The 85,853-nt window shown below is 65.9% G+C and carries 74 protein-coding genes and 3 pseudogenes; 44 read left to right on the forward strand and 33 right to left on the reverse strand.

The window, feature by feature from the left end:
- Positions 1-114 precede the first annotated feature (114 nt).
- The 10 genes from ACU0DV_RS24845 to ACU0DV_RS24890 form a co-directional block, all read right to left on the reverse strand.
- The gene (locus ACU0DV_RS24845) at positions 115-1,446 is read right to left on the reverse strand and encodes a sigma-54-dependent transcriptional regulator (protein WP_283983801.1); all 1,332 of its coding nucleotides are present in this window, start codon (positions 1,444-1,446) and stop codon (positions 115-117) included.
- Position 1,447: 1 nt separating this feature from the next.
- Positions 1,448-1,576: a hypothetical protein gene (locus ACU0DV_RS24850; protein ID WP_256388408.1), complete on the reverse strand. Its 129-nt coding sequence runs from the start codon at positions 1,574-1,576 to the stop codon at positions 1,448-1,450.
- Positions 1,573-2,853 (reverse strand): c-type cytochrome, encoded by a 1,281-nt coding sequence (locus ACU0DV_RS24855; protein WP_446241989.1) that lies wholly within the window; start codon positions 2,851-2,853, stop codon positions 1,573-1,575. Before ACU0DV_RS24855 ends, ACU0DV_RS24850 begins: the two co-directional genes overlap by 4 nt.
- Positions 2,853-4,097 (reverse strand): formate dehydrogenase subunit gamma, encoded by a 1,245-nt coding sequence (locus ACU0DV_RS24860; RefSeq protein ID WP_446241988.1) that lies wholly within the window; start codon positions 4,095-4,097, stop codon positions 2,853-2,855. The genes ACU0DV_RS24855 and ACU0DV_RS24860 overlap by 1 nt, the downstream gene beginning before the upstream one ends.
- A gap of 123 nt (positions 4,098-4,220) precedes the next feature.
- Positions 4,221-4,814, reverse strand: a complete 594-nt coding sequence (gene fdh3B / locus ACU0DV_RS24865; RefSeq protein ID WP_005864014.1) for a formate dehydrogenase FDH3 subunit beta — start codon at positions 4,812-4,814, stop codon at positions 4,221-4,223.
- A 12-nt stretch (positions 4,815-4,826) separates the two neighbouring features.
- Positions 4,827-7,724 carry a formate dehydrogenase subunit alpha gene (locus tag ACU0DV_RS24870; protein WP_100931178.1) on the reverse strand — a complete coding sequence of 966 codons (2,898 nt, stop codon included), beginning with the start codon at positions 7,722-7,724 and terminating at the stop codon, positions 4,827-4,829.
- Positions 7,725-7,901: 177 nt separating this feature from the next.
- Positions 7,902-8,084, reverse strand: a complete 183-nt coding sequence (locus ACU0DV_RS24875) for a twin-arginine translocation signal domain-containing protein (RefSeq protein ID WP_283983804.1) — start codon at positions 8,082-8,084, stop codon at positions 7,902-7,904.
- A 72-nt stretch (positions 8,085-8,156) separates the two neighbouring features.
- Positions 8,157-8,756 (reverse strand): TorD/DmsD family molecular chaperone, encoded by a 600-nt coding sequence (locus ACU0DV_RS24880; protein WP_100931176.1) that lies wholly within the window; start codon positions 8,754-8,756, stop codon positions 8,157-8,159.
- Positions 8,753-9,409 (reverse strand): DUF3306 domain-containing protein, encoded by a 657-nt coding sequence (locus tag ACU0DV_RS24885; protein ID WP_446241987.1) that lies wholly within the window; start codon positions 9,407-9,409, stop codon positions 8,753-8,755. Before ACU0DV_RS24885 ends, ACU0DV_RS24880 begins: the two co-directional genes overlap by 4 nt.
- A 55-nt stretch (positions 9,410-9,464) precedes the next feature.
- The gene (locus ACU0DV_RS24890; RefSeq protein ID WP_100931360.1) at positions 9,465-10,001 is read right to left on the reverse strand and encodes a DUF3305 domain-containing protein; all 537 of its coding nucleotides are present in this window, start codon (positions 9,999-10,001) and stop codon (positions 9,465-9,467) included.
- Positions 10,002-10,370: 369 nt separating this feature from the next.
- Here ACU0DV_RS24890 and ACU0DV_RS24895 point away from each other — a divergent pair, with 369 nt between their 5' ends.
- Positions 10,371-12,320: a 4Fe-4S binding protein gene (locus tag ACU0DV_RS24895; protein ID WP_446241986.1), complete on the forward strand. Its 1,950-nt coding sequence runs from the start codon at positions 10,371-10,373 to the stop codon at positions 12,318-12,320.
- Between the two features lie 2 nt (positions 12,321-12,322).
- Here ACU0DV_RS24895 and ACU0DV_RS24900 read toward each other — a convergent pair whose 3' ends face one another.
- Positions 12,323-13,060, reverse strand: a complete 738-nt coding sequence (locus ACU0DV_RS24900; protein WP_446241985.1) for a hypothetical protein — start codon at positions 13,058-13,060, stop codon at positions 12,323-12,325.
- 56 nt (positions 13,061-13,116) lie between these two features.
- On the opposite strand from ACU0DV_RS24900, the gene ACU0DV_RS24905 reads away from it, so the two are divergent.
- From ACU0DV_RS24905 to ACU0DV_RS24965, 13 genes are all read left to right on the forward strand, one after another.
- Positions 13,117-13,308: a DUF6494 family protein gene (locus tag ACU0DV_RS24905; RefSeq protein ID WP_446241984.1), complete on the forward strand. Its 192-nt coding sequence runs from the start codon at positions 13,117-13,119 to the stop codon at positions 13,306-13,308.
- 3 nt (positions 13,309-13,311) lie between these two features.
- The gene (locus ACU0DV_RS24910; RefSeq protein WP_446241983.1) at positions 13,312-14,361 is read left to right on the forward strand and encodes an Mrp/NBP35 family ATP-binding protein; all 1,050 of its coding nucleotides are present in this window, start codon (positions 13,312-13,314) and stop codon (positions 14,359-14,361) included.
- The gene (locus ACU0DV_RS24915; RefSeq protein WP_446241982.1) at positions 14,358-15,059 is read left to right on the forward strand and encodes a DUF4444 domain-containing protein; all 702 of its coding nucleotides are present in this window, start codon (positions 14,358-14,360) and stop codon (positions 15,057-15,059) included. The genes ACU0DV_RS24910 and ACU0DV_RS24915 overlap by 4 nt, the downstream gene beginning before the upstream one ends.
- Positions 15,056-15,535: a DUF6505 family protein gene (locus ACU0DV_RS24920; protein WP_100931169.1), complete on the forward strand. Its 480-nt coding sequence runs from the start codon at positions 15,056-15,058 to the stop codon at positions 15,533-15,535. Before ACU0DV_RS24915 ends, ACU0DV_RS24920 begins: the two co-directional genes overlap by 4 nt.
- Positions 15,536-15,564: 29 nt before the next feature.
- Entirely contained in the window at positions 15,565-17,508 is a 1,944-nt protein-coding gene (locus ACU0DV_RS24925) for a sensor histidine kinase (protein ID WP_446241990.1), read from the forward strand.
- A 212-nt stretch (positions 17,509-17,720) separates the two neighbouring features.
- Positions 17,721-20,024, forward strand: a complete 2,304-nt coding sequence (locus tag ACU0DV_RS24930) for a type VI secretion system Vgr family protein (protein WP_446241981.1) — start codon at positions 17,721-17,723, stop codon at positions 20,022-20,024.
- The gene (locus tag ACU0DV_RS24935; protein WP_100931167.1) at positions 20,024-20,611 is read left to right on the forward strand and encodes a DUF4123 domain-containing protein; all 588 of its coding nucleotides are present in this window, start codon (positions 20,024-20,026) and stop codon (positions 20,609-20,611) included. Before ACU0DV_RS24930 ends, ACU0DV_RS24935 begins: the two co-directional genes overlap by 1 nt.
- Positions 20,611-21,027, forward strand: a complete 417-nt coding sequence (locus tag ACU0DV_RS24940) for a hypothetical protein (RefSeq protein ID WP_446241980.1) — start codon at positions 20,611-20,613, stop codon at positions 21,025-21,027. The genes ACU0DV_RS24935 and ACU0DV_RS24940 overlap by 1 nt, the downstream gene beginning before the upstream one ends.
- 24 nt (positions 21,028-21,051) lie before the next feature.
- Entirely contained in the window at positions 21,052-21,891 is an 840-nt protein-coding gene (locus tag ACU0DV_RS24945) for an HNH endonuclease (protein WP_100931165.1), read from the forward strand.
- A gap of 30 nt (positions 21,892-21,921) precedes the next feature.
- Positions 21,922-22,464: an SMI1/KNR4 family protein gene (locus tag ACU0DV_RS24950; protein ID WP_446241979.1), complete on the forward strand. Its 543-nt coding sequence runs from the start codon at positions 21,922-21,924 to the stop codon at positions 22,462-22,464.
- The gene (locus ACU0DV_RS24955; RefSeq protein WP_446241978.1) at positions 22,461-23,258 is read left to right on the forward strand and encodes a hypothetical protein; all 798 of its coding nucleotides are present in this window, start codon (positions 22,461-22,463) and stop codon (positions 23,256-23,258) included. Before ACU0DV_RS24950 ends, ACU0DV_RS24955 begins: the two co-directional genes overlap by 4 nt.
- A gap of 51 nt (positions 23,259-23,309) precedes the next feature.
- On the forward strand, positions 23,310-23,654 hold the full coding sequence (locus tag ACU0DV_RS24960) for a PAAR domain-containing protein (RefSeq protein WP_100931162.1): 345 nt from the start codon (positions 23,310-23,312) through the stop codon (positions 23,652-23,654).
- A 96-nt stretch (positions 23,655-23,750) separates the two neighbouring features.
- Positions 23,751-24,275 (forward strand): invasion associated locus B family protein, encoded by a 525-nt coding sequence (locus ACU0DV_RS24965; protein ID WP_446241977.1) that lies wholly within the window; start codon positions 23,751-23,753, stop codon positions 24,273-24,275.
- A gap of 26 nt (positions 24,276-24,301) precedes the next feature.
- Here ACU0DV_RS24965 and repC read toward each other — a convergent pair.
- The 4 genes and pseudogenes from repC to ACU0DV_RS24985 all read right to left on the reverse strand — a co-directional run.
- Positions 24,302-24,460 (reverse strand): annotated as a pseudogene (gene repC / locus ACU0DV_RS24970) (replication initiation protein RepC); the annotation flags it as partial.
- Between the two features lie 197 nt (positions 24,461-24,657).
- A pseudogene (locus ACU0DV_RS24975) lies at positions 24,658-24,762 on the reverse strand (IS110 family transposase); the annotation flags it as partial.
- A gap of 196 nt (positions 24,763-24,958) precedes the next feature.
- Complete coding sequence (locus tag ACU0DV_RS24980; protein WP_446241976.1) at positions 24,959-25,612, reverse strand: LuxR C-terminal-related transcriptional regulator; 654 nt, start codon at positions 25,610-25,612, stop codon at positions 24,959-24,961.
- The gene (locus ACU0DV_RS24985) at positions 25,612-27,822 is read right to left on the reverse strand and encodes a sensor histidine kinase (protein WP_446241975.1); all 2,211 of its coding nucleotides are present in this window, start codon (positions 27,820-27,822) and stop codon (positions 25,612-25,614) included. The genes ACU0DV_RS24980 and ACU0DV_RS24985 overlap by 1 nt, the downstream gene beginning before the upstream one ends.
- 153 nt (positions 27,823-27,975) lie before the next feature.
- On the opposite strand from ACU0DV_RS24985, the gene ACU0DV_RS24990 reads away from it, so the two are divergent.
- Positions 27,976-28,665, forward strand: coding sequence for a hypothetical protein (locus ACU0DV_RS24990; protein ID WP_446241974.1), 690 nt, complete (start codon positions 27,976-27,978; stop codon positions 28,663-28,665).
- Positions 28,665-29,987, forward strand: a complete 1,323-nt coding sequence (locus tag ACU0DV_RS24995; RefSeq protein WP_446241973.1) for a surface lipoprotein assembly modifier — start codon at positions 28,665-28,667, stop codon at positions 29,985-29,987. The genes ACU0DV_RS24990 and ACU0DV_RS24995 overlap by 1 nt, the downstream gene beginning before the upstream one ends.
- Before the next feature lie 36 nt (positions 29,988-30,023).
- Here ACU0DV_RS24995 and dctP read toward each other — a convergent pair.
- Together dctP and ACU0DV_RS25005 are read right to left on the reverse strand one after the other, a co-directional pair.
- Positions 30,024-30,554 (reverse strand): annotated as a pseudogene (dctP, locus tag ACU0DV_RS25000) (TRAP transporter substrate-binding protein DctP); the annotation flags it as partial.
- A 55-nt stretch (positions 30,555-30,609) separates the two neighbouring features.
- Complete coding sequence (locus ACU0DV_RS25005; protein WP_446241972.1) at positions 30,610-31,752, reverse strand: mandelate racemase/muconate lactonizing enzyme family protein; 1,143 nt, start codon at positions 31,750-31,752, stop codon at positions 30,610-30,612.
- 114 nt (positions 31,753-31,866) lie between these two features.
- On the opposite strand from ACU0DV_RS25005, the gene ACU0DV_RS25010 reads away from it, so the two are divergent.
- Complete coding sequence (locus tag ACU0DV_RS25010) at positions 31,867-32,805, forward strand: LysR family transcriptional regulator (protein ID WP_446241971.1); 939 nt, start codon at positions 31,867-31,869, stop codon at positions 32,803-32,805.
- A 300-nt stretch (positions 32,806-33,105) separates the two neighbouring features.
- On the opposite strand, the gene ACU0DV_RS25015 is transcribed toward ACU0DV_RS25010, so the two are convergent.
- From ACU0DV_RS25015 to ACU0DV_RS25050, 8 genes are all read right to left on the reverse strand, one after another.
- Complete coding sequence (locus ACU0DV_RS25015; RefSeq protein WP_370312790.1) at positions 33,106-34,587, reverse strand: sodium:solute symporter family protein; 1,482 nt, start codon at positions 34,585-34,587, stop codon at positions 33,106-33,108.
- Positions 34,584-34,769 (reverse strand): hypothetical protein, encoded by a 186-nt coding sequence (locus ACU0DV_RS25020; RefSeq protein WP_157815087.1) that lies wholly within the window; start codon positions 34,767-34,769, stop codon positions 34,584-34,586. Before ACU0DV_RS25020 ends, ACU0DV_RS25015 begins: the two co-directional genes overlap by 4 nt.
- Before the next feature lie 116 nt (positions 34,770-34,885).
- On the reverse strand, positions 34,886-35,509 hold the full coding sequence (locus tag ACU0DV_RS25025) for an isochorismatase family protein (RefSeq protein WP_446241970.1): 624 nt from the start codon (positions 35,507-35,509) through the stop codon (positions 34,886-34,888).
- A gap of 21 nt (positions 35,510-35,530) precedes the next feature.
- A complete protein-coding gene (locus ACU0DV_RS25030) occupies positions 35,531-36,562 on the reverse strand; it encodes a leucyl aminopeptidase (RefSeq protein ID WP_446241969.1) in 1,032 nt (343 codons plus the stop codon).
- Between the two features lie 27 nt (positions 36,563-36,589).
- On the reverse strand, positions 36,590-37,372 hold the full coding sequence (locus ACU0DV_RS25035; protein ID WP_446241968.1) for an alpha/beta fold hydrolase: 783 nt from the start codon (positions 37,370-37,372) through the stop codon (positions 36,590-36,592).
- 12 nt (positions 37,373-37,384) lie between these two features.
- Positions 37,385-38,134, reverse strand: coding sequence for a maleate isomerase (gene ndpH, locus ACU0DV_RS25040; protein WP_100931150.1), 750 nt, complete (start codon positions 38,132-38,134; stop codon positions 37,385-37,387).
- A gap of 112 nt (positions 38,135-38,246) precedes the next feature.
- Positions 38,247-38,915 (reverse strand): TetR/AcrR family transcriptional regulator, encoded by a 669-nt coding sequence (locus ACU0DV_RS25045; RefSeq protein WP_446241967.1) that lies wholly within the window; start codon positions 38,913-38,915, stop codon positions 38,247-38,249.
- 7 nt (positions 38,916-38,922) lie between these two features.
- Positions 38,923-39,387: a MarR family winged helix-turn-helix transcriptional regulator gene (locus ACU0DV_RS25050; protein WP_100931148.1), complete on the reverse strand. Its 465-nt coding sequence runs from the start codon at positions 39,385-39,387 to the stop codon at positions 38,923-38,925.
- A gap of 288 nt (positions 39,388-39,675) precedes the next feature.
- Here ACU0DV_RS25050 and ACU0DV_RS25055 point away from each other — a divergent pair, with 288 nt between their 5' ends.
- The 3 genes from ACU0DV_RS25055 (at position 39,676) to ACU0DV_RS25065 (ending at position 44,945) form a co-directional block, all read left to right on the forward strand.
- A complete protein-coding gene (locus ACU0DV_RS25055) occupies positions 39,676-40,203 on the forward strand; it encodes a (2Fe-2S)-binding protein (RefSeq protein WP_283983748.1) in 528 nt (175 codons plus the stop codon).
- Entirely contained in the window at positions 40,200-43,616 is a 3,417-nt protein-coding gene (locus ACU0DV_RS25060) for a molybdopterin cofactor-binding domain-containing protein (protein ID WP_446241965.1), read from the forward strand. The genes ACU0DV_RS25055 and ACU0DV_RS25060 overlap by 4 nt, the downstream gene beginning before the upstream one ends.
- Positions 43,617-43,802: 186 nt before the next feature.
- Positions 43,803-44,945 carry an FAD-dependent monooxygenase gene (locus ACU0DV_RS25065; protein ID WP_100931145.1) on the forward strand — a complete coding sequence of 381 codons (1,143 nt, stop codon included), beginning with the start codon at positions 43,803-43,805 and terminating at the stop codon, positions 44,943-44,945.
- 328 nt (positions 44,946-45,273) lie between these two features.
- Here ACU0DV_RS25065 and ACU0DV_RS25070 read toward each other — a convergent pair whose 3' ends face one another.
- Positions 45,274-46,335: a LacI family DNA-binding transcriptional regulator gene (locus ACU0DV_RS25070; protein ID WP_446241964.1), complete on the reverse strand. Its 1,062-nt coding sequence runs from the start codon at positions 46,333-46,335 to the stop codon at positions 45,274-45,276.
- A gap of 239 nt (positions 46,336-46,574) precedes the next feature.
- Between ACU0DV_RS25070 and ACU0DV_RS25075 the strand changes: the two genes are divergently transcribed.
- The 7 genes from ACU0DV_RS25075 to ACU0DV_RS25105 all read left to right on the forward strand — a co-directional run bounded on the left by ACU0DV_RS25075 (position 46,575) and on the right by ACU0DV_RS25105 (position 52,781).
- Complete coding sequence (locus tag ACU0DV_RS25075) at positions 46,575-47,627, forward strand: ABC transporter substrate-binding protein (RefSeq protein WP_446241963.1); 1,053 nt, start codon at positions 46,575-46,577, stop codon at positions 47,625-47,627.
- A gap of 37 nt (positions 47,628-47,664) precedes the next feature.
- Entirely contained in the window at positions 47,665-48,705 is a 1,041-nt protein-coding gene (locus ACU0DV_RS25080) for an ABC transporter ATP-binding protein (RefSeq protein WP_446241962.1), read from the forward strand.
- Positions 48,702-49,610, forward strand: coding sequence for an ABC transporter permease (locus tag ACU0DV_RS25085; RefSeq protein WP_283983743.1), 909 nt, complete (start codon positions 48,702-48,704; stop codon positions 49,608-49,610). Before ACU0DV_RS25080 ends, ACU0DV_RS25085 begins: the two co-directional genes overlap by 4 nt.
- Positions 49,603-50,391 (forward strand): ABC transporter permease, encoded by a 789-nt coding sequence (locus ACU0DV_RS25090; RefSeq protein WP_100931141.1) that lies wholly within the window; start codon positions 49,603-49,605, stop codon positions 50,389-50,391. Before ACU0DV_RS25085 ends, ACU0DV_RS25090 begins: the two co-directional genes overlap by 8 nt.
- 19 nt (positions 50,392-50,410) lie before the next feature.
- The gene (locus ACU0DV_RS25095; RefSeq protein ID WP_446241961.1) at positions 50,411-51,325 is read left to right on the forward strand and encodes a phosphorylase family protein; all 915 of its coding nucleotides are present in this window, start codon (positions 50,411-50,413) and stop codon (positions 51,323-51,325) included.
- 321 nt (positions 51,326-51,646) lie between these two features.
- A complete protein-coding gene (locus tag ACU0DV_RS25100) occupies positions 51,647-52,270 on the forward strand; it encodes an antitoxin Xre/MbcA/ParS toxin-binding domain-containing protein (RefSeq protein ID WP_446241960.1) in 624 nt (207 codons plus the stop codon).
- Positions 52,271-52,283: 13 nt separating this feature from the next.
- The gene (locus tag ACU0DV_RS25105) at positions 52,284-52,781 is read left to right on the forward strand and encodes an RES family NAD+ phosphorylase (RefSeq protein WP_446241959.1); all 498 of its coding nucleotides are present in this window, start codon (positions 52,284-52,286) and stop codon (positions 52,779-52,781) included.
- Positions 52,782-52,976: 195 nt separating this feature from the next.
- Here the strand turns inward: ACU0DV_RS25105 and ACU0DV_RS25110 are convergent, their stop codons facing one another.
- Together ACU0DV_RS25110 and ACU0DV_RS25115 are read right to left on the reverse strand one after the other, a co-directional pair.
- Complete coding sequence (locus tag ACU0DV_RS25110) at positions 52,977-56,042, reverse strand: efflux RND transporter permease subunit (RefSeq protein ID WP_446241958.1); 3,066 nt, start codon at positions 56,040-56,042, stop codon at positions 52,977-52,979.
- Between the two features lie 4 nt (positions 56,043-56,046).
- Positions 56,047-57,012 (reverse strand): efflux RND transporter periplasmic adaptor subunit, encoded by a 966-nt coding sequence (locus ACU0DV_RS25115; protein WP_446241957.1) that lies wholly within the window; start codon positions 57,010-57,012, stop codon positions 56,047-56,049.
- A gap of 751 nt (positions 57,013-57,763) precedes the next feature.
- Between ACU0DV_RS25115 and ACU0DV_RS25120 the strand changes: the two genes are divergently transcribed.
- From ACU0DV_RS25120 to ACU0DV_RS25180, 13 genes are all read left to right on the forward strand, one after another.
- Positions 57,764-59,863: a hydantoinase/oxoprolinase family protein gene (locus ACU0DV_RS25120; protein ID WP_446241956.1), complete on the forward strand. Its 2,100-nt coding sequence runs from the start codon at positions 57,764-57,766 to the stop codon at positions 59,861-59,863.
- Complete coding sequence (locus tag ACU0DV_RS25125; protein ID WP_446241955.1) at positions 59,860-61,440, forward strand: hydantoinase B/oxoprolinase family protein; 1,581 nt, start codon at positions 59,860-59,862, stop codon at positions 61,438-61,440. The genes ACU0DV_RS25120 and ACU0DV_RS25125 overlap by 4 nt, the downstream gene beginning before the upstream one ends.
- Positions 61,441-61,507: 67 nt before the next feature.
- The gene (locus ACU0DV_RS25130) at positions 61,508-63,040 is read left to right on the forward strand and encodes an ABC transporter substrate-binding protein (RefSeq protein ID WP_446241954.1); all 1,533 of its coding nucleotides are present in this window, start codon (positions 61,508-61,510) and stop codon (positions 63,038-63,040) included.
- A 10-nt stretch (positions 63,041-63,050) separates the two neighbouring features.
- On the forward strand, positions 63,051-64,010 hold the full coding sequence (locus ACU0DV_RS25135) for an ABC transporter permease (protein WP_100931132.1): 960 nt from the start codon (positions 63,051-63,053) through the stop codon (positions 64,008-64,010).
- Positions 64,007-65,866: a dipeptide/oligopeptide/nickel ABC transporter permease/ATP-binding protein gene (locus tag ACU0DV_RS25140; protein ID WP_446241953.1), complete on the forward strand. Its 1,860-nt coding sequence runs from the start codon at positions 64,007-64,009 to the stop codon at positions 65,864-65,866. The genes ACU0DV_RS25135 and ACU0DV_RS25140 overlap by 4 nt, the downstream gene beginning before the upstream one ends.
- The gene (locus ACU0DV_RS25145) at positions 65,866-66,867 is read left to right on the forward strand and encodes an ABC transporter ATP-binding protein (protein ID WP_446241952.1); all 1,002 of its coding nucleotides are present in this window, start codon (positions 65,866-65,868) and stop codon (positions 66,865-66,867) included. Before ACU0DV_RS25140 ends, ACU0DV_RS25145 begins: the two co-directional genes overlap by 1 nt.
- Positions 66,864-67,577 (forward strand): SDR family NAD(P)-dependent oxidoreductase, encoded by a 714-nt coding sequence (locus tag ACU0DV_RS25150; RefSeq protein ID WP_446241951.1) that lies wholly within the window; start codon positions 66,864-66,866, stop codon positions 67,575-67,577. Before ACU0DV_RS25145 ends, ACU0DV_RS25150 begins: the two co-directional genes overlap by 4 nt.
- Entirely contained in the window at positions 67,577-68,926 is a 1,350-nt protein-coding gene (locus ACU0DV_RS25155) for an NAD(P)/FAD-dependent oxidoreductase (RefSeq protein WP_446241950.1), read from the forward strand. The genes ACU0DV_RS25150 and ACU0DV_RS25155 overlap by 1 nt, the downstream gene beginning before the upstream one ends.
- Before the next feature lie 113 nt (positions 68,927-69,039).
- Positions 69,040-69,849 (forward strand): creatininase family protein, encoded by an 810-nt coding sequence (locus ACU0DV_RS25160; protein WP_370310732.1) that lies wholly within the window; start codon positions 69,040-69,042, stop codon positions 69,847-69,849.
- A gap of 117 nt (positions 69,850-69,966) precedes the next feature.
- Positions 69,967-70,968 (forward strand): TRAP transporter substrate-binding protein, encoded by a 1,002-nt coding sequence (locus ACU0DV_RS25165; RefSeq protein WP_370312768.1) that lies wholly within the window; start codon positions 69,967-69,969, stop codon positions 70,966-70,968.
- Positions 70,965-71,528 (forward strand): TRAP transporter small permease, encoded by a 564-nt coding sequence (locus ACU0DV_RS25170; protein WP_100931125.1) that lies wholly within the window; start codon positions 70,965-70,967, stop codon positions 71,526-71,528. Before ACU0DV_RS25165 ends, ACU0DV_RS25170 begins: the two co-directional genes overlap by 4 nt.
- Positions 71,529-71,531: 3 nt before the next feature.
- A complete protein-coding gene (locus ACU0DV_RS25175) occupies positions 71,532-72,815 on the forward strand; it encodes a TRAP transporter large permease (RefSeq protein ID WP_370312766.1) in 1,284 nt (427 codons plus the stop codon).
- A gap of 9 nt (positions 72,816-72,824) precedes the next feature.
- Positions 72,825-73,502 (forward strand): RraA family protein, encoded by a 678-nt coding sequence (locus tag ACU0DV_RS25180; protein ID WP_446241949.1) that lies wholly within the window; start codon positions 72,825-72,827, stop codon positions 73,500-73,502.
- Between the two features lie 3 nt (positions 73,503-73,505).
- On the opposite strand, the gene ACU0DV_RS25185 is transcribed toward ACU0DV_RS25180, so the two are convergent.
- Complete coding sequence (locus tag ACU0DV_RS25185) at positions 73,506-74,420, reverse strand: LysR family transcriptional regulator (protein WP_370310681.1); 915 nt, start codon at positions 74,418-74,420, stop codon at positions 73,506-73,508.
- Between the two features lie 38 nt (positions 74,421-74,458).
- Here ACU0DV_RS25185 and ACU0DV_RS25190 point away from each other — a divergent pair, with 38 nt between their 5' ends.
- Entirely contained in the window at positions 74,459-75,391 is a 933-nt protein-coding gene (locus tag ACU0DV_RS25190) for a 2-hydroxyacid dehydrogenase (RefSeq protein ID WP_446241948.1), read from the forward strand.
- A 25-nt stretch (positions 75,392-75,416) separates the two neighbouring features.
- On the opposite strand, the gene ACU0DV_RS25195 is transcribed toward ACU0DV_RS25190, so the two are convergent.
- Genes ACU0DV_RS25195 through ACU0DV_RS25205 form a run of 3 tightly spaced genes read right to left on the reverse strand, consistent with a single transcriptional unit; the run spans position 75,417 to position 78,747 of the window.
- Positions 75,417-76,151 carry an SDR family NAD(P)-dependent oxidoreductase gene (locus ACU0DV_RS25195; RefSeq protein ID WP_446241947.1) on the reverse strand — a complete coding sequence of 245 codons (735 nt, stop codon included), beginning with the start codon at positions 76,149-76,151 and terminating at the stop codon, positions 75,417-75,419.
- Between the two features lie 24 nt (positions 76,152-76,175).
- Complete coding sequence (ggt, locus tag ACU0DV_RS25200) at positions 76,176-77,828, reverse strand: gamma-glutamyltransferase (protein ID WP_446241946.1); 1,653 nt, start codon at positions 77,826-77,828, stop codon at positions 76,176-76,178.
- Positions 77,829-77,844: 16 nt separating this feature from the next.
- The gene (locus tag ACU0DV_RS25205) at positions 77,845-78,747 is read right to left on the reverse strand and encodes a LysR family transcriptional regulator (RefSeq protein WP_446241945.1); all 903 of its coding nucleotides are present in this window, start codon (positions 78,745-78,747) and stop codon (positions 77,845-77,847) included.
- An 85-nt stretch (positions 78,748-78,832) separates the two neighbouring features.
- Between ACU0DV_RS25205 and ACU0DV_RS25210 the strand changes: the two genes are divergently transcribed.
- From ACU0DV_RS25210 to ACU0DV_RS25220, 3 genes are all read left to right on the forward strand, one after another.
- Entirely contained in the window at positions 78,833-81,694 is a 2,862-nt protein-coding gene (locus ACU0DV_RS25210; RefSeq protein ID WP_446241944.1) for an FAD-binding and (Fe-S)-binding domain-containing protein, read from the forward strand.
- Positions 81,695-82,050: 356 nt separating this feature from the next.
- Entirely contained in the window at positions 82,051-82,428 is a 378-nt protein-coding gene (locus ACU0DV_RS25215) for a glucose dehydrogenase (protein WP_370310687.1), read from the forward strand.
- 16 nt (positions 82,429-82,444) lie between these two features.
- Positions 82,445-84,574, forward strand: a complete 2,130-nt coding sequence (locus tag ACU0DV_RS25220) for a pyrroloquinoline quinone-dependent dehydrogenase (protein WP_446241943.1) — start codon at positions 82,445-82,447, stop codon at positions 84,572-84,574.
- A gap of 213 nt (positions 84,575-84,787) precedes the next feature.
- Here ACU0DV_RS25220 and ACU0DV_RS25225 read toward each other — a convergent pair whose 3' ends face one another.
- Positions 84,788-85,348: a cupin domain-containing protein gene (locus ACU0DV_RS25225; RefSeq protein ID WP_446241942.1), complete on the reverse strand. Its 561-nt coding sequence runs from the start codon at positions 85,346-85,348 to the stop codon at positions 84,788-84,790.
- Between the last annotated feature and the right edge of the window lie 505 nt (positions 85,349-85,853).

The following is an 85,853-nucleotide window of genomic DNA, read 5'->3' on the forward strand; positions in this document are numbered from 1 at the left end:
CCCGCCGGGGGGCGTCGCCCCCCGGACCCCCCGAGAGTATTTGAGAAGCAAAGAAGCCTGAGTGCCGTGCAGGCGCTGGGGGCTATTGCGCGCCTTTGGCGGTGCGGGTAGCCCCTAGCCTTCCCAGGCGGCGACGCGGCGGTCGATGGTCTTGCGCGAGACGCCTAGGCGGCGGGCGGCCTCTGCCCGGTTGCCGTCGCAGAGGTCGAGCACGTGCAGGATGTGGCGCTGCATGACCTGTTCGAGGTTCAGGGTGGCGCGGGCGCCGGTCACCTTGGCATCGCCGGAAAATTCCTCCGGGAACTGCCCGAGGATCACCGAGCGTTCGATCATGTTCTTCAGCTCGCGCACGTTGCCCGGCCAGTCGTAGCGCCGCATCTTCAGCAGGGTCTCGGCGGAGAGCTCGAGCCCGGACAGTCCGAGCACGCAGGCGAAGTGTTCCATGAAGTAGGCGGCGAGTTCGGTGATGTCCTCGCTCCGCTCCTTCAGCGGCGGCATGTGGATGCGCACCACGTTCATGCGGTGGTAGAGGTCGGCGCGGAACCGGCCCTGCGCCACCGCCGCGTCGAGATCGGCGTTGGTGGCGAAGAGCAGGCGCAGGTTGAGGGGAAACTCGCGCTCGGCGCCGATCGGGCGGACGCGCTGGTCCTCGAGCACGCGCAGGAGCGCCGCCTGCACCTGGATCGGCATCTGCGCCACCTCGTCGAGGAAGAGCGTGCCGCCGTCGGCCAGCAGGAAAAGGCCCGGTTTCAGTGCCCCGTCGCCACCGCCGTTGTCGCCGAAGAGCTCCTCGGCGATGCGGTCGGGGGTCACGGCGGCGCAGTTGACGGCGACGAATGGCCGGTCGGCGCGGTCGGAGAGCGCATGCAGCTGGCGCGCGGCCAGTTCCTTGCCCGTGCCGCTGGCGCCGGTGAACAGCACCGGCGTCGGCAGGGGCGCGAGTTTCTTCAGCATGGCGCGCACCTCTCCGAGCGTGTCGGAGGTGCCGAGCATCTTCACGCCGTTGGGGTCGCTGTTGAGTTCGTGCCGCAGGAGGGTGTTGTCGCGGCGCAGATACTTGCGGTCGAGTGTGCGGGCCACAGCGCCGAGGATCTGGTTGGCGCGGAACGGTTTCAGCACGAAGTCCGAGACGCCGGCCCGCAGCGCGGCGATGGCGGTTTCGAGATCGGCATAGGCGGTGATCAGGATGGTTTCGGCCATGAAGCCGAGGCGCTTCTGTTCGGTCACCCATTCCAGCCCGGTCTTGCGCGGCATCACGTTGTCGAGGATCACGAGGTCGAAGTGGTTCTCGTCCAGCTTGGCGGTCGCCTCGTCCGGCGAGGCGGCGAGGTCGATCCGTTTCACCCTCGGCTGCAGCGTCTTGTAGAGGAAGTTGCGCATGCCGGGTTCGTCGTCGATCACCAGGATCGACGCCCCCGCGAGGTCGTTGCCGTAGTCCTCTGCCACGTCAGTCGAGCCGGACGCTCTCGCCGGTGGTCTGGCGCGCGGCGGTGGTGTCGTCCAGCGCCTCCAGCCCGTAGTGCGCCGCCACGCCGATCACGGCCACCGCGACAAAACCCATCACCATTGCCTTCATTTCTCAGCCTCCTCGCCGGATTGGTCGTTGGCCGATTTCAGGAAGGCGATGAGGTCGGCCCGGTCGTCCGCCCCCGCGATCACCTGCATCGGCATCTTTGAGCCGGGAATATAGTGATCCGGCCCCTGGTCAAACAGGGCGTCGATGGTGTCGTCGGTCCAGACGATGTCGGCGCCGTCGAGCGTATCGGAATAGATGTAGCCCGGCACCGTGCCCGCCCGGCGGCCGAACACGCCGTGCAGCGTCGGCCCGGCCTTGCGCGACGGGCCCGGCTCCAGTGCGTGGCAGATCGAGCACTTGCGCATGAACTGCCGTTCGCCGTTCGACATGGTCCCGGCGTCGCGCAGGAAGCTGCGGTCGCCGCTGATGCCCGGATCGAAGGCGTCGAGCGCCTCCACCGGCCAGCCGAAGGCCACGTCGTCCAGACCGCCCGCCCAGATCCGCGCCCCGTCGTCAGAGAAGGCCAGCGCCCAGACCGGCCCTTCGCGGGTGGCGCGGAAATCGCGGATGATCTGCCACTCTGCGGTGTCGACCATCATGATGAACCCGTGCCCGTCCCCGGCGGCAAGCTGATGGGTCCCGGCGTGATAGGCCATGGCGAGGATCGGGCGGCGGTCCAGCGTGAAGTCGGCGATCTGGCCGCCCTGGTGGTCGATCACCCGCGTCACCCCGTCGACGGCGCCATAGGCGATCCAGTCGGGGGTCACGACGATCTCGTTTATGCCGAAGCCGTGGCTGACGATCTGGTCGGCGGTCTGCTCGATCAGGTCGTAGCGCAGGAGGTAGCCGTTGGAAGTCGCGGCCCAGACCCGGGCCTTGTCGTCTATGGCCACGGCGTTCACCCCGCCGGGCGCGTCGAGGAACCGGCCGTCCGTTCCGCCGGACAGCGGCCAGAGCCCGATGGTGCCGTCCCAGCTTGCGCTGGCGGCGAGGCGTGCGTCGGGTGACATGGCCAGCGCCGTGACCTTGCCCTTGTGGGTGCCGAGGAGGCGGGACGTGCCGTCATTGTCCCAGAGCCGCACGGTGAAGTCGTCCGCGCCGGAGATCACCGTGCCCTCCGGCCCGAAGGCGACCGCGTTGACCGCCGCCTCGTGGCCTTCCTGCCATTCCGGCTCGTCCGCCGACCAGACGCCGACGGAGTTGTCGAAGCTGGCGGTGGCCACGCGGTCACCGGAGGCGGCGATGCCCATGATCGGTCCGCCGTGTCCCTTGAGGGTGGTGAACTCCTGCGCCCCGGCGGCCGAGGCGCAGAGGCACAGGATCGCAAGCCAGCGCATCACTCCGCCGGGGTCGCCTGTTCGGGCGCCCTGCCCTCGCGCGCGGCTTCGCGTTCCTTGACCTTCTCGTACCAGATGGAGTGGTGCTGTTCGGCCCAGTTCTCGTCCACCTGGCCGGACCCCATGGCGTCGAAGGCGCCCTCCATCCCGATCGAGCCGATGTAGATGTGGCCGATGATGATCGCCATCAGGACAAAGGCGACGATGGCGTGCCAGAGCTGGGCAAGCTGCATCTCCTCCTGCGGGGCAAGCGCCACGGGCAGCGGCTCCATGCCGAGGAGGCCGGTGATGCCGATGTCGTTCAGCAGCGTGAAGGTCTTGCCGAACAGCGGCAGGTCGAAGGGGAACAGCAGCGACAGGCCCGACAGCGAGATGGACGCGCCGAACAGGATCACCGACCAGAAGATCAGCTTCTGGCCCGCGTTGAACTTCTTTGCCGGGGGGTGCTTGTCACCGACGATGCCGCCCGCCTGCTTGAACCAGATGATGTCCAGCTTGTTGGGGATATTGTGCGCGACCCACAGGATGAAGACCAGCACGATCCCCAGCATGAAGGCCCAGCTGACGTTATTGTGGATGTACTTCGAGACGGCCAGCCAAACGGAGTTCGCGTCATGGCCCAGCACCGGGATCAGGAACTTGCGCCCGAAGAGGGTGAAGAGCCCGGTGAAGGCCAGGAGGACGAAGGACCCGGCGGTCATCCAGTGGGTGAAGCGTTCGAAGGCGTGAAAGCGGGTGACGGTCTTGCCGGTCTTGCCGCCCTCGATCCTGATGCGGCCGCGGAACAGGAAGAAGACGGCGAGGATGCCGATGGTCCCCAGCAGCAGCCAGCCGCCATAGGTGCGCAGCGGGCCGTCGCGCACGGTCAGCCATCTCATGCCGCCGTCCTGCATCAGCACTTCGCCGACCGGCCGGTGCGTCGAGACGGTGACGTCCGCCTTGTTGTAGCGCAGCGCGCGCCACAGGTCCGGGTCGGACGAAGTGCCGAGCGGCGCGGTGTTCGGTGGCGGCACGGCGTCGCCGCCGATGTTCGTCGACCGGAAGTCGTCGTTGACCGGCAGGCCCTCCTGCCGCCGCAGGATGTCTTCCAGCGTCTGCGCGCCGCCGGTTTCCAGCCGGGCCGCGGCCAGCTCCGCCTCGGTCTCGTCGATGCGCGGACCCGGTGCCATCCAGAACGAGAATATCGCAATGGCCAGCAGCACGAGTATGAAGGCGACGAAGCCGCTCGAACGTTCAGTCGTCATGTCAAACCCCATCGGCCACGAAACCCCCTCCGGTCCGTGGCAAAAAGGGCGAGGCCGCGAAGGCCCCGCCGTCATGGTGCAGATGTAGGCCGGACAGGCGCCCGGCCCACGCGCGGAAAGGCGTCAGCCGCCCTTCTGGTCGTAAGCCGTGCCCCAGCCCCAGGCGCCGGAGCCGAAGCCCCGTGCGACCACGCGCTCGCGGTAGATGGCCGACACAACGTCGCCATCGCCCGCCAGCAGGGCCTTGGTGGAACACATCTCGGCGCAGATCGGCAGCTTGCCTTCCGCGATCCGGTTGCGGCCGTACTTCTGGAACTCCGCCTGGGAGTTGTTCTCTTCGGGACCACCGGCGCAGAAGGTGCACTTGTCCATCTTGCCGCGCGACCCGAAGTTGCCCGCCTGCGGATACTGCGGCGCGCCGAAGGGGCACGCGTAGAAGCAGTAGCCGCAGCCGATGCACAGGTCCTTGGAGTGCAGGACGACACCTTCTTCGTTCTGATAGAAGCAGTCGACCGGGCACACCGCCATGCAGGGCGCGTCCGAGCAGTGCATGCAGGCGACCGAGATCGAGCGTTCGCCCGGCTGGCCGTCCTGGATGGTCACCACGCGGCGACGGTTGATGCCCCACGGCACCTCGTGCTCGTTCTTGCAGGCGGTGACGCAGGCGTTGCATTCGATGCAGCGTTCGGCGTCACAGAGGAACTTCGCTCTTGCCATGTTTCTCTCTCCTTATGCCGGCATGATCTTGCAGAGGGTGGCCTTGGTCTCCTGCATCTGCGTGACGGAGTCGTAGCCGTATGTCTGCGCCGTGTTGCAGGATTCACCAAGCACGATGGGGTCCGCCCCTTCCGGGTACTTCGACCGCAGGTCCTCGCCCTGGTACCAGCCGCCGAAGTGGAAGGGCATGAAGGCCACGCCTTCGCCCACCCGCTCGGTGACCATCGCCTTGACCTTGACCTTGCCGCCTTCGGGACCTTCGACCCAGACCATCGCCGCGTCACGCACACCGAGGTTGTTGGCGTCGCGCGGGTTGATCTCGACGAACATGTCCTGCTGCAGCTCGGCGAGCCACGGGTTGGACCGGGTTTCGTCCCCGCCGCCCTCGTATTCGACCAGTCGGCCGGAGGTGAGGATCATCGGGTAGTCCTTGGAGAAGTCCTGCTTCTGGATCGACGCGTACATGGTCGGCAGACGGTAGAACTTCCGGTCGTCGTAGGTGGGATAGTCGGCCACCAGGTCGCGCCGGTTGGTATACAGCGCCTCGCGGTGGATCGGCACGGGATCGGGGAATTCCCAGACCACGCAGCGCGCCTTGGCGTTGCCGTAGGGCGCGCAGCCGTGCTCGATCGCGACCCGCTGGATGCCGCCTGAAAGGTCGGTCTTCCAGTTGGTCTTCGGACCGGCGATCTCGTCGATCACCTTCCGCTCCTCGTCGGTCAGGTCGCTGTCCCAGCCGAGATCCATCAGCATCTGCATGGTGAACTCGGGGTATCCGTCCTGGATCTCCGAACCCGGGTTGTAGACGCCTTCCGCCAGCAGGTTGTCGCCGTTGCGCTCCACACCGTAGCGGGCCCGGAACGGCAGGCCGCCGTCCTTCACCGCGAGGTCGATGTTGTAGAGGTTGGGCGAGCCGGGATGCTTGATCTCGGCAGTGCCCCAGCACGGCCACGGCAGACCGTAGTAATCGCCGTCGGCAGGTCCGCCCACCGCGCGCAGCGTGGTGCGGTCGAAGGTGTGCTGGTTCTCCATGTGGAGCTTCAGGCGTTCCGGAGTCTGGCCGGTGTAGCCTACGGTCCACATACCGCGGTTGATCTCGCGCAGCGTGTCCTCGATGCTCGGGGTCACACCGTCGTCCTCAAGCGCGATGTTGCGGAAGAGCCGGTCGTGGTAGCCGAACTTCTTGGCGAACAGGCCGATGATCTCATGGTCGGGCTTCGACTCGAAGATCGGCTTCACCACCTGCTGGCGCCACTGGATCGAGCGGTTCGACGCGGTGACCGAACCGTGGGTCTCGAACTGCGTGGCCGCCGGCAGCAGGTAGACGCCATCCGTCCGGTCGTGCAGCACGGCCGTCACGGTCGGATAGGGGTCGACCACCACAAGCAGGTCCAGAAGCTCCATCGCCTTCTTCATCTCGACCATGCGGGTCTGAGAGTTCGGCGCGTGGCCCCAGAAGACCATGCCGCGGACCTTGTTGGGCTGGTCCATGTTCTCGGCGTCTTCAAGCACACCGTCGATCCAGCGCGACACCGGAATCCCGGTCTCGTACATCAGGTCCTTTTCCTTGCCGTCGGCGCCGGGCATCTTGGCGAACTGACCGTTCAGCCAGTCCCAGTCCTCGCCCCAGACGCGGGCCCAGTGCTCCCACGAGCCCTTGGCCAGGCCGTAGTAGCCCGCCAGCGTGTGCGACAGGACGCCGAGGTCCGTGGCCCCCTGCACGTTGTCGTGGCCGCGGAAGATGTTGGTGCCGCCGCCGGACACGCCCATGTTCCCCAGCGCAAGCTGAAGGATGCAGTAGGCGCGGGTGTTGTTGTTGCCCGTGGTGTGCTGGGTGCCGCCCATACACCAGATCACGGTGCCGGGACGGTTGTTCGCCAGCGTCCGCGCCACGCGCTCGAGCTGGGAGCCGGGGACGCCGGTGACGCGCTCGACCTCTTCCGGCTTCCACTTGGCCACTTCCTCGCGGATCTGGTCCATGCCCCAGACACGGGTGCGGATGAACTCGCGGTCTTCCCAGCCATTCTCGAAGATGTGCCAGAGGATGCCCCAGACCAGCGCCACGTCGGCACCGGGGCGGAAGCGCACGTATTCGTCCGCATGGGCCGCCGTCCGGGTAAAGCGCGGATCGCAGACGATCAGCGGGGCGTTGTTCTGCTCCTTGGCGCGCAGCACGTGCAGCAGCGAGACGGGGTGCGCCTCGGCCGGGTTGCCGCCGATGATGAAGATCGCCTTGGAGTTATGGATGTCGTTGTAGGAGTTCGTCATCGCGCCGTAGCCCCAGGTGTTGGCAACACCTGCAACCGTGGTCGAGTGACAGATCCGCGCCTGGTGGTCGACGTTGTTCGTCCCCCAGTAGCGCGCGAACTTCTGGAACAGGTAGGACTGTTCGTTGCTGTGCTTCGCCGAGCCCAGCCAGTAGACGGAATCCGGGCCGCTTTCCTCGCGGATCGCCATCATCTGGTCGCCGATCTCGTTGATCGCGTCTTCCCAGCTGATGCGGACCCACTCTCCCCCGACTTTCTTCATCGGGTACTTCAGGCGGCGTTCGCCGTGGGTGTGCTCGCGCACGGAGGCGCCCTTCGCGCAGTGGGACCCGAGGTTGAACGGGCTGTCCCAGCCGGGCTCCTGCCCGATCCAGACGCCGTCCGACACCTCTGCCATGACGGTACAACCGACCGAGCAATGGGTGCACACGGTTTTCTTCAGGTCCACCTTGCCGGTGGCGGCGGTCTGCGCGCTGGCCTGCTGGACGGTTCCTCCGGTCGCTGCAATCGCGGCAAGGCCGCCGATCGCCAGACCGGACCCGCGGAGGAATCCGCGCCGGTCAACCGAGGTCTTGGCAACCTCGGACAGGATCGAAGTCCGCTGGGGGCGTCGCGCAACCCCGTTGGTCTTTTTCCTAAGCATGTGTCTCTCTCCCTCAACGCACCTCGCGGTGCGAAAGACAGTACCCGGCGCACAGGCGCAGAGCGGTGAAGGCGGAACGGTCGGGCCTCACGCAACCAGTTGTTCCACCAGCGGGGTGCCACGCCCGGGCGGGGCGTCAGCGGGGCGCTCGGCCAAAGGCCTGCGCGCGGGCGCGGATCAGAACCGCGCGGTGTCGAAGTAGGCGCGGGTGTGCACCGTGTCCTGCATCCGGTTGGACGACAGGTCCGGCTCCGCGGCTTCGGCCTGCGTACCGGCGGTGGCCACGGCCACGGCGGCGGCGGGCGCGGCGGTCCCGGCCAGCTTCAGGAAGTCGCGCCGGGACGCTTCTTTCTCTGACATGTCTTGCTCCTCTGTTGGTTCCGGCGCGTCCCCCGCGCCGCTCGTTTGACGGGACCCGAAGGCCCCGTCGGCTCAGCCGAGACGGAAGGCTTCCGCCTCGATTTCCATGAAGGTGCGCCCGATGGTGCCCACCGGCGCGTAGAACACCGATCCCTTGGCGTTCTCGAGGTCACTGAAGAAGTGCCCGGCCCAGGATGCGATGTGCTTGTTGAAGAAGGTCTTCTGCGCCTCCAGCGACGCGGGCGAGCTGAAGCGTCCGACGATCAGAGCGCCCATCATCTCCATCAGGCTGGCGATGTTGTCCTCCGGCTCGAACACGTTTTCCGCGCGGGCCAGCCCGTGCGCCGTCATGTCCTGCCGCAGCAGGGCCAGCGGCTTCTCGTTCAGGAAGCCGGTCATGTAATAGGAGGCATAGGGCAGCAGCTCACCGCGCCCGAGGCCGATGAACAGCTTGTTGTATTCGGTCACGACGCTGCGGGGCTTCGTCACCTTCGCCATCTTGGCCAAAGTGGAGATCGCCTCCCCCAGCGGCGTCGCATCGCCGGACAGCGACGCGGTCTGCGCCAGAAGCATCTCGTCCGGCGGCCCGGAGAGGATGACCCCGAGGAAATTGTAGAGGTCCGCGCGCAGGCGGTCCTCCTCGGCGATCTTCGGGGCGGGTGCTGCGGTCATGCCTGTCCTTCCGTCTCTGCGAACACGAATCGCATCCGCCGCGTTGTGGCGGGCAGGGCGTCTTCGCTGTCGTGTGTTTCCGTCTCGGTCACCGTCTCCGCGACGTCGTCTTCCGGCTCTGCCATGGCAAGTTGCGTCGGCGGATCGGGCAAGGGTGCGGGCTCGCGGACCGACACCAACTCCGGCGCGGGCGTGTCGTCCTCTTCGGCATCGTCGACGGCGCCCTCCGGTTCGGCGAGCTTCGCCGCCTTGGCCTCCGCCTCCTTCGCGGCCTCGGTCACCTTGTCGAACATGCCCTTGCCGACCTTGTAGGCTGTCTTCATGTCCGGTACGCAGCGCGCGGCGTCGGTGTAATCCTCGCCGTAATCCACCAGCCCGTCGAGGTTCGCGAGAACCGGGTTGGTGCGCCACAGCTTGCGCAGCGCCCGTGCCTTCAGCCGCTGCGGCAGCGCGGACTTCATGAAGGCGCGCACCTGCTCGGCAGTTTCGAGATCCTCCGGCATGGGCTGTCCGGCCTCGGCCAGAAGCTCCTCGTCTGTCTTCTCTGCCAGTGCCTGTTCCTCGGCGGCCCGTTCGGCGGTAAGGCGCGCCTCTTCCTCGGCGCGGGCCTCGGCCGCAACAGCGGCACGGCGCTTGTCCCAGAACCCGCTCATGACAGATCCCCGCGCCCGCGGACGGACAACCGGTGCCCACTTGTCCTGCACGCACTCATTGCAACCGCCTCCGCTTCAGCGCCGGAGAGGCGTAGATGTCGCCCGGCTTTGCCACCCGCGCATCGCCGATCCCGTCCTCGACCAGATCGATCCGCTTCTTGTCGCGCTTGCGCTTCACGAAGACCTCTTCCTGGTGGTGCGCCTCGATGAACTCGCGGACCCAGGCGACCAGCCCGTGCGGCATCGGCACCTTCTCAACCAGCTCGTTGCCGCTGTCGGTGTAATCCTGCGCCTCGAAGGGGGAGGCCGTGACCTTCAGCACCTCGTAGGGCTGCGGGCCGTCGCTCGTTTCGCGCATCACGACGTAAAGGCTCGGCACCTCGTCGCTGATCGCCTGAAGGTAGGCTTCGGTTTCCGCGCCATGCAGTTCCAGAACCGGGGTCGCGGCGTGGTACTCCACCGCCTCGCCCTCGCGGCGCATTTCCTTCCACTCCGCCGGGCCGGCCCCGGGCAGCACGGCGGCTGCCGTCCAGTGCCACTTCGCCCAACGGGTCACACCCGGAGTCCGTCTCAGGACGACCCCGACCGGCATCGTTCGGTAGGCATTCGGATTGTGGATCACTCTGAAATCTCCCTGCCCCAACCTTTGCGCAGCTTCGCAGACCGGTGAAGCGTTTTCGTGCACGACGGTATCCCAAACCCCCGTCCCGGTCATTTTGACCAGCCCCCGCGGCGGCCCCGAACGCCCTTGGCCAACTAGTCCATCTTGACTGTTTTCATCGGGAAAGAGGCTCTCCGCGACCACGCGAATCACCCCGCGGGAATCGAGGCCAAGGCGGCCCTGCCCTGCCCCGATGCGCGCCGGGAAAACGGTTGTGGGCGCCTCCGAATCATGTGTAGCTACCGGCTGCGGCAACGTTCGGACCGGCCTGAATCCGGCCCCCGCCACGGGAGGAACACCATGATCAAGTCCTTGATTACATGCGATTGTCTCGGCTCGCAGAAGATCGACGCAGATGCCCTGTCGCGCACCACCGGGCTGGACGTCCGCCCCCCCTGTTCGGCCCTCTGCACGAAGGAGTTGCCCCGCGCCGCAGAGGCCTTGACGCAGGGTGACACACTTTTCTGCTGCACCCAGGAGGCCCGGGTTTTCGAGGCCCTCGCAGAGGACATGGACCTCCCCGCGCCCCCAACCCTCGACCTGCGCGACCGGGCGGGGTGGAGCGCCGATCCGGCCTCCAAGGTGGCCAAAATGTCCGCGTTGGTGGCCGAGGCGATGCTGCCCGCCGCGCCGGAAAAGACCATCGACGTGATTTCCGAAGGGCTGTGCCTGATCGTCGGCCCGGCAGAGGCCGCGCTGGCCGCCGCCGAACAGCTCAGGGATCACCTGGGCGTCACCGTCCTGCTGCCGCCCGGCGCGGACATCCCCGACACCCGCGCCTTCGACGTCATCACCGGCCGGCTGCGCCGCGCGAAGGGCGCGCTCGGCCAGTTCGAGGTGGTGATCGACGCGCTGCGCATGGTCGAGCCCGGCGGGCGCGGCGGCTTCACCCTGACGGAACCGCGCGACGGCGGCGCCTCGCAATGCGATATCCTCCTGGATCTTCGGGGCGACACGCCCCTCTTCCCTGCGCACGAAAAGCGCGAGGGCTACCTGCGCGCCGATCCGAACCACGCCGCCGCCGTCTCTGCCGCGATCCTCGCCGCGTCGCACCTGACCGGCACCTTCGAGAAGACGATGCACGTCCGGATGGAGCCGCTGCTTTGCGCCCATTCCCGGGCCGAGCAGACCGGCTGCACCCGCTGCCTCGACCTCTGCCCCACGGGCGCGATCACGCCGGACGGCGAACACGTCTCCGTCGACCCGCTGATCTGCGCGGGCTGCGGCGCCTGTTCGGCGGTCTGCCCCTCCGGCGCGATCAGCTACGACGCCCCGCCGGTGGACCTGACCATGCGCCGCGTGCAGACGCTGGCGAAGGCCTTCCTCGACGCGGGCGGTGCCGCGCCGCGCCTGCTGGTCCACGACGGCCACGGGGCCGAGATGATCCGCCTCGCCTCGCGCCATCACACCGGCCTGCCCGCCGACGTGATCCCGCTGGAATTGCCGAAGGTCGGCGCCTTCGGCCATGCAGAGATCGTCGCGGCGCTGGCCGCCGGGTTCGCCTCCGTCGCGCTGCTGCCGGGACCGAAGGCGGACATGGAGGCGATCGGCCCGCAGGTCGAACTGGCCCGCGCCATCGGCGGCGCAACCCGCGTGACGGTGATCGACACGCCCGACCCCGAAGCGCTCTCCGACACGCTTTACGGCGCCGAGGCGCCTCAGCCGCTCGACACCGCGAACGTCAGGCCCATGGGCACCCGCCGCCAGATCACCCGGCAGGCGGCGCGGGCGCTGAACCCGGTGGCCGAGGTCCTGCCCCTGCCCGAGGGCGCGCCCTACGGGGCCGTTCTGGTGGATCAGGACGCCTGCACGCTCTGCCTGTCCTGCGTGTCGCTCTGCCCTTCGGGCGCGCTTGGCGACAACCCCGACCGGCCAGAGCTGCGCTTCCAGGAGGACGCCTGCCTGCAATGCGGCCTCTGCGCCAACGTCTGCCCGGAGGCGGCGATCAGCCTTCAGCCGCAGCTCGACCTGACGCCTGCTGCCCTGACGCAGCGCATCCTGAAGGAAGAGGAGCCGTTCGCCTGCATCGAATGCGGCAAGCTCTTCGGGGTGAAGTCGACGGTGGAGAAGATCACCGAAAAGCTGCAGTCGCATTCAATGTTCGCGGGCGACCGGCTGCGCATGGTCCAGATGTGCGACGACTGCCGGATCAACGCGCAGTACCACTCTGACGACAACCCCTTCGCCAGCAAGCCGCGTCCGCGGCCGCGCACCACCGAGGACTACCTGTCAAAGCGGCGCGACCACTGATGTCAGCGGAAATCCAGCGGTGCGCCGAGGTCGGCGGCCTCCATCGCGGCGACATAGGCCAGCACCGCGTCGACCTCGTCCAGCGTCATCTCCATGGGGACGATCGGGCTGGGCCGTGCCTCGTCGAACGGCGGCGAGACGCCCTCGATCTGGGTGAAGGCCGGGTGCGGGTTCAGGGCGTAGAACCCCATGAAACGGTCGACCCAGTCCGGGAAGGCGCGCATGACCATGAAGCTGGGGGTGGAGCCGATGCTGCGCAGCGCGCCGCCCTCCTCGACGGCGTGGCAGCGCCCGCATTTCAGGCGCGAGACCTCAAGCCCCAGCGCGGCGTCGCCGTCTGGGACGAAGGCCGCGACCTCGCGCTCCTTCTGCTTCGGCAGGGTGAACAGCGCCTCGCCTTCCGGCGCGTAGGAGGTCACGGTGTTGCGCCCGACCTCTCCGGTCAGCCAGTCCGCCAGCTTCGCGGTCCACTCCGTCTGATCGGTGACCTGCATGGACCAGACCGCGCCCGCGCCCTCGAACAGCGGCGTGCCGTCCTCGCCCAGCACCATCTGCGCGGCGGCCGGGTCATCCACCACCTCCACCTGCACCTGCGTCTTCAGCCTGAAGCGCGGCAGGATGTAGTCCAGCAGACCGGAGGCCACCAGCGGCTCCGGCGCGAACAGACGAACGGCACGATCCTGTGCGACCGCCTTGAAGGGCAGCACGGCAAGGGCCAGTATCAGCAACCAGACACGCATGCCGTCCAGCCTATGGGCCGGGCGCGCCATGCGTCAACATCTCAGGGAGCGATCCAATGAGCGACGATTTCAACATGTCCATGCGCAAGTTCCTCAAGCAGGTCGGCGTGACCTCGCAACAGGCCATCGAAGAGGCGATGCGCGACGCCGACACCGCCGGAAAGTCCTTTCCGGTCAAGGCCTTCATCACAATCCCCGAGCTTGGCCTGACCCATGAGGTCACGGGCGAGATCAAGGGTCAGGAGTAAACCTTGGCATCGCGTGAAGAGATCCTCGAGATCCTGAAGACCGTCTCCGCGCCCTCGGGCGAGGACATCGTGGCCGCCGGCGTCGTCCGTGCGCTCGGCGTAGCCGACAGCGGCGTGCGCTTCGTGCTGGAGGTCCCGCCGGGACAGGCCGACAAGTGGCAGCCGGTCAAGACGAAGGCCGAAGAGGCGCTGGCCGCCGCCGGCGTGGGCAACGTCAACATCGCGGTGACCGCAGACGCCCCGCCGCCCGGCCTCGGCGCCAAGCCGAAACCGAAGCCGCAGGGCCCGCAGAAGATCCCCGGCGTCGATCACCTGATCGCCATCGCCTCCGGCAAGGGCGGCGTGGGCAAGTCCACGGTGTCCGCCAACCTCGCCTGCGCCTTGGCGCAGCAGGGCAAGCGCGTGGGCCTGCTGGACGCCGACGTCTACGGGCCCTCGCAGCCGCGGATGCTGGGGGTCTCCGGCCGCCCCGCCTCGCCCGACGGCAAGACGATCCTGCCGCTGCGCAACCACGGCGTCACGATGATGTCCATCGGCCTGATGACCAACGAGGACCAGGCCGTGGTCTGGCGCGGTCCGATGCTGATGGGCGCGCTGCAGCAGATGATGATGCAGGTGCAATGGGGCGTGCTCGACGTGCTGATCGTCGACCTGCCGCCGGGCACCGGCGACGTGCAGATGACGCTGGCCCAGAAGGCGCAGGTGGACGGCGCGGTGATCGTCTCCACCCCGCAGGACGTGGCGCTTCTGGACGCGCGCAAGGGCATCGACATGTTCAAGCAGCTGAACGTCCCGATCCTCGGCATGATCGAGAACATGTCGACGCACATCTGCTCCAAGTGCGGGCACGAGGAGCACGTCTTCGGCCATGGCGGCGTCGCGGCAGAGGCAGCAAAGCTGGGTGTGCCCCTGCTGGCAGAGATCCCGCTGGACCTGCAGATCCGGCTGGCGTCGGACGGGGGTGCGCCCATCGTGGTCAGCCAGCCCGACAGCCCGCAGGCGCAGGCCTTCCACGCGGTCGCGACCGCGCTCATCAAGGGCGCGCTGGCATGAGCGACCTCGCCTTCCCCCCGGCCATGTTCGGCGAGAAGGTCGACGGCGACCCGGCAGAGACGGCGATCCTGCGGGCGATCCAGGGGGTGGATGCGGGCCTCATCACCTACCGCATCGCCTCGGACCAGGTGGGGGCCGCGCTGGTCTTTGCCCCCGAGGTGCCGCTGGCGCAGGCGATGACCATGCTGCCCCTGTGCGGCGTGGGTTTCCAGAACGCGCTTGGCGCCTTGGCGCCGCCCGAAGTGGCCGTGCACCTGGGCTGGAACGGCGGGCTGCGGGTCAACGGCGCGCTCTGCGGCCAGATGCGGGCCTTCGCGTCTTCCACCGATCCGGAGGCCGTGCCCGACTGGCTGGTGATCGCCTGGCAGCTCATCCTGCTGCCGCTGACGGAGGACACTGGGACGGACCCCGACCGCACCGCGCTTTACGCGGAAGGTTGCGCCGACGTCGATCCCGGGATGCTGGTGGAGGCCTGGGCCCGCCACACCCTCAACTGGATCGCCAAATGGGAAGACGCGGGCCCCCGCGCGCTGGCCGCCGAATGGCGCGGGCTGGCGCATGGCGTTGGCGATGACACGGCGCAGGACGGCCGCAAGGGCACCTTCCTCGGTGTCGACGAACACTTCGGGATGCTCCTGCGCGACGCGGACGGCACCCACCTGATCCCGCTCACCACCCTGCTGGAGGACACGCCATGAACCTCGCCCGCGCGATCCACGTGGACGAAAGCGACCAGTACGTCTTTGCCAACCCGGCGCGCACCGGCGAATGGTGCATCTCCGGCGGGTTCGAGTTCTCCGACTGGACGGAGGGCGACCTGACCGGCAAGCAGCGGCAGGCCTTCGCCAACGGCTGGCTGGGGCTGGAAACCGGCGGGCGCGTCACCTTCGTCGCCGTCACCCCCGTCACGCCCGAAGAGGTCGCCGACCTCGAGGTGAAGCTGGCGCAGCATTTCGTCACCTACTACGGCGCGCCCTCGGTCGATGCCGCCCGCCCCGTCGCCCGCGAAGAGATCTTCCACATGGCCGACCTCTGCGAGGAGCACGCGCCCAACACCCTGCTGACCGTCATGCGCGACCTGACCGAGGCCGGCGTGCGCGAGGTTTTCCGCGTGATCGATCCGGAGGACGCCGACCTCGACCAGTTCGCCGTGCACGGCTCGCTGGACGAGTGACCGGGACGGCCGCACCCCGGCGCAGCCCGCTGCGTTCCATCCGGGTGCGGCTGCTGTTCCTTGCGCTGGCGCCGCTGGTCATCCTGACCCCGCTCCTGCTGCTGGTGGGCATGACCCGCTGGACGGCGGACTACGACAAGGTGCTGATCGCAAACGTCGAATCCGACCTGCGCATCGCCGAGCAATACCTTGCACGGATCATGACCACCACCGGCGAGGACCTGTCCGGCGTGGCGGGCAGCGTCGGTTTCGCCGAAGAGCTCGACGCCTCCGAGGCCGCTTTGCAGGCCTATCTCGACGACACGCGGCGGGCGCTCGGGCTCGACATCCTCTATTACCTGCCGGGCGGGCAGACGTCGGACTGGCCGGTGATCGACAGTGCGCTGAAGGGCACGCCCGCCACCGCCATCGACCTTTTCGACGCCGGGACGCTCACCGCCTTCTCGCCCGATCTGGCCGCCCGCGCGCGGATCGAGCTGATCCCGACCCGCGCCGCCGTTCCCACCGACCGCACGGTGGAGGACCGCGGCATGGTCGTGCACGCCGCGACGCCCGTCCGCCTGCCCGGCCATGACGGCGCGCTGGTGGGTGGCATCCTCCTGAACCGCAACCTGCAGTTCATCGACACGATCAACGCGCTGGTCTACCTGAACGCCGTCACCGGCGGCGACCGGCAGGGCACCGCGACGCTGTTCCTCGACGACGTGCGGGTTTCGACCAACGTGCGCCTGTTCGAGGACGTGCGCGCGCTTGGCACGCGGGTCTCTGCCGTGGTGCGCAGGCAGGTGCTGGACGAGCAGGAGACATGGCTCGACCGCGCCTTCGTCGTCAACGACTGGTACATCTCCGGCTACCTGCCGCTGCACGACAGTTTCGGCGAGGCGGTGGGCATGCTCTACGTCGGTTTCCTCGAAGCGCCCTTCACCCATGCCAAGCGCACCGCCTTCGTCATCATGCTGGCCGCCTTCGCCGCCGTGGTGCTGCTGTCCGCGCCTCTGTTCCTGTGGCTGGCCAAGGGCGTCTTCGACCCGCTGGAACAGATGACCCGAACCATGCGCCGCGTGCAGGATGGCGACCTGTCCGCCCGCAACGCCGTGCCCCGCTCCGGCGACGAGATCGGACAGGTGGCGGGACACCTCGACGACCTCCTCGACCAGGTACAGGAGCGAGACACACAGCTGCGCGCATGGGCGTCCGAGCTGAACCAGAGGGTCGAGGAACGCACCGCCGAACTGCGCGAGGCCAACGCCAAGCTGGAGGACACCTGGCGGCAGCTGGTGATGAGCGAAAAGCTTGCCTCCATCGGCGAGATCACCGCAGGCGTCGCGCATGAGATCAACAACCCGGTGGCGGTCATCCAGGGCAACCTCGACGTGCTGCGCGAGACGCTGGGCGACGCCGCCCAACCCGTCCAGACAGAAATCGACCTTATCGACGGGCAGGTCGCGCGGATCAACGCCATCGTCGGCAAGCTGCTGCAATTCGCCCGGCCCGACGACTTCTCGGGGACGGAACGCGCGGTGGACCTTGCCCCGGTGGTGCGCGACTGCCTCGTGCTGGTGGAACACGTCCTGACCCGCGCCGACATCCGCGTCGAAACCGCGCTGGCAGAGGCCCCCCGCGTGGCCATCGGGGCCGGCGAGATGCAGCAGGTGGTGATCAACCTCGTGGTGAATGCCGTGCACGCGATGGAGCACAGCGGCACGATCTTCCTGACGCTGGACGCAGAGGACCGCAACGGCCGCCCGGGCGCGGCGCTCAGGGTGCGCGACACCGGGCCGGGCGTGCCGGAGAAGCTTCTCGACACGGTGTTCGACCCCTTCTTCACCACCAAGCAGGCAGAGGGCACGGGGTTGGGTCTGTCGATTTCGCAGACCCTGATCCAGCGCGCCGGGGGGCGGATCAGCTACCGCAACCCGCCGGAGGGCGGCGCGGAGTTCCTCGTCTGGCTTCCCGCCTCGGGCGACGCCTGAGTCCCCGCCGGACCGGGTCCCGCAGCGGGGGTATTGAATAAATGACTTCCGGAATCCGTTCGCGTGCCCATATGCTGGTGACGACTGGTAATGTCATTGAAAATGGACAGCCCGCCCGCAGCCGGTTTTGACGTTGCACCATGGGTTGTCTAAGGTACTATCACTTTGGATTAAATCAGGTTCGAACGATGGCTTTGAAACAAGATTCCCGTATGGGGAAGTTGTCGACCGCGCTCGGCAAGGACGTATTGGTCCTCCAGCGGTTCGAAGGTTTGGACCGGATGAACGGGCTCTTCGAATACCATGTGGCATGTCTGTCCGAAAACGAGGACATCAATTTCGATGACCTGCTGGGCACCAACGCCACGGTAACGCTCAAGTCCCAGGACGACTCCGACAAGTTCTTCAGCGGTCTCGTGACAGAGGCGCGCTGGCTGGGCGCCGGCGACAACGGCATCCGGTACGAGCTGACGCTGAAGCCATGGTTCTGGCTGGCGACCCTGCGGCGCAACCAGCGGATCTTCCACGAGAAGACCGTGATCGAGATCCTCCAGGAGTTGCTGAGCCCCTACGGAACATTGACGGTGAACACCCAGGGCTCCTACCCGACGCTGGAATACACCGTCCAGTTCAACGAAAGCGACTTCGACTTTGCCGTGCGGATGATGGAACGCCACGGCATCAGCTATTTCTTCAAGATGAGCGACGGCAACCACGACATGGTGCTGACCGATTCCGTCGAAAGCCACGACGTGCTGGGCAGCTTCCCGGTGAAGCCCTACGTCGGCCACCACCAGGAAGACACCGAACACCTGTGGGAATGGCGCCCGGAGCGCCGGATGACCACCGGCGCCATCCGGATGACAGACTACAACTTCAAGACGCCCACCACCGTGATGGAGAAGGATCAGACCGGCAGCGCCGCCTATGCGCACGGGCAGATCGAAAGCTTCGACTGGCCGGGCGACTACCTCGATCCCGGACGCGGCGGCGAGATGGTCTCGCTCGGGCTCGACCGGGCGCAGGGCCATGACAAGCGGTACGAGGCGATGGGCGATATCGTGGGCCTCGTCTCCGGCCTGAAGATCACCGTTTCGGGCGACAGTTCGGAGGTGCCGGGCAAGGGCGACGAATATCTCTGCCTCGTCGCGCACCATTCCTACACCTCCGACAACTACGGCTCGGGCGGCACCTCCGGCGACGGGTTCGCCTTTACCGCGCGCTACGTGATGATGCCGGTGAACGCCCCGCTGATCCCCGAGAAGAAGAGCCGCCGCGCAGATGTGCGCGGGCCGATGACCGCGCTCGTCGTGGGTGCCGAGGGCGAAGAGATCGATTGCGACGAATACGGCCGCATCCTCGTCCGCTTCCCCTGGGACCTCAGCGACGCGCGCTCCATGCGCTGCCGCGTGTCGCAGAACTGGGGCGGCGGAAGCTGGGGCGGCATGATCATCCCGCGCATCGGCATGGAGGTGGTCGTCGAATTCCTCGACGGCGACCCGGACAAGCCGCTGGTGACGGGCTGCGTCTACAACGGCAAGAACATGGTCGCCTACCCCCTGCCCGCCCACAAGACGAAGTCGGTCTTCCGCACCGACAGCCACAAGGCCACCGGCTTCAACGAGATGGTCTTCGAGGACGAGCCGGGCCAGGAGAACATCGCCTTCAAGGCGCAGCAGGACTGGTCGCGGCTGGTGCTCAACGACTCGATCAGCCGGGTGAAACGGCACGACATCGAGAGCGTCGGCATGAACAAGATGGTCGAGGTCGGCAACAACCTGAAGATGGAGGCCGGCGGCTCGGTCAACATCTCTTCGGGCGGCACCGGCCCCAACATCAAGAACCTGCTGGGCGGCATCGGCGGCCTGATGGGCAAGTCGCAGTCGCTGGTGAAGAAGGGCGCGTCCGAAGGCGGCGGCTCGTCCGGCGGCGACCTGGGCAAGTTCGCCAGCACCATCGGCGCAAAGGACCTCGGTTTCATATCCGGGGACGGCGGTGCCGGACGGACGGGGATGCACGGCGCCGACGAGGAAGGCAAGGACGCCAACCACAAGCTGCGCGAGGACGGCTCCAAGTACGGCGAAAGCGGCTATTCCCTGTTCAAGAGCCCGGGCGTGGTCAACACCTTCGCCTCGAACTTCCGCTCGGACACCACCGGGGTCGCGTCTGTGGAGTCGGTCGGCCTGACCAAGATCCTGAACGTCGGCGGCGCGGTGAAGGAGCAGGTCGGCAAGAAGATGACCACCGATGTCGGCGAGGACATCGAGATGACCTCCGGCAAGTCCATCCTGAACAAGACGATGAAGCACACGCTGATCGCCACGCAGAAGTTCACCATCGCCGCGCCCGGCGCCACGATCGAGATGGACGCCTCCGGCATCACCATCAAGGCGTTCAGCATGAAGGTGCAGTGCCCCTCGGTGGACTTCAACATGGGCGCGCCCAGCCAGGCGACGGTGTTGCAGGCGCCCCAGGCCTTCTGCGAAGAATGCCAGGGCACGGCAGGGGGTGATTGATGAACGAAGTGGTCACGCACATGTCGGACCCGGCAGCCAGCGCGGACGAGGCGCTGGCCCTTGCGCTGGAAAAGGCCTGCGGTCCGGACCAGGTTGCCTATCTGCTGGTCGACGCCAGCAAGTCGCCCGCGACACAGTTCATCATCGAGACCATGACCGACGACGCGCTGTGCCTGTTCGACGGACAGGCCTTCGAGGATCTGGCCGCCTATGCCCCGTGGCTGGTGCCGTTGAACGGCTCCGGCCGGCGGGTGTTCGACTGGTTCATGGAGGAAGGCTGGAACAAGGACTGGGGCCTGTTCCTGATCGCGGGGCCGGAGGCGAAGAAGGTGAAGACCTCGCTCAAGCGTTCCCTGCGGGTCAAGACCGAGGACGACAAGGAACTGTTCTTCAAGTTCTACCGTCCCAGCGTGTTCAACACCTACTTGCCCGCCATGGAGCCGGAGCAATGCGCCTACGTGCTGCGTGACCTGTCGCAGGTCTGGGCCGAGGATTCCGACAATCCCAACCTCGTGCACCGCTACGCCATCCGCGAAGGCACCCTGCGCCGTGCCGACCTGAGCCTGACTGTCGCCGAGGATGCCTGATGCCACCGCGGCTCACTCTGAACCTCAGCCAGCGGTCGGCGCCGCTCAATGACGACCGGGCCTTCGCCAGGGCCTACGTCGACGAGGTGATGAAGACCCACCTGCCCCAGGACTACTGGTCGCTCTCGCCCGAGGGCCGGATCGAGATGACCATGAACGGCCGCCGCTACGCGCGGCATTTCGGCATCCGGGACGTCCCCTCGCAGATGATGTTCATCACGCTGATGTGGGAGGTAGGGGCAAATTTCTTCATGTTTTCAGGGTTTAAGGAGATCGCGGTCAGCGCGGTCGAAGGCCCTGCCAAGATAGACGCCTTCTTCGAGGTCGACAGCGACCTCGCAGCCGAGGCGATCATGAATGCGGATCCCAGGTACTGGTATCCGGAGATGGCCGGGATCACCGGCCTGAACGGATGAAGCACCTGATGTGAGCCCTGCGTCATGAGCAAGTACCTGAAGGACGAAGGCGTCGATCCGGAGGCCGTGCGCGCCCAGCACAAGCAGGTCGACGACATGTACAAGGACATCGCGACCGAGATCGGCTTTGCCGTCGGCGGCGCGATCCCCGGTGCCGGCATCGCGGTCGATGCGGCCTCGGCGGTGCGCTCGGCGTGGCAGGGCGACTGGTTCGGCGCGGCGGTCGACGTCTTCGGCATGATCCCCGGCTGGGGAGATGCCGCGAAGGCGGCCAAGGTCACCGACAAGGTCAACACCATCCGCCGCACCATCGACGTCGCCCGGACCGGGCTGAAGGCATCCTACCGCCAGACCAAGCAGGCGGCGGCGAAATACTGGGACGACGTCGTCAAGAAGCAGAAGGCGGCCTACGAGGCCGCGGCCAAGAAGTGCAACGGCACGAAGGAATGCCTCGAGAAGCTCGAGAAGATGAAATACCCGCCGCATTACGACCAGGTGCCGACCAACGGCACATGGACCAGCGGCAGCAAGGGCGACGGCTGGTTCCAGCCCGCCGACGCCTCGAAGCCCCCGATCAAGTACACCAATGGCTTTCCGGACCTCTCGCCGCATTCGAAGGGCAATGTCGACATCCCGATGAAGGGCAACCATTCGTCGGATTTCACCAATGCCGACAAGGCAATGCGCGAACAGCTGGGCGACGACAACTGGACCCGTCCCGAAGGCTACACCTGGCACCACCACGAAAACGGCACGACCATGCAGCTTGTGCCGCAGGACATCCATTCGACCAGCAAGGGCGGCTACGCCACGCACACCGGCGGCGCCGCGCTTTACAAGGGCAGCCACCAGTCCGAATTCTAACCCCCGCAGACAGGGGCAAGGGAGACCGCCATGCCACAAGATCCGATCATCGCCCCCGAAGGCAGCGCCTGGCCCGACGAAGCCGCGCTGGCCGACGCCTTGGCAGAGCTGGAGGCCGCGCTCGGCACCACCCTGCCCGAGCCCTACCGCAGCTTCCTGCTGACCTACGGCGGCGGCGCGCCCTACCCGCTGATCTTCGACTACGCCCCCGATGAGGACGATCCCGAACGCTTCCTCGACCGGCTGAACCGTCCTGCCCGCGTGCAGGAACTGTTCACCGGCAAGACCTTTGGCGACGGCACCCCGCAGGGCTTTGCCGCCATCGGCGAGGACCCAGGCGGGCTGATCGTGCTCCTGTCGCTGCATCCGGGCGATTTCGGCGCGATCTACGCATGGTCCGCCACCGCAGAACCCTGGGGCGGCCCGAACAACTCCCCTGACATGCTGGTGCCTCTGGGGGCCGATTTCGGCGCTTTCATGGCCTCGCTCTATGAAACCGAGGACCTCATGGGCTACGAACATTGGAGCACGCCGCAACGCCGCGCCCTGCAGCGGGACCTCTTGCTGCCATGATCCCCGAAATGCTCGCCCTGACCTTCCCGGAGAACTGGCCGCCGACGCTGACGCTTGCATCGCTGCCGGGTGTCTCCGTGACCCTGTCGGACGGCGATGCAGAGACACTGGGCAGCCAGTCGGCGCTGTTCCGGGAGATTTACGGCGACACCCGGCGGATCGGGTTCAGCAAGGGCTTCGAGAAGGCCATCGCCAAGGCGCTGGACGAGTTCCCCGAAGGCGTGATGCCCCGCATCGGCATGTGCAGCTGGAAAGCCTCCACCGTGGTGCACGCGCCCTGCCGCAGCGTGGCTGACGTGATGCGCGTCATTACTGCCAACGACCCGCGCGTCGCGCAGGCGATCTTCGACCACCGCATCAGCAAGCGCCCCGTGGTCCTGCACCTGCGCGCCTGGCGCGACATTCCCGACTGGGCGGAATTCCGGTTGTTTGTAAAGCGCCGCCGCCTTGTCGGCGTGTCGCAATACGCCTGGCAGCAGACCTTTCCCCAGATCGCAGCGCAGCACGCCGCCATCGTGACGGCTGTCAACGCGCTGCTCAGGGACATCTGGGACGACCTTCACATGGACGACGTGGTGATCGATGTCTGCGTCCTGCCGGAGGGCGACGCGCTGAAGGCATGGCTGATCGAGTTGAACCCCTTCGACCGTCGCTCCGATGCCTGTCTCTACCGCTGGGAAAACGGCGGAGACTTCGACGGCGGTTTCAGATACAATAGATACCAAGACGCGGCGGCCTTTCACGGGACGCCGCACAACGGGTCCGCGTCCAGGTCGTATTCCGGACCTGCATAAGGGCCGGGCCCCGGGAATTACGAAGAGGCTATTGAAAGAAAGGATTTCAGAATGGGACAACCGATTTGCTGCCTCGGCGACATGCACACCTGCAACATCACCATTCCGGCCAGCCCGGTCAGCCCGGCGATCAAGCACCTCGGCGGGCCGGTCGTCCAGCCGGGCCAGTTCCACGTCCGCGTGATGGGGCGCCCGGTGGCCGTCGTCACCGGCCAGACGATCTGCATGAACCTCATCATCCCGCCCGGCGCACCGCCGGTGCCGACGCCCGACCCGATGGTCAAGGGCTCGATGATGGTGCGGATCAACAACCTGCCGGTGATGCGGATCACCGACCTCTGTTCCCACGGCGGGCAGATGTCGACCGGCAACCCCATGGTCAAGATCGCCATGTGACCGGTCCGGGCGGCGGTTGACAGCTGTCAACCAACCCGGTCAACCTGCCTGCGCCGGCCGTTCTGGCCGGCGTTAGATTGAAAGGGGTTCTTATCCATGTCCTTGCGCACACTCGCCTGTATCGCCGCCTTTGCCTGTCCGTCGCTCTCCGCGCCCGTTAGCGCGCAGGAGGATGTCGCCAACGGCCAGAAATTCGGCGCGTGGACGGTGTCCTGCGAGGCGCTCGGCAAGAACCGAACCACCTGCATTCTGACCCAGATCCTGAGCCGTGACACCGACAATGCCTTCATCGCGCAGATGATGGCCTTCTGGTCGTCGGACGGGAGCCAGCGCTTCATCGCGGCGCGCGTGCCCATGGGCGCCTACCTGCCCTCCGGCTTTGCGATCAGGGCCGAGGACTCCGACGAGGCGATCCCCTTCGTCTGGCAGTCCTGCTTTGGCGACGTCTGCGAGGCCATGCGCCAGGTCGACGGCGAAGAGATCGACACCGTCGCGCTGGAGACGGGCACCGTGCTGGGCAGCTTCCGCCCCCGGCTGGGGATGGAGCCGTTCGTTTTCCGCTTCTCGATGGAAGGGCTGGACGCCGGGCTCGAGGCGCTGCGCCCCGCTGCCGCGGAGTGACCGGTGGCAGTTGACACCTGTCAACCTCACGGCGCCCGCCGTCCGCCGCAATTGAGCAGCGCCACCACCATCGGCCCGGTCGAAAACGCCCCTTCCGCCCCGCGCATGGAGAAACCGCGGAGATAGCCGCCCGGGCTCTGGATCTGTTCGGCATTCTGGAGGATGCAGGCCACGGTCAGGGCGGCATTGCAGACGCCACCAACGCCGGGATCGAGACATCACGCATGATCCGCAAGCGGCAGATCACGGCCAACGGGGAAACGGCTTTACAGATCTTGGCCGGGCTCGCAGCATACGTCTGTCCTGCGGCCAGGCCTTTCCGTTTTCAGGAAAACTTGTCGACAGAATCGTCGGGCTGAACCACTCGCCGGGGTCAGCTCACTCGCCGCAGCTTATTTCGCAGAACTGCCCGGCCTGCGCCATCCGCGCCGTGCTCCTCAAACACATTCTTCGCCAGACCGAGCTCGTCCGTGATAATCTCCGACATGACCGTCCTCCTTTGCGGATCATCGCAAACCCACCTTGGCACCCAGATGCCGTCGGGTGACGGTCAGAACATCAAAGCCGCCGCGCCGACGATAACGACGACCCGCGACCCTGCCCTGCGTACCGATGCTTGGCAGGACGCCGAAAAGGGTTTCTTCGAGGAGCGGTGCCCAAGGTCTGTACGGAACTTGTCACGCCTAGCCGCGCCGGGGTCCGATGCCGTCGCGGTTTAGCCCAAGCCGCGTTGCATGCCATGACGCCTCGGCGCGAGACGAAATGCCGAGCTTGCCGTAGATCGCCTTGATGTAGCTTGCCACCGTTGTCTCCGCGAGACCGAGCTCGCGCGCCACCTCACTGTTGCGCAGTCCGCGCGAGATAAGCGCAAGGACCTCTGTCTCGCGATCGGTGAGCCCGTGGGTGGGCGGTGCACTCGGGCCAGTCAGACTGAAATGCTCCATGATCCGCCGCGCGATGGAAGGCGAAAGCGCGGGCAGGCCCAGATGGATCTGGCGCAACTGATGAGCCAGCAGCGAGGCCGGGTTCTCCTTGAGGAGGTAGCCCTGCGCCCCGGCAGAGAGGGCGCCCACGACGCTGGCATCATCACCGAGCACGGTGGTGACGACGCAGATCGTGGCGGCGCGGATGTCCCTGATCTGCCTCAGCAGGTCGAGGCCTGACCCGTCCGGCAGACCCAGGTCGATAAGCGCCAGATCCTGCGGCTGTTCCAGCAGCCCGCGCGCCTGCCGCAGCGTCTCGGCCTGCGATACCTGCGCGCCTGCGAAAACCTCCTCGACGATGGTACAGAGCCAGCGGCGAGTCTCGGCTATATCTTCGACGACAAGGATCCGCATCAGCCCGCCGCCCTTTCCAGACCGGCAGTGTCAGGCGCGCGCACCCCGGCCAGCGGCAGGGTGGCGCGCACCCGCGTGCCGCCCTGTGCGGGCTCGATCACGAGCGTGCCGCCACAGGCCTCCACGCGAAAGCGCAGGTTTGAAAGCCCGCTTCCCTGACGCAGCCAGTCGCCCTTTGTGCCGGTGCCATCGTCCTCGACGATCAGGCTGAGTCGTTCACCCGGCAGGGGGAGGAACCGGAGATGCACATTGCGGGCTTCGGAATGACGCAAGGCATTGCTGACGGTCTCTCGCAACAGCGCGCGGACCGTTTGCGCCTGAAGCGCCATGAGCGTGATCTGCGGCGCATCCCCGGCGCTCAACCCGCTGTCCTGCCACCCCATCCCGATCCCTGCCGCTTCGAGATGGTCACCGATCTCCCGCCGGAGGTCCGCCAGAAGCTGCGCCAGAACCGCTCCGTCCTCCGCCGGGTTCGACACGATCTGCCGCAAGTCCGAGAGGGTCTGGCGGATCAGCATGTCCTTCCGCTCGGCGTCCGACGAGTGCAGCGCACCCAGCAATTGGACCCCGATGTTGTCATGCATGTCGCGGTTGATACGGCGGCGTTCGGTTTCGACGGCTGCGTCATGGGCGCGCTGCCGTGCGATGGACCGGTCGAGCATTTCGACCACACTGCGCGCCAGCTGTTCGTCGCGCCGGTTGAACAGGGCGCGCCCCTGCCGCGCCCAGTGCAGGCGGATGCCCGGGAGCCCGTGCGGCAAAGGGATCTCGAGCGTTTCGCCCCCGTCGCGCAGGCCCGCCACATCGAAGGCCGTGAGGCCTTGCTCGATGCGGAGCGGATCGAAGAGGCGCTGCAACAGGGCATGCAGCGCGGCATCGCGATCTTCCGCCCGGGTGGCCAGCGCCACGTCGCCCACCAGCGCGAAAAGCTCTTCGCGGGCCAGTCCGCGGTCGTTGCGCAGGTGGCGGGCCAGCACGTCGCGAAGCGGCAGATAGACAAGGCCTACCACGGCGAGCGCGAGGCCGAGCGCGGGCGCCCTGTCGAGCGCAAGCCCGAGGATCAGCGCTGCGTCGAGCACCAGCAGCAGAAGGACTCCGCCCATGTAGAACAGGATGCGGAAGGACCAGTCCGACAACTCGAACAGCCGATAGCGCGCGATTCCCATGGCGAGGCCGACGAAGATCACGAGGAAGAAGAGAAAGGCGTAGCCCTGCGAAAGGCTCGGCGTCGCGCCCATCAGCAGCGGAAGGGTGACGGTCAGGCCGAAACCGCCGGCTCCCACAAGCACGGAAAGGCCGAACCATCCGAGCATGGCCCGCGCCGTGGGGTTGCGCCGGTTCATCACCGCCTGCGCCAGAACCGCGGCCAGCAGGATCAGCATGGCGAGTGCGACGGGCGCCTGTCGGTCCAGCAGCGCGTCCGGCCAGTCGACGAAGACGGTCAGGATGCAGGTCGCGAAAAGTGCCGCGACGAGCCAGAGTACCGCCCGCCCGGCAAGGCGGCTCGGATAGATCAGGAAGAGGTTGATCATGCCGATCCCGAAGACCAGCGTCCCGAGGTAGTTCAGCCGCGAGGCGATCGTGAAGACCTCGGCGCTGAGCGCAAGCTCCCGGGTGCTGTAGAGCGCGGCCGCGTCGGCAGAGATCATCAGGCCGAGACCCGCGAGCCCGAAGAACTGCACCGCCCGGTCTTCGCGCCGCAAGGCCATGACCCAGCCGCCCAGAACGACCCCTGCAAGCCCGACGCCAAGCTGAACCCAAAAGACACCCGGCAGGTCGCCAAGAGGCCGGGTGGAAGCCGGTCGGATCTCTTGCGTGACCGGGTCGGTCGCGCCTTGGGGCCGTATCAGAAGGTGCGTGATGGGGGCGGCCATACGGGCGTGCAGCTCGGTCTGCTTGGCAAAGAAGGCGCGCATCGCCGCCGGGTCTGGCAGGGCGTCAGGCTCTTCGGTCAGGTCTCGCGCATCGACCGGCAGGGCCGGGAAGCCGGGAGCCGCAACCGAAAGCAGCGTCGCGCCCTGGGGGACGCTCCCTTCGGCGGGACCGTCAGGATGGACCGAATGGACTGTGGCGCTGTCATCCGGCCCCGCGACGAGCCGCACCCCGAGCCAAGGCTGACTGAGCGCGACCCAGAGCACCAGGAAAGCGACCGCAAGACCAAGTGCCAGTGCCGACGCCGCGAGCAGAGTCGGAGAATAGGTTTGCTTCATGCGGTGGGTGCCATGTCACGAGAAACATCAAAAACCAAGCATTCCGAAAGCTTAGTGCCTGTTTTTTTGCTTGAATACCCCTGAACAGGGGAGAGACAGCGCAATTCCCGGACGCCAAAAGGATTTATTATCAATTTATTAAGGATAAGAGGGATGCGCATTGCAATTCTTGGGCGGCTCGGCTTGGCGCTGGTGCTTGGAACGTCGCTGTCCGGCTGCCTGCATGGCGGCAGCGGTGGTGGTGGCGGAGCCGGTGGCGGCGGCGGCGGTGGCGGAGCCGGTGGCTCAGGTTTCGACGCCGAGTTCGATCGCGTCACCGCCAAGGCTCCGACGTCGAACATGCCGACCGCGATCAACGCATCCTATGCCGGACGGCTGAAGGTGGACGTGACCGACCCTTCCAGCACGATCGGCCAGGTCGAGGGCGATCTGAACCTCGATGTGGCCTGGAATGACGGACAGACCACCAACCCGTTCACCGGGACGGCGTCGAATTTCACCGGCACGCTGGCGACCGGCGAAACGGGCACCATCGACGGCACTCTGACCGTGAACGACAGCTTCGGCGGGTCCATCAGTCGGGTGGTCAATCCCGCGATGAATGTGGGCGGGATCACCGTCCCCGAGACACAGACCGGGGCGCTGAGCGTCACCCTCACCGGCGACCTGAGCCAGGGCGGCACCACGGCCGACACGCTTATCACGCTGGGCGGGTCGTTCTTCGGCAATGCCGGTGAGGCCGCGCTTGGGCCAGTGGTCGGCGGTTACAACCTGCCGGGTTCGTCCAATCCGGCGGTGTTCGACGGCGCCATCGCAGGCACCTACTACATCGAACAGAAGTGATGACAAGGCTCGCGGCATTGGGCGTGCGGCGCCTGCTCGCGGGCCTTTTCCTTGCACTGGCGCTTGTGTCGCAAGCGCCGGCGCAGCAGCCTGACGCGATTGCCCGCGCCGAGGCGCAGGTAAATGCCGGAGACTATGCCACAGCTATTTCCGCCCTGCAGGGAATGGGGCCCCAAGCGGTGCGCGAAGCCGAGCTGCGCCGTCTCTGGGCACTCTCCATGGCGCATATTCGGCAGGGTCGACCGCGCGCGGCGCAGCCTTGGCTCGACCGGCTGGTCTCTCTTGCGCCCGATGCCGTCAACTACCGTCTGGAACTCGCCAACGCGCTCGAGGCTGCGGGTCAGGCAGAACGCGCGCGCTACCACTATTCCCTGGCGCGCGGAGCCGCGCTGCCGCCGTCGCTTGCCGCCGAGGTGACGCGGCGCATCGACGAGATCGACCGCGCCCGGGTCTGGGAGGGCAATTTCCGCTTCGCAATCGTGCCCGAAAGCAACCCTGCGAAACGGACCGCGGTTGACACCATCATGATCGGCGACCGGCCCTTCAAGCTCAAGGATGGCTCACGCGCGCAGCCGGCCCGGGGCATCGAGCTTGGGCTTGGGCTTGCCGCCCTGCCCCGGCTGGGACCGGATCTGAGGCTTCGGCTGGGAGCGGCCGTCGATGCGCGGCTTTACGAAGAGGGCGCGCCCGACGACATTCAGGCACGGGCGGAACTGGGGCTGTTGCACTTCGGCGACCGCAACCGCAGGCTGGGCGCCGGGCTCACCCTTGGAAAGCGCTGGATCGACGGAGAGGCCTACGCCAACACGCGCGGCGTCTATCTGACCTGGGGCCGGTCCATCGACGCCAAGGCGCGGAGCACGCTGAACCTGACGCTGATCCGCGAACGCACCGACTATGAAGGCCCCGGCACCGAGCCTGCCACCCGATCCGTCGGAGCCGCATCGCTCAGCCACACGGTCACGCCCCGCCTCCAACTCAGCTTCGGTTTGCAACTGGAGCGGACCGAAAGCGAGCTCGCAACCGAAGCCGGGCAAGGTGGAGCGGTGACGCTTGGCGCGCGCTACGCCTTCGAAGGGGGGCTGCTCGCCGAGCTGACGTTGGCGCTTGGCCGGCATGAGCGCGAGGGTCCCGACAGCCTGCTCGGAATTGTGCGCGAGGACCGGCGCCAGAGCCTTTCACTGAAGCTCACGCACCGCGACTGGGCGGTCGCGGGCTTTGCGCCGGTGCTCGAACTCGGGGCAGAGCGGCAAGACTCGAACAACGACATCTTCAGCTACGAAAACCGCCGCGCGTTGGTGGGCATCACCCGGCGGTTCTGACGCCTTCGGAAGTCGATCGCGGCGCCCGCGCGCCTGCCAGGTCTTCGCGGAAATCTCTCCGCTCGGCAGACGCAGCCGCAGGCCGTCCAGATCCGCAACGCCGGAAATCGGTTCGTTCGCCGTCAGCTGGCGGTCGCCGACATATTGCCAACCCAGCGATTTCACGCGGTGGTTGTCGGCGAGGTAGCTGCCCAGTTCTTGGCCGATTTCACCGGAGAAAACTGCCAGCACATGCGAGGCATCGTCATAGACGAACGGCATGGAGGCCAGCACATAGGGCTGCGCCATGAAGTCGAGCACGATGGTGCCGGTCAACGCCATGTCGAGCGAGCCGTTGGACAGCTGCTGCAGGTTTGCACGTTCGTCGCCAAGGGCGCCACCGGGAATCACGGTCAGCGTGGTATCGCCGCCGGTCTTTTCGGAAACCAGGTCCGCGAAATGCTGGGCGCTCTGGCCCGGCAGGGAATCCGGCGCGAACTGGTGGCCGAGCGTCAGCTTTTCGGCGATCGACGGGGTCGCCAGCGCGCTCAGCGCACCGGCCATCAAAAGAAACTTGTATCCGGTCATCAGGCAATTCCTCCACTGCTTGCCATGCGCCCTTTCGGGCAGGATCAGGTCGTCCCTATTCTGCGGCGATCGACCAGCTTTCGGTGAGCCAGGGCTCGAGTTCTTGGGGCTTCAGGTCCAACCCCAGCCCGGGCGCATCGGAGAGCGCTATGGAACCATTGCTGTCCAGTGGCATCGGACGCAGCGCCAGAAGGGGGTTGGGCGTCATGTCGTATTCGACGTAAGGGTAAGGCGCAGGCCCGCCCCCGCGCCGGACAGGCTCCAGCGCTGCAAGGTGCAACGAGGCGGTCGCATTGACGATTGTCCCGAAGCTGTGCGGGATCGTGGGCGTGTCGTACGCCATCCCCAACGCCGATATCTGACGGTAACCGGAAAAGCCTCCACAGACCGTCGGATCGGGCTGCAGGACGGCAAACGTTCCGGCTTCCAGATAGTCGCGAAAGGCTGCAGGTGTGCCAAGCGCCTCGCCTCCTGCAAGAGCCGTACGGCACCTTCCTGCCAAAGCCCTGTATCCGCTCAGGTCTTCAGGCTGCAGAGGCTCCTCGGCCCACATCAGGCCCGCTTCTTCCATCCGCCGCAGAGACTCGATTGCCCCGGCGAGCGTATAGCCCTGATTGATGTCGACCATCAGGCCGATGTCATCGCCGACCTGCTTTCGCAGCGCCATGGCCATCTTGCCATCCTTGACCGGGTCCATCCCGGCCCTTGGTTTGACGGCCCTGAAACCACCCTTGAGGTAGTCCTCGACTTGATCCGCATAAAGGTCATAGCCGTCGCTCTCGCTGATGAACGGACCTGACGCATAGGCAAACACTCGATGCCTGAGCGGTCCGCCCAGAAGCTGCGCCACCGAGAGCCCCAAGACCTGTCCGGCGGCGTCGTGGATCGCCATATCCAGCCCCGACAGCGCCATGCGCGACGTGCCGCGACGGTCATAGGCCAGAACGGCGCGCATCTTCTCGAAGAGCGGAATGCGGTCCACCACCGGCTGCCCGAGGAGGATCGGCGCGAGTTTTGCCCGGATAAAGGCCGCCGCGCCAAAAGGCGCATTGAAGACCTCGCCCCATCCGGTCTTGCCGCAATCAGTCGCGACAGAAACCAGCATGAAATCACGACGGCGAATGAAGGTCTGCGCATTGCCGAGCGCGGGTTCCGGGCTGAAGCCAAGCAGATAGGCGTCAATTCGGTCGATCTTCATAGTGCAGGTTCTCCCATCCCTGCCACACGGGTAGCAAAGCCCGACTTGATAAGTCCAATCGCATGTTCATACATGTTCATAACCTTTATGACATGTTTGGCAGAGGTCCCTACGATGCAGATAAGCCTGCGGGAATTCGAACTTTTCGTTGCCACGATCGAACTTGGCACCCTGACGGCTGCAGCCGATGCCCTGAACATATCGCAGCCGGCCGCGTCGAAGATGCTGCGCACATTCGAGGAGCGCCTCGGCGTCGAACTGTTCCGCCGCGAGAAGAAGAAACTCGTGCCGACGCCGGACGCCTATGAGCTTTTCCCCGACCTGGCTCAGGTGCTGCGCCAGGTTTCCGCCGTCAAACGACAGGCCGATATGATGAAGGACCGTCGTAGCCGACAGATCGAGATCGTAACGAATCCTGCCATAGCTTCGAACATCATGCCCGGAGCGGTTGCGGCCTTCAGAAGCCGGTTTCCCGATGCGAACGTCCTGCTGCGGACCAGAACCACGGTCGAGGTCAACGACCTGTTGATCAAGGATCAGGCCGATCTCGGTGTCGTCTACGAAGCCAGTTTCGACGGCAGGCTAAGTCCGGAGACCATCAGCCAGGAGGAGATCGGCTGCCTTGTGCATCCGGACCATCCGCTTGCCGGGCGCGACGTCGTTACGGCTGCGGATCTCGAAGGTTTGCCCTTGATCGCGCTCGGCACGACACAGCCGGTCGGAGCAGCGTTCCGGCGCGTAATGCGCAGTTGCAGGATAGAGCCCAGGATCGCCTTTGAAATCTCGCAGTCCAATACGGCAATCAGTTTCGTCGCGCAAAACCTCGGTGTCGCCATCCTGGATGCGATGGGGCTGGGAGAGGGCCGGCATCGCGGTCTTTGCGCCCTGCCCATGGTGCCAAGGGCCACCGTCCGCCTGAGCCTCGTGCATGCGGCCAACCGGAGGCGGACAAAGGAACTGCAGTGGATGGCTCAGTGCATCCGGACAATGGCAAACTCTTCGGCCCGCAAACTGGGCCAGACGCAGCCGCAAGGCCCGTCGGGGCCAGATTGATGCGACCGGGCGATCCGGGGGGCCCACGCCGACACCAATGGACGGGTGGCGGTGAACGCAGGCAGCCGTTTGCCCGCGGCCCGCGCCCCGGTCAGATATTCCCGGCGAGGTGGCAAGCTGCCCTCTGGGACGATGACGCCGCAGAAAGTTAGTCAGACCAAATTCAAACCGCCCGCCTTGGCCACCCGCAGGCGCGTTCCACTACCCCATCGAAGCCGTCATAAAGATGCGGCAATCGGCGCGACTTGAGGACCGGCCCCGCCGAAAAGGGCGGAGCCGGTCCTAGTGTCAGATCAGGCCTCAGCCCGCGTTGACGGCGGCTCTGACAGGTTCGGATGCACTTTGAGCGACGAAACCCTCGGTCACCTCGTTGCTGACACGGGTCACAAGGCTGACGCCGACGAACAACAGTGTGGAAACCGGCAGACCGAGAATGCCCGCGTTATAGCCAAAGAGCTTGTTGCCGGTCAGATACATCGCGATCACGAAAAGACCGCCCCCCGCGATGGAGGCCAGCGCACCCGCAGCCGTGCCGCGCTTCCAGAAGAACGCGCCGACGATGGCGGGTACGGTGACCACGAGGCCAGCGGAGGCCGCTACCGACAGGATCGAGATCAGGCTCAGCTCCAGCGCGGCGAACCCCAACGCCAGAAGCGAGATCACCGGGATAACCAGCTTGCCGACCCACAGCTGACGGTGATCGGACTGATCGCCGCCGACATTGCCATAGACGTCCCGCGCCACCATGGACGACAGGGTCAACAGGATGGAGTCGATGGTCGACACCGCGGCGGCGAGGATGCCCACCATCACGATGACACCCAGCACCGGCGGCACGAAATCAGACGCCAGCAGGACCGAGGTCGCAAGATCCGGGCTGGCCAGATCCGGGAAGGCGACGAATGCCGAGAAGCCCCAGATCACCGATACCAGCGTGTAGATCAGGCCGAAGCACAGGAAGATCAGCAGCATCCGGCGCAGCGCGCCCAGGGATTCCGGCATGAACAGACGCTGGCTGACCTGCGGGTTCGAGATCGAGAAGAAGAACCAAGGGATCGTCAGACCGATAAACGTCTGCAGGCTGAACAGGCCCGGCCCCGGCACGGTCAGCATCTCGGGCTTGCGCTCGGCCACGGTGGCAAACATGGCGTTGAACCCGCCAAGCTCGCTGACCACCAGGATGGCGACCAGCGCCGATGCGACGATCATCACCAGCGCTTGCAGGCTGTCGGTCCACATGACCGAGCGGATGCCTGCCACGTAGGAAAAGAAGATCGCCAGTACGGTGGCAATCAGGAGACCGGTCCCGAAGGAAATGCCGCCTTCGGTCATGCCCGAGACGAGGTAGCCGATGCCCGACAGCTGCACCGCCGAATAGGGGATCAGGAAGACGCAGCTCACCACAGCCGCCGCAATGGCGACCCAGCGGCTGCCATAACGTGCGCCCAGCATTTCCGACGGGGTGACAAAGCCGTATTTCTTGCCTGCCGCCCAGAAGCGCGGGCCGAAGATCGCCACCAGCGAGACGCCCGCGAAATAGACGATCTCAAAGCCCAGTGCGCCGACGCCGCCCTTGTAGGTCAGGCCCGCGAGGCCGACCATCATGAAGGCGGAATAGGTGGTTGCGGAATAGCTCAGCGCCGAGACAACGCCGCCCATGCTGCGCCCGCCCAGAAAGTAATCCGACATGGTGGTTGATTTGCCCGCGCGCGACAGCAACGCGACGATGACCGAGATCACGACATAGGCGCCGATCCCGTACCAAATGAACGACTGGCTCATTGCTCATCCTCCGAGAAAGAGGCGGTCGCCAGCGCGTTCAGCACGATGATGGCGACGCCGGCGAGGGTCCAGAACAGAAAAGCGCCAGTCCAGCTTGGCGTGTCGCCAAGCAGACCGTAGGGCACGGCGTAGCAGGCCAGGATGACCAGCCCCACCAGGCATAGGGATACTGTACGTAGCATTGTGGGTGCTCCCGTTGGTGTGTTGAGGTGTTTGCAGTCGGGTGCTTTGCCGCACCGCTTATTGGCTGCCGTCAAGGGGTGCCAGGCGGCCTGAAGACCGCGCAGGCACGTGCCTCTCAGGCGAGGCTGTCGAGCCAGGCCGCGATATCCGCCGCGTCGGTGACATCGGCGTATTTCTGGTTCATGTCATAGAGGTTTGCCTCGTGCGGGGCGGCGGCGCGGTCGGCGCAGCAATCGCGCGGCACCAGCACGTTGAAACCCGATTGCACCGCATCGACCACAGTTGCCCGCACGCAGCCCGAGGTGGTTGCGCCGCAGACGATCAGCGTATCGGTCTTGGCGCCGGTCAGCAGAGCCGCAAGGGTAGAGCCGAAAAAGGACGATGCGCCCTTCTTGACGACGATGGGGTCGTTTGGCTGGATACCGGTAGCGGCGTCGATTTCGACAAGCCGCGAACCTTCGACAAGAGCGCGCATGCCGGCGGCTTTCCGGAGCCAAGGCAGGGTGTCCAGTTCGCCGGGGTGAAAGGCGATGGTCGAGAAGATCACCGGGAAGCCCTTGGCGCGGGCGATATCGCAAATCCGGCGCGTCTTGGCCATCTGGGCGCTTGCGTCAGATGCGGTGGGGTATTGCCTGTCGGTGAACCCGTAAGAGAAATCCACCACCACAATCGCCGGGCGTGTGCCGCGCGGCACCGGCTGGCCGAAACCGGCGTCGGAATAGACCTGTTCCTGAGACATCCCTGGTCCTCCTGCGCGGCCTCAGCCGCGCTCCATCTGCATCTCTTTGACCACCAGATCGCCATCGATCACGATCGGCTCGTCGTCGAGGAACAGAGAACAGCCGCGCATCGGGATGTCGAGATGGCAGGGGGTGTCATTCGGTCCGCCAAGCTCGTTGTTCGGCCCGGTGGAGAACATCACATTGCCGTAGAAGCTGCGCGGCTCCATGCCCATTCCGCCCGGGAATTCGCCCGGGGTCATACCATGCCATTTGGCATCGGGGTTCATGCCCCAGCCCACATGGCTCATCCCCATGCCGCGCGGATCGTTGAAGGCATCCATGTAGGATTTGACCAGCTCCGCATCGAGGCCGCCGCGGATATCGGTGACCCAGCCCTTTTTGATCGTGTAGGTGATCGGTTCGCGCACATACATGTTCTGCGGCAAGAGAATGTCGCCGGGTGCCACGACGATCTGGCCGTCCACCCCGTCATCGTCCCCGCCTGCGAAGACAAAGCCCGAGGGCCAGTGATCCCAGCGACCCGGCGTGTCGGTGCAGGCGTACTCAGCCACAGTCTCGTAGGTGTTGAGCTTGTAGGTCACGTCGGTGCCATGCGGCGAGGTGATCCGCATCACCTTGGCTTTGGACAGATACTCAGCCCCGATCTCCACCTTCTCGCGCAGTTCCTGCGAGGGCAGCATGCGGGCCAGCAGCTCCGGCGGCTCCACCGCGGTCAGGATGCGGGTGCCGGCGGCCTGGATGGCGAATTGCTCCGGCGAGAACAGCAGGAAGATGCAGTCGATCAGCATGTCGCAGTTCTTCAGCGCCTCGACCGCTTCGGGCATCACGGCCAGACCGGTCTGACCCACCGCCCAGGCGCCGACAACCGGCGGCGCGGGCAGGCGCATGTGATACATGTTCGCACCGAGGATCCGGCCCGCCGCCATGAAGGCATCGGCATAGTCCAGCCGCTCGCTGCCTTGGGTCAGAACGATCAGCCGCTCGTCGGACTTGACGCCGGACATCTTCAGCTGGTGCAGGCAGATCTCGGTAAAGCTTTGTTGGTCCATCATGTCTCTCCCTGAATTCCGGTTGTCTTACGCGGTGAAGTCGAGCACGGCGTCGAGGAAGCCGTCGAGATTGTCCCAAGGGATCATGTGCCCGGCATCCGGCACGATGCGCTGTTCTATCCCGGGATTGAGTTTGGCGACCTCGGCCTGGTCGTCGGCATCCACCACGGTGGCGCCCCCGGCGATCACCAGCCGGGCGGGCTTGGCGATCTTGGGGATGTCCTGGTGAATGTCGTCAGTGTGGAACCCGTCAAAGGCGATGCGGATGGCGCCCCAATGGCAGGTGTGCAGCCATTCGGCACGCAGCGCCAGTTGCTCATCGGTCCAGGTCGGGCAATAGGCGCGCATGTCCTCGATGGAACAGCCCTTGGCGGCCATGACAATGCTGTCACCGTACCAGGGCCATTTCGACGGATAGGCCCGGCGCATCGGCCCGCTCATCGGCGGATCGACCAGCAGGAAGCCGGCAAACGCCTCTGGGTCGCGGGCGTTGGCGCGGATCGCGGTGCGCGCGCCCATGGAATGGCCCATGATGATGGGGTTGTTCATCTGGTGCGCCAGGGCGATGGCGTCATCGGCCATGGCATCCAGCGTGTAATCCAGATCGCCGGTCTCGGACAGGCCCCGGCCCCGGACGTCAAGCACATGTACGTCGAACCGCTCGGCCAGGCGTTCAGCGACAAAGCCCCAGGTGATCGCGGGTGAGGTGATGCCCGGGATCAGCAGCAGTTCAGGCGCACTTTCGGGGCCTTCATGGCGGATCAGGTGCTGGCGGATGCCGTTGGCGTGGGTGTTGTATCCGAATGCCATGTGTCTTCTCCCTCAGTATGCGCCGGACAGCAGCGTGCCGCCACCGGGAACGCGGGTGTCCAGATCGAGCGCCTTGAGCATCGACCAGGTGGTGGCAATCGCGGCGGTCAGCACCGGCTTGCCCACCTGCGCCTCGACGGTCGACACCGCCGGCAGCGACGGCATCTGGACGCAGGCCGACAGCACCACCGCATCGACACCGCTGGTGTCCATCTCGCCGACGATTCCGGGCAGGTTCATCGGGTCATGGGCAGCCACGGCTAGGTTGTTGGAAATCTCCAGCGCGCGCCAGGTCACCACCTCGATGCCTTCGTTGCGGATATAGTCCACGACCATCTCGGTCAGCGGCTTCATGTAAGGGGCGACAACGGCGACCTTCCTGGCGCCGATCGCCTTGATCCCCTCGACCAGCGCCCCGGCAGAGGTCACCACCGGCGCCTCGGCCTCGTTGGCCTTGGTCACGCCCTGCAGGCGTTCTTGCGAAACCCGGTGATAGCCGTGGCCCATCGACATGATCGCCACGAGACAAGCATACCCCATCACGTCGACCTGCGCATCCGACAGCTCCAGCGCGCAGCGGTCGCTGTCGCCGTCCATCTTCGCCAGCTCTTCCTTCGTCACGTGCTTCATCCGCATCCGCGACGAATGGAAGGTGAACCGCTCGGGCGCGATGGCTTCGCGGGCACGCAGAAGCGCCGGGATCTCGGTTTCCATCGTGATGTTGGAACTGGGGACGATCTGGCCGATCCGATAGGATTTCATGTCCTGCACCTGTTTGTATACGAATTACTCATATGTTTAATTTTTTGTTCGTACCGAAACAAGTTTAAATTATATACTTTTTGTAAACTCGTTTAATTTTAAAGGCTTGAGATCAATCGGCGCGCAGTCCAGCGGCCAGAAAGCGTTGCAAGTGGTCGAGCAGGTCCTCTTTTTCCATCGCTGGCACGCGCCCGTCACTGAGATCGCCGACTCGTCCAAGGTCGTTCAGCATGAACAGGTACGTCCCCACCAGGAAGGCCATCCTCAGGCTCACTTCCTCGACGGTCAGATGCGGCAGCGCCTCGGCCAGAACAGTGATGTACCGCTTGGCCGTTGGGTCGTAGATCTCGCGCCGCAGGTTGAGCGCGCGGGCTTCCGGCTCTGCATGCAGCCGCGCCTGAATCCGCACGAATGCCGCTCCGCCCGGACCGCTGGCCTTCATGTCCCATTGCGGTTCCAGGTAGGCGCGCACGATCTCGCGCACGCGCGGCGCAGACGTACGGGCCAGAAGCGCATCAAGATTGGCCTGGCGCGCCGCTGCGATCAGGGCCCCCTTGCGGCGGATCACCTCTTCGAACAACGCCGCCTTGGAGCCGTTGTAGTAGGCGATCAGCGCCGGGTTCACACCGGCGCGGGCCGCAATCTGCCGCAACCGCGCACCATTATATCCGTGCGCGGCGAATTCCAGCTCTGCCGCGTCCAGGATGCGGTCGCGCAGGTCTGCGCTGTCGGTGTCCTTCGGGCGTCCCGGCTTGCGTCGGGCGGGTTTGGCCGCGCTCACCCGGGACTCAGCAGAGCTTGGCGAGCAAACGCAGGAAGGTCTCGCTCTCGCGTTTGGTCAGCGGTGCCAGCGTTGCCTCGGTGATGCCGATGACCACCGGCAGCGCCTCCTGGATCAGGGCCCGGCCCTTGGCGGTCGAGCGCAGCATGTAGCGCCGCTTGTCCTCGGTGTCGCGCTCGGCGGTGATCAGTTCCTGCATCTGAAGCCGCGACACCACCCCCTTGGTGGTGGCCGCATCCATCGCCACCAGCCGCCCCAAAGCGTTCTGGGAGATCGGCCCGGGCGTCTGGTAGAGCCGAAACAGCATTGAGAACTGCGTTGCTGTCAGCCCCCCGATCATCCGCTCGGAAAAGATGGTCTGGTGTCGCTGGTAAGCCTTGCGCAACAGAAAGCCGACCTGCTCGTCCAGCACGTACTGTGGGTCGGCGGCCTTGTCCTGTTCCGCTGTGTGTTCGGGGGGGCGGGGCGCCATGACCTGCTCTTTCCGCTGTAGCTCTTTGCTCTCACCGTTTACATGGCTCGCCAGTGGAGGCAAGTCAGCAGCCGGCCAGCGTCCGGCGCCGGTATGCATTTCGCCCTCCAGAACTTGTATGTGTGCGTACATTTTGGGCAATCCGGCAGCGCACAGGACTCGACAGACAAAAGCCCTTCGGAACACCGTTGCACCGGACGTGAAAATTTGTTCGTGTGCATGCAAAGATACATTTGGCGTTCAGGAATGCCTCTTGATTCCTGATCGCCAGCAAGGGAGCTCTGCATCATGTCTGGCGCAACACGTGCACTGCATCTGGCGGTCAATGGCAAGGCCCATAACCTCGAACTCGACCCGCACAGGACACTTCTGGACGTCTTGCGCGCCGAGCTCGGCCTGAAGGGGCCGAAATACGGCTGCGGCATGGCCCAATGCGGCGCCTGCACCGTTCTGATAGACGGCGCCCCGGCGCGCGCATGTGTGCTCAGGGTGGGCAAACTTGCCGGCCGCGCGGTGACCACGCTCGAGGGGCTGGCGGACCCGGACACCGGCGCACTGCATCCCGTGCAGTCCGGCTTCATCGCCGAGGAAGGCGCGCAGTGCGGCTATTGCCTCAACGGCATGATCATGAGCGCCGTGGCACTTTTGCGGCAGGATCCCAGCCCGAGCGAGGCCCGCATCCGCGCCGCCCTCGCCCATAACCTCTGTCGCTGTGGCACCCATACCGAAATCGTCGCCTCGGTGCAGCGCGCCGCCGAACGTCTCGCCGCCAGCCCGGACCGTCAAGCCGCTTCAGCTAAGGCCACCACCGCATGACCGACCATCCCTTTGGCAGCCTGTCCGTTCATCGCGACACCGACAAAGGCCGCGAGATATTTGTCACCTTTGACAGCACCGGGGTGCTCACGGCCTTCAACGGCCATGTGGATCTGGGCACCGGCATCCAGACCGCGCTGGCGCAGATCGTGGCAGAAGAGGCTGAACTGCCGCTGTCCCGGGTGCAGGTGATCCTTGGCGATACCGCACGCACTCCGGATCAGGGGCCGACCATCGCATCGGAAACCATCCAGGTCGCCGCTGTGCCGCTGCGCCTGGCCGCCGCGCAGCTGCGCGGTGAGTTGGCCGCCCGGGGCGCCCGCCGGCTCAATGCTCCCGAAGACGGCGTCACCCTCCGCGACGGGATGGTCCACTGGAAGGACACATCGGTCGCCTTCGAGGCGCTCCTGGAGGGGCGTGAGGAGATGCTGCGGCTCGATCCTGCCACACCGCTGAAATCCCCGGCGGATTACACGATCGTGGGCCACAAGACCCCGCGCCAGGACTTGCCGGCCAAGGTCATCGGCCAGCATACGTTCATCCATGACGTCGATGTCGCGGGCATGGTGCACGGGCATGTGCTGCGCCCGCCCTATGCAGGGCGCGACAGCGGACCCTTCATCGGCACCAGCCTGCTTGGCTGGAACGAAGACGCCGTACGCGACATGCCTGGCTTCATTGCCGTGGTCCGGAAGGGCGATTTCCTCGGCGTGGTCGCGGATCGCGCCGACCGGGCGCAGGCCATTGCCGAGGCGCTGCCGGTCCGGTGGCGCACGCCGCCTGCTGCTCCTGACCTCCGCGACCTGCGCCATGCGATCCGCAACCAGCCCGCCACACCCCGTGCGCTCGATCGCAGCGGCGATTTCGACAAGGGCATGGCCGAGGCCGACACGACCTTGTCGCGTAGTTACGTCTGGCCCTATCACCTGCATGGCTCGATCGGTCCGTCCTGCGCGGTGGCCGACTGGAACGACGGCAGGCCCGTCGTCTGGTCCGGCAGCCAGAACCCGCATATGCTGCGCGGCGACCTTGCCACCCTGACGGGCCTGCCCGCCGAGGCGATCGAGATCCGCCGCTATCAGGCCGCCGGCTGCTATGGCCGAAACTGCGCCGATGACGTCTGTGGCGATGCACTTCTGCTGGCGCAAGCGGTGGGGCGTCCGGTGCGGGTGCAGCTTACCCGAGCGCAAGAACATCTGTGGGAGCCGAAAGGCGCCGCTCAACTGATGGACATTGCGGGTGGGCTCAAGGACGGGGCGCTGCACGCCTACAGTCTAGACACCTGGTATCCCTCGAACCGCGCGCCGAACCTCGCGCTTCTGCTCACCGGCGCCGTCTCGCCCGAGCCGCGCCCCTCTGACATGGGCGACCGCACCACCGTGCCGCCCTACCGCATCCCGAACAAGCGGATCACTGTGCATGACATGGCCCCCATCGTGCGCGCGGCCTGGATGCGCGGGGTGTCCGCCCTGCCCAATACCTTCGCGCATGAAAGCTTCATCGACGAGATGGCCCATGAGGCCGGGACGGACCCGGTGGAGTTCCGCCTGGCACATATCGACGATCCCCGCGCCGCAGACCTGATCCGTCGCACCGCCGACGCCGCGGGCTGGGACACCCGGACGCGCCCCCGGATGCGCCGCGAAGGCCGCATGGCCTATGGCAGAGGCTTTGCCTACGCCACCTATGTGCACGGCACTTTCCCGGGAACCGCCGCGGCCGCCGCGGCCTGGGTGTGCGACGTTGCCGTGGACATGGAAAGCGGCGAGGTCACCTTGACCCGCGTCTTTGTCGGCCAGGATCAGGGGCTCGTCATCAACCCCGACGGCGTACGCCAGCAGATCCACGGCAACGTGCATCAGACTGCGAGCCGGGTGCTGAAGGAGGAGGTGAGCTTCGACGAGATCACCGTCACCCCGCAAAGCTGGGCCAATTATCCGATCCTGACCTTTCCGGAGACGCCGCAAATAGAAACCCTGCTGATCGCACGCCCGGAGGAACCCGCCTTGGGCGTCGGCGAAAGCGCCGCGGTGCCTGCTGCCGCTGCCATTGCCGGCGCGATCTTCGATGCGACCGGTGTGCGTATGCGCGAGGCACCCTTTACGCCGGAGAAGATGCGCGCCGCTCTGGGCATTGCCCCGCAAGAGGTCACCGCCCCTGCCCTGCCCGGCCTGACCCCGGTGAAAAAGCGCCGCAAGCCGCGTGTCCTGGCGATGGCTGCTGCCCTGGGCGGTGCACTGACCGCCGGGGCCGTGGCCATGCCGATGGCGCGCGCGATCCCCGCCAGCCCGGCGCCCGGCGCGGGCGGTTTCTCGGACGCATTGCTGCAACGCGGGTCCGAGGTCTTTGCGCTTGGCAATTGCGCCACCTGCCACACCGCAGAGGGCGGGAGCGCCAATGCGGGCGGGCGCGCGGTCGAGACCCCCTTTGGCACCATCTACACGACGAACATCACGCCCGATCCGGAGACTGGTCTCGGCAACTGGAGCTTTACCGCCTTTGACCGCGCCATGCGGCAGGGGATCAGCCGCGGCGGCCACAACCTGTATCCGGCCTTCCCCTACACATCCTTTGCAAAGATGAGCGGCGAGGACATGTATGCGCTCTACGGCTACCTGCAGACTTTGCCGCCGGTCCGGGCCGAGGCGCCGCAGGCACAGATGGTCTTTCCTACCAATCTTCGGCCGACCAACGCGGTCTGGAACATGCTCTATCACCGCCCCGGCGAGCTGACCGCCGATCCGGCGCAGTCCGAAACCTGGAACCGCGGCCGTTACCTGGTCGAGGGCGCGGGCCATTGCAGCGCTTGCCACAGCCCGCGTTCCGCGCTTGGGGCCGAACAGGGCGGCACCGCCGCGCTGTCCGGCGCGATGGTCAAGAACTGGTTTGCACCGGCGCTGGCCGGTCGCCCGGCGGGCGAACGCGGGTGGGACGAAGAGAGCCTGTTCTCCTATCTGCGCTCCGGCGTTGCACCGGGGATGGCGGCGGCCTCCGGCCCGATGGCGGACGTGGTCGACAGCCTTGCACCCCTGCCCGACGCCGACATACGCGCCATGGCCACCTATCTCGCGTCGCTGACCGAGGGCGAACCGGTGGAGACCCCCGCCCCCCGGCTGCCCGCCCAGCCCGACGCGACCCATCGCCTGTTCGAAAGCGCCTGCGCCACCTGCCACGAGCCCGCGATTGCCGGCACCGTGACCGCCGCACATGTACCGCTGGGCCAGTCGATGGCCATTCGCGCCCCCGGGCCAGAGGCGCTGGCCACCGTGATCCGCGACGGGCTTGTAGCCCCGCTGAGTATCGACCTGCGCGACATGCCCGCCTTTGGCGGCGAACTGAGCGAGACGCAGATCGAATCACTCAGCGCCTACCTGCGCGCCCGGTATGCGCCGGACCTGCCGCCATGGCCCTGAGCCGCCCGCCTGCTTTTTCGTTTGCATAAAAATGAAAACCAGAGGCGGAAAATCCGGCGCGATTCCACTCAAACCGCGCCGGATGCCTGGAAAAGATACATGCTTCATATGCCGTTGAACTGGACCGGGCACTGATTATTCGTTAGTATACGAACAATATGAACGCGCAGACAAAGAGGAACTGACATGGACTCGATCGATCAGGTGGACATAGCCGTTATCGGCGCGGGGCTGGGTGGCGCAGCGGCGATGGCGCTGCTCGACGACGCGGGCTTCTCCGTGCATTGCTTTGAACAGGCGCCGGTCTTTACCCGGCTCGGCGCGGGCATCCATATCGGCCCCAACGTGATGAAGGTGTTCCGCCGCATCGGGCTTGAGGATCGTCTGGCCGCCATCGGTTCGCATCCGGATTTCTGGTTCTCCCGCGACGGGATGACCGGCGAATACCTGTCCCGGATCGAACTGGGCGACTATGCCAAGTCGGAATACGGTGCACCTTATATCACCATCCACCGTGGCGACCTGCACGCCGAGCAGATCGAGGCCCTGCCGCAGGACCGTCTGCATTTCGATCACCGCCTGACCGACATCGCCGAGCGGGACAATGACGTGCTGCTGACCTTTGCCAATGGCCGCCAGGTGGCCGCCAAGCTGGTGATCGGCGCCGATGGCATCAACTCGATGATCCGCGAGAAACTGCTGGGCGTCGAAAAACCCCGCTTCTCGGGCTGGGTCGGGCACCGCGCGCTGGTCAACATGGACAAGCTGCGCGCCTCGGGCGTCGATTTCGAGCCCTGCGTCAAGTGGTGGTGGGAACAGTCGCGCCACATCATGGCCTATGCCACCAAGGGCGACGGCTCCGAATATTACTACGTCACCGGCGTTCCGGTGGATGGCTGGGAGCATGAGACCGGCTTTGTCGACAGTTCGCGCGAAGAGATGGAGGCGATCTTTGGCGGCTCGCATCCGGTGGTGAACGCGCTGATCGACGCCACCGAAGAGATCACCAAGTGGCCGTTCTGGAACCGCGACCCGCTGAACCTGTGGAGCCAGGGCCGCCTCTGCCTGCTTGGCGATGCCTGCCACCCGATGCGTCCGCACATGGCGCAGGGCGCCTGCATGGCGATCGAAGATGCAGCCGTGCTGACCCGTTGCCTTGAGGAAACCGGGACCACGGATTACGCCTCGGCCTTTTCGCTGTACGAGGCCACCCGGCGTGACCGAGCCACAAAGGTGCAGACCATTTCCAACGCCAACACCTGGCTGAAAGAGCCGGAAGATCCGGCCTGGGTTTACGCCCACGACCCTCTCGGAGTTCCGCTCGGCTAGGCCCCTCGTCACCGACATACCCTGAACGCGCGGCCGGACCCCTTGCGGATGGCTGCGCGTTCAGACTCTTTTGGCTGTCTCTGCAGCACCACGCCAACCGAAGGCGCCCCATTATTCAACCATCGTCGTGCCCGGATCGAACATTCAGGCCGTGGCTGCCGGCAAGGTCTTCCAATTTCCCTCTACTGCATGGATCGGCTATTCGAACTCCGATGGGTTTCAGGGGAAAGATACCCCTGAGGACCCTTGCTAGGTCCACGGCTCGGATCGGTCCGGCATGCCAAGTGCCGGACATGCTTTTGGTCATGAGCGACGACAGGCTTTCACCTTAAGGCTTCTTCCCCGCGCGGCTGTCTCGGCCCGCATGCGGCGGATCTCCGAACAGGGGACCGGGCGCGAACACTTTCTGAAACGGGCCGTCGTCCGGGTGGTCGATGCGTCCCAGAAGCCCTTCGACAAGGCTTTGGCCGACACGTGCCATATCCACGGAATGATAACGAATTCCGGGGAGCCCCAGAAAATCGCACATACGGGTGTTGTCCCTCGTGATCAGCGCGAAATCGCTCGGAGCCGAAATGCCATGCCGCCGCAGAGCGGCAATCGCCCCTAGAAGGCCGAGTTCCGACACGCAGATCATTGCAGTCGGCGGATCCGGCAAGAGCAGCAGGTGATCCAGTGCGTTGCTTGACGTTTCCATGTCGAAATGGTCCGTGCCCACCAAGGCCGGATCAGCATGAATCCCGGCCTCTTCGTGCGATAGAAAAAAGCCGGAAATGCGTTCGGCGCTCGCCATATCGCGGCCTCCGAGAACCTGCAGAGCAATGCGGCGGTGGCCCTCGGACAGGAGCTGCGCTGTCGCGATCTGTGCAATCTTCGCATTGTCGATATCCACATAGGCGTGCTGCCGGGCGCTGTCGCTCCGCCCGAACGTCACGAAAGGGATGCCTTGCTCGTCCAGCCACGCAATCCGCGTGTCGTTCCGCTCCATCCGGGTGATTATCAAGCCGTCGCAGGCACCGAGCCCGACCGTTTTTTGTACGACCTCGAGCGGATCCGCATCGGGCAACGCCGAGTGTATCGACAGGGTGTATCCCCTGGCTTGTGCCGCGACGGTCATGCCTTCGATCAAGGGCAGCCGCGCAACGTCGGAAAGATAGGCCTGGGTTTCGAGCGGCAAGATCGCAGCCAGCACGTTCGTCCGACCGGTCCGAAGCGCCTGGCCGGTCCGGTTGGGAACGTACCCCATAGTCTTCGCCGCTTCCTGAACACGCTTGATGGTCTTGGAATTCACTTCGGGGCCATTCTTGAGCGCACGCGAAACGGTGGTCACCGAAAGCCCCAGCGTGGACGCAAGCTGTCGAAGATTGGGGCGAGATGGAGATTTTCTCATGCGTGTTCAGGCCAACTCTGTGCGTCTACGATCCGGTTTTGCAGGACTTAACACGTGTTGCCGTCAGGTATGCAATCTGTCCGCGGTCGATGCTCACAAGACGGGCATGTTCGGAAAGATATGTCAGTACACAAACAAAATGTCTTCCAAAGAATCATCGAATCTGCAATTCGTAACGTTACGAATTCCTAAAACGCCGCCCAGAACGGCTTTCGCACCCCTAACCGACAGAGGACCAAATGTTTCGCAAACCCCTGACTTCGACCCTCTCGCTGGCACTCATTGCCTTAGTCTCGTTGCCGACGCTTGTGACGGCGCAGACATTGACCATCACCGCTGCGGGCGGCGACTACGGCACGGCCCTGAAAGAGGCGATGTGGGGTCCAGCCGCCAGTGAACTTGGCTTTGACATCCGCGAGGAAAGTCAAAGTGACAGCCTCGCCGCGCTGCGGATGCAGGTGATGTCGGGAACCGTCACGACGGATGTCATTCATCTGGGATCGGCAGAGGCGGCCCAGGCCGCCGCGCTCGACCTGCTTGAGCCGCTCGATACCTCCATCGTGGACATGGAGGCGCTGCCCGAGGGTGCGCGCAACGATTACTGCTTTCCCTTCGACAGCTACGGTACGGTGATGGCCTGGAACACGGAGACCTTTGGGGAAAACGCTCCGAAGACATGGGCCGAATTCTGGGACACCGAAGCCTTTCCGGGGCGCCGTGCGCTGCGGGCAAATGCCCAGGACACGCTGGAGATTGCGCTGCTGTCCGATGGTGTCGCACCGGATGAGGTCTATGACGTTCTGTCCTCCGAAGGCGGTCTTGACCGTGCCATCGCCCGCCTCGCAGAGCTGAAACCGGATGTGGCGATCTGGTGGACCTCCGGCGCCCAATCGACACAGATCCTTGCCGACGGCGAAGTCGATCTGGTCGTGACCTGGAACGGTCGAGCTGCAGCGGCAAAGGAACAGGGTCCTGCCGACTACACGTTCAAGGGCTCGATCGTCGGCACGGACTGCCTGGCAGTTCCGGCCGGATCCGAAAACGTCGAAGATGCGATGCGACTGATCGCGGGCATGACCACGGCCGAACGCGAAGCCAAGCTGACGGACTACATTCTCTATGGCCCGATGAACAAAGGCGCCTATGAAACCGGCCTGATCCCCGAAGACCGCTTGCCGCTGCTGGCCACCGCGCCGGAGAACGCCGGGACCTCGGTCTATTCAGACCCCTCCTGGTGGGTAGAAAACGGCGAAGCGGCTCAGATCGCATTCGACGAGATGATCAATCGCTGATCGCTCAGCACCCTCACTCGCCCGGCAGGACGCACATATGACACCTCTTCCCATAACGATCGAAAAATTGCGCAAGACTTTTGGCGACTTCGTTGCGCTCGACGACGTGTCGCCCCGCATCATGCCGGGCGAATTCCTGACCCTGCTGGGGCCTTCAGGCTCGGGCAAGACCACATTGCTGATGGCCATTGCCGGTTTCACGCGCCCGGAAACGGGCCGGATAATGATCGGAGATCGCGACGTGACCCGGCTCGCCCCCAACAAGCGCGACATCGGCATCGTGTTCCAGAACTACGCCCTGTTTCCGCACATGTCCGTCCGGGAAAACGTCGAATACCCGCTGAAACTGCGCAAGCTGTCCAGCGGTGACGTCAGGGACCGGGCCATGGCGGCGCTCGAACGCGTGAAGCTCGGTGCGTTTGCGGACCGCGACATTGCCGCCCTGTCCGGCGGCCAGCGCCAGCGCGTGGCGCTGGCCCGGGCCATTGTCTATGAACCGCGGATCATGCTGATGGACGAACCGCTGTCGGCCCTGGACAAGAACCTGCGGGAGCAAATGCAATTCGAGATCAGGCGCCTGCATGACGATCTCGGCATCACCACGGTCTATGTCACCCACGACCAGCGCGAGGCCCTGACGATGTCGGACCGGATCGCCGTCATGAGCGCCGGGCAGATCCAGCAAATTGACGCGCCTAAAGAGATCTACCACCATCCGCGCTCTGCCTTTGTCGCCGAGTTCATGGGTGAGGCCAATGTTCTCGAAGGCGCCCATTGCCGGGGGCTCGACGGGCAGGCGTTGCTACCCTCTCGTAAATTGATGGTGCGGGCCGAGACCTTCCATCTGGATCGCGCCGCCTGCGGTGCGGAAGGACTGAGCGTGTCCGGCAAGATCGCCGCCATCGCCTTCCGCGGCGAGAACTGGCTGATCCAGCTGACGCTGGCATCGGGCCAGGAGGTGATGCTGTCAATTCCATCAAGCCGTTCGGAAGGCTGCGACAGCCTCAAGCCCGGAGAGGAGGTCACCGCCTATGCCGATGCGCGCCATGTCCACGAAATGGCCCGGGAGGCGGCATGACCCACGCTGATCTTGCTCCTCCCAACGTCGATACCGTCGCGGCCGGGCTGCGCCGCGATCTCCGGCGCGAGAATGCCTTTTTCCTGTCGCTTTCGCTGCCGGCGCTGGTGCTGGTCGGCCTTTGTGCGATGCTGCCGATCCTCTGGATCTTGCGGCAGAGCTTTCTTTCCCTGCGTGGCAGCTACACGCTTGCGAACTGGGAAAACCTGCTCACCAGCGATCTGACCTGGCGTGCGATCTGGAGCACGGTAGAACTCTCTGCAGGCACCCTTGCGCTGTGCTTCATCCTGGGCCTGCCGCTGGCGCTGGCACTGGCCTCGGCACCGCAAAAGCTGGCCAATCGCCTGCTGATCCTGCTGATGCTGCCACTCTGGACGTCGATCCTGGTGCGCACCTACGGCTGGCTGGTTCTGCTGCGGCGCGATGGGCTCGTCAATCAGGGCCTGCAAGGGATCGGCCTGACCGACGAGCCGCTGGCGCTGGTCTACAATTTCACCGGCACGCTGATCGGCATGGTCCATTTCATGCTGCCGCTCTTTGTCCTGCCGACCTACGCCGCCTTGCGGGACATCGACCATAACACGATCCGCGCCAGCGCCAGCATGGGGGCCTCGCTGCCGCGCACGTTGGTCAGCGTCGTGCTGCCACTGGCGGCGGGCGGAATCCGGTCCGGGGCGACAATCGTCTTCATCTACACGCTCGGGTTCTTCATCACGCCGGCAATCTTAGGCGGCGGGCAGGTGAACCCGATCGCGATCCGGATCGAGCGCACGCTCTCCACCTTCCAGAACTGGGGCGCCGCGTCAGCGCTTGGCATCCTGCTGTTGCTTCTCGTTGCCCTCACTGCCGCGATGCTCTTGTGCCTGCGTCATTTGCTGTCCCGCAAGGAGCGTCGCCATGCTTGAGTCCTTTGACAACCGTGGGTTCAAGACCGTCATGTGGGTCGTTGCCGCGCTGATCCTTGGATTCCTGATCCTTCCCACCCTGATCGTGGTGCCGCTGTCGTTCTCCGGATCAGACTTGCTGGAGTTTCCGCCGCGCACGCTTTCGTTGCGCTGGTACCAGAGCTTCTTCGGCTCGGCGACATGGATGCTGGCGCTCAAGACCTCGCTGATCCTCGGCACCCTGACCGCCTTGGTTGCGGTCCCCGTCAGTCTTGCGGCCTGCATCGCGATGAATCGTCTTGGCGGGTTCAGGTCCCGCGTCTTGTACACCTATGTGCTCTCGCCTTCGGTGATACCCGGCATCCTTCTGGCCATCGGGCTGTTCTTTGTCCTGGCAAAGCTGAAACTGATCGGCACGCTGACCGGTGTTCTTGTGGGTCACGTCGTCCTCGCGATCCCGGTCACCACGATCGTGATGTTCCCGGCCGTGTCGCGGTTTGACTGGGGGCAAGTGGACGCCGCGCGAAGCCTCGGGGCCGGATGGGCGCGCGCCATTGCCGGGATCCTGGTTCCGCAGCTCAACTTCACCCTGCTGACCGCTGCACTCATGGCCTTTCTCACCTCGCTCGATGAGGCGGTGATCTCGATTTTCGTTGCCGCAGGCGACAGCGCCACGCTGCCCAAGCTGATGTTTCTGTCGCTGCGCGATCAGATCGATCCGACCATTGCCGCCATTTCCACCCTCTGGACCGTACTGGTGATCGCCGTTGTGTTGCTCGTCAACGCGCGCCGCGCCACCTGAAGACAGGAGTTTCCCTCAGATGAACGATGAATCCCCGAGCGCCGGCAGCCACATGGCGGTTGGCATACCTCAGGTGCGCCTCGCTCTCATCACCGGCTCTGCAAACTGGGGGCTGGCGTTCCCCGAGGATACCGGCATGGACGGCGTCCGTGTCATTGCGCGCGATATGGCCTTTGACACCCCTTGGGGACCTTCCGAAAACTGGAAACTGATAGAGTTTTCCAGCGACGTGACCCCGGACAGGAAACCTCATCGCGCGCTCTGCATGTATTCCCATGGTAACCCGCGGGACGAGATCGATCACGCGTGCCACCGAAGGGCGTTCTGGGTCCTTCACGAGGCAGGTGTCAGACAGGTGCTCGCGAGCTCGACCATGGGTGCCGTCAACAAGGCCATTCAGCCCGGCGATCTCGCGATTGCAGCCGATATCATCGAGCTGACGCAGACCCCCTATTCCCTGCTTCCCGGACGCCAGCGTTTTGATGCGTCCGGAAAGGCGATCATCTGCACCGAATGCGCCGGATTGCTGGCAGAGACGGCCCGCGAGGTCTGGCCGAAGCATTGGCGCGTTCACGGCATCGAACAAGGTTTGGTCGCGGCGCACTGCTACGGGCCGCGCCTGACAACACCGGCCGAAGCAATTGCCTTCCGGTCGATGGGGGCGGACCTCATCAACCATTCGCTTGCGCCCGAGGCCACGCTGAGCCGCGAGATCGGGGCGTGTTTTGTCCCCCTCGCTTTCGTCACGGCAGGTTTCAACGACTACATGAACAGAGATCGAGGCACATTGCTGCAAGCGGACGTCCTGCCAAACCTGTCGCGCGTCGCTTCGGAACTCGCCCTGCTTACCGCGCTAAAGATGCTGGAACGAAGCTCTTGCGGCTGCCACGATCTCAAAGCCCCCCAGCCTGCAGAGAGACATGATCGTTTCTGATACCGGTACGGGCGCAGAGATCTTGTCGTGCTTGTCCCGCGAAGCGTTGCTTTGCGCTGGGGTGACGTGCATTGATTTCAATCGCACCTTTTAGGTCACGGCTCCGAAAACGGAGTTGTGACAGACGCGATCTCTTTTGGCTCACCGACATGAAGGTGGCACGTTTACCCGTGTTTGGGCCGAAGTCGCACCGCGGGCGCCGAGCGGACGCGCGTGCTGAGCGGAATAATCTTCATCAATCGCAATGGCCTTCGCTGATGCCACGCGCCTGCTGCATATGGCCCGCACAATGCGCTGAACGGCTGCTGAAAGCGATGGAGTGTGAAAGGCTTCTTCGCTCGGATGATGGCCCGGCTGGGCGACAGCAACGGAGCACCCCGGCCAAATGCGACAAACGCGGATACAAGCGGCGAAACCGGACACCGGGCAGCGGCAGTCTCCGGCTACCGTCGTTCGGAAGCTTTTGAGGAGGCTGCGGCAAGAGCGCATTTTTCCGAGCGCAAGGGTTTGAAGAATACGTACGACGACCCTGACACTTGCACTTCGGCCATTTTGACGCTATATACCGTGATTATCACCGATGGAGGCATGGCCATGCATCTCGCCAACTTCGCCGAAGGCGGACAGTTCGAGCCCCGCAAGATTGCGGCGGCGTTGCGGACCTCTGCCGAAGAGATCGCCGTCACGGTGGGTCTTGGCAAGGATGCGCTGCAACGGCGCACCCGCATCAACTCGGACAAGACCCAGCGGCGCCTGCGTGAATTGGTGGAGGTGCTGAACAAGGTCGAACCGCGCTTCGGCTCGGAACTTATGGCCTATGCCTGGTACCGTTCGGAGCCCCTGCCAGGCTTCGATGGTCGCACCGCGATGCAACTCGTGCGGGACGGCAAGGCGCAGCAGGTCCTCGATTACATCGACGCGGTCGACGCCGGCGTCTTCGCCTGACCCGCTGAAAGCCGTGCATTACACCGGACCGCTCTACCGTGCGCTGAACCCCATTTACGCGCGCGAACCGCTGTCGGGCCGTGGCGCGGAGCTTTACGGCGGACGTTTCAACGCGAAGGGCACGCCCACCCTCTATACCGCACTCGAACCCAGCACGGCCCTCCGGGAAGCCAATCAGGTCGGCAGCCTGCAACCCACGATCCTGGTGTCATACGAAGCGGACCTCGGCCCGGTCTTCGACACCCGCGACGGCGCCGCCCTTGCCCGGCGCGGCATGACGGAGAGCGACCTCGCAAATCCCGGCTGGCGCATCCAGATGATCGAAGGACAGGATGTCCCGACGCAGGATTTTGCCCGCCACCTGATCGACGACGGATTTGCGGGGCTGCTGATCCGAAGCTTCGCGAAGGGCGCCGCTGCAATCGACTTCAACATCGTGCTATGGCGCTGGACCGGCCCAGATTGTGCGCTGAAGGTCGTGGACGACGAGGACAGGCTTTCGCGGATGTGAGCTTGGCGCGGGCAATGGACGGGAACCATGCGTTGCTGTTCGCTGGCCATGGCGCAAATCGACCGTCCACGCGGGGACTGGGTCAATACAAAGCGCAATCGGGCAACGTCTGATTAGTTACGAAAGCGCGGTCCCAAGGTCTCGGACGGGGACGACGGAACCGCGCCGGCATGATCAGACGGACACACCCGCACCTCAGGCGGGCCGCGCATCCTCCCCTTCCTTTGAAGACGCGTGCTCCCCGGGGAAGAACAGGTAGTAGAACACTGGCGCCGCGATGAGTGTCAGCACCGACGCAAAGCCGAGCCCCGCCATGATCGTCACCGCCATCGACGCGAAGAACGCGTCCCAGAGCAGCGGCAGCATCCCCAGGATAGTGGTCGCCGCCGCAAGAACAACGGGGCGCAGACGTGAGGTTGAGGCCTCCACGATCGCCCGCTCGAACGGCACGCCCTCTGCGCGGGTCAGGTCGATCTCCTCCACCAGCACGATGCCGTTCTTGATGAGCATACCCGACAGGCTCAGAAGGCCCAGAAGCGCGGTGAACGAGAACGGCAGCCCCGTCCCCAGCAGCCCCAGTGCTACGCCGTTCACCGACATCGGCACGAGCAGCCAGACGATCAGCGGCTGACGCACGGCGCCGAACAGCAGGATCGAGATCAGCACCATGATCAGAAGCGACACCGGAAGCTGGCGGCCGAGACTTTCCTGCGCCTCGGTCGAGCTTTCGTATTCGCCACCCCACTCGCGCGAGTAGCCTTCGGGCAAGGGGATTGCCTCGATGGGACCGCGCACCTGCCGGAACACCTTGTCGGCGTTCACGCCCGCGGGCACCCCCGCCATGACGGTGATCGTGGGCAGCCGGTCTCGGCGGTGGATGAGCGTGTCGTGCACCTCGTAGTCAAGACCGTCGATCAGCTGTTCGAGCGGAATGAACTGCTGCGCAGCAGAGCTGTAGACCGGCTGATCCACAAGATGTTCGCCACCTTCGGCACCGGCCCCCAGCTGACGCACAATGATCGGGATCAGACGGCTGCCTTCGCGGAAGGTGCCTGCGCGGTCTCCCTCCGTCGCCAGCTTCATCGTGGCGGCCACGTCCTCGCGCGTGACCCCGGCAGTCTGGGCCCGGCCTTCGCTGTAGCGCGGCGCGATGACAAGCTCGCGCTCCCGCCAGTCGGTGCGCAGGTCTTGGGTCTGGTCGCTGGCCTCGCGCATGACTGTCTCGGCCTCCACCGCAAGGGCCCGCAGCACGTCGGGATCGGGGCCGGAGAACCGCACCGCGACGGGCGCGCCGCCACCGGGACCAAAGGCCAGCCGCTCGGTGCGGAACTCGCCCCCGGACAGGGTTTCGCGCCCGAACGTCTCCAGCGCGTCCCTCAACGGCGGTATCTCTTCGAGCGTGGCGGTCCGGATGATCAGGTGGCCATAGGTCGGCAACTGTTCTTCCGGCGCATAGGTCAGCATGAAGCGCGAGGCGCCGCCGCCCACGAAGGTCGAGACCGAGACGACTTCCTCGCGTTGCAACAGCCAGTCTTCCACCAACGCCATGTCGCGCGACGTGGCGGAGATGTCGGTGCCCTGCGGCAACTTGTAGTGCACGTAGAACAGCGGCGTGTTGCTGTCGGGGAAGAACTGCTGCTTGACCTGTCCGAACCCCCAGTAGCAGCCGGCCGTCAGAACCAGCAGTGTAACCACCACCAGCCAGCGCGCCCGGATCGCGCCGCGCAGCACGGCAGCATATGCGCGGAAGACCGGGCCGTCGTAGGCGCCTCCCCCTTCGCCATCGCCGCGCTTGAAGATGTAGTGCGCCAGAAGAGGCGTCGCCGTGATCGCGAGCACCCAGGACAGCAGAAGCGAAATGCCGATCACCGCGAAGAGCGAGAACAGGAATTCGCCGGTCGCATCGGGGCTGAGCCCGATTCCGGCAAAGGCCATGATGCCGATCACGGTCGCCCCAAGAAGCGGGATCTGCGTCTTCGATGCGACGTCCTCAGCCGCATCGCGCGAGCTTTTCCCTTGCTGCATGTCGCCCTGCATGCCCTCGGCGACGACGATGGCGTTGTCGACCAGCATTCCCATGGCGATGATGAGCGCCCCGAGCGAGATCCGCTCCATCTCGATCCCGAAGACCGCCATGAAGAAGATCGTGCCCACCACCGTCAGCAGAAGCGTCGCCCCGACCACCAGCGCCGCGCGCCAGCCCATGGCGAGGGCCAGAACGATCACAACGATCGCGACCGACATGGCGAGGTTCAGAAGGAAGGCGTTCGATGCCTCGTCCACGACGTCGTGCTGCTTGTAGATCGGGTTGAGTTCGACCCCCAGCGGGATGTCCGCGCGCAGCTCATCCAGCCGCGCATCGACCCGCGCGCCCACGTCGACGATGTTCAGCCCCTCCTTGCCCGCGATACCGATGGTAAAGGCTTCCTGTCCGTTGTGCCGGATGATCATCGACGGATCGTCGACCCGCTCCCGGCTGACGATGGCGAAGTCGGTCAGGTCGACGATCTCGCCGTTGACGCCAATGGTGAGGTTCTGGATCGCCTCGACGCTGTCCGACCCTTCCGGCGTCTCGATCCGAAGGGACAGGTCGCCGCTTTCGACGCTGCCGGCGGGCGTGACGGTCTGGGCGTTGGCGATGGCCTGCGCGATGGCGGCGGGCGCGATGCCGAGGTTGGTGACGATGGCGGGCTGCACCTCGACGAACACCGCCTCCTCCGGCAGGCCGGAAAGGGTGACGTCGGCGACACCCTCGACCGCCAGCAGTTCACGCCGCAGGAAATCTGCAATGTCGTGCACTTCCTTGTCGGTGAAACTGGGTGCCGTGACGGCGTAGAAGATCCCGAACACATCCCCGAAGCCGTCGTTGACAAAGGGTTCGCGCGCGCCCTCGGGCAGGGAGCCGCGGGCGCTGGCCACCTTGGCGCGCAGCTTGTCCCAGATCTGCGGCAGCTCCTCACCGGAGTAGGTCGACTCGATCTCGACGTTGATCCGGCTGAGCCCCGGCTTGTTCGACGAGGTGATCGTCTTGACCTCGCCCATCTGCTGGATCGCGCTCTCGATCTGTTCAGAGACCTCGCGGGCGACCTCCGCTGCCGAGGCGCCGGGATACTCGGTCAGCACCACGGCGTTCTTGATGGTGAAGGCCGGGTCTTCCAGCCGGCCGATGGTGGCAAAGCCCCAGATCCCCCCAAGGAGGCAGCCCAGCATCAGGAGCCATGTCAGGAGCGAACGGTCGATTGCGGAACGCGCGATAGCCACGAGCTCAGTTCCCCAAGCCGGTGTAGCGGCGCACCGCCTGGCCATCGACAAGCTGCGAGGCGCCCGTCGCCACGATTTCCGTTCCCGTGTCCGGCCCCTCGATCAGTGCAACACGCGCATCCTCGCGCATCTCGATCTCGACCGGCACCTGCCGGACGGTGCCCCTGTCCTCCTGTTCGCCCGGTTCGAACACCATAACTGCGACCGAGCGGTCGGGCGTGAACACAAGCGCGGTTTCCGGAAGCAGGATCGCCATGCCTTCGTCCTCAAGGTCTGCCCGCGACTTGACGGTGACGGAGGCCCCGGGCAGCACCCAGCCCGGCACTTCTTCGACAAAGGCCAGCGTCAGGGTGAAGGTCTGCGCCACCTGGGCGGTCTCTGCCTCGAATTCCCGCAGGGCCAGCGCGTATTCGCGGTCTTGTCCCGGAAAGCTCGCGGTGAAGGTCACGCTGCTGGCCGCGTAATCGGCGGAGCGGCGGAACAGAACCTCGGGCACCTCGATCTCGACGCGCAGTTCGGACATGTCGTGCAGCCGGACGACCGGCTGGCCGGCACTCACCGTGGTGTAGACCGGCACTTCGCGGCGCGCCACAAGCGCGTCGAACTTGGCGTGGAGGCTCGCATCTTCCAGCCGGCTCTCGGCCTCCTGCGCGGCAATCCGCGCTAGGTCGAGCTGTGTCCGGGCATCGCGCACCTGCACCTCGGCTACGGCATTGCCCTGCAGGCTGCTGAGCCGCTCAGCGTCGCGTTCGGCCTTGGCGAGATTGACCCTAGCGCGCTCCAGTTCACGCTCGAAGGGCTCAAGGTCGAGCTGAGCGACCAGCGCGCCCTCCTTGACGGGCGTCCCCTCGGTCACCGGGAAAGAGATGATCTGGCCGGGCACCTGGAACGCAAGGTCGACCGTCGACCGGGCACGCACCCGTCCGAAGAATTGCCGTGCGATGGGCGCGGCGCCTGCCTCGATCGTCATCAGCTTGACCGGACGTGGCGCATCTTGCCGGGCCGTCCCTTCATCCTCTTGGGCAAAGACGGTGGAGGGTATGGCCAGGAGGCACACCAACAAGAGACGGATGGCGAGGGTGCATCGGTGTGACATGCTAACTCTTTCGCGGTTCGAACGTGCATCGCAAGTAAACTGATCGGTTCACCACGACAAGTGCACTGACGCACAGAGCCTACACTGACATGGAAGTGTTGCAGGCGACGTTCAGGAGTTGGACGCAACGGCCTTTGGCGCATTGGACCAATGCCGGGACGGCGACACGGATCGCGTTCCTCGGCCCATCCGGAACTGCGATGCCAGTCTCGGAAACGCGCGCAACCCAACCCTCGACGATCTTGGATTTTGCTGCGGTCGTCGCTGTCCGCCAGCGGGCACACGCACCCCTCCATCCCTCGATTCCGCGCCTTTTGGCTCGCGGTCCACAATTGGAAAGCCCGCCGGACACGCACGTATTTACATCTTGGCGTCAGACGGGATTGTGACGGCAAGCGCCGTAGGCTGGTCCGGCGAACAGAGATGCATGATTGTTATTTGTCATATGTTTCAGAAACTTGAATCGGCAATGAGATGCCCGCCCGCATCGGCCGATAGAAAAATTCTTGGCTGTCAAAAAAGTTTTGGATTGGACGTGACACGGAACCTGCGTGTCCGATGTCCGAAAGCGCGGTGACGCCCCGAGGGGCCGCCGCGACACGGGAAGAACAGGAAAAGCCGAGCGATGAAGGACCTTACGAACACAGCACCCGGGCAGGCCCGCTGGCGCGTCGGGGTCGACTCCGGCGGGACTTTCACCGATGTCTGCCTCTTCGACGAGACCTCGGGACGGATGGAAGTCTGGAAGGTTTCGTCGACGCCGGACGACCCGTCGCGCGGCATTGCGCAGGGCGTTGAGGAAGGCATGCGCGAATGCGCCGGGGCCACCGATGACCCTGCCGCGGCCGTCGCCTACCTGGGTCACGGCACCACCGTTGCTACCAACGCGCTGATCACCCATCGCGGGGCGCGCGTCGGACTGCTGACCACCGCAGGCTTCCGCGACCTGCTGGAAATCGGACGCCAGAAGCGACCGGACCTCTATGACATCTTCGCCGAGAAGCCGCAGACACTGGTGCCCCGCGCGCTGCGCTTCGAGGTCCCGGAACGGCTGTTGCACGACGGTACGGTCGACATGGCGCTGGACGAAGACGCAGTGCGCACCGCCGCCCAGGGATTGCGCGCGGCCGGGGTGGAGGCGGTGGCGATCTGTTTCCTCTACGCCTTCGTGAACCCCGCGCATGAAAAGCGCGCCCGCGAGATCCTCGAAAAGGAGCTGCCGGACGTCTTCCTGTGTGCCAGCCACGAGATTGCCCCGGAGTTCCGCGAGTTCGAGCGACTGTCCACCGCAACGGTCAACGCCTATCTCGGCCCGATCATGCAGCGTTACATCCACCGCCTGACGCCGCGGCTGGAGAACCTCGGTCTGCCGGTCCCGCCGCATCTGACGCAGTCGAATGGCGGGGTGGTTCGCTTCGAGGTCGCGGCCGAGACGCCGGTGCGCGCCGTCCTCTCCGGTCCCTCCACCGGCGTGGTCGCGGCGCAGGTGATCGGACAGGCTGCGGGCGAGGCCGACATCATCACCTTCGACATGGGCGGGACGTCCTCTGACGTGGCGCTGATGGCAGGCGGGCAATGCGCGCGCACCAACGAGGCTCAGGTGCACGGTTACCCGATCAAGGCCCCGATGCTGGACATCCACACCGTCGGTGCCGGCGGCGGTTCCATCGCACGGATCGACTCCGGCGGGCTCCTGAAGGTCGGCCCGGAAAGCGCGGGCGCCGATCCCGGGCCGGTTTGTTACGGGCGCGGCGGCGAGGATCCAACCGTCACCGACGCCAACATCGTGCTGCAGGTGCTGAACCCGACGCATCTGCTGGGCGGCCGGATGGAGGTGCGACGCGACCTCGCCCTGGCCGCCATCGACCGCATGGCCGAACGGCTGGGCATGGACACCATGGCAACGGCGCAGGGCATCATCTCGGTCGTGACGGCGAACATGGCCAAGGCGATCCGGGTAATTTCCGTGCAGCGCGGGCACGACCCCCGCGCCTATGCGCTGATGGCTTTCGGCGGCGCGGGGCCGCTGCATGCGGTGCGACTGGCGCAGGAACTGGGCATGCCGCGGGTCATCATCCCGCGCACGCCCGGCACCCTCTGCGCCATGGGGCTGCTGTTGACCGATCTGCGCGCCGAATTCCCCCTGACACGGCTGATGCCGCTGGATTCGACCATGGTGGCCGAGATCGGCGATGCGGTCGCACAGGTCACCGCCGAGGCAGAGGACTGGTTCCGATCAGAAGAGATCGAAGCCGACAAGCGCGGCCTCACACGCCGCGTCGACATGCGCTACGAAGGCCAGAACTACGAACTGTCCGTCGAACTGCCCGAAGGGCCGGTCACCGAAGAAACGCTGAAAGCGCTTCGCGCGGGCTTCACCGAGGCGCACAAGCGGCTTTACGGCTTCGCGGTCGAGGATGAGCGCATCTTCTGCGTCACCTTCCGCGCCGAGGCCGTGGGTCAGGTGGAAAAGGCCACGCTCGCCACCAGCGCCCCCGGGCCGGAAGATGCCCGGCATGCCATCATCGGTGCGCGCCAGACATGGTATCCCGAGACCGGCTGCTTTACCGAAACGACGCTATACGCCCGCGAACGGTTGCGTCCGGGAATGCGCTTCGACGGTCCCGCCATTGTCGAGCAGATGGACACCACGACGCTGATCCCCCCCGGCGTTTCGGCCCATGTAGATCCAACCGAAAACCTGATCCTGGAGCTTGGCCAATGACACAGACCCCGGCTCTCGATCCGATCACCGTCGAGGTTATCGGCGCCGCCCTATCCTCCATCGTGGAGGAAACCGGCGAGGCGCTGGTCCGCGCCTCCTATTCGACCAACATCAAGGAGCGGCGGGACTGCTCCACCGCGCTTTTCGATGTCGAGGGCCGAACGCTCTGCCAGGCCGAACATATCCCGGTGCATCTGGGCAGTTTCCTCGACTTCATCCCGATGATGCTGAAGCTGCACGATGCGAAGGGCATCCGCCCCGGCGACGTGTTCGTCGGCAACGACGCCTATCAGGGCGGCGGCACACACCTGCCCGACATCGTGCTGGCGGAGCCGATCTTCCACGGCGGGACTCTGGTGGCCTGGACCGTCAACCTCGCGCATCACTCGGATTTCGTCGACCGCGCGCACGCCCACATCTATCAGGAAGGGCTGCGAATTCCGCCGATCCGGCTCTACCGCGAAGGTATGCTGCAGGAAGACGTGCAGAACCTGATCCTGCTGAACTGCCAGGTGCCGCGCGAACGCCTGTCGGACTTGCGCGCCCAGATGGCCGCGAACCGGGTCGGCGTGCAGCGCTTTCAGGAACTCTGCGACCGGTACGGTGCCGACACTGTGCTGGGCTCGGGTCAGGCGCTGCTGGACTACGCGGAACGCAAGATGCGCGCGGGCATCGCCGCGCTGCCGGACGGAAGCTGGCGGTTCGAGGACGTTTTCGACAACCTCGACTTCGACGACCCGATCCCGCTGGCGGTGACGGTGACGATAGCGGGCGAGGACATCAGCCTTTCCTTCGAGGCGCCGCCGCAGGTGCGCGCGGGCATCAACATGACCCGCACCGCGCTTCTGGCCACGGTCTATTACATCGTCAAATCGGTGGTCGACCCCTCGGTCCTGCCCAACGCCGGGCTGGCGCGACCGATATCGGTGACGGCGCCGGAGGGCTCGATCCTCAACTGCGCGCATCCCGCGGCGGTCAACGGCCGGGTGCAGACCTGCCAGCGCGTGGCAGACCTGATCCTCGGCGCACTGGCACAGGCGGCCCCGGCGCGGGTGTCGGCCTGCACCAACTCAACCTGCACAGTGGCGCTGTTTTCCGGAACGCGCCAGAGCGGGCCGGAACAAGGCACCTACTGGGTTTACCTCGAAACCATCGGCGGCGGCGGCGGCGCACGCCCGGATGCCGACGGGCTGGACGGCATCCACGTGCACGCCACCAACACGTCGAACCTGCCGGTGGAAGCGCTTGAGGTGGAATATCCCCTGATCCTCGAACGCTACGAACTGGTCGACGGCTCCGAAGGCGCCGGTCGCCAACGCGGCGGCATGGGGCTGCGGCGGGTCTACCGCGCCACCGAGGATTGCCTCGTCCGGGTCGACATCTCGCGCAACCTCTCACGCTCGTGGGGGCTGGACGGCGGCGGCGAAGGCGGGCACGGCAGCTATGCCACCGGCCCGGGCACCGCGCCGTTCGACCGCGGCCAAGGCACCCTGCGCAAGGGCGAATGGCTGGAGGTCGTCACCCCCGGGGGTGGCGGATACGGCCGCCCCGAAGAACGCCGCGTCGCGGCCGAGTGACACCAACTTTCCGAAGACAAAACCGAAAGGCCGTCAAGAGCCTGCCTCAACCGACAAGGAGACTTAGATGACCAACGATCTGAACCGCCGCGGCTTTCTGGCCACGACCCTCGCTGGTGCCGGTGCACTCAGCTTTCTCGGCCCCCGGGCGCTGATGGCGCAGGAGGGCGGCACGCTGCGCTTTGCGCTGTCGACCTTCCCGCCCAGCCTTGCCGCGTGGACGTCCGCCGGAACGGCGGCGGGCACCATCAAGCTGATGATGCACCGCGGGCTGCTCAGCTACGGCCCCGACGGGATGCTGCGCGGCGAACTGGCCGAAGACTGGTCGGTGGACGACGCCGGTGTCTGGACCTTCACCCTGCGCGAGGCGCAGTGGCATGACGGCTCTCCGGTGACCTCCGAGGACGTCGCCTACACAGTCGCCGAGGTGGCAAAACCCGACAGCGCCGCCTTCCGTCAGGGCCAGATGGCACTCATCACCAAGGTCGAGACGCCCGATGCGCGCACGGTGAAGATGCACACCTCCGAACCGCTGGCCGTCCTGCCCGGCTGGTTCGCGCACTACCACATGCCGATCATCAAGGCAGGCGAAAGCCCTGAGACCGAGATCGGCGCCGGGCCCTTCACGCTCGACAGCGTCGAACGTGGCGTATCGCTGAGCCTCAAGGCCTTCGACGGCTACTATAAGGAAGGTCTGCCCAAGCTCGCCGGGGTAGAGGCCATCGTCTACGCCGACGAGAACCTTCGTGTCGCCGCGCTCGAAGCAGGCGATGTCGATCTCGCCGAATATGTCCCCTGGCAGGCCATGGCGCAGGTCGAGGAGAACGAGGCGCTGAAGCTCGACGTGACCGACGGCCCCTTCATGTACCTGACTTTCAACGGCGGCAAGGCGCCCTTCGACAATCCCAAGGTGCGGCAGGCCGTGGCCCATGCCATCAAGCGCGAAGACATCGTGGCGGCGGCCTTCTACAACCGCGGCGGCGCGCTGAACCACTTGCCGATCGCCGAAGGGTCGGAGTTCTTCAACCCAGAGCTGGCCGACGCCTGGTCCTATGACCCGGAAAAGGCGAAGGCTCTGCTGGCCGAGGCGGGTTACCCGGACGGCTTCACCTGCACCATGCTCTCGACCGCGCAATACGGCATGCACCAGTCGACCGCCGAGGTCTGCCAGGCCTACCTGTCGATGGTCGGCATCAACGTGCAGCTCGACCTGCCGGAATGGACCAGCCGGGTGAAAAAGGGCAACGAGGGTCAGTATGACCTCGCCGTCATGGGCACCACCGCCGACAACAACGATCCCGACGGTCTGGTCAACGTGCTCGACGGTTCCCTGCCCCCGTCCTTCGTGCGCAGCTACGACATGCCGACGCCCGAGATCACCGACCTGTTCGCAAAGGGCCGAGCGACCTTCGACACCGACGAGCGCAAGGCGATCTACCGCGAGCTGGAACAGGTGGCCATCGACACTGTACCGCTGGTGGGCCTCGCATGGCGCGCGCAGGGCTACGGCATGAAGGAAAACGTCACCGGCTTCTCCAACCTGCCGGGACAGCTGACCTTCTATTCCGGCATCACGCTGGAAGAAACGATGCTGGGCTGAACGCACCCCAATGGTCCGATACATCGCATACCGCAGCCTTGTCGCCATCTTCCTCGTCTGGGTGGTGGTGACGCTGGTCTTCCTCTTGCTGCACCTGATCCCCGGCGATCCGGCGGAATTGCTTCTGAGCCAGGGCAGCATGGCCGCCGACCCACAGGCGGTGGCCGCCCTGCGCGAGAAGATGGGGCTGAACGCCCCGCTGTGGCAGCAGTATCTGGACCATCTGGGGGGCGTCCTGTCCGGCGATCTCGGCGCGTCGTTCCGCGACGGCGCGCCGGTGATGGAGCAGATCGCCACCCGCCTGCCCCGCACGCTGGAGGTGATCGCGACCGCCGCCCTCCTGGCCAGTCTTGCCGGGGTGCCGCTTGGCACCTGGGCCGCGATCCGGTCCGGCGGCAAGGTGGACGGGTTCGTCTCTCTCCTCTCCTCGGCGGCGCTGTCGACGCCGGTTTTCGTCGTCGGTTCGGTCGTCATCCTGATCTTCGCGCAGGAACTGAAATGGCTGCCGGCGGGCGGCTTCGTGCCTTTCTCCGAAGATCCCGTGCAGCACCTCAAGCTGCTGATCCTCCCCGCCGGCACCGTGGCGCTGAGCCTCTGGGCCGTAATCACCCGTATGACCCGCGCCTCGGTGATTGAAGTTCTGGAACGCGACCACGTCCGCACCGCCCGCGCCAAGGGGCTGGCCCGCAACACGATCCTGCGCCGCCACGTGGTGCGCAACGCGCTGATCCCGGTGCTCACGGTCCTGGGGCTGGAGATGGGCACGCTGATCGGCGGCACGGTCCTTGTGGAGTTCGTGTTCAACTGGCCGGGGCTGTCGGGCTACCTCGTCGCCGCGGTGGACGCGCGCGACTACCCGGAGGTCGTGGGCATCGTCATGACAATCTCGGTGCTCTTCGTCTTTCTCAATCTCGTGGTGGACGTGGTGAACGCCATGCTCGACCCGCGCATCTCGCTGGTGACGTCATGAACCGCGCAACCCGCAAGCTGCTGCTGCCGGGCGGCATCATCGCCGTACTGGTGGCCGTGCTGCTTCTGGCGCCGGTCCTGCCGCTACAGGACGTGCGCGCCATGGACATCCCCAACCGCTTTGCCGGTCCTTCCGCCGCGCATTGGCTGGGACAGGACGACTTCGGACGCGACGTGCTGGCGCGGCTGATCTGGGGCGGGCGCGCCTCCCTCTTCATTGCCGTGGGTTCTGCGCTGGCAGCGGCGATCATCGGCACGGTTCTTGGCCTGCTCGGCGGCTACTTCCGCGGTTTCGTCGAAGTGCTGACGGTGCGTGCCGCCGAGATCCTGTTGTGCCTGCCGCCGCTCCTCCTCGCGCTGCTGGTCGTCACCATTCTCGGCGCCGGGACATGGCCGCTGATCCTTGCCCTGACGCTGCTCTACACGCCGAACTATGCCCGTGTCGTCTATGCCGCCACGCTGCAGGTCCGCGGGCTGGATTACGTCACCGCGCAACGGTCGATGGGGGCCTATCCGTTGACCATCCTCGGCCGGACCATCCTGCCAAACGTCATGCCGCCGCTCCTTGTGCAGATGTCGCTGGTGGTGGCCTCGGCCATGGTGATTGAAAGCGGGCTCAGTTTCCTCGGCCTCGGGGTCGTGCCGCCGACGCCGTCGTGGGGCCTGATGATACGCTCCGCACGCGGCGCGATGGAACAGGCCCCGATGCTGCTGGTCTGGCCCTCGCTGGCGCTGGCGGGAACGATCCTGACCTTCAACCTGCTTTGTGACCGCCTGCAGGAGGCGCTGGACCCGCGCGAGGTCACCCGCGGTGGCGCGCTGTGGATGCGCGCCCGGGCACGGCGACGCGCTGTCAAACCCGTGGCGCAGGCCGAGAGCGGCCCGCTGGTCGAGATCCGCGATCTGGCGATTTCGGTCGGCCACAATCCGAAGGTCGACCTCGTGCGCCGCGCCGGCCTGACCGTGATGCCGGGCGAGACGGTTGCACTGGTGGGCGAAAGCGGCTCCGGCAAGACGCTCACCAGTCTGGCGCTGCTGGGTTTGCTGCCCGACCAGCTGCGGGTGACGGCGGGCGAGATGCTCTACCGCACCCGCGATGGACAGGTGGTGAACCTCGCGGACCTCGACGAAGAAGGCTTCCGCAATCTGCGCGGCCCCGAGGTGTCGATGGTCTTCCAGGATGCCTCTGCCGCGCTGAACCCGGTGCACCGGGTCGGCGACCAACTGGCGGAGGCGCTGCGCGCCGGGGGAATGACGGACGAAGCCAAGGTTCAGACCCGCGTGGTCGAGCTGTTGCGCCACGTCGGCATTCCCGATCCCGAACGCCGCCGCCGCGCCTATCCGCACGAACTGTCCGGCGGCCAGCGGCAGCGCGCCATGATCGCACTGGCCGTGGCGAACACCCCGCGCCTTCTGGTGGCGGACGAACCGACAACCGCGCTCGACCCGACGATCCAGGCGCAGGTCCTCGACCTGTTCCGCACGCTCAAGGCCGATACGCCGGAGATGGGCCTGATCTTCGTGACCCACGACCTTGCCGTGGTCTCGGAACTGGCCGACCGGGTGGTCGTGATGTACGCGGGCGAAGTGGTCGAAACCGGCCCGGTGGCCGAAGTCTTCGCCGATCCCAAGCACCCCTACACCGCCGCGCTGATCGCCTCTGTCCCCGAGGGCGGGGCGGAGCGGCTGCGCGCCATTCCCGGCAGCGTCCCGCCGCCCTTCGCCATGCCGGAAGGCTGCCGCTTTGCACCGCGTTGCGACCATGCCTCCCCGCAGTGCAAGGCCCACGCGCCGGAGGTCAGCCGCATCGACGACGGCCGCATCACGCGTTGCATCCGCTGGAAGGAGGTCTGCTGATGTTCGACACGGCCACCAAACCCGCCCCTTTGGTCGAGGCGAACGGCCTATCCCGGAACTTCCCCAGCCGGCAGGGTATCCTCGGCCGGAGCCGCGATGTCTGGGCAGTGCGCGATGTGTCTTTGACCCTGGCACCCGGCGAAACGGTGGGTGTTGTGGGCGAAAGCGGCTGCGGCAAGTCCACGCTGGGCCGCATGATGATGGGACTGGATCGCCCGACCGAAGGCAGCGTCTCCTTCGACGGGCGCGACCTGTCCGGCCTCTCGGCAGCAGAGAAGAGGCGGCTCTCGCGGCGCATGCAGATGGTGTTCCAGGACCCCTTCGGTTCGCTTGATCCGCGCCGCACCATCGGCGCACAGATCACCGACGGGCTGCGCATCCACCGCCTCGTACCCTCGGGCGAAGTCGAGGCGGAACTGCACCGGCTGCTCGATCTCGTCGGTCTCCCGCGGGAGGCCGCCGCCCGCCGCCCGCATGCCTTTTCCGGCGGCCAGCGCCAGCGGATTGCCGTGGCGCGTGCGCTGTCGACCCGGCCGGATTTCATCGTCGCGGATGAACCCGTCTCCGCGCTCGACGTGTCGATCCAGGCGCAGGTGGTCAACCTGTTGATGGACCTGCGCGACGAACTGGACCTGGCGATGCTGTTCATCAGCCATGACCTGCACGTGGTGCGCCATCTCTGCACGCGGATCGTGGTCATGTACCTTGGCCGCATCGTCGAGGAAGGCCCCGCCGATCAGGTGTTTGCCAGCCCGGCACATCCGTACACCCGCGCGCTGCTGACCGCGACGCCCAGCATGAAACCCCGCACGCAGGGCGGCGCGCCCCGTATCCTGCCGGGGGAACTGCCAAGCCCCGCCAACCCGCCGTCGGGCTGCCCATTCCGCACCCGCTGCCCACTGGCCGAAGACGCCTGTGCCGAAGCAGTACCCGCCGCGCGCCCCATGGGACCGGGCTGGACGGCATCCTGCATCAAGGCTGCGCCCGAGGTCCTTTCATGAGCGCGCCGGTTGCGATGATCTCCGGCGGCAATCGCGGGATCGGCGCGGCGATTGCGCAGGCGTTGCACGCGCATGGCTACAGGGTGGCGCTGGGGCTGCGCCGTCCGGACAGCCTTCCGCCGGAGCTTGCCGCGCTCGACCCGCTGGTGGTGCCCTACGATGCGGCGGACACAGGGGCCGCGCGCACCTTCGTGACCGCCGTCGAGAACCGCTTTGGCCGCATCGACGCGCTGATCAACAACGCGGGCACCGGCGGACCGCTGGAACTGATGCCCGAGACGCCGCAGCCCGACGACGAGATGGAAGAGGTGCTCGACCATCTGCTGAACATCAACGTCAAGGCGCCCTTCCGGCTGACCCGCGCCGCCCTGCCCGCGCTCTGCAGGTCTGGCCGTGGCCGGGTTATCGTCCTTGCCTCGCTTTCGGGCAAGCGTGTGCTGGGCCTGAACGCTGGTTACCAGATGACCAAGCACGCCGCCGTCGCGCTGTCCCATGCAGCCCGCCGCGCCGGATGGGACAAGGGCGTGCGCGCCTGCGCCATCTGCCCGGGCTTCACCGCCACGGACATGACACTGCGCCACGACCTGCCGCGCGAAGAGATCACCCAGCCTGAGGACCTCGGGCGCCTTGTGGCCGAGATTGTCACCCTGCCCAACAGCGCCAGCGTCTCCGAACTGGCGGTGAACTGGCGCTACGAGCCGGGACTGTAATGCGCCCGGTCGTGACCGAAGTGCGGGGCGACTCCCGCCTGCCCAACGCGGTCGACCTCGTGGTGATCGGCGGTGGCATCATCGGCTGCTCTGCCGCGTTCTGGGCTGCCGAGCAGGGGCTGCGCGTGGCGCTTGTCGAAAAGGGCCGCATCGCCGGAGAGCAGTCGGGCCGCAACTGGGGCTGGGTCCGGCGCATGGGACGTGCCGCTGCCGAATACCCGCTGGGCATCGAAAGCCTGAAGCTCTGGCAGGGGCTTAATGAACGCACGGCGCGCGACACCGGCTTTCGCCGCGGGGGCATCGTCTACGCCGCCCGAACGGACCGCGAACGCGTATGGCTGGCCGGTGTCGAGGCAGAGGCCGCGCGCTTCGGCCTTGCGGTCACGAGGATGGACAAGGCCGCGCTGGCGGCAACCTTCCCCGGGGCGCGGCTGTCCGATGCCGAGGGTCTGATGACCGCCGACGATGGCCGTGCCGAACCGGCGCTGGCGGCCCCTGCGTTCGCGGAGGGTGCCCGCGACCAAGGGGCAGTGCTTCTGACCCGGTGCGCCGTACGGACGCTGGAAACGGAGGCCGGACAGGTCTCTGCCGTGGTGACGGAGCGCGGCGTGATCCGGTGCCGGGCCGTGATCCTGGCCGCCGGGGCGTGGTCGCGGCTGTTCTGCGGCAACCTCGGGATCGACCTGCCGCAGGTGCGTATCCGCAGTTCGGTGCTGCGGACGGCGCCCGTGAAGGGCGGGCCGGAACTGGCGCTCGGAAACGGGCGCTTCGGCATCCGTCCGCGTCTGGACGGCGGCTACACCGTGGCGCGCCGCGGGCGCACGCCCGTGCAGTTGACGCCGGACGTGCTGCGTCAGGCGCCGCGATTTGCCCGCGGGCTGCTGAAGAACCGGCGCGAGATTGCCCTGACGCTGGACGGCAGCCTGATCGAGGACCTGCGCACCCCGCGCACATGGCAGGGCGACGCAATCACGCCGTTCGAAGCATGCCGCGTCCTCGACCCGGAACCGCAGGGCGCCATTCTGGCGAGGGCCCTGCGCGACGTCGCGCAAGCCTTTCCGGCGCTGGACGGGGTGCAGGTACTGGAGCGCTGGGGCGGCATCATCGACGTCACGCCAGACGGTGTACCGGTGATCGACCACGCGCCCGGCCTGCCCGGACTGGTGATCGCCACCGGTTTTTCCGGACATGGCTTCGGCCTTGGTCCCGGCGCCGGTCAGCTTGCGGGGGAACTGGCCACCGGACGCACGCCTCTGGTCGATCCCGCGCCCTTCCGGCTGGATCGTTTCGGCAGCGGACGGACGCGGGCGGCACGGCAGGGTGCCATCGCACAGCCGCCAACGCCCTGACGCCACGACGAAAATTTTCTTTATCGCCGGACAATCCCTTTGAATTGGACGGCAGACCGTCACCCGGCTTCACTGAAGCCAAAGAGCGATACGAAAAACGCAGGAGCGCATTCATGATCGAAAAGATCCGCATGGCCGAACTGACCTCGGAAGAGGCGCGTCAGCACCTGACCGCCGAGGCTGTCGTCCTGCTTCCGATGGGGTCTCTCGAGGATCAGGGCATCCATGCGCCGATGGGCGACTACCTCGCCGCCGACCTCATGGCGGTCGAGATTGCCAAGGCCGCCCGCGCCGATGGTGTCGCGACCTTCGTCGCCCCGGTCATACCTTTCGGCGGGCGCGACTATTTCGACAGCAGCCATGGCGGCATCTCGATCAGCCACGCCACGCTGTGCGGGATCCTCGACGACATGTTCGCGTGCCTGAACCGCCACGGCATCCGCAAGGTGATGATCGTCAACGGGCACGGCGGCAACGTGCCCGCGATCACCGAGGTCACGCTGCGCTGGCGGCAGAAGGCCGGGTTGTTCGTTCCGTCGATGTACCTCTGGCAGGTGGCCTACGGCGAACTGCCGGGTCTGATCGGCAAGGAGCAGGCGGCGAAATCCTCCGGCCACGGCGGCGACCCTCTGACCTCGGTCGGCCTGCACTTCTACCCCGACATCCTGCGCGCGGACCTGATCCGCAAGGCGCCCGAAGGCGCCGCGATCAAGGGCATGGCGATTTCCGGTTTCAACAGCGTGTCGATCGACGGCGCCAAGATCCAGGTGCCGATCGAGGCGCTCGAAGCGACGGAAACCGGGGCCTTCGGCTGCGATCCGACCCTGTGCTCGGCCGAGACCGGCGAAAAGCTGGTGGCGCGGCTTGCCGCCATCGGCGCGACGCTTGTGCGCGATCACGTAGCCCCGGGCCTGCACGACTGAGTTTCACCCGCGGACCGGTCGACACCGTAACCGCACCCCCAAAGGGCTGACGTCATCCACAGACCATCACGAACCGGGCAAACCGGTCGGTCAGCCCCCCAACATGGAGAGACGAAGATGACCAAGACACTGCGACTGACCCTGACGACAGCGATGGCGATCGCGCTTGCCGGCCCCGCGCTGGCCGAAACGACTTGGCGCATGGCGACCAAGATGCCGGTGGACAGCCCCGAAGGGCAGGTCTTTGCCAAGTTCGCCGAACTGACCGAGGAATACACCGGCGGCGAGCTGAAGATCGACGTTTTCCCGAACGAGCAGCTCGGCAAGGAAGACGCCGTTCTTGAGCAGCTTCAGGCCAACATCGTCCAGATCTACGCCGAAGGCTTCGGCTACCTGAAGAAGTGGGAGCCGGCGCTGGCCTGGGTCGCCGCCGCATTCGCCTTCGACGATTTCGACCACTGGCAGCGCTTCATGACGTCGGACACCGTGACGGCCTGGTTCGACAATGCCGCCGAGCAATCCGGCGTGCGGCCTCTGGGCGACCCGACGCGCGTGCTGCGCGGACCCTACCGCGTGATGGTCTCGAACGTGCCCATCGAAAGCGCCGCCGACATCGAAGGCATCAAGCTCCGGATGCACGAGAACAAGGTCGCCATCGAGACATGGGACCACCTTGGCGCCGAGGTCATCACCCTGCCCTGGACCGAGGTTTACCAGGGGATCTCCAAGAGCATCGTGGAGGCGGTGAACTCCCCCATCGCGCTGGTGGAATCCATGCGCTTCAACGAGGTCGCCCCCTACATCACCCGTCACGACGAATACTGGCAGTCGATCGGCTTCATGGTGAACGAGGACGCGCTTGCGGCGCTGGACGAGGAAACCCGCGCAGGTCTGATGAAGGCCTACGAGGAAACCGGCGACTACTCGCAGGAAGTGATGTTCGGCGTCGCCGATGAAAGCATCAAGCGCATGGAAGAGGCCGGGGCCACCTTCACCGTGCTCGACACCGCACCTCTGGTCGAGAAGATGCAGAGCTTCTACGCCGCCATGGCCGAAAGCGGCGAACTGCCCGAGGGCTTCATGGACGCGGTCGAGGCCAGCCGGACACCCAGCCAGTGACCCCCTACGACTACATGCCGGAGGGCCCGCTGCAGCGGGCCCTCAACCGGATCGACCGGCTGAACTGGGATCTGGGCGGCATCTTCCTGTGGCTGTCCAACGCTTGCCTGCTGGTCATGCTGGGGCTGACCGTGGCGACCATCATCCTGCGGCCGCTCAGCCTCGCGGCCTACTGGATGTGGCCGTGGACGATGGTTTTCTTCATCTGGCTCAGCTTCTTCGGTTTCTTTGCCATGTACGCCCGGCTGAAGGACGTGCGCGTCGACTTCATCGCCGGACTGTTCGGCCCCATCGGCATGGCGGTCACACGGGTGTTGTCGGACGCCGCCACCCTGACGGTCACGGGCGTGTTGCTCTGGCAATTGCCGCAGGTCATCGCCACTTCGCGCGGGGTTTATGACGGCGCGATCCTGCCCGCCGGTTTCGAGCTGCCGCGGCTGGCCCTGTCGATCCCGCTCTTCATCTCGGCTGCGCTGGTGGCGATCACCGCGCTGATCGACCTCGCCAAGATGGCCTCGGGGATGCCCGAGAACGTCGCCGACCACCACCCGGAGAGCTGACACATGGCCTGGATCCTGATCGGAACCTTCATTGCGCTGATCCTCGTGCGGGTGCCCGTGTCGATCGCCATCGGCGCGGCGACGGTGCTGACCTTCGCGACATCCGACTTCTCCTCGGCCATGCAGATCATCCCGCAGCAGATGCTGGAGGGGGTGAACAAGGCCTCGCTGACCGCCGTGCCCTTCTTCATCATGGCCGGGAACCTGATGAATGCGACCGGTGTGACCGAACGCATCTTTGCCTTCGCCAACGCACTGGTCGGCCACCTCAAGGCCGGGCTGGCGCAGGTCAACATTCTGTCGTCGATGATCTTTGCCGGCATTTCCGGCGCCGCCGTCGCCGATTGCGCGGGCCTTGGCGCCATCGAGATCAAGGCGATGCGAGAACGTGGCTACAAGCCCGACTTCGCCGCCGCGATCACCGTGGCCTCGTCGGTCATCGGGCCGCTCATCCCGCCGTCCATCGGGCTGGTGATCTATGCCTTCCTCGCCCAGCAGAGCATCGAGCGGATGTTCCTTGCAGGTCTGGTGCCGGGCATCACCGTCGGACTGGCGCTGATGCTCTATGTCCGGCTGCGCGCCGGTTTCGAGGAATTCCCTACCCAGCCGCGCGCCACGCCGCGGGAGGTGGTCGGCACAGCGCGCCACGGCTTTGCTGCGCTGGTGGCCCCGGCGATCATCCTCGGAAGCATCCTTTTCGGGTTCGTCACCGCGACCGAGGCCGGCGTGCTCGCCTGCGTCTACTGCATCTTCCTGGGCATCTGGTATCGCGAGCTGACGCTGGCCAAGTTCAAACAGGCGCTGTCGGACACGGCCATGATGACCTCTGTCATCATGATCATCATCGCGTTTTCCATCGCGATGGGCTGGCTTCTGGCCATCGACCAGACGCCGCAGAAACTGGCTGACTGGACCTTCTCGCTGACCGAGAACCGCAACGTGTTCCTGGCGCTGCTGCTGGTCTTCATCATCCTCGTCGGCTGCGTCGTCGAGGGCGTTCCGGCCAAGCTGATCCTCGTGCCGACGCTGCTGCCGCTGATCGACGCCTACGGCATCGACCGCGTGCACTTCGGCATCATCATCCAGCTCGGTCTGCTGATCGGTATCGCCACCCCGCCCATGGGCATCGGCCTCTACATCGTTTCGGAGGTCGGTCGCGTCCGCTTCGAAAAGGTGACGATGGCAGTACTGCCCATGCTTCTTCCGCTCTTCGCCGTGCTGATCCTGCTGACCTACGTGCCGCAGATCGTGACCTTCCTGCCCGACCTCGTCTTGGGCAAGCAATAAGGACTGACCATGACCAACCTGACCTACAAGATGAATCCGATGCCCGCTGCGATCCCGCAGGACAAGCTGAACCGGCTGGCGAAACTGGAAACTGCCACCATCGGGCATTTCTACCACTTCGGTTTTGCCGCGCCCGCCATCCAGCCGGTGCTGCCGGGCAAGGTGGTGGCGGCGACGGTGGCCACGCTGGCGATCCCGGGTCACGATTCCACGCTGCTGCACCATTGCCTCAGCCAGTGCGGGCCGGGCTACTTCCTCGCGGTCGACCGGCTGGGTGACACGAAATACGCCTGCTGGGGCGGTGGCGTCACCCGCATGGCAGCGATGATCGGGCTTGAGGGCGGTTGCGTCGACGGTCCGCACACCGACACCGCCGAGATCGCGGAACAGGATTTTGCCATGTGGTCGCGCGGACCCTCCCCGGTGACCACGCGGCTATACAACTCCGGTGGCGGCTTCAACATCCCGGTCTCGATCGGCGGGGCCGCCGTTCTGCCCGGTTACGCGGTGCTGGCCGACGACAGCGGCGTGCTGTTCATCGCGCCCGAGGACCTCGACGCCGTGCTGGAAGAAGGTGAGCTGAAGACAGAGCGCGGCCGCGTCAACGAGGCAAAGGTGACCGAGGGCACACACCTTGGCCAGCTCTCCGGCGCCACGAAGATGGTCGAGGGGAAACTGGGGCAGTAAGCCTCAGACCCCCTCGATGAACGTGGCATGGCGCGGATGATTCCGACACCACTCCTCCGCGCATTCGCGCGCAAGGTCGAGCACCAGGCGGACCTGCTTGCGCCGTGCCCGGTTGGCATAGGTGCAGGCAAGGTCGAGCGGCGGGATCTCGTCGGTCACGCTCAGCTGCACCAGCCGGCCATCCGCCAGCTCTTCCTCGACCCCGATGAGGGCCAGCGCCGAGGCGCCGTACCCCAGCCGCAGCATTTCGTACATCGTCGCCAGCGAGTTGCCGTAGTGCCGCGCCCCGCGTTGCGAGCGCATCTCCTCGATGATCTCGGCCACCGGGTTCCACATCGGAGAGGTCTTGGGATAAAGCACCAACGGCAGGTTGCGCAGCGCCTCGGGTGTCATCGGCTGCGGCACGCCTTCCACAAGGTCTGGGCGCGCCACCCATCCGACCGCGAACCGGGTTGTGAATTCCGCCTCGGGCACGCGGTCGCCGCTGGCGGTGAAGGCCAGGTCCAGCGTGCCCGCGTCGATGAAACGCGCCAGTTGCAGGTCAGAGCTGGAATAGACGTCCAGCGTCAGTTCCGGATGGTCGTCGCGCACCCGCTGCAACAGCACCGGACCCCAGGTCAGCGCCGCCATGCCGGCCAGCCCGATGGCCAGCCGCTGCTTGTGCTTGTCGAGCAGCCGCGTGTTCATGGTCTCGCGCAGGTTCAGGAACTGCAGCGCGAAATCGGCCACCTCGATCCCCTGATCGGTCAGCCGGAAGCTGGGCGCGGTCCGGTCGATCAGGGTCTTGCCCAAGTCGTTTTCCAGCGACTGGATCCGCGCCGAGACCGCCGGCTGCGTCAGGCCCAGCCTCTGTGCGGTCTGGCGATAGTTCTGGATCTGGCTGAGCCAGTAGAAAGCTTCCAGCTGCTTGAAATTCATCCCCCTACCCCATGATGCGAACGAAGAAGGACAGTCCCATGAAAGCCGTCGTCTACCTGCCCGTCGAAGACAAGACCCAGTGGTGGGTCGAGATGTTGCAAAGCCTCCTGCCGGGTTGGGAGGTAACGTCGATGGACGATCCGGGCGATCCCGCCAGTGTCGATTTCGCCGTGGTCTGGCGCCCGCGCACCGGCGATCTGGCGCAGTTCCCGAACCTCAGGGCTATCGTCTCGATCGGCGCGGGGATCGACCACGTGCTCGCCGACAAGGAGCTGCCGGCCGGTGTGCCGATCATCCGCACCGTGGGCACGGACCTGACACAGCGGATGCGTGAATACGTTGCCCTGCACGTCCTGCGCCACCACCGCGACATGCCGCGCCAGTTGCAGGCCCAGGCAGAGGCCGACTGGCATGCCATCGTCGTGCCGGTGGCGCCGAACCGGACGGTGGGTGTGATGGGGCTGGGCAACCTCGGCGCCGCGGCGGCGCAGACCCTGGCTGGGCTGGGCTTTGACACCCGCGGCTGGTCGAAGTCGCATAAGGAGATCGACGGCGTGACCTGCTTTGCCGGGACCGAGGGGCTCGACGCCTTCCTCGACGGGTGCGAGATCCTCGTGAACCTCCTGCCGCTGACCGACGAGACACGCGGCATCCTCTCTGCCAGCCTCTTTGCCAAGCTGCCGAAAGAGGCCTGCGTCATCAACTGCGCACGCGGCCCGCATCTGGTCGACGAGGACCTTCTTGCGGCGCTGGACGGGGGGCAAGTGAAACAGGCGACGCTCGACGTCTTCCACCAGGAACCGCTGCCCGCGGACCATCCCTTCTGGAACCACCGCAAGATCACCGTCACGCCCCACGTCGCCTCCCAGATTGACGCGGGCACCGGCGGGCGCCTCATTGCCGCCAACCTGCTGGAATTTGCGAAGACCGGCACCTGCAACGACGTGGCCGACGCGGCGCGCGGCTACTGACCGATGCCTTTGCCGAGGGGCGGCATCAGACATGCTGCCCCCCGTTCACGTCGATGGAGCTTCCGTTGACATAGGACGCCTCCCCCGAGCAAAGGAACAGCACCACGCGGGCGACCTCGTCGGGCTGGCCGAGCCGCCGCATCGGGATCAGGCGGGCCATGTCCTCGGTTCCGGGCGACAGGATTTCCGTCTCGATCTCGCCCGGAGTGACCATGTTCACCCGGACGCCGCGCGGCCCAAGCTCTGCCGCGGCCTCCCGGGTCAGCGTCGCAAGGGCGGCCTTCGAACAGGCGTAGGCGGTGCCCGCAAAGGGATGCACGCGCGTGCCGACGATGGAGCCGACGTTGACCACCGCACCCTGCGCGCGCTCCAGCTCCGGCAACAGGTCGCGCATCAGCGCCGCCGGTCCGATCAGGTTCACGTTCATGACGTGGTGCCAGATCTCGTCGCTGCTGGCGGCCACACCTAGGCGCTGCCCCTCCGGCCCCTTGGGCGAGATCCCGGCATTGTTGACGATGGCGTTGAGCCCGGTCTCGACCAGGGCCTCGCGCAGCCGCGCGACGAGGTCAGCACGGGCTGCGGGATCGGCCAGGTCCCCCTGGAAGTGATCGGACGTGCCCGCGTGCCACGGGCAGCGCGCATCGAAGGCAGTGCGGGAGACTGTCAGGACCCGCCAGCCGGCAGCCTGGAACAGCTTGACGGTGGCGTGGCCAATACCCCGGCTGGCCCCGGTAAGCAAAAGCGTCTTCTGTGCCATCATGTCCCTTTCAGGGATAAGGTCGCGTCAGATATGGAATGAGACACCGGCATCCGCCAGCCCGCCCCCCATGGCGGAAACGGTGCCGTCGGCGCGCCAGCAGGCGGCCCCGGTCATCGCGCCGTCCGGATCGAAGGCGATGGCGTTCATGCCACCGCCGATATGCGGAACAAGCTGGACCTCGTGCCCCTTCGCCTCCAGCGCCGCGCGGTGATGCGCGTAGTCGGGTTCGAGTTCGACATGCGCACCTTCGGTCCAGATCCGCGGTGCCTCCACCGCCTGCTGCGGGCTCATCCCGAAGTCGATCAGGTTGACGATCGCCTGCATGGCAGAGGGGAAGATCCGCAGCGCGCCTGGCAGCCCCAGGGCAAAGCGCGGCGCACCGTCCTTCAGCACCATCATCGGCGCCATGGAGGTCGGCACCCGCTTGCCCGGTTCGATGGACAGCGCATTACCGGGATGCGGGTCGAAGTTGTACATGTAGTTGTTGGGGATGATCCCTGTGCCCGGCACCATGATCCGCGCCCCGAACAGCCCGTTGATCGTGTGCGTGGCCGACACCACAAAACCGTCGCGGTCGGCCACGGTGACATGGGTGGTGTTCCGGCTCTCATAGCCCGGCGGCACCTGCCCTGCCCCGCCCACATCGCGCAGACGGGCACGGCAGTCGCTGCCATAGTTCTTCGAGGTCAGCTTCTCGACCGGGATGTCGACGAACTCCGGATCGCCCGAGGCGGCCCGGCGATCCTCGAAGCCCACGCGGATCACCTCTGCCAGCAGGTGCAGCCGTTCCGCGCTGTCGAAGCCCATGGCGGCCAGGTCGTAGCCTTCAAGCATGTTCAGCATCTGTGTGACATGCACCCCGGACGAGGCAGGCGGCGGCGGTCCGGCGATCTGGAAGCCGCGATAGGTGCCGAAGATCGCATCCCGTTCCCGCGCCTCGTAGGTGCGCAGGTCTTCCAGCGAAACGCTGCCTTCGTCGCCCAGCCTCTCGACCAGCGCCGCCCCCAGCGCGCCGCCATGCAGCGCGGCGTCGCCTTCGCGGGCGATCAGGCGCAGGCTTTCGGCATAGTCGCCCCGCACCAGCCGGTGCCCCGGTGCGGCGGGCGTGCCGTCCGGAAGGAACTGCGCGGCGATTACGGGATCGCGGGCGAGGTCCTCTGCGTGGCGCTGGATCGTGCCGTTCAGGTAGGCGGTGACGCGGAAACCGGCCTCTGCCAGCCGGATCGCCGGGGCGATGACGTCTTCGAACGGCAACGCGCCATGGGCCGCCTGCATCGCGCACCATCCGCGCAGATTGCCCGGCACCGCGACGGAGGCCGGGCCGACCAGGTTACGGCGGCCCTCCGTCTCCATGTAGTCGGGCAGCCGGTCCGAGACCGGGCGAAACATGTCCGGCCGGGCAGAGGCGCCCGCGTGCGACAGGCAGTCATAGACCACGTGACGCCCGTCGGGTGTGCGCAGATGCGCCACGCCACCGCCCGCGATGCCGACCATCATCGGCTCAACCACGGTCAGCGCCAGCAGCGCGGCAACGGCGGCGTCCACCGCATTGCCCCCGGCGGCCATGATCTCGTGACCGGCGGCGCTGCCCAGCGGGTGGTTCGTGACGACAACCCCGGCGGAACCGCTGGCCGGGGCCTTGCGGCAGACGAAGGGCAAAGAGGTCGGATCGGTCATGTCTGTTCCTCGGAGATCAAGGCGTTGTCAGGGTCGGTACCGCAGCCTCAAGCACCTCGACGAAGGCGCGGGCAGCCTCCGTCAGCGGGCGGCGGGCGGGTTCGAGAAGGTAGAGGCTGCGCCAGAGGTCAAGCCCTTCAATCGGCACGAAGCGGATGTCGGGGTCGCGGAACAGCAGGACCGCGTTTCTGGGCAGCAGGGCGACGCCCAGACCTGCCCGCACGAGGCACAGTTGCGCGATGGTCGAATGGGCGGTCAGGCGAGGCGACAGGAAGTCACGCGGGATCGCCGGGCTGTCGGTCAGCAGTTGCTGTGTGCCGGTCTGCGCGTCCAGCCCGATCAGGCTGTCGGCGTCGATCTCGTCCAGCGCCACGCTGTCACGCCCGGCAAAGGCATGGTCCGACGGGCAGGCCAGCCCGACCTGATCACGCAGGATGGCACGCTGACGCAGGTCCGGGGATCGTTGCGCGCGCCCGGCGATGGCGATGTCGAGCCGCCCTTCCGCCACCATGATCGCCAGCCGCTCGGCAATGTCGTCATGCAGCATGCAGCGGATGCCCGCACGTCCGGCAAGGAAGTCAGACAGCAGCGGCGCCAGCAGTTCCGAGATCGCAGAGGGCGACGCGCCGAGATGCAGCGTGCCGCTTTCCAGCCCGGCGCGGGCGCGCAGCCGGTCAACCGCGCGCTCCATCCCGGCAATCAGCGGCGCGGTGTCGTCGAGGAAGTCCTGACCCAGCGGCGTGATGGATGGCGGGCGGGTGCGCCGGTCGAAAAGCGGCGCACCGATGTCGGCCTCCAACTGCCGTACAAGTTCCGACAGGGCCGAGGGAACGACACCCAGTGTCTCGGCGGCCGCACTGAAGGACCCTTGCGTCGCAACCGCATGCAAGGCGCGCAGGTGGCGAAAGTTGATGTTCATTTTGACTGATGCAACTTCCATGTTGTTCGGAATTTATGATACTAATCGATGTAACGCAACGATTTCCGACAATGAGACCGCCCCGATGACCGAGACCCCCACGAACTGGCAGGCAAGCGCCGAAGAATTGGGCGCGCTGACCGAAGCCCTGCGTGAGGCCGGCTTCTGTGGGGAGCTGGAGACGGACAGCGCGCTGCGCGAGGCGATGTCCACCGACAACTCTGTCTATCGGATCCGTCCCGACCTCGTGGCCGCGCCCCGCGACGCAGCCGACATGGCCACGCTCGTCGCGGTCATGGACAGGCCCAGGTTCCAGCGCGTGCCCATGACGGCCCGCGGCGGCGGGACGGGCACCAACGGGCAGTCGCTGAACAACGGTGTCGTGGTGGACACCCGGCGGCACATGCACCGGCTTCTGCACCTCGACGTGGATAACGGATGGGCCGATGTCGAACCCGGTCTGGTGCTGGACGACCTGAACGCGCAGATCAGGCACAGCGAGTGGTTCTTCGCGCCCGAAACCTCGACCTCCACACGCTGCACCATCGGCGGCATGGTCAGCACCGATGCCTCTGGCAAGGGCTCGCGCGTGTACGGCAAGACCTCCGACAACCTTCTGGGGCTAGAGATCGCGCGCCCCGAAGGCCTGCTGTTCAGTGGCGATCCGGCGCCCGACTGGGCCGCGCCACTGCTGGCCGGGGCAGAGCGGGCGGCGCGCAGCGGGCGCGCAGCCTTCGTCGCAGCGACGCCCGACCTCAACCGCCGCTTCACCGGATACGATCTGGAACGCGCCTGCCCCGAAGGCGGGGGTTTCGAATGGTGGCGGCTGTTTCCCGGTTCCGAGGGGACGCTGGCCCCCATCACCCGTATCCGTGTGAAGCTGCGCCGGATCGAGGCGGAGAAGCGCCTGATCCTTGCCGGGTTCGACAGCTTCTCTGCCGCGCTTTCTGCCGCCGTCCCCTTGGGTGCGGGGGCCCCGACCGCCGTCGAGGTGATGGACGAGCGCACTCAGGGCCTTGCCGCCACGGCCGGCCTGCTGGGCGACCTGCCACCGGCGCTGAGCGCCCCGGGCATCGCGCCGGTCTTCATCGAAGTGAACGGGGACGACGCGGCAGAGGTCGAGGCGCGCGTCGCGGCGATCCTGAGGATCCTTGACAACCTGCCCGGGCTGCGCGGCACCCATCTTGCTGCGGACCGCGACGAGATCCGCAGGCTTTGGGCGGTACGTTCCGCCGGGGTGGGCCTACTGGGCCGGACAGAGGGGCGCGCCCGGCCGGTGGCCTTTGTCGAAGACGCCGTGGTGCCCCCGGAGAACCTCGCTGCTTTCCTCGAAGAGTTCCTCGCCGTGCTCGACGGCTTTGGCCTCTCCTACGGCATTTACGGCCATGCGGATGTCGGCTGCCTGCACGTCCGGCCGGCGCTGGACATCGACAGCATCAACGACCGCAAGGCACTTGCCGAGGTGTCGGACGCGGTCTTTGCCCTGACCCGCAAGCATGGCGGGATCTTCTGGGGGGAGCACGGCAAGGGGGTCCGGGGCGTCTACCTGCGCGACTGGATCGGGGATGAGGCCTATGGCGCGCTTCAGGCGGTCAAGGCGGCGTTCGACCCGGCAGGTCGCATGAACCCGGGCAAGCTCGTCGCCCCGCCAGAGCACCTGATGGGCATCTCCACCACGCCGTTCCGCCCGTTCAACGCGCCCGAGGGCGACGGGCTGGAGCGGGCGTTCCGCTGCAACGGCAATGCGCAATGCCTGTCCTATGCCGCGAGCGTGCCCATGTGCCCGTCGTTCAAGGCAACGGCAGACCTTCGCCACAGCCCCAAGGGCCGGGCCGATGCATTGCGCGCCTGGCACGAGGCGCGTCAACACGAGGCACCGGATGCGCTCGCCCGGCGAGAGGCGGACCTCTACGCGGTGCTCGACACCTGTCTCGGCTGCAAGGCCTGCGCCACGACCTGCCCCGTGCAGGTCGACATTCCCGACATGAAGTCGCAGTTCCTCGCCGATTATCACGCCCGTCACCCGCGTGGGCTGACCGAGCGGCTGACACTGCTGGCGGAGCGCCTCAGCCCTATGGCGGTCCGGCTGGCGCCGGTGGCGGCCCCGCTCTGGCCCGCGCTGCGGCCCTTGGTCCAGCGCGTGACCGGCCTCGTCGATCTGCCGGAACGATTGGCGCGCGCTTTGCCCCGCGCGGCATATCTGTCGGCCCGGGAGCTGGAAGCACCGCTCCCGAAGGACACCGTAATCCTCGTGCAGGACTGGTTCACCGCGCTCTTTGACGAAGCGGCCCAGAGGCAGGCGGTGGCGGGATTGCGGGCACTGGGGTATGCGCCAAGGCTGCTCACCATGCGCCCGGCGGGCAAGGCGGCGCTGGCGGCGGGCGACCTGTCCGGGTTCCGCCGTATGGCAAGTCGGCAGGCCGCGCTGCTGACACAGGCGGCGGCAACCGGCGCGCCGTTGCTGGCGCTGGACCCGGCCTACGCCATGATGCTGCGACAGGAGTATGTGCGCGCCGGTATCGCCCTGCCGGACGTGAAGATGCCGCAGGAGTTCCTCTCGGCCGAAATCGCATCCGGGCGCAGTTTCCCCAAGGCGGCGGCACCCCGTGCACGGCTGCTGGGCCATTGCACCGAAACCAGCGCATCGCCCGGCAGCCGCGCCACATGGCGCAGCGTGTTCGAAGCGCTTGGCGTGACGCTCGAAGTGCCGGAGACCGGTTGCTGCGGCATGGCGGGGCTTTTCGGCCACCAGAAGCGCCACCAAGAAGTCTCGACCCGCCTGTTCGATGCCTCATGGAAGGACAACGTCGCCGACGACATTCCCACGGCCGCTACGGGATTTTCCTGCCGCAGCCAGACAGAGCGGCTGGCCGGACGGCACCTGACGCACCCGCTGGGGCTGATCGCGGAACTGCTGGAGCCGGAACGCCCGGCCAGACCACTGTGACCAGCGCTGTCAGCGAGCAACCTTTGATGAATTTCATTGGCTGACCAGACAGCGTCCGGTCCGGGTTACCGAGGGCACCTCGGCCAGACGGGAAACAGACTACCCAACTCAAGACTGCAGACTCATGTGTTGGGTGAGGGACCGGGAGGGAGCAGGTGAAGACCGTCTCGCGCGACCGTCGTTGAAGACGCCGCGACCGGCGCCGGCGATTGTCCAAACGGTTACCGGCACCGTCCCCACACTGCAAAAGAACGAAATCTCACAGTTTGACGGAACGGACCCGCCTGCGAGCCGTTCAACCTTAAAGGGCCTCATTCAAGTGGCCCTCAACGCGCGCGCAAGCAACAGGAGGTCGCATGTCCGATTTGACTGCCCCGCCCGATCACACCGAACGCCACGAGACCGTATGGGGAGTAAAGCTTCTGGGCTGGATCAGCGTTCTGCTCGGTGCCGTCATTCTCGCCGGGGGGGTCTGGCTCATCCTGCTTGGCGGAAGCTGGTACTACGGGCTCGCCGGGCTCGGCCTGCTGGTGACCGGCATTCTTCTCAACCGGTACATGATGGAAGCGGTCTGGACATACCTTGCGGTCTGGATCGGCACGGTGGCCTGGGCATGGTGGGAAGTCGGCGCGGACTGGTGGGCCCAGGTGCCACGCCTCGTTGCGCCCACCCTGATCCTCGTTCTCCTGCTGCTGTGCATTCCTGCACTGTCTCGGCACGCCTCGAAATTCTGACAACGGCAGGTTCCTCATGACACGCCATTTTTCAATCGTAACAGCCGCGCTTCTGGCCGGCGCTTTTCCCCTCCAGGCACAACAGGCCCCTGCGCCGCAGCAGGAAACTGTGGCTCCCGAAGCCGTCGATGACACAGCAGAACAGACCACCTCGCCTGATGAGACATCCGAAAGGTCGGACCAAGCAGACGAAGAGACGGGCCAGGCAGATGCCGGGCAGTACGCCGCGCCGCGTCCCCAACCGCAGGTTGGTGCGGACTGGCCCTTCTGGGGCGGTGACGCGCAGGCCACCCGCTATTCGCCGTTGGACCAGATCACTCCCGAAAACGTCAGTCAGCTCGAAGAAGTCTTCACCTTCCACACCGGCGACCTGCCCGAGGGCACGGCGGAAGGGAAGTATTCGCCCGAGGTCACGCCGCTCAAGATTGGCGACGACCTCCTGATGTGCTCCGCCATGAATATCCTGGTCTCCGTGAATGCCGAGACCGGAGAGGAGAACTGGCGCTTCGATCCGGGCGTTCCGAACGAGGCCATCCCCTACGGTGCCACGTGCCGGGGCGTTTCTGCCTATACCGATCCCAGTGCGGCCGAGGGGGATGCCTGCGCGACGCGCGTGATCCAGGCGACGCTCGACGCGAAACTGGTCGCCGTTGACATGGAAACCGGCAAGCCTTGCGAGGACTTCGGCGAAAATGGCACCGTCGACCTGTGGCAGGACATCGGCGAACGTGTGCCCGGCTGGTACGCCGTGACCGCGCCACCGGCCATCGTCCGCGGGATCATCGTCACCGGCGCCCAAGTGAAGGACGGTCAGGCGGAGGACGCGCCGTCAGGCGTCGTACGCGGCTATGACGCCGTCACCGGCGAGCTGGCTTGGGCATGGGATCTTGCCGCGCCTGAGCAGAACCGCAACGGTCCGCCCGAGGGCGAGGTCTATACGCGCGGCACGCCCAACATGTGGACTACGGCGGTCGCGGACGAAGAGCTGGGCTATGTCTATCTGCCGCTCGGCAATTCCTCAGTCGACTACTACGGCTCCAACCGGAGCGAAGTGGAAAACGAGTACGCCACGTCTCTGGTCGCGCTCGACGCCACCACGGGCGAGGAGGTCTGGCACTTCCAGACCGTGCGGCACGATGTGTGGGATTACGACCTCGGCAGCCAAGCGACGCTGCTGGACTACCAAGGCACGGCCGCCGTGCTGCTGCCGTCGAAACAGGGCGACATCTACATCCTGGACCGCGAGACGGGCGAGCCGCTGACCCCGGTCGGAGAACTGACCGACCGGCCGAAAGGCGAGGTCGAGCCCGACTACATCTCGGACACCCAGCCGATCAGCGAATGGCACACGCTGCGCAAACCTGCGCTGGAAGAGAAGGACATGTGGGGCTTCACCCCCATCGACCAGCTCTGGTGCCGCATCCAGTATCGCCGCGCGAACTATCAGGGCTTCTTCACCCCGCCGTCTTCGGACAAGCCGTGGATCCAGTATCCGGGCTACAACGGCGGGTCCGACTGGGGCTCAGTCGCGGTGGACACCGAACGCGGGATCATCGTCGCGAACTACAACGACGTGCCGAACTACAACCGGCTTGTGCCGCGTGACGAAGTGACGTCGAAAGCGATCAACCGTCAGACAGGCGAGGAGAAAGCCGGGGGCGGCGCCGAGGGCGCAGCCGATCCGCAGGAGGGTTCGCCCTATGGGATCTCGGTCAACGCCGGCTGGCGCAACACCGGGACAGGCGTGCCCTGCACCCGTCCGCCCTATGGCGGCATCCGCGCAATCGACCTCGAGACGGGAGAGACGATCTGGGACCGCCCGCTTGGCACCGCCCGGCGCAATGGCCCGTTCGGCATCCCGTCCTTCCTGCCCTTCGACATCGGCACGCCGAACAACGGCGGCTCGGTGGTGACAGCAGGCGGTCTGGTCTTCATCGCTGCGGCGACGGACAACCTGTTCCGCGCCATCGACATCGAGACGGGCGAGACCCTATGGTCCACCGTGCTGCCGGCAGGCGGTCAGGCCAACCCGATCACCTACGAAGCGGGTGGCCGACAGTACGTGATGGTCACGGCGATGGGCCACCACTTCATGGAGACGCCCGTGGGCGACGAGGTGATCGCCTGGGCCCTGCCCGAAGACTGAGGCCAACTATCCGCACCTTAGGGCTTGCCCTTCAACGGCTCCGGTTACTTACCGGGGCCGTTCTTCTTCCGGTCCGTGCGACCCCACTCATGAGGATGCGCGGCACGCCTCCCCCTCTCTCGACTCGCAGTTGTTCTGATCTCGGGCGGATGAGATAAACTTGGCCAAGGTTCTCGGGCACGCGAGCTGCTCGCAGTGGTTGTGCCATCGAACCTACCAGACCGGCGGCGTCGTCACCCACATAACCCGGCTCTGCTCATTGCAGAGGTTACGGAAACGGTGCGGACGGCGGCTTTCGAAGTGGAAGGCATCGCCCTCTGCCAGCACAAAGCGGTCGTCGTCCACCCAGAGCTCCAGCTTGCCGCGGAGCACCACGCCGCATTCCTCGCCTTCATGCGCATAGGATTCCTCGCCCGAGCTGCCGCCCGGATCGAGAACGATCTCCATCACCTGCAGGGCGCCCTGATCGTGGACGGTCAGGAAAGACTTCACCATGCCCTTGTCGCCGAAATCGACGGTGCGCCGCCGTGCCTCGCGCACGATGATGCCATCCTCGCGGCTTGTGCCGTCACTCTCGGCGAAGAGGGACAGGAAAGGAATGCCGATCACCTCGCAGATGGCGCGAAGGTTGCGGATCGACGGTGAGGAGATGCCGCGTTCGATTTGGCTGAGAAGCCCCGTCGAGATGCCCACCCCCTCGGCCACGGTCTGAAGCGACAGCCCGCGCCCCTTGCGTGCCTGCCGCACCGCCTCACCGAGCGAGGTGTCATCCATTCCGCTCATTGGATCGGAGAGCAGTTTTGCTTCATTTTCGACTGGGGGCATCGGCGAATCTTCACTCCGGTGAAATCATTGTCAGCCACTTGGCCGACCGGACCTTCGCCTGTTTAAACGCTTCCGAACGAAAAATGAAGAAAAACAATCGACAACTCAGCCTTATTTCAGGAGCGTGAAGATTTTCTCGCAAGTCGGTTGCGTCTTGGCATTTCTTCATTATCGTGAAGGTCACAAACCAGCCGCGTCACATTCCCCGTCCATAGCTGTGGCGCCAGAAAACAGGGAAACTACAGATGACCATCCGCAAAATTGCCCTGGCCGGTGCGCTTGCGCTCTGCGCCACCCAATCCTTCGCCGAGGATTGAACCGCGCCGGGTTTGCCGGAGGCTCCAACTCATGAGTAGGATGGAGCATCATGACAAAGACAACGAACAAGTATTCACCAGAAGTGCGCGAGCGCGCCGTGCGGATGGTAATGGATGGCACCGGGCAGCATGAAAGC

The sequence above is a fragment of the Sagittula sp. genome (assembly GCF_052825245.1).

What these genes read in the sequence shown, in the direction of transcription:
- ACU0DV_RS24965 (WP_446241977.1), top strand. Translation starts at nt 23,751, where the DNA reads ATGTCCTTGCGCACACTCGCCTGTATCGCCGCCTTTGCCTGTCCGTCG.
- ACU0DV_RS24960 (WP_100931162.1), top strand. Translation starts at nt 23,310, where the DNA reads ATGGGACAACCGATTTGCTGCCTCGGCGACATGCACACCTGCAACATC.
- ACU0DV_RS25025 (WP_446241970.1), bottom strand. Translation starts at nt 35,509, where the DNA reads ATGTCTCAGGAACAGGTCTATTCCGACGCCGGTTTCGGCCAGCCGGTG.
- ACU0DV_RS24875 (WP_283983804.1), bottom strand. Translation starts at nt 8,084, where the DNA reads ATGTCAGAGAAAGAAGCGTCCCGGCGCGACTTCCTGAAGCTGGCCGGG.
- ACU0DV_RS25095 (WP_446241961.1), top strand. Translation starts at nt 50,411, where the DNA reads ATGAACGATGAATCCCCGAGCGCCGGCAGCCACATGGCGGTTGGCATA.
- ACU0DV_RS24955 (WP_446241978.1), top strand. Translation starts at nt 22,461, where the DNA reads ATGATCCCCGAAATGCTCGCCCTGACCTTCCCGGAGAACTGGCCGCCG.
- ACU0DV_RS25075 (WP_446241963.1), top strand. Translation starts at nt 46,575, where the DNA reads ATGTTTCGCAAACCCCTGACTTCGACCCTCTCGCTGGCACTCATTGCC.
- ACU0DV_RS24900 (WP_446241985.1), bottom strand. Translation starts at nt 13,060, where the DNA reads ATGCGTGTCTGGTTGCTGATACTGGCCCTTGCCGTGCTGCCCTTCAAG.
- ACU0DV_RS25155 (WP_446241950.1), top strand. Translation starts at nt 67,577, where the DNA reads ATGCGCCCGGTCGTGACCGAAGTGCGGGGCGACTCCCGCCTGCCCAAC.
- ACU0DV_RS25050 (WP_100931148.1), bottom strand. Translation starts at nt 39,387, where the DNA reads ATGGCGCCCCGCCCCCCCGAACACACAGCGGAACAGGACAAGGCCGCC.
- ACU0DV_RS25175 (WP_370312766.1), top strand. Translation starts at nt 71,532, where the DNA reads ATGGCCTGGATCCTGATCGGAACCTTCATTGCGCTGATCCTCGTGCGG.
- ACU0DV_RS25065 (WP_100931145.1), top strand. Translation starts at nt 43,803, where the DNA reads ATGGACTCGATCGATCAGGTGGACATAGCCGTTATCGGCGCGGGGCTG.
- ACU0DV_RS25185 (WP_370310681.1), bottom strand. Translation starts at nt 74,420, where the DNA reads ATGAATTTCAAGCAGCTGGAAGCTTTCTACTGGCTCAGCCAGATCCAG.
- ACU0DV_RS25160 (WP_370310732.1), top strand. Translation starts at nt 69,040, where the DNA reads ATGATCGAAAAGATCCGCATGGCCGAACTGACCTCGGAAGAGGCGCGT.
- ACU0DV_RS24980 (WP_446241976.1), bottom strand. Translation starts at nt 25,612, where the DNA reads ATGCGGATCCTTGTCGTCGAAGATATAGCCGAGACTCGCCGCTGGCTC.
- ACU0DV_RS25060 (WP_446241965.1), top strand. Translation starts at nt 40,200, where the DNA reads ATGACCGACCATCCCTTTGGCAGCCTGTCCGTTCATCGCGACACCGAC.
- ACU0DV_RS24860 (WP_446241988.1), bottom strand. Translation starts at nt 4,097, where the DNA reads ATGACGACTGAACGTTCGAGCGGCTTCGTCGCCTTCATACTCGTGCTG.
- ACU0DV_RS25115 (WP_446241957.1), bottom strand. Translation starts at nt 57,012, where the DNA reads ATGACGATCGAGGCAGGCGCCGCGCCCATCGCACGGCAATTCTTCGGA.
- ACU0DV_RS24985 (WP_446241975.1), bottom strand. Translation starts at nt 27,822, where the DNA reads ATGAAGCAAACCTATTCTCCGACTCTGCTCGCGGCGTCGGCACTGGCA.
- ACU0DV_RS25205 (WP_446241945.1), bottom strand. Translation starts at nt 78,747, where the DNA reads ATGAACATCAACTTTCGCCACCTGCGCGCCTTGCATGCGGTTGCGACG.
- ACU0DV_RS24930 (WP_446241981.1), top strand. Translation starts at nt 17,721, where the DNA reads ATGGGGAAGTTGTCGACCGCGCTCGGCAAGGACGTATTGGTCCTCCAG.
- ACU0DV_RS24940 (WP_446241980.1), top strand. Translation starts at nt 20,611, where the DNA reads ATGCCACCGCGGCTCACTCTGAACCTCAGCCAGCGGTCGGCGCCGCTC.
- ACU0DV_RS24850 (WP_256388408.1), bottom strand. Translation starts at nt 1,576, where the DNA reads ATGAAGGCAATGGTGATGGGTTTTGTCGCGGTGGCCGTGATCGGCGTG.
- ACU0DV_RS25055 (WP_283983748.1), top strand. Translation starts at nt 39,676, where the DNA reads ATGTCTGGCGCAACACGTGCACTGCATCTGGCGGTCAATGGCAAGGCC.
- ndpH (WP_100931150.1), bottom strand. Translation starts at nt 38,134, where the DNA reads ATGAAATCCTATCGGATCGGCCAGATCGTCCCCAGTTCCAACATCACG.
- ACU0DV_RS24920 (WP_100931169.1), top strand. Translation starts at nt 15,056, where the DNA reads ATGAACCTCGCCCGCGCGATCCACGTGGACGAAAGCGACCAGTACGTC.
- ACU0DV_RS25150 (WP_446241951.1), top strand. Translation starts at nt 66,864, where the DNA reads ATGAGCGCGCCGGTTGCGATGATCTCCGGCGGCAATCGCGGGATCGGC.
- ACU0DV_RS24880 (WP_100931176.1), bottom strand. Translation starts at nt 8,756, where the DNA reads ATGACCGCAGCACCCGCCCCGAAGATCGCCGAGGAGGACCGCCTGCGC.
- ACU0DV_RS25090 (WP_100931141.1), top strand. Translation starts at nt 49,603, where the DNA reads ATGCTTGAGTCCTTTGACAACCGTGGGTTCAAGACCGTCATGTGGGTC.
- ACU0DV_RS25035 (WP_446241968.1), bottom strand. Translation starts at nt 37,372, where the DNA reads ATGGCATTCGGATACAACACCCACGCCAACGGCATCCGCCAGCACCTG.
- ACU0DV_RS25015 (WP_370312790.1), bottom strand. Translation starts at nt 34,587, where the DNA reads ATGAGCCAGTCGTTCATTTGGTACGGGATCGGCGCCTATGTCGTGATC.
- ACU0DV_RS25140 (WP_446241953.1), top strand. Translation starts at nt 64,007, where the DNA reads ATGAACCGCGCAACCCGCAAGCTGCTGCTGCCGGGCGGCATCATCGCC.
- ACU0DV_RS24915 (WP_446241982.1), top strand. Translation starts at nt 14,358, where the DNA reads ATGAGCGACCTCGCCTTCCCCCCGGCCATGTTCGGCGAGAAGGTCGAC.
- ACU0DV_RS25020 (WP_157815087.1), bottom strand. Translation starts at nt 34,769, where the DNA reads ATGCTACGTACAGTATCCCTATGCCTGGTGGGGCTGGTCATCCTGGCC.
- ACU0DV_RS25085 (WP_283983743.1), top strand. Translation starts at nt 48,702, where the DNA reads ATGACCCACGCTGATCTTGCTCCTCCCAACGTCGATACCGTCGCGGCC.
- ACU0DV_RS25215 (WP_370310687.1), top strand. Translation starts at nt 82,051, where the DNA reads ATGTCCGATTTGACTGCCCCGCCCGATCACACCGAACGCCACGAGACC.
- ACU0DV_RS24905 (WP_446241984.1), top strand. Translation starts at nt 13,117, where the DNA reads ATGAGCGACGATTTCAACATGTCCATGCGCAAGTTCCTCAAGCAGGTC.
- ACU0DV_RS24855 (WP_446241989.1), bottom strand. Translation starts at nt 2,853, where the DNA reads ATGCGCTGGCTTGCGATCCTGTGCCTCTGCGCCTCGGCCGCCGGGGCG.
- ACU0DV_RS24945 (WP_100931165.1), top strand. Translation starts at nt 21,052, where the DNA reads ATGAGCAAGTACCTGAAGGACGAAGGCGTCGATCCGGAGGCCGTGCGC.
- ACU0DV_RS25030 (WP_446241969.1), bottom strand. Translation starts at nt 36,562, where the DNA reads ATGGACCAACAAAGCTTTACCGAGATCTGCCTGCACCAGCTGAAGATG.
- ACU0DV_RS24890 (WP_100931360.1), bottom strand. Translation starts at nt 10,001, where the DNA reads ATGCCGGTCGGGGTCGTCCTGAGACGGACTCCGGGTGTGACCCGTTGG.
- ACU0DV_RS25145 (WP_446241952.1), top strand. Translation starts at nt 65,866, where the DNA reads ATGTTCGACACGGCCACCAAACCCGCCCCTTTGGTCGAGGCGAACGGC.
- ACU0DV_RS25010 (WP_446241971.1), top strand. Translation starts at nt 31,867, where the DNA reads ATGCAGATAAGCCTGCGGGAATTCGAACTTTTCGTTGCCACGATCGAA.
- ACU0DV_RS25130 (WP_446241954.1), top strand. Translation starts at nt 61,508, where the DNA reads ATGACCAACGATCTGAACCGCCGCGGCTTTCTGGCCACGACCCTCGCT.
- ACU0DV_RS25190 (WP_446241948.1), top strand. Translation starts at nt 74,459, where the DNA reads ATGAAAGCCGTCGTCTACCTGCCCGTCGAAGACAAGACCCAGTGGTGG.
- ACU0DV_RS24995 (WP_446241973.1), top strand. Translation starts at nt 28,665, where the DNA reads ATGACAAGGCTCGCGGCATTGGGCGTGCGGCGCCTGCTCGCGGGCCTT.
- ACU0DV_RS24870 (WP_100931178.1), bottom strand. Translation starts at nt 7,724, where the DNA reads ATGCTTAGGAAAAAGACCAACGGGGTTGCGCGACGCCCCCAGCGGACT.
- ACU0DV_RS25125 (WP_446241955.1), top strand. Translation starts at nt 59,860, where the DNA reads ATGACACAGACCCCGGCTCTCGATCCGATCACCGTCGAGGTTATCGGC.
- ACU0DV_RS25195 (WP_446241947.1), bottom strand. Translation starts at nt 76,151, where the DNA reads ATGATGGCACAGAAGACGCTTTTGCTTACCGGGGCCAGCCGGGGTATT.
- ACU0DV_RS24950 (WP_446241979.1), top strand. Translation starts at nt 21,922, where the DNA reads ATGCCACAAGATCCGATCATCGCCCCCGAAGGCAGCGCCTGGCCCGAC.
- ACU0DV_RS25080 (WP_446241962.1), top strand. Translation starts at nt 47,665, where the DNA reads ATGACACCTCTTCCCATAACGATCGAAAAATTGCGCAAGACTTTTGGC.
- ACU0DV_RS25220 (WP_446241943.1), top strand. Translation starts at nt 82,445, where the DNA reads ATGACACGCCATTTTTCAATCGTAACAGCCGCGCTTCTGGCCGGCGCT.
- ACU0DV_RS25180 (WP_446241949.1), top strand. Translation starts at nt 72,825, where the DNA reads ATGACCAACCTGACCTACAAGATGAATCCGATGCCCGCTGCGATCCCG.
- ggt (WP_446241946.1), bottom strand. Translation starts at nt 77,828, where the DNA reads ATGACCGATCCGACCTCTTTGCCCTTCGTCTGCCGCAAGGCCCCGGCC.
- ACU0DV_RS25120 (WP_446241956.1), top strand. Translation starts at nt 57,764, where the DNA reads ATGAAGGACCTTACGAACACAGCACCCGGGCAGGCCCGCTGGCGCGTC.
- ACU0DV_RS25005 (WP_446241972.1), bottom strand. Translation starts at nt 31,752, where the DNA reads ATGAAGATCGACCGAATTGACGCCTATCTGCTTGGCTTCAGCCCGGAA.
- ACU0DV_RS24895 (WP_446241986.1), top strand. Translation starts at nt 10,371, where the DNA reads ATGATCAAGTCCTTGATTACATGCGATTGTCTCGGCTCGCAGAAGATC.
- ACU0DV_RS25135 (WP_100931132.1), top strand. Translation starts at nt 63,051, where the DNA reads ATGGTCCGATACATCGCATACCGCAGCCTTGTCGCCATCTTCCTCGTC.
- ACU0DV_RS25070 (WP_446241964.1), bottom strand. Translation starts at nt 46,335, where the DNA reads ATGAGAAAATCTCCATCTCGCCCCAATCTTCGACAGCTTGCGTCCACG.
- fdh3B (WP_005864014.1), bottom strand. Translation starts at nt 4,814, where the DNA reads ATGGCAAGAGCGAAGTTCCTCTGTGACGCCGAACGCTGCATCGAATGC.
- ACU0DV_RS25225 (WP_446241942.1), bottom strand. Translation starts at nt 85,348, where the DNA reads ATGGATGACACCTCGCTCGGTGAGGCGGTGCGGCAGGCACGCAAGGGG.
- ACU0DV_RS24990 (WP_446241974.1), top strand. Translation starts at nt 27,976, where the DNA reads ATGCGCATTGCAATTCTTGGGCGGCTCGGCTTGGCGCTGGTGCTTGGA.
- ACU0DV_RS24935 (WP_100931167.1), top strand. Translation starts at nt 20,024, where the DNA reads ATGAACGAAGTGGTCACGCACATGTCGGACCCGGCAGCCAGCGCGGAC.
- ACU0DV_RS25210 (WP_446241944.1), top strand. Translation starts at nt 78,833, where the DNA reads ATGACCGAGACCCCCACGAACTGGCAGGCAAGCGCCGAAGAATTGGGC.
- ACU0DV_RS25165 (WP_370312768.1), top strand. Translation starts at nt 69,967, where the DNA reads ATGACCAAGACACTGCGACTGACCCTGACGACAGCGATGGCGATCGCG.
- ACU0DV_RS24885 (WP_446241987.1), bottom strand. Translation starts at nt 9,409, where the DNA reads ATGAGCGGGTTCTGGGACAAGCGCCGTGCCGCTGTTGCGGCCGAGGCC.